The 114326-nt window shown below is 68.4% G+C and carries 101 protein-coding genes (1 of these 101 running past the window's edge); 13 read left to right on the plus strand and 88 right to left on the minus strand.

The window, feature by feature from the left end:
- The 69 genes from EPA99_RS14125 to EPA99_RS14465 all read right to left on the minus strand — a co-directional run.
- On the minus strand, positions 1-1097 hold a 1097-nt coding region (locus EPA99_RS14125), incomplete at its 3' end, for a PAS domain-containing protein (protein ID WP_338325391.1).
- 14 nt (positions 1098-1111) lie between these two features.
- Entirely contained in the window at positions 1112-1873 is a 762-nt protein-coding gene (locus EPA99_RS14130) for a transporter (protein ID WP_129471888.1), read from the minus strand.
- 287 nt (positions 1874-2160) lie between these two features.
- Positions 2161-4395, minus strand: coding sequence for a methyl-accepting chemotaxis protein (locus tag EPA99_RS14135; protein WP_129471889.1), 2235 nt, complete (start codon positions 4393-4395; stop codon positions 2161-2163).
- A 263-nt stretch (positions 4396-4658) separates the two neighbouring features.
- Positions 4659-7037: a methyl-accepting chemotaxis protein gene (locus tag EPA99_RS14140; RefSeq protein ID WP_129471890.1), complete on the minus strand. Its 2379-nt coding sequence runs from the start codon at positions 7035-7037 to the stop codon at positions 4659-4661.
- A gap of 84 nt (positions 7038-7121) precedes the next feature.
- Positions 7122-7499 carry a hypothetical protein gene (locus EPA99_RS14145; protein ID WP_164978663.1) on the minus strand — a complete coding sequence of 126 codons (378 nt, stop codon included), beginning with the start codon at positions 7497-7499 and terminating at the stop codon, positions 7122-7124.
- A 213-nt stretch (positions 7500-7712) separates the two neighbouring features.
- Complete coding sequence (locus EPA99_RS14150) at positions 7713-9962, minus strand: methyl-accepting chemotaxis protein (RefSeq protein ID WP_129471891.1); 2250 nt, start codon at positions 9960-9962, stop codon at positions 7713-7715.
- 738 nt (positions 9963-10700) lie between these two features.
- A complete protein-coding gene (locus EPA99_RS14155; protein WP_129471892.1) occupies positions 10701-12950 on the minus strand; it encodes a methyl-accepting chemotaxis protein in 2250 nt (749 codons plus the stop codon).
- 175 nt (positions 12951-13125) lie between these two features.
- Complete coding sequence (locus EPA99_RS14160) at positions 13126-15111, minus strand: chemotaxis protein CheA (protein ID WP_129471893.1); 1986 nt, start codon at positions 15109-15111, stop codon at positions 13126-13128.
- A 64-nt stretch (positions 15112-15175) separates the two neighbouring features.
- Entirely contained in the window at positions 15176-15541 is a 366-nt protein-coding gene (locus EPA99_RS14165; RefSeq protein WP_129471894.1) for a response regulator, read from the minus strand.
- A complete protein-coding gene (locus tag EPA99_RS14170; protein ID WP_129471895.1) occupies positions 15538-15849 on the minus strand; it encodes an STAS domain-containing protein in 312 nt (103 codons plus the stop codon). The genes EPA99_RS14165 and EPA99_RS14170 overlap by 4 nt, the downstream gene beginning before the upstream one ends.
- Before the next feature lie 567 nt (positions 15850-16416).
- On the minus strand, positions 16417-17742 hold the full coding sequence (locus EPA99_RS14175; protein ID WP_129471896.1) for a chemotaxis protein CheW: 1326 nt from the start codon (positions 17740-17742) through the stop codon (positions 16417-16419).
- Complete coding sequence (locus tag EPA99_RS14180; protein ID WP_129471897.1) at positions 17739-18563, minus strand: ParA family protein; 825 nt, start codon at positions 18561-18563, stop codon at positions 17739-17741. The genes EPA99_RS14175 and EPA99_RS14180 overlap by 4 nt, the downstream gene beginning before the upstream one ends.
- Positions 18563-19477 (minus strand): flagellar motor protein MotD, encoded by a 915-nt coding sequence (gene motD, locus EPA99_RS14185; protein ID WP_129471898.1) that lies wholly within the window; start codon positions 19475-19477, stop codon positions 18563-18565. The genes EPA99_RS14180 and motD overlap by 1 nt, the downstream gene beginning before the upstream one ends.
- A 16-nt stretch (positions 19478-19493) precedes the next feature.
- Positions 19494-20234 (minus strand): flagellar motor protein, encoded by a 741-nt coding sequence (locus EPA99_RS14190; protein WP_129471899.1) that lies wholly within the window; start codon positions 20232-20234, stop codon positions 19494-19496.
- Between the two features lie 489 nt (positions 20235-20723).
- The gene (locus EPA99_RS14195) at positions 20724-22496 is read right to left on the minus strand and encodes a chemotaxis protein CheA (RefSeq protein WP_129471900.1); all 1773 of its coding nucleotides are present in this window, start codon (positions 22494-22496) and stop codon (positions 20724-20726) included.
- Positions 22497-22502: 6 nt separating this feature from the next.
- On the minus strand, positions 22503-23123 hold the full coding sequence (locus tag EPA99_RS14200; protein ID WP_129471901.1) for a protein phosphatase CheZ: 621 nt from the start codon (positions 23121-23123) through the stop codon (positions 22503-22505).
- Complete coding sequence (gene cheY, locus EPA99_RS14205) at positions 23120-23512, minus strand: chemotaxis response regulator CheY (RefSeq protein ID WP_164978664.1); 393 nt, start codon at positions 23510-23512, stop codon at positions 23120-23122. The genes EPA99_RS14200 and cheY overlap by 4 nt, the downstream gene beginning before the upstream one ends.
- A gap of 66 nt (positions 23513-23578) precedes the next feature.
- The gene (locus tag EPA99_RS14210) at positions 23579-24328 is read right to left on the minus strand and encodes an RNA polymerase sigma factor FliA (RefSeq protein ID WP_129471902.1); all 750 of its coding nucleotides are present in this window, start codon (positions 24326-24328) and stop codon (positions 23579-23581) included.
- Positions 24325-25191, minus strand: coding sequence for a P-loop NTPase (locus tag EPA99_RS14215; RefSeq protein WP_164978665.1), 867 nt, complete (start codon positions 25189-25191; stop codon positions 24325-24327). The genes EPA99_RS14210 and EPA99_RS14215 overlap by 4 nt, the downstream gene beginning before the upstream one ends.
- The gene (flhF, locus tag EPA99_RS14220; RefSeq protein ID WP_129471904.1) at positions 25178-26791 is read right to left on the minus strand and encodes a flagellar biosynthesis GTPase FlhF; all 1614 of its coding nucleotides are present in this window, start codon (positions 26789-26791) and stop codon (positions 25178-25180) included. Before flhF ends, EPA99_RS14215 begins: the two co-directional genes overlap by 14 nt.
- Positions 26792-27064: 273 nt before the next feature.
- Positions 27065-29128 (minus strand): flagellar biosynthesis protein FlhA, encoded by a 2064-nt coding sequence (flhA, locus tag EPA99_RS14225; RefSeq protein WP_129472052.1) that lies wholly within the window; start codon positions 29126-29128, stop codon positions 27065-27067.
- A 32-nt stretch (positions 29129-29160) separates the two neighbouring features.
- Positions 29161-30315, minus strand: coding sequence for a flagellar biosynthesis protein FlhB (flhB, locus tag EPA99_RS14230; protein ID WP_129471905.1), 1155 nt, complete (start codon positions 30313-30315; stop codon positions 29161-29163).
- Between the two features lie 54 nt (positions 30316-30369).
- Positions 30370-32616 (minus strand): EAL domain-containing protein, encoded by a 2247-nt coding sequence (locus tag EPA99_RS14235; RefSeq protein ID WP_164978666.1) that lies wholly within the window; start codon positions 32614-32616, stop codon positions 30370-30372.
- Positions 32617-32703: 87 nt separating this feature from the next.
- Positions 32704-33498: a flagellar biosynthetic protein FliR gene (gene fliR, locus EPA99_RS14240; protein WP_129471907.1), complete on the minus strand. Its 795-nt coding sequence runs from the start codon at positions 33496-33498 to the stop codon at positions 32704-32706.
- Between the two features lie 31 nt (positions 33499-33529).
- A complete protein-coding gene (locus EPA99_RS14245; RefSeq protein ID WP_129471908.1) occupies positions 33530-33799 on the minus strand; it encodes a flagellar biosynthetic protein FliQ in 270 nt (89 codons plus the stop codon).
- Between the two features lie 151 nt (positions 33800-33950).
- Complete coding sequence (gene fliP, locus EPA99_RS14250; RefSeq protein WP_129471909.1) at positions 33951-34778, minus strand: flagellar type III secretion system pore protein FliP; 828 nt, start codon at positions 34776-34778, stop codon at positions 33951-33953.
- Complete coding sequence (fliO, locus tag EPA99_RS14255) at positions 34775-35170, minus strand: flagellar biosynthetic protein FliO (protein WP_129471910.1); 396 nt, start codon at positions 35168-35170, stop codon at positions 34775-34777. Before fliO ends, fliP begins: the two co-directional genes overlap by 4 nt.
- A complete protein-coding gene (gene fliN, locus EPA99_RS14260; RefSeq protein WP_129471911.1) occupies positions 35170-35505 on the minus strand; it encodes a flagellar motor switch protein FliN in 336 nt (111 codons plus the stop codon). The genes fliO and fliN overlap by 1 nt, the downstream gene beginning before the upstream one ends.
- A complete protein-coding gene (gene fliM / locus EPA99_RS14265; RefSeq protein WP_129471912.1) occupies positions 35502-36506 on the minus strand; it encodes a flagellar motor switch protein FliM in 1005 nt (334 codons plus the stop codon). Before fliM ends, fliN begins: the two co-directional genes overlap by 4 nt.
- Positions 36507-36519: 13 nt before the next feature.
- Complete coding sequence (locus EPA99_RS14270) at positions 36520-37038, minus strand: flagellar basal body-associated FliL family protein (protein ID WP_129471913.1); 519 nt, start codon at positions 37036-37038, stop codon at positions 36520-36522.
- A gap of 479 nt (positions 37039-37517) precedes the next feature.
- Positions 37518-38834 (minus strand): flagellar hook-length control protein FliK, encoded by a 1317-nt coding sequence (locus tag EPA99_RS14275; protein WP_129471914.1) that lies wholly within the window; start codon positions 38832-38834, stop codon positions 37518-37520.
- Positions 38831-39280, minus strand: coding sequence for a flagellar export protein FliJ (fliJ, locus tag EPA99_RS14280; protein WP_129471915.1), 450 nt, complete (start codon positions 39278-39280; stop codon positions 38831-38833). Before fliJ ends, EPA99_RS14275 begins: the two co-directional genes overlap by 4 nt.
- A complete protein-coding gene (locus EPA99_RS14285) occupies positions 39277-40674 on the minus strand; it encodes a FliI/YscN family ATPase (protein WP_129471916.1) in 1398 nt (465 codons plus the stop codon). The genes fliJ and EPA99_RS14285 overlap by 4 nt, the downstream gene beginning before the upstream one ends.
- Positions 40671-41282, minus strand: coding sequence for a FliH/SctL family protein (locus EPA99_RS14290; protein WP_129471917.1), 612 nt, complete (start codon positions 41280-41282; stop codon positions 40671-40673). Before EPA99_RS14290 ends, EPA99_RS14285 begins: the two co-directional genes overlap by 4 nt.
- On the minus strand, positions 41279-42268 hold the full coding sequence (fliG, locus tag EPA99_RS14295; protein WP_241688410.1) for a flagellar motor switch protein FliG: 990 nt from the start codon (positions 42266-42268) through the stop codon (positions 41279-41281). Before fliG ends, EPA99_RS14290 begins: the two co-directional genes overlap by 4 nt.
- A 10-nt stretch (positions 42269-42278) precedes the next feature.
- On the minus strand, positions 42279-43976 hold the full coding sequence (gene fliF / locus EPA99_RS14300; protein WP_129471919.1) for a flagellar basal-body MS-ring/collar protein FliF: 1698 nt from the start codon (positions 43974-43976) through the stop codon (positions 42279-42281).
- 17 nt (positions 43977-43993) lie between these two features.
- The gene (gene fliE / locus EPA99_RS14305; RefSeq protein ID WP_129471920.1) at positions 43994-44383 is read right to left on the minus strand and encodes a flagellar hook-basal body complex protein FliE; all 390 of its coding nucleotides are present in this window, start codon (positions 44381-44383) and stop codon (positions 43994-43996) included.
- 273 nt (positions 44384-44656) lie between these two features.
- The gene (locus EPA99_RS14310; RefSeq protein WP_129472053.1) at positions 44657-48124 is read right to left on the minus strand and encodes a glycosyltransferase; all 3468 of its coding nucleotides are present in this window, start codon (positions 48122-48124) and stop codon (positions 44657-44659) included.
- Between the two features lie 23 nt (positions 48125-48147).
- Positions 48148-49518 (minus strand): polysaccharide pyruvyl transferase family protein, encoded by a 1371-nt coding sequence (locus EPA99_RS14315; RefSeq protein ID WP_129471921.1) that lies wholly within the window; start codon positions 49516-49518, stop codon positions 48148-48150.
- Positions 49519-49554: 36 nt separating this feature from the next.
- Complete coding sequence (locus tag EPA99_RS14320) at positions 49555-51066, minus strand: FkbM family methyltransferase (RefSeq protein ID WP_129471922.1); 1512 nt, start codon at positions 51064-51066, stop codon at positions 49555-49557.
- 3 nt (positions 51067-51069) lie between these two features.
- Entirely contained in the window at positions 51070-51693 is a 624-nt protein-coding gene (locus EPA99_RS14325; RefSeq protein ID WP_129471923.1) for an LbetaH domain-containing protein, read from the minus strand.
- Entirely contained in the window at positions 51683-52828 is a 1146-nt protein-coding gene (locus EPA99_RS14330; protein WP_129471924.1) for an aromatic ring-hydroxylating oxygenase subunit alpha, read from the minus strand. The genes EPA99_RS14325 and EPA99_RS14330 overlap by 11 nt, the downstream gene beginning before the upstream one ends.
- A gap of 7 nt (positions 52829-52835) precedes the next feature.
- Positions 52836-53489 carry an acetyltransferase gene (locus tag EPA99_RS14335; RefSeq protein WP_129471925.1) on the minus strand — a complete coding sequence of 218 codons (654 nt, stop codon included), beginning with the start codon at positions 53487-53489 and terminating at the stop codon, positions 52836-52838.
- A complete protein-coding gene (locus tag EPA99_RS14340; RefSeq protein WP_129471926.1) occupies positions 53486-54220 on the minus strand; it encodes an SDR family NAD(P)-dependent oxidoreductase in 735 nt (244 codons plus the stop codon). Before EPA99_RS14340 ends, EPA99_RS14335 begins: the two co-directional genes overlap by 4 nt.
- On the minus strand, positions 54217-54981 hold the full coding sequence (locus tag EPA99_RS14345) for an SDR family NAD(P)-dependent oxidoreductase (RefSeq protein ID WP_129471927.1): 765 nt from the start codon (positions 54979-54981) through the stop codon (positions 54217-54219). The genes EPA99_RS14340 and EPA99_RS14345 overlap by 4 nt, the downstream gene beginning before the upstream one ends.
- Positions 54978-56015, minus strand: coding sequence for a ketoacyl-ACP synthase III (locus EPA99_RS14350; RefSeq protein WP_129471928.1), 1038 nt, complete (start codon positions 56013-56015; stop codon positions 54978-54980). Before EPA99_RS14350 ends, EPA99_RS14345 begins: the two co-directional genes overlap by 4 nt.
- A gap of 5 nt (positions 56016-56020) precedes the next feature.
- Positions 56021-56242 carry an acyl carrier protein gene (locus EPA99_RS14355; protein WP_129471929.1) on the minus strand — a complete coding sequence of 74 codons (222 nt, stop codon included), beginning with the start codon at positions 56240-56242 and terminating at the stop codon, positions 56021-56023.
- A gap of 37 nt (positions 56243-56279) precedes the next feature.
- A complete protein-coding gene (locus tag EPA99_RS14360; RefSeq protein WP_129471930.1) occupies positions 56280-57386 on the minus strand; it encodes a DegT/DnrJ/EryC1/StrS family aminotransferase in 1107 nt (368 codons plus the stop codon).
- Between the two features lie 165 nt (positions 57387-57551).
- Entirely contained in the window at positions 57552-59033 is a 1482-nt protein-coding gene (locus tag EPA99_RS14365; protein ID WP_129471931.1) for a sigma-54 dependent transcriptional regulator, read from the minus strand.
- Positions 59030-59440 (minus strand): response regulator, encoded by a 411-nt coding sequence (locus EPA99_RS14370; RefSeq protein ID WP_129471932.1) that lies wholly within the window; start codon positions 59438-59440, stop codon positions 59030-59032. The genes EPA99_RS14365 and EPA99_RS14370 overlap by 4 nt, the downstream gene beginning before the upstream one ends.
- A 12-nt stretch (positions 59441-59452) precedes the next feature.
- Positions 59453-60892: an RNA polymerase factor sigma-54 gene (gene rpoN, locus EPA99_RS14375; protein WP_129471933.1), complete on the minus strand. Its 1440-nt coding sequence runs from the start codon at positions 60890-60892 to the stop codon at positions 59453-59455.
- Positions 60893-61113: 221 nt separating this feature from the next.
- The gene (locus EPA99_RS14380; RefSeq protein ID WP_129471934.1) at positions 61114-61746 is read right to left on the minus strand and encodes a response regulator; all 633 of its coding nucleotides are present in this window, start codon (positions 61744-61746) and stop codon (positions 61114-61116) included.
- A 257-nt stretch (positions 61747-62003) separates the two neighbouring features.
- Positions 62004-62573, minus strand: a complete 570-nt coding sequence (locus EPA99_RS14385; protein ID WP_129471935.1) for a PilZ domain-containing protein — start codon at positions 62571-62573, stop codon at positions 62004-62006.
- On the minus strand, positions 62570-62866 hold the full coding sequence (locus tag EPA99_RS14390; protein ID WP_129471936.1) for a hypothetical protein: 297 nt from the start codon (positions 62864-62866) through the stop codon (positions 62570-62572). The genes EPA99_RS14385 and EPA99_RS14390 overlap by 4 nt, the downstream gene beginning before the upstream one ends.
- Positions 62863-63276, minus strand: a complete 414-nt coding sequence (gene fliS / locus EPA99_RS14395; RefSeq protein WP_129471937.1) for a flagellar export chaperone FliS — start codon at positions 63274-63276, stop codon at positions 62863-62865. Before fliS ends, EPA99_RS14390 begins: the two co-directional genes overlap by 4 nt.
- 93 nt (positions 63277-63369) lie before the next feature.
- Positions 63370-64701, minus strand: coding sequence for a flagellar filament capping protein FliD (gene fliD, locus EPA99_RS14400; protein ID WP_129471938.1), 1332 nt, complete (start codon positions 64699-64701; stop codon positions 63370-63372).
- 257 nt (positions 64702-64958) lie between these two features.
- On the minus strand, positions 64959-66140 hold the full coding sequence (locus tag EPA99_RS14405) for a flagellin (protein WP_129471939.1): 1182 nt from the start codon (positions 66138-66140) through the stop codon (positions 64959-64961).
- A 277-nt stretch (positions 66141-66417) separates the two neighbouring features.
- On the minus strand, positions 66418-67617 hold the full coding sequence (flgL, locus tag EPA99_RS14410) for a flagellar hook-associated protein FlgL (RefSeq protein ID WP_129471940.1): 1200 nt from the start codon (positions 67615-67617) through the stop codon (positions 66418-66420).
- Complete coding sequence (gene flgK, locus EPA99_RS14415; protein WP_129471941.1) at positions 67614-69491, minus strand: flagellar hook-associated protein FlgK; 1878 nt, start codon at positions 69489-69491, stop codon at positions 67614-67616. The genes flgL and flgK overlap by 4 nt, the downstream gene beginning before the upstream one ends.
- 12 nt (positions 69492-69503) lie before the next feature.
- Positions 69504-70703, minus strand: coding sequence for a flagellar assembly peptidoglycan hydrolase FlgJ (gene flgJ, locus EPA99_RS14420; protein ID WP_129471942.1), 1200 nt, complete (start codon positions 70701-70703; stop codon positions 69504-69506).
- Positions 70704-70705: 2 nt separating this feature from the next.
- Positions 70706-71821 (minus strand): flagellar basal body P-ring protein FlgI, encoded by a 1116-nt coding sequence (locus EPA99_RS14425; protein WP_129471943.1) that lies wholly within the window; start codon positions 71819-71821, stop codon positions 70706-70708.
- 9 nt (positions 71822-71830) lie between these two features.
- On the minus strand, positions 71831-72508 hold the full coding sequence (gene flgH / locus EPA99_RS14430; protein ID WP_129471944.1) for a flagellar basal body L-ring protein FlgH: 678 nt from the start codon (positions 72506-72508) through the stop codon (positions 71831-71833).
- Between the two features lie 23 nt (positions 72509-72531).
- Positions 72532-73317: a flagellar basal-body rod protein FlgG gene (gene flgG / locus EPA99_RS14435; protein WP_129471945.1), complete on the minus strand. Its 786-nt coding sequence runs from the start codon at positions 73315-73317 to the stop codon at positions 72532-72534.
- Between the two features lie 80 nt (positions 73318-73397).
- On the minus strand, positions 73398-74147 hold the full coding sequence (gene flgF / locus EPA99_RS14440; RefSeq protein WP_129471946.1) for a flagellar basal-body rod protein FlgF: 750 nt from the start codon (positions 74145-74147) through the stop codon (positions 73398-73400).
- 320 nt (positions 74148-74467) lie between these two features.
- A complete protein-coding gene (gene flgE / locus EPA99_RS14445; protein WP_129471947.1) occupies positions 74468-75691 on the minus strand; it encodes a flagellar hook protein FlgE in 1224 nt (407 codons plus the stop codon).
- A gap of 31 nt (positions 75692-75722) precedes the next feature.
- Positions 75723-76388, minus strand: coding sequence for a flagellar hook capping FlgD N-terminal domain-containing protein (locus EPA99_RS14450; protein ID WP_129471948.1), 666 nt, complete (start codon positions 76386-76388; stop codon positions 75723-75725).
- A 41-nt stretch (positions 76389-76429) separates the two neighbouring features.
- On the minus strand, positions 76430-76837 hold the full coding sequence (gene flgC / locus EPA99_RS14455) for a flagellar basal body rod protein FlgC (protein ID WP_129471949.1): 408 nt from the start codon (positions 76835-76837) through the stop codon (positions 76430-76432).
- Positions 76838-76840: 3 nt separating this feature from the next.
- Positions 76841-77239, minus strand: a complete 399-nt coding sequence (gene flgB, locus EPA99_RS14460; protein ID WP_129471950.1) for a flagellar basal body rod protein FlgB — start codon at positions 77237-77239, stop codon at positions 76841-76843.
- Positions 77240-77598: 359 nt separating this feature from the next.
- A complete protein-coding gene (locus tag EPA99_RS14465) occupies positions 77599-78537 on the minus strand; it encodes a chemotaxis protein (protein ID WP_129471951.1) in 939 nt (312 codons plus the stop codon).
- Between the two features lie 229 nt (positions 78538-78766).
- On the opposite strand from EPA99_RS14465, the gene flgA reads away from it, so the two are divergent.
- From flgA to EPA99_RS14485, 4 genes are all read left to right on the plus strand, one after another.
- Complete coding sequence (flgA, locus tag EPA99_RS14470) at positions 78767-79414, plus strand: flagellar basal body P-ring formation chaperone FlgA (RefSeq protein ID WP_129471952.1); 648 nt, start codon at positions 78767-78769, stop codon at positions 79412-79414.
- Positions 79415-79537: 123 nt separating this feature from the next.
- Positions 79538-79843, plus strand: a complete 306-nt coding sequence (flgM, locus tag EPA99_RS14475) for a flagellar biosynthesis anti-sigma factor FlgM (RefSeq protein ID WP_129471953.1) — start codon at positions 79538-79540, stop codon at positions 79841-79843.
- Positions 79840-80181 carry a flagellar protein FlgN gene (locus tag EPA99_RS14480; protein WP_425479213.1) on the plus strand — a complete coding sequence of 114 codons (342 nt, stop codon included), beginning with the start codon at positions 79840-79842 and terminating at the stop codon, positions 80179-80181. Before flgM ends, EPA99_RS14480 begins: the two co-directional genes overlap by 4 nt.
- A 59-nt stretch (positions 80182-80240) precedes the next feature.
- Positions 80241-81470, plus strand: a complete 1230-nt coding sequence (locus EPA99_RS14485) for an ATP-binding protein (protein ID WP_129471955.1) — start codon at positions 80241-80243, stop codon at positions 81468-81470.
- Positions 81471-81543: 73 nt separating this feature from the next.
- Here EPA99_RS14485 and EPA99_RS14490 read toward each other — a convergent pair whose 3' ends face one another.
- The 4 genes from EPA99_RS14490 to EPA99_RS14500 all read right to left on the minus strand — a co-directional run bounded on the left by EPA99_RS14490 (position 81544) and on the right by EPA99_RS14500 (position 86268).
- A complete protein-coding gene (locus EPA99_RS14490; RefSeq protein ID WP_129471956.1) occupies positions 81544-81918 on the minus strand; it encodes a hypothetical protein in 375 nt (124 codons plus the stop codon).
- A 160-nt stretch (positions 81919-82078) separates the two neighbouring features.
- Positions 82079-82366 carry a hypothetical protein gene (locus tag EPA99_RS18745; RefSeq protein ID WP_164978662.1) on the minus strand — a complete coding sequence of 96 codons (288 nt, stop codon included), beginning with the start codon at positions 82364-82366 and terminating at the stop codon, positions 82079-82081.
- A gap of 159 nt (positions 82367-82525) precedes the next feature.
- Positions 82526-84244, minus strand: a complete 1719-nt coding sequence (locus EPA99_RS14495) for an EAL domain-containing protein (protein WP_129471957.1) — start codon at positions 84242-84244, stop codon at positions 82526-82528.
- Positions 84244-86268, minus strand: coding sequence for a sensor histidine kinase (locus EPA99_RS14500; RefSeq protein WP_241688402.1), 2025 nt, complete (start codon positions 86266-86268; stop codon positions 84244-84246). The genes EPA99_RS14495 and EPA99_RS14500 overlap by 1 nt, the downstream gene beginning before the upstream one ends.
- Positions 86269-86479: 211 nt before the next feature.
- Between EPA99_RS14500 and EPA99_RS14505 the strand changes: the two genes are divergently transcribed.
- Complete coding sequence (locus EPA99_RS14505) at positions 86480-89221, plus strand: sensor domain-containing protein (protein WP_129471959.1); 2742 nt, start codon at positions 86480-86482, stop codon at positions 89219-89221.
- Between the two features lie 393 nt (positions 89222-89614).
- The gene (locus EPA99_RS14510) at positions 89615-90076 is read left to right on the plus strand and encodes a hypothetical protein (protein ID WP_129471960.1); all 462 of its coding nucleotides are present in this window, start codon (positions 89615-89617) and stop codon (positions 90074-90076) included.
- Between the two features lie 119 nt (positions 90077-90195).
- On the opposite strand, the gene EPA99_RS14515 is transcribed toward EPA99_RS14510, so the two are convergent.
- From EPA99_RS14515 to EPA99_RS14525, 3 genes are all read right to left on the minus strand, one after another.
- Positions 90196-90471, minus strand: coding sequence for a hypothetical protein (locus tag EPA99_RS14515; protein WP_129471961.1), 276 nt, complete (start codon positions 90469-90471; stop codon positions 90196-90198).
- A gap of 95 nt (positions 90472-90566) precedes the next feature.
- The gene (locus EPA99_RS14520; protein WP_129471962.1) at positions 90567-91763 is read right to left on the minus strand and encodes a methyl-accepting chemotaxis protein; all 1197 of its coding nucleotides are present in this window, start codon (positions 91761-91763) and stop codon (positions 90567-90569) included.
- Positions 91764-92380: 617 nt separating this feature from the next.
- Complete coding sequence (locus EPA99_RS14525) at positions 92381-95935, minus strand: Calx-beta domain-containing protein (protein ID WP_129471963.1); 3555 nt, start codon at positions 95933-95935, stop codon at positions 92381-92383.
- 142 nt (positions 95936-96077) lie between these two features.
- Here EPA99_RS14525 and EPA99_RS14530 point away from each other — a divergent pair, with 142 nt between their 5' ends.
- Together EPA99_RS14530 and EPA99_RS14535 are read left to right on the plus strand one after the other, a co-directional pair.
- Positions 96078-96962: a tryptophan 2,3-dioxygenase gene (locus EPA99_RS14530; RefSeq protein WP_129471964.1), complete on the plus strand. Its 885-nt coding sequence runs from the start codon at positions 96078-96080 to the stop codon at positions 96960-96962.
- A gap of 169 nt (positions 96963-97131) precedes the next feature.
- On the plus strand, positions 97132-98655 hold the full coding sequence (locus EPA99_RS14535; RefSeq protein ID WP_129471965.1) for a peptide MFS transporter: 1524 nt from the start codon (positions 97132-97134) through the stop codon (positions 98653-98655).
- Positions 98656-98760: 105 nt separating this feature from the next.
- Here the strand turns inward: EPA99_RS14535 and EPA99_RS14540 are convergent, their stop codons facing one another.
- Entirely contained in the window at positions 98761-99309 is a 549-nt protein-coding gene (locus EPA99_RS14540; protein WP_129471966.1) for a MarR family winged helix-turn-helix transcriptional regulator, read from the minus strand.
- Positions 99310-99457: 148 nt separating this feature from the next.
- Here EPA99_RS14540 and hppD point away from each other — a divergent pair, with 148 nt between their 5' ends.
- The 3 genes from hppD to hmgA all read left to right on the plus strand — a co-directional run bounded on the left by hppD (position 99458) and on the right by hmgA (position 102295).
- Positions 99458-100528, plus strand: a complete 1071-nt coding sequence (gene hppD, locus EPA99_RS14545) for a 4-hydroxyphenylpyruvate dioxygenase (protein ID WP_129472054.1) — start codon at positions 99458-99460, stop codon at positions 100526-100528.
- Between the two features lie 88 nt (positions 100529-100616).
- The gene (locus tag EPA99_RS14550; protein ID WP_129471967.1) at positions 100617-100982 is read left to right on the plus strand and encodes a hypothetical protein; all 366 of its coding nucleotides are present in this window, start codon (positions 100617-100619) and stop codon (positions 100980-100982) included.
- Positions 100983-100996: 14 nt separating this feature from the next.
- Entirely contained in the window at positions 100997-102295 is a 1299-nt protein-coding gene (gene hmgA, locus EPA99_RS14555) for a homogentisate 1,2-dioxygenase (RefSeq protein WP_129471968.1), read from the plus strand.
- 1 nt (position 102296) lies between these two features.
- On the opposite strand, the gene EPA99_RS14560 is transcribed toward hmgA, so the two are convergent.
- Positions 102297-102821: a hypothetical protein gene (locus EPA99_RS14560; RefSeq protein WP_129471969.1), complete on the minus strand. Its 525-nt coding sequence runs from the start codon at positions 102819-102821 to the stop codon at positions 102297-102299.
- Positions 102822-102977: 156 nt separating this feature from the next.
- Between EPA99_RS14560 and EPA99_RS14565 the strand changes: the two genes are divergently transcribed.
- Together EPA99_RS14565 and EPA99_RS14570 are read left to right on the plus strand one after the other, a co-directional pair.
- Positions 102978-103619, plus strand: a complete 642-nt coding sequence (locus EPA99_RS14565; RefSeq protein ID WP_129471970.1) for a lectin — start codon at positions 102978-102980, stop codon at positions 103617-103619.
- A 92-nt stretch (positions 103620-103711) separates the two neighbouring features.
- Complete coding sequence (locus EPA99_RS14570) at positions 103712-104659, plus strand: sodium:calcium antiporter (protein ID WP_129471971.1); 948 nt, start codon at positions 103712-103714, stop codon at positions 104657-104659.
- Positions 104660-104796: 137 nt separating this feature from the next.
- On the opposite strand, the gene EPA99_RS14575 is transcribed toward EPA99_RS14570, so the two are convergent.
- The 10 genes from EPA99_RS14575 to EPA99_RS14620 all read right to left on the minus strand — a co-directional run.
- Positions 104797-105234: a Na+/H+ antiporter subunit G gene (locus tag EPA99_RS14575; RefSeq protein WP_129471972.1), complete on the minus strand. Its 438-nt coding sequence runs from the start codon at positions 105232-105234 to the stop codon at positions 104797-104799.
- A complete protein-coding gene (locus EPA99_RS14580; RefSeq protein WP_129471973.1) occupies positions 105231-105515 on the minus strand; it encodes a K+/H+ antiporter subunit F in 285 nt (94 codons plus the stop codon). The genes EPA99_RS14575 and EPA99_RS14580 overlap by 4 nt, the downstream gene beginning before the upstream one ends.
- Entirely contained in the window at positions 105512-106012 is a 501-nt protein-coding gene (locus EPA99_RS14585; RefSeq protein WP_129472055.1) for a Na+/H+ antiporter subunit E, read from the minus strand. Before EPA99_RS14585 ends, EPA99_RS14580 begins: the two co-directional genes overlap by 4 nt.
- On the minus strand, positions 106012-107571 hold the full coding sequence (locus tag EPA99_RS14590; protein WP_129471974.1) for a monovalent cation/H+ antiporter subunit D: 1560 nt from the start codon (positions 107569-107571) through the stop codon (positions 106012-106014). The genes EPA99_RS14585 and EPA99_RS14590 overlap by 1 nt, the downstream gene beginning before the upstream one ends.
- Positions 107568-107948 (minus strand): Na+/H+ antiporter subunit C, encoded by a 381-nt coding sequence (locus EPA99_RS14595; protein ID WP_129471975.1) that lies wholly within the window; start codon positions 107946-107948, stop codon positions 107568-107570. The genes EPA99_RS14590 and EPA99_RS14595 overlap by 4 nt, the downstream gene beginning before the upstream one ends.
- A complete protein-coding gene (locus EPA99_RS14600; RefSeq protein ID WP_129471976.1) occupies positions 107948-110776 on the minus strand; it encodes a monovalent cation/H+ antiporter subunit A in 2829 nt (942 codons plus the stop codon). Before EPA99_RS14600 ends, EPA99_RS14595 begins: the two co-directional genes overlap by 1 nt.
- 88 nt (positions 110777-110864) lie before the next feature.
- Positions 110865-111353, minus strand: coding sequence for an Mpo1 family 2-hydroxy fatty acid dioxygenase (locus tag EPA99_RS14605; protein WP_129471977.1), 489 nt, complete (start codon positions 111351-111353; stop codon positions 110865-110867).
- A gap of 152 nt (positions 111354-111505) precedes the next feature.
- Positions 111506-113254, minus strand: a complete 1749-nt coding sequence (locus EPA99_RS14610; protein WP_129471978.1) for a peptidoglycan-binding protein — start codon at positions 113252-113254, stop codon at positions 111506-111508.
- Positions 113255-113358: 104 nt separating this feature from the next.
- Positions 113359-113868, minus strand: a complete 510-nt coding sequence (locus tag EPA99_RS14615; RefSeq protein ID WP_129471979.1) for a hypothetical protein — start codon at positions 113866-113868, stop codon at positions 113359-113361.
- 241 nt (positions 113869-114109) lie between these two features.
- Positions 114110-114326 carry the 3' end of a DUF4348 domain-containing protein gene (locus EPA99_RS14620; RefSeq protein WP_241688403.1) on the minus strand. The gene runs 305 nt beyond the window's last position, so only the last 217 of its 522 coding nucleotides appear in the window; its start codon lies beyond the right edge, outside the window; its stop codon occupies positions 114110-114112.

The raw sequence follows: 114326 nt of genomic DNA on the forward strand, positions 1-114326 counted from the left end.
GGGCTGATGATCAGGCGCATGATGCGCCCGCCCACGGTGATCTGCGCGCGGTGGGTGGTGCGCAGCTCGGCCAGCATCCTGGCCTGGTGCTCGGGTCGCTTGTGGAAGATGTCGATGCTCTTGCCCAGCAGGTCCTGCGCGCTGAACTGCGGCAGGTCGCGGCGCAGCTCGGCCTCGACCCTGCTCAGCATCTGCTGCAGCGGGCGATTGACGAAGACGATGTTGCGCTCGGCATCGGCGATCATCACGTTGGTGGTGACATCGTCCAGCGCCGTGCGCACGCGCAGGTTGTCGTTGGCGATGCCGCGCTCGCGCTCCAGGCGCTGGCGCAGCTCCAGCTGCATCCGCGCCAGGGCGGCCATCAGGCTGCGCCCGTGCCTGGCCGCCACCGGGATGGGCTGGTCCAGACGGCCCTCGGCGATGTGCCGGGCCGCGTCCATCGCCACCTGCGGTTCGCCACCGAGCAGCTGTGCGATCGAGCGCAGGATCCAGGCGGCGGCGCCGGCCAGGCACAGGACCGCCAACAGCACCGCGCCGGCCTGCTGCCAGGTGGCACGTCGGCTCTGCGCCTGGGCTGCGGTGCGACTCTGCGCGCTCAAGGCCAGAATGCGGTCGCTGATGGCCCCCATCTCGGTTTCCAGCCGACCGAACTGTGCGGTGAAGTCGGCATAGGCCGCGCTGCTGTCGGACTGGGTCGCCGCCAGCGCCACCACTGCGTCGGCAGCGGCGATGTAGCGCTGCAGCTCGGGCGCCACCGCATCGAGCCGCGTACGCAGATCCTGGTCCAGCGGCAGCTTGCGATTTTCGTCCAGCGCGGCGCGGAACTGGCCCGCGTGTTCGGCCAGCGAGGCCTGCGCGGCCTCGACGCCGTCGGTGTCCTGGCGCGCGGCCGCCAGCAGCGCGGTGGTCACGTCGCCGCGCAGGGCGTCGTGCATCATGTCGGCCTGCATGTGGTTGCGCAGCGCGTCGGAGGAGACGACCTGCCTGGAGACCGCATCGAGCAGCGCCTGCTGCGCGCCGTAGCCGACCCCGCCCAGCGCGAGCAGGGCGAGCACCGCGACCAGCAGCAGGATGGCAAGCATATGCATGAGCTTCATTAGCGATGCTCCTCTCAGAAACGGATGGACAGACCGGCGCCCAGCGCGTGGTCCGGCGAACGGTCGTTGAGGCCGCGGCTGTACACCACGTCCAGCTGCACGTCCTGGCTGAGCAGCCAGGCCGCGCCGATGTCGAGCAGGGCGACGGTGCCGCCATCGTCGGCATGGGCGATCTGCGGCAGTGCCAGTTCCACGAATGAGCGGCTGCGATCGCTCCAGGCCTTGCCGACCACCACGCCGAAGATGCCGGCGCTGTAGCGGCGACCGTCATCGCCCTGGTCGTAGATCACGCCCGGCATCATCCCGAGGGACACACTGTCGCTGAGCTCCCACTCGGCCACCAGGCGCAGTGACGGACGCGCGCCGTCGCCACGCACCTCGCGCGCGCCGCTGGGCAGGTCCACGTGCAGCAGCCAGGCCAGCGACGCACCACCGAGCTCGCTGGCCACGTGGTACTTCAGGCCAAGGGACATGTCCGACACGCCGGAAATGCCGCCGCCGCGCGGGGCGTCGATGCTCTGCCAGCCGTCGGTCTCCAGGCGCAGTTCCCAGGCCTGGCCGAGGCCATAGCGGAACAAGGTCGGCGTGGTATAGGCGTCGGCATCGCCATCGCGCTCCCAGGCCACGCTGGTTTCCACCTGCAGGCGGCGCTCGCCAACGGTGAGGCTGGACTCGACGAAGTCCGGACGATCGGTGGCGATGGGCTCGTCCTGCGCATGGGCCAGGTCGGCGAAGGCAAGCAGCATCAGGCAACTGGCGAGGACGTCGGTCTTCATGGCAGCTTCCGGTGAGGATTCATTGGACGCGGGCCGCGGGGTAGCTTGGAGCCGCGGCACGGCCCTTCCAGTAGCCGTATCGGCTGGTTGGGGGTGGTTCTTGACTGAGGTGCGGGCGGCCAGCAGGGCGGGCATCCAGCCCCGCGCACGGCTGCCGGGGCGTGCCTGGGAAAGGCGTCGATCACGGCGCAGCGGGGCACGCCCAGGCCTGTGGCGCTCAAGTGGCAGATGCGCCAACGCCCGCACGGGGCGGGCGTTGGCGATGGCGCGCGCAGGCAGGCCGAGGCTCAGAACTCGGTCCACTCCGCTTCGTTTGCGCTGGCGCCAACGCTGTCCGCTGCGGCACGCCGGGGGGCTGCAGGCCTGCGCGCAGGCGCGGGCGCGGCCGTACGCGCTGGTGGGGCGGCTACGGGCTTGGCGGCGGTCGGCTGCCGCACGGGCGCGCCCGCCACGGCCTTGTCGAGCTTGAACGCAGCGATGGCGCTGGCCAGATGGCTGGCCTGCTCCTCCATCGCCCGCGCTGCGGCCGAGGCTTCTTCCACCAGGGCGGCGTTCTGCTGGGTGGTCTCGTCCATCTGCACCACGGTCTGGTTGACCTGCTCGATGCCTGCGGCCTGTTCCTGCGAGGCCGCGGAGATCTCGCCCATGATGTCGGTGACCCGCTGCACCGAGCTCACCAGCTCTTCCATGGTCTTGCCGGCCTGGCCGGCCAAGGCCGAGCCGTCGGATACCTTGGACACCGAGTCCTCGATCAGCCCCTTGATCTCCTTGGCGGCGTTGGCGCTGCGCTGGGCCAGCGAACGCACTTCCGAAGCCACCACTGCAAAGCCGCGGCCCTGTTCGCCGGCGCGCGCGGCTTCCACGGCGGCATTGAGCGCCAGGATGTTGGTCTGGAAGGCGATGCCGTCGATGACGCTGATGATGTCGGCGATCTTGCGCGAGGACGCTTCGATCTGGCTCATCGTGGCGACCACCTGGCCGACCACGCTGCCGCCGCTGGCGGCGACCTGGGCCGCGCCCACGGCCAACTGGTTGGCCTGGCGGGCGTTGTCGGCGTTCTGCTTGACCGTGGAGGTCAGCTCCTCCATCGAAGCGGCGGTCTCTTCCAGGCTGGCGGCCTGCTGCTCGGTGCGACGCGACAGGTCGTCATTGCCCGAGACGATCTCCGAAGAGGCGACATTGATCGCGCCGGAAGCGTGCTGGATGCGGCCGACGATGTCGGTCAGCTGGGCCACGGTGGCATTGGCGTCATCGCGCATGGCGGCGAACACGCCGTGGAAGTCGCCTTGCATGCGATGTGTCAGATCGCCGTCGGCGATGGCGCGCAGCAGCGCCGAGACCGCCTCCAGGCTGTGGTCGGCGGTGGCCATCAGGCGGTTGAGGTCGGACACCATCACGCGGAAGTCGTGCTGGAAGGCGGCCTCGTCGCCACGCGCGGTGAAGTCGCCGTCGGCGGCCGAGGCGGCCAGGCGCTTGATCTCGGTGTTGATCGCCAGCAGGTTGCGCTTGACCGTATCCATGGTCTCGGTCAGCACGGCCTTCTCGCCCGGCAGGCGGTCCATGTCCTCGGACAAGTCGCCCACCGCGTAGCGGGCCATGACCTGGACCAGGCGCAGCTTCACCGCGATGTGGCTGGCGACCAGCCCATTGGTGCCCTGGACCATGGTGCCGAACTCGCCCGGGAAGGCGTCGGCGGGAATGCGATAGCTGATGGCGCCGGCTTCGTGCTGGTGCGCCATCTCGTTCTGCGCCTCGATCACGGTACGCACGCGCCCCTGCATCTGGTCGATGCCCGCCAGCAGGCGGCCGATCTCGTCCTTGCCGTCGGTGTTGAGCCGGGTCGACAGGTCGCCGACCGAGACCCGGTTGACCGCGCCCAGTGCGCCGTTGAGCCTGCGCGAGATGGAGTTGGCGGTGTAGCTGCCGGCGCCGATCAGCACCGCCAGCATCACCAGGCCGCTGATGACCATGACGATGGTGAACTCGCGGGTGGCGGCGGCGATGTGATCCAGGTACTCGCCGGTTCCCACGACCCAGCCCCACTCGCTGTTGAGCCCGGCGTAGGACAGCTTGCGCACCGGATCGGTCTGGCCCGGCTTGGGCCAGGGATACTCGACGAAGCCGCCGCCGGCCTTGGCCGCGGCCGTCAGCTCCCGGAACAGGTACTGGCCATCGGTCGTCTTGATGTCCGCCAGGGGCTGGCCGTTGAGCTTGGGCGTGTACGGGTTCATGACCATGCGCGGCTCGGTGTCGTTGACCCACACATAGCCCGAACCGTTCGGGCCGTGCAGGGCCGCCAGCGCCACCAGCGCGCGCGACTTGGCCTCCTCCACGCTCAGCTCGCCCTTGGCGGCCCGGCTCTGGTACTGATCCACCAACGACAAGGCGATCTGGGCCCGCTGCTGCAGCGTGGCCTTCTCCGCCTTGAGCTGCTCCTGGTAGTTCTCGCGCGCGGCGAATGCGCACAACAAGACGATGCCCAGCGCCATCAGGGCGATCAGCGCCGCGAACTTGCGACGCATGGAGAGATTCTGCAAACGAACGGCCAGTTGACTCATCTTGCCCTTCCTCAAAAAGACGTGCCGTGTTGGATGCGTCCTGCGCCTGCGCAGTGGGCTCCGCCCGTGCGTGGTCTCCCGGGAACGTCCTGGGCGCCTGTCCAGGCAATAACGGCGCGCACGTTCCAGAGTTGAGCGATAGCTCGCATTACTTATGTGACAGCCCGGCAAACGAAAAAGCCCGGCACGGGGCCGGGCTTCCTGGTCATCCAGAGTGGGTGGGGCCGTCAGAACTCGGCCCACTCCGCCTCGTTCGGCGTGGTGACCGCTGCCGCCTGGCGCGCGCGCGGCGCGGCCGGGCGGGCACCGGGCTTGCTGGCCACGCGTGCCTTGGGCGTGGCCGCCGGCTTGACCGGAGCGGGCGCCGAGGCTGCCGCGGCGGCTTCCACCTTGAACACGGCGATGACCTGGGACAGCTGGCCGGCCTGTTCCTGCATGGCGCGCGCCGCGGCCGAGGCTTCTTCCACCAGGGCGGCGTTCTGCTGGGTGGTCTCGTCCATCTGCACCACGGTCTGGTTGACCTGGTCGATGCCCGAAGCCTGCTCCTGCGAGGCCGCCGAGATCTCGCCCATGATGTCGGTCACCCGCTGCACCGAGCCGACGATCTCCTCCATCGTCCGACCGGCCTGGTTGGCCAGGGCCGAGCCGGTGTTGACCTTGGACACCGAGTCCTCGATCAGCCCCTTGATCTCCTTGGCGGCGTTGGCCGAGCGCTGGGCCAGCGAGCGCACTTCCGAGGCCACCACCGCAAAGCCGCGGCCCTGCTCGCCAGCGCGCGCGGCTTCCACCGCGGCGTTGAGCGCCAGGATGTTGGTCTGGAAGGCGATGCCGTCGATGACGCTGATGATGTCGGCGATCTTCCTGGAGGCCTGTTCGATCGCGCCCATCGTGGTGACGACCTGCTCGACCACCACGCCGCCCTGGGAGGCCACGCCGGCCGCGCCGATGGCCAGCTGGTTGGCCTGGCGGGCGTGCTCGGCGTTCTGCTTGACCGTGGAGGTCAGCTCTTCCATCGAGGCGGCGGTCTCTTCCAGGTTGGCCGCCTGCTGCTCGGTACGGCGCGAGAGGTCGTCGTTGCCCGCGGCGATCTCGGCCGAGGCCGTGTTGATTGCGCCGGAAGCCTGCTGTATGCGCGAGACGATGTCGGTCAGCTGGGCCACCGTGGCGTTGGCATCGTCGCGCATGGCGGCGAACACGCCGTGGAAGTCTCCTTCCATGCGCTGGGTCAGGTCGCCGTCGGACAGGGCGGTCAGCACCTTGGACACTTCGCCCACGCTGGCGGCGTTGGCCTGCAGCAGGTCGTTGAGCTGCTCGGCCAGCTGCAGGTAGAAGCCCTGCTTGCCCTCGGTGCTCACGCGCTGGGACAGGTCGCCATGGGCGGCGCCGCGGACGATCTTGGCCACTTCCTCTTCCACCGCCGCCTCGACGGTGCGGTCGCGCCACTCGTACACGGTGCCCACGATCTGGCTGCCGTCGGCGTTGCGGATGGCCGAGACGTTCTGGGCGAAGACCGCGCCGCCGTAGTTCATCTCGCGAACGGCGGTGCCATCGCGCTCGATCTGGGCGGTGAAGGCGGTATCGAGCTTGCCGTCGTGCTCCAGCACGCCCGCGGACTGGCCCACCAGCGGTGCCTGCGCATCGATGTGCGGGATGCTGGCCACGATCTGCTCGGCGTAGGCGTCCAGCATGGAGCGCAGGGCGGGATTGGTGTAGACGATGGTGTGCTCGGCATCGGTGATGAACATGCCGGTGGTCGAGGCTTCTAGCGCCGTGCGCACGCGCAGGTTCTCGTTGGCGATGGCCGCATCGCGCTCGATGCGCTCCTTCAGGTCGCCCTGCATGCGCTTGAGCGCACGCATCAAATCGCCGACCTCGTCCTGGCCCTTGACCTCGATCTGGCCGTTGAGGTCGCCGCCGGCCACGTCGTTGGCGACCTTGACCGCGCCGCGCATGTTGGACACCAGGCGACGGGCGAACACGAAGGCCAGGATCAGGCCGCCGGTGATACCCAGGACCAGCGTGGCCAAGGTCAGGGTAAAGGAGGCGTTGTAGGCGGTGGCCGCTTCGTCCTTGGCCGCCTGGGCGACCTTGTCGTCCTCCGCAATCAGTGCCGCCAGCGAATCGGAGGCCTTGTAGTGCAGGTCGCGGGTCTCGCCCACGAACGTGTCGATGGCGTCGTCCGGCAGTTCCAGCTCGACCATCTCCTCCACGCTCTTGTAGGAGGCCAGGGCCTTGGCCCAGTCGGCGGAGAAGGCCTTGAACAGCTTGTGCTGCTGTTCGGTCTCCAGCACCTTGTCGTGGTTGGCGATGTTCTCGGCGATCGCCGCTTCCAGCTTGGCCACGCGCTGCTTGGCGTTCTGCTTGACCGTGTCGCTGGCGCGGATGAGCTGCTGATAGCTGGAGTTGCGCATCTCGCCCATCATGGCGCGCAGCTCGCCGGCCTGGCGCACGCTGGCCATGCTGTTGCCGGCCAGCTGGTCGGCCGAGGCACGCAGCTTGTGCAGTCCGGAGAACGCCACGATGCCCTGGACGAGCATCAGGGCGAGGACGATGCCGAAGGTCAGCATAAGCTTCGGCATCAGTTTCTGGTTATGAATCCATTGCATGCGTGATGACTCCGTCCTTGGCACAGGCAATGTGCGCCGCGGAACAGTGGATCGCGGCGCACGGCCGCACGAGGGCGGCGTGGATTACTTGATGGTGGCCAGCTTGAGGTTGCTCGGCGAGCTCAGCACGATTTCGGCGCGGGCGTTGTCGCGGGCGATCTTGCCGATCACGCACACGGCCTTGCCTTCCAGGCTCTCCGGGGCGACCGGGAACTTGCCGCGGTCGGCGCCGTCGATGCGGGCCGAGAAGGTGTGGCGCGGGAACTTGCCGCCCATGTACAGGAAGGTCGGCTGGCCTTCGCTGCCTTCGGCGTAGCGGGCCTTCTCCACGGTGCCGCAGACCATGCCGTCCTTACCGACGAAGCGGGTGGCGTTCTCGGCCGGGATCATGTCCTCGGCCAGCAGCGGGGCGGTGGTCAGGGTGAGCAGGGCGGCCGCGACGGTGGTGAGCAGGGTCTTCATGGTTTGGATTCCTTGGCAGAGAGGACTGGAACGCACACCACAGAGCGCAGTGCGGGTCAGACCCAATCGGAATCGGCTGCAAGGCTCCTGAACTTGAGTTCATTTATGCGAAGCGAGTCGCGCTTTGGCGAATTCATTAGGGCAGGGACGGAAAGGACCCGCCACCGCGCGCACGAGACGGGCGTTGGCGGGTGCTCCCGGGAGCGGCAAGGCTCAGAACTCGCCCCACTCGGCCTCGCCCGCCCCGGCCGTGGCCACCGCCGCGCTGCGCGGCGAGGTTGCCTTGTGGGCCGGCGCCTTGCGCGTGGCGGTGGCCGTGGCGACAGGCTTGCCGGTGCGCGGCTGCTGCGTCGGCACGACCGCCGAGGATTGCTCCAGCTTGAAGGCGGCAATGGCCTGGCCCAGGTGCTCGGCCTGCTCCTCCATCGCCCGCGCCGCGGCCGAGGCTTCTTCCACCAGGGCGGCGTTCTGCTGGGTGGTCTCGTCCATCTGCACCACGGTCTGGTTGACCTGCTCGATGCCTGCGGCCTGTTCCTGCGAGGCCGCGGAGATCTCGCCCATGATGTCGGTGACCCGCTGCACCGAGCTCACCAGCTCTTCCATGGTCTTGCCGGCCTGGCCGGCCAAGGCCGAGCCGTCGGATACCTTGGACACCGAGTCCTCGATCAGGCCCTTGATTTCCTTGGCGGCGTTGGCCGAGCGCTGGGCCAGGGTGCGCACCTCGCTGGCGACCACCGCAAAGCCACGGCCTTGTTCGCCGGCGCGTGCGGCCTCCACCGCGGCATTGAGCGCCAGGATGTTGGTCTGGAAGGCGATGCCGTCGATGACGCTGATGATGTCGGCGATCTTGCGCGAGGAAGCCTCGATCTCGCCCATGGTCTCCACGACCTGGCCGACGACCGCGCCGCCACTGGCGGCCACTTGAGCCGCGCCGACAGCCAGCTGGTTGGCCTGGCGCGCGTGTTCGGCATTCTGCCTGACCGTGGAGGTCAGCTCTTCCATCGAGGCGGCGGTCTCCTCCAGGTTGGCGGCCTGCTGCTCGGTGCGACGCGACAGGTCGTCGTTGCCCGAGACGATCTCTGAAGCCGCCAGGTTGATCGCGCCGGAGGCGTGCTGGATGCGCCCGACGATGTCGGTCAGCTGCGCCACGGTGGCATTGGCATCGTCGCGCATGGCGGCGAACACGCCGTGGAAGTCGCCTTCCATGCGCTGGGTCAGGTCGCCCGCGGCAATCGCACGCAGCAGCGAGGAGACGGCGCCCAGGCTGCTATCGGCGGTGGCCATCAGGCGGTTGAGGTCCGAGACCATCACCCGGAAGTCGTGCTGGAAGGCGGCCTCGTCGCCGCGTGCGGTGAAGTCGCCGTCGGCGGCCGAGGCGGCCAGGCGCTTGATCTCGGTGTTGATCGCCAGCAGGCTGGCCTTGGCCGCGTCCATCGATTCATGCAGGGTGGCGCGGCTGCCGGGCAGGCGGCGCGCATCACGACGCAGGTCGCCGCTGGCGTACTCCTGCAGCACGCCGATGGCATCGCCGATGGCGTCCAGATGCTCGAACATCATCGTGTTCACGCCCTGCGCCAGCTCGCCGTAGACGCCGGGAAAGTCCTCGGGCATGCGGTGGCTCATGTCCTTGTCCGCGTGCAGTTCGATCATCCGCGACGTTTCGCTGGAGAAGCGCCGCAGTTGGCGCTGCATCAGGCCCATGGCCACCAGCAGGCGACCCGGCTCGTCGCGCGCATCGGTGGACACGTCGCTATCCAGGCGGCCATCGGCGATGGCCTCGGCAGCGCGGGTGGCGCGGTCCAGCGGCCCGGTCAGGCTGCGGGTGATGGTCCAGGCCAGCAGGGCGCTGACCACCAGCACGGCGATTCCGCCCCCGACCAGCATGCGGCTGCCGTTGGCCATGGCCTGATTGGCCGTGGCATAAGCCTCCTGCATTTGCGCCTCGGAAATCTCGGCGTTCTCGCGAATCTTGGCCTGCCAGCGGGCGGTGGCCGGCCGTGCCTTCTCGTTCAACAGGATCTGGGCGTCGTCATTGCGGTTGTCGGCCGCCAGCGCGATCACTTCGTTGTTGAGCTTGGCGGCGCTCACGCGCAGGGAATCGATGTCTGCGCGAAGCTTGCGGATCCGCTCGTCCGTGACAGGGAACTCCTCAAGCTGGTCCCGCATCTTGTCGTAGTGCTCGCGGCGCCGCTTGATCTCGGCGAGGGCCTCGCGGTTGAGCTCGTCGCTGGCGACCATGGCCAGGGTGCCGACGGCGACCAGGATGTTGGTGTTGTCGTCCAGCATGCTGTTGGCGATGCGCAGCTTCTCAGCGCTGACCTGGACGATGCGGTCCAGCTCGCCGCGTGCCTGCGAGATGGAAATCAGGCCGGCGGCGATCAGCAGACCGGCAAGCACGATCAAAAGGCCAAACGCCCCGCCGAGACGGCGGCCGACGTTGTAGCGTTGCAAGAATGAAGTCATTTGAAATCCCCTTTGTCGAATGGAGGAGCCCCTCACGTGCTCCGGCATGTGGGAGAAACGACCCCTGACGTCCACCGCGTGGGATGCCACGCAGTGCGCAGCGAACCCGCCATGCAGGAAGGCGTGTTCGAGCTGACTCGACAGCAGATTGTTTCCCCTTTACGGCAACAGCCACTTCCGACGTTCGACGGGTGACCGTCGAAGCCCCCTTCCCAAACCACCGGCCACCACCTCCCCAGGTGTATCGGCCGCGCAAGACGCTGAATACGCGGTCTGTGCATTTGTAATAACGACAACGCTTTTAGATTCTTTAGGTCCGACGTGCCGGGAAGAAGCAGCTGCGGTCACCGCAGGGCCTGCCCGGCGAACGCGCGCCGCTCAGCAGGGCCGTGACGCATGCCTGGGACTGTCGTTGCGGCAAGGAGCAGGACCACTGGAGGATGGGCCACGCTTGATAGCCGCCGCTTTGCACATGCGTGAGGTGCGGTAGACGTCCCGGCGTAGTGGCGCCCGAGCGCGTGCGTGCGATCCGGCCGCGCGGCGTCGGAGGCGGGGAGGGCGGTGAGGCCCGGTCACATCGCCCAGGCCGGGCTGCGCCATGGGCGCAAGCGAAGCCCTGCGGACATGGCCAGCGTGGCGCTGTTCCAGGCGCGGCCCGCCGCTTGGGCCTGGTGCCCTGACGCGCCAACGCCCGCGCGAGGCGGGCGTTGGCGGTGGAACGTGGATGCGGGGCCGGGCTTAGAACTCGGCCCACTCCGCTTCGTGTGCCGTCGCGCTGGCGGTGGCCGTCGCGGCCCGACGCGGCGCGGCGGGCTTGCGTGCGGGCACGGGCTTGCGCACGGGCACGGCGGCAGGCCGGGCCGCGGACGGCGTCGGCACGGGCGCGGCCGCCACCGCCTGGTCGAGCCTGAACGCGGCGATGGCGCTGGCCAGGTGGCTGGCCTGCTCCTCCATCGCCCGCGCCGCGGCCGAGGCTTCTTCCACCAGCGCGGCGTTCTGCTGGGTGGTCTCGTCCATCTGCACCACGGTCTGATTGACCTGCTCGATGCCCGAAGCCTGTTCCTGCGAGGCCGCGGAGATCTCGCCCATGATGTCGGTGACCCGCTGTACCGAGGTGACCAGCTCTTCCATGGTCTTGCCGGCCTGGCCGGCCAAGGCCGAGCCGTCGGATACCTTGGACACCGAGTCCTCGATCAGGCCCTTGATCTCCTTGGCGGCATTGGCGCTGCGCTGGGCCAGGGTGCGCACCTCGCTGGCCACCACCGCGAAACCACGGCCCTGTTCGCCAGCGCGCGCGGCTTCCACGGCGGCATTGAGCGCCAGGATGTTGGTCTGGAAGGCGATGCCGTCGATGACGCTGATGATGTCGGCGATCTTGCGCGAGGAGGCCTCGATCTCGCCCATGGTCACCACGACCTGGCCGACCACGCTGCCGCCGCTGGCGGCGACCTGCGCGGCGCCCACGGCCAGCTGGTTGGCCTGTCGCGCGTGCTCGGCGTTCTGCTTGACCGTGGAGGTCAGCTCTTCCATCGAGGCGGCGGTCTCTTCCAGGTTGGCGGCTTGTTGCTCGGTACGGCGCGAGAGGTCGTCGTTGCCCGAGACGATCTCGGACGCGGCGACATTGATCGCGCCGGAGGCGTGCTGGATGCGGCCGACGATGTCGGTCAGCTGTGCCACCGTGGCATTGGCATCATCGCGCATGGCGGCAAACACACCATGGAAGTCGCCTTCCATGCGCTGAGTCAGGTCGCCGTCGGCGATGGCGCGCAGCAATGCCGAGACCGCCTCCAGGCTGTGGTCGGCCGTGGCCATCAGGCGGTTGAGGTCGGACACCATCACGCCAAAGTCGTGCTGGAAGGCGGCCTCGTCGCCGCGGGCGGTGAAATCGCCGTCGGCGGCCGAGGCGGCCAGGCGCTTGATCTCGGTGTTGATCGCCAGCAGGCTGGCCTTGGCCGCGTCCATCGACTCATGCAGCACGGCGCGCGAGCCCGGCAGGCGGCGCGCATCGCGGCGCAGGTCGCCCACGGCGTACTCGTTGAGGATGGCGACCGCTTCGACGATGGCGTCCAGGTGCTCGAACATCATGGTGTTCACGCCCTTGGCCATCTCGCCATACACGCCGGGGAAATCCTCCGGCATGCGGTGCGAGATGTCCTCGGCTTCGTGCTTTCTCACCATGACCTTGGTTTCGGTCGAATAGCGCTCCAGGGTCTGCACCATCTGCCGCAGGGAGACCAGCATCTGCCCGGCCTCGTCGCGGCTTTCGTAGTCGGTGCGGACCGACAGGTCGCCGTTGGACACGCCGCGGATGGCCGCCAGGGCCTGGCCGATGGGGCGGGTGACCGAACGGCTGATGGCGAAGGACAGACCCACCGCCAGCAAGGTCAGCACGAAGATGATGGCCACGGTGGTGGTGCGGGTCGCGGCCAGGCGCGCGTCGGACTCGAGGATTTCCGCGTCCATGTTGTCGCTGTTGAAATTGGCCAGCGCGATGACCTGGGCGAACAGGTCGCGCCGCAGCGGGCGCGACTCCTCATCGGAGATCTTCTGCGCACCGGCCACGTCGCCGCCTTGCACGGCCTGGCTCAGGCGCTGGTTGGCGTCCAGGTAGCCGGTCAGTACTTTCTTGACGCCAGCGAACATGCCGGCTTCCTTTTCGCCGGAGATGGTCTTCTCGTACGCGGTCAGGTCGTCCTGGATTTCGCCGCGCATCTTGTCCATGCGGGCGACGTAGTCGGCCACCGCCTCGGGATCTTCGTGGCGGGCGATCTGGGCCAGCTCGTAGGTGCGCAGTTCGCCCAGGTCCGAGCGCAGCTCGCCCAGGGCCTCGACCGCCGGCACCCAGAACGTGCTCAGGCGAGTGAGCTCATCCCTGGACTGGTTGACGCGGGCGATGGTGAAGATGCCAAGGCCGACGGTCATCGCCACGACCACGGTGAAAGCCAGGGCCAGCTTCCGGGAAATCTTGAGATGGGTGAACCAGTTCATGTGGATCCAATTCGCTAAGGCCGAAGGCGGCCGTTTGAAGCGGGAACCGGGTTACGGCGGATCCAGTACAGCGTGTGGGGTCTGGAGGTGGCCGGGGCCGGGGCGGACGGGCGGTGAAATGAAAGCCGGCGCCGCATCTGCGTGCGGCGTCACGAGGCCTGGGCGGTGAGTCCGATCAGGCCGCGATCGGCATGCGCTGGCTGCGCACCAGGCTGCCGATGTCCACGATGAGGGCGACGCGGCCATCGCCGAGGATGGTGGCACCGGAGATGCCGGCCACACGGCGGTAGTTGCGTTCGATGTTCTTGACCACGACCTGCTGCTGTCCGAGCAGTTCGTCCACTTCCAGGGCGATCTTCTGGCCATCGCCTTCCACCACCACGATCAGCGGCTCGCCGCCTTCGCGCGGGGTATAGCCGTAATGGCTGGCCAGGGAGAGGATCGGCAGGTACTCGCCGCGCACGCGCAGCACGCGCCCGTCCACGCCGACGGTGCCGATCTCGGCATCCTTGGGCTGGAGGGCTTCCAGCACATGGCTCAGCGGCAGGATCAGCACTTCCTCGCCGATGGAGATGGTCATGCCGTCCAGGATCGCCAGGGTCAGCGGCAGGCGGATCAGCACGCGCGTGCCGTTGCCCGAGGCGCTTTCCAGCTGCACTTCGCCGCCCAGGGCCTGGATGTTGCGACGGACCACGTCCATGCCCACGCCGCGGCCTGACAGGTCGGTCACCGCCTCGGCGGTGGAGAAGCCCGGGGCGAAGATCAGGTCCCAGACCTGCGCATCGCTCGGGTTGTCCGGCACCTGGATCCCGCGCTCGGCGGCCTTGGCCAGGATGCGGTTGCGGTTGAGGCCGGCGCCGTCGTCGCTGACTTCGATGACGATGTGGCCGCCCTGGTGGGACGCGGCCAGGGTGATGGTGCCGGTCTCGTCCTTGCCCGCGGCGCGACGCGCTTCCGGCGATTCCAGGCCATGGTCGATGGAGTTGCGCACCAGGTGCACCAGCGGGTCGGCGATCTTCTCGATCAGGCCCTTGTCCAGCTCGGTGCCCTCGCCGATGGTGCGCAGACGGACCTGCTTGCCCAGGCGGGTGGACAGGTCGCGCACCAGGCGCGGGAAGCGGCGGAACACGGCATCCACCGGCAGCATGCGCACGCCGATCACCGCTTCCTGCAGGTCGCGGGTGTTGCGCTCCAGCTGTTCCAGGCCGGCCAGCAGGCGCTCGGCGTGAGTCGGGTCCAGGCCGCCGGAGACCTGCTTGAGCATGGCCTGGGTGATGACCAGTTCGCCGACCAGATTGATCAGCGCATCGACCTTGTCCACGCTGACGCGGATGGACTCGGCCGCTTCGGCATGCGCGGCCGGGGTGCCGGTGCCGGGCACGGCGGCCAGCGCCGGCTTGTCGGCGGCGGCGGGCGCGGCGGCCTGGGCGGCGGGGGCGGCAGCTTCGGCCTTGACCAGGGCGCGCGGCTGGATGTCCAGTTCGCACTCGTCCTCGATCCAGGAGAACACGTCGGTCACCGCCGAACGCGGCACCTTGCCCAGCAGGCCCAGGTCCCAGGCGATGCAGGCCTGCAGCGGGTCCAGCTGCGCGAACGGCGGCAGTTTCTCCAGCTTGGCCTGCACCTCGATGGGGGCCAGGGCTTCCAGCTCGCGCAGGACGCGCAGCGGGTCGTTGCCGCTCATGAACAGCGACGGCGCCGGAGTGAAGGCGATCTGCCAGGCCTCCGGCACGTCTTCGGTTTTCTTGGCCGCGCCGGCGGCCGGCGCAGCGGCGCCGGAGAGCACGGCGTTCAAGCGCGCCTTGACCGCCTCGACCGCGGCCGGATCGGCCGGCTTGCCGGTCTCGCATTCGCCCAGCAGGGCGCGCAAGGTATCCACCGAGCCGAGCATGGCGTCGATGGCGGTGGCTTCCAGCGGACGCTTGCCGGCACGGATCTCGTCCAGCAGCGTTTCCAGCAGATGGGTCATCGCCGCCACGGCGTCGAAGCCGAAGGTGGCCGCGCCGCCCTTGATCGAATGCGCCGCGCGGAACACCGAGTTGATCAGTTCCGGGTCATGGTTGCCGCCTTCCATCGACAGCAGGCCGCTCTCCATTGCATCGAGCCCTTCGCGGCTCTCTTCGAAGAAGGTGGCGTGGAAGCGTTGCAGGTCCATGCTCATGGCGTTGCGTATCCGAAGCGGGTGGTGGGCGGCTCAGGTCGGGCGAAGGGCCTGGGTGCGGCGGTCAGGAAATGACTTTCTGCACCGTGGCGATCAGCTGGTCCGGATTGAAGGGCTTGACCAGCCAGCCGGTGGCGCCGGCGGCCTTGCCTTCGGCCTTCTTGTCCGCGGCCGACTCGGTGGTCAGCATCAGCATCGGGGTGAACTTGTAGTCCGGCAGGCCACGCAGCGCACGGATCAGCGAGATGCCGTCCATGTTGGGCATGTTGACGTCGGTGACCACCGCGTTGAAGCGCTGGCCCTGGGCGCGGCTGAGCGCGACCTGACCGTCTTCGGCTTCTTCGACGGCGAAGCCGGCGGAGGTGAGGGCGAAGGAGACCATCTGGCGCATCGACGCCGAATCGTCCACTACCAGGATGCGTGCGCTCATGCGGCGTTCTCCGTTGCAGCTTGTTTGTCGTGGTCAGGGGAGGAAAGCCCCAGCGTCTGCGCAAGGCCCAGGGTGCGGGCGGCATTGCGCAGGGTGTCGCTGCAGGCCGAGAAATCGGTGGCGTATCCCGCCTCGCGGCGACTGCGCACAAAGGCGCACAGCACCTGCATTGATGCGGTGTGCACGCGCGCGACCTCGCCGCCATCCAGGGACAGGGCCGTGGCCTGTTCCAGATGAGGGGACAAGATCTGCTTGAGTTCGGCGCTGGCCTCGATGCCGAGGTCTTCGCCCAGTGTCAGGATGCTCATCTCACGTCCGCAAACGAGGGGTCAAACCCAATAACGGCGATGGTGGGACGATCTTTAGGGGCAAATGACGATCGTGTTGGGCACGTGACACCGCGGCGATCACACCAGCGTAGGGTGGACAACGCGCAGCTTGTCCACCAAGGCGCCGGTGCCGGACGAGCATGGGCCCAGCGCCCGGTCGTTCGTTTCGCGGCGATGGTGGATGAGAAGAGCGTCATCCACCCTACGAGGTCTCACGGCAGACGTAGGGTGGACAACGCGCAGCTTGTCCACCAAGGGCGTCGGTGCCGGTCAAGCATGAGCCACGCACCGCGGTCGCTCGTTTCGCGGCGATGGTGGATGAGAAGAGCGTCATCCACCCCACGAGGTCTCACGGCGGGCGTAGGGTGGACAACGCGCAGCTTGTCCACCAAGGCGTCGGTGCCGGTCAAGCACGGGCCAGGCGCCCCGGTCGTTCGTTTCGCGGCGATGGTGGATGAGAAGAGCGTCATCCACCCTACGTCGGGCGGACAACGCGAAGCTTGTCCACCGCGCGCCGGTGTCGTCCGTTCTGCCACGACCCGCTTGTCAGCTCGGCCGTTCCAGCAGCGCGCAGGCGTCGAGCAGGATCACCGGGCCGCTGGCGTTGCGCTGGCGGCTCACGCCCAGGAACATCGGATCGCCCGAGCGGCCGATGCGGGCGTGCTCGGGCGGTTCGATCTGGCCTTCGCGCAGGGTGATGACGTCATCCACCGCCGAGACCATCAGTCCCAGCGTGTCGCCCTGTTGTTCCAGCACGACGATGCGGGTGGCCGGCTCGTGGGTGATCGAGGTCAGCCCCAGACGGATGCCCAGGTCGATCACCGGCACCACCAGGCCACGCAGGTTCATCACGCCCAGCATGGCGCGGCCGGTGCCGCGCATGGGCAGCAGCGGCACGGGCACCATCACTTCCTGCACCTTGAGCAGCTCCACCGCGTAGTGCTGGCCGCTGCAGCGCAGGTGCAGCCAGCGGCTGCTCTGCTCGGTGGGCGCGTGCTGCTTGGGTTCGGGCGTGGTGGACAGCGAAGGATGCCAGGGCTGCGGCGCGGTGGAAGGCGCACGCGCGGCCGGGCGCGCGGGCACCGCGGCCGGGGTCGGCACCGCGCGGGCCACCGGGGCCGGTGCGACCGGTGCGGGCGCTGCGACCTCGGCGACGGCCGGCAGGGCGACGGCGCCCGGCGCGGCGGCGCCATGCAAGGTATCCAGCAGGGATTCGAATTCGTCGTCGGTGATCATGTCCGCCGGCACCGGCGCGACCACGATGCCCGGCGCCGCGGCAGGTGCCGGCGCGGGGCTGGCCTGGGCCACGGCCGGCAGCACGCCTGCGCCCGGTGCGGCGGCACCGTGCAGGGTGTCCAGCAGCGACTCGAACTCGTCGTCGGTGATCATGTCCGCAGGCAGCGGCGTGGCCACGATGCTCGGCGCAGGCGCAGGCGCAGAACTGGCCTGGGCGACGGCCGGCAACGCGCCCGCGCCCGGCGCGGCGGCGCCGTGCAGGGTGTCCAGCAGGGATTCGAATTCGTCGTCGGTGATCATGTCCGCGGGCAGCGGCGTGGCCACGATGGCGACCGCCGCGGGCGACGGTGCCGGGGCCTGCGGCGTGGTCGCCACCGGCGCCTGCGCTGCAGCCGGGGCCGGCACCGGCTCCGCTTCCACGAAGCTTTCCGGCGCGGCCACGGCGGTGGCCAGGGCCGGGGAAATCACGGCGCGCGGCTTGGGCTTCCTGGGCCGGGCCGGCTTGGCCGCGCGCGCCGGGGCGTCGGCCGCTGGTGCCGCCACGGCCACGGGCGCGGCGACGGCGCGCGGTGCCTCGACGACCGGCGAGCCGCCCAGCAGCGCATCCATGTATTCGTCGATCACCACGGCGTTCACGCGGTTTCCTCCACGTCGGCCGCGGCGTCGATGGCGGCCTCGCCCGGCGCCGGTTCCAGCACCTGGCCTTCGGCAGCCAGGATCCAGTCCAGCGCGTGGCGGTAGGCGCTCATCGCCCGGCCGGGCAGCACGCCGGGGTGCGCAGCCACCAGCTGGTCGGCATTGCTCAGGCGGGTATCGACCGGGATCGGCTGGTTCCAGACCTTGCCCTGGTACTCCTCCTGCATCTGCTGGAAGGTCTCGTTGCTGGCGCGGGTGCGGCGGTCGAACATGGTCGGCAGCACCGACACCGGCAGCGGACGCTTGCGCGAGCGCTCGACCATCTCGGCGGTGCGGCACATGCCGGCCAGGCCGTACAGCGCCAGCGGCTCGGTCTGGGTGGGCACGATCACGCGGTCGCAGGCGGCAAGCGCATTGATCATCAGCAGGCCCAGGGTGGGCGGGCAGTCCAGCAGGATGGCGTCATGGGTCTGGCCGTGGCGCTGCAGGGCCTGCGACAAAGCCAGGCCCAGGCCCGGCTGGTTGGCGCTGCGGCGCTCCAGAGTGGCCAACGCGGTCTGCGCGCAGACGTAGTCCAGGTTGGGGACTTCGCTGTGGCGGGCCACTTCGGCCAGCTCCAGCGGCGGGGTGGCGAACAGATCGGCCACGCCCTGCGGCTGCGGCTCGGACGGCACGCCGAAGGCGCGCGTGAGCGAGGCATGCGGGTCCAGGTCGATCAGCAGCACCTTCTGTCCGCGCTCGGCCAGCGTCCGGCCCAGCGACAGGGTGGTGGTGGTCTTGCCCACGCCGCCCTTCTGGTTGGCGATTGCCCAGATACGCATCAGTTGACTCCTCGCGAGACGTTGGACACCGCGCCTGCCGCCGCGGTGGCGGTCGGTGCGGGCCCGGTAATGGGGGCCGGCGCGCCATCGGGCGCGGCCAGGATGATCAGGACCACCCGCCGGTTGCGGTTGCGCCCTTCCTCAGTGTTGTTGTCGGCACGGGCGCGGAATTCTCCATAGCCCACCACCGCCAGACGATCCGGGGTGATGCCGTTGCTCATGAACAGATGCACCACGCTGGCCGCGCGGGTGGCCGACAGCTCCCAGTTGGAGGGGAACTGCACGGTGTGGATCGGCTGGTTGTCGGTATAGCCTTCCACCCGCACCGGGTTGGGTGTGTCGGCCAGCACCGTGGCCAGCTTGGACAGCACGTCCTGCGCGCCGCGATCCAGCGTGGCCGAGCCGGCCGGGAACAGGATGTCGCTGTTGATCTCCACTTCCAGCCACAGATCGCCCTGGCGTACGTTGACCAGCTGCCTGGCCACCAGCGAGGACAGCGCATCGGTCAGGCGGCCGGCGATGCCGCCGAGCTGCTGCTGCGCCTGCTGCACCATCTGCGGATCGCTGACCTGCATCGGCGAGCCCATGCGCAGGCGCGAGGCCAGCAGGGTCGGGTCGGTGACCAGGGCCGGGGCCGAGGAGCCGTTGCGGATGCCAGTCTTGATCGGCGTGGGCCGGTCGAAGTTGGAGCCCTGCACCTGCGAGTTGCCGACCTGCACCGGGTTGATGGTGCGCGGGGCGCCGCCGAAGGCCGCCGTCAAGGAATCGGCGACCACGCGGTACTTGCCCTCGTTGACCGAGGAAATGGCATACATGACCACGAAGAAGGCCAGCAGCAGCGTCATCAGGTCGGCATAGGGAATGGCCCAGGCCTCGTGGTTGACGTGATCTTCGTGCTTGCGTCTGCGCGCCATGCCGTAGGCTCCCATCTCAGTGCAGGAAGCCGGCCAGCTTGGCCTCGATGTTGCGCGGGTTCTCGCCCTGAGCGATCGCGATCAGCCCTTCGACGACCATCTCGCGCTCGCCGGTGCGCGAGGCGATGACCGCCTTGAGCTTGGCCGCCATCGGCAGGAAGAACAGGTTGGCCGAGGCGATGCCGTAGATGGTGGCGGTGAATGCCGCGGCGATGCCGTGGCCGAGCTTGGACGGATCGCCCAGGTTCTTCATCACCGCGATCAGGCCGAACACCGCGCCGATGATGCCCAGGGTCGGCGCGTAGATGCCCATGCCCTCGAAGACCTTGGCCGCGGCCAGGTCGTGGTGCTCCTGGCCTTCCAGGTCGATCTCCAGCATGCGCCGGATCGACTCGGGCTCCACGCCGTCCACCAGCATCTGCAGGCCCTTCTTCAGGAACGGGTCGTGCTGTTCGTTGACGTGCACTTCCAGGCCCAGCAGACCCTGGCGTCGGGCGGTGTTGGACCACTCCACGATCCGCGAGGCCACCACCTGGCGGTCGCTCGGCGGCGGCTTGACCACCCAGATCAGGATATTGAGCGCGCGCTTGAACACCGACGGCGGGGTATGCACGAAGATCGCGGCGATGGTGCCGACGATGACGATGACGAAGGCGGCCGAGGACCACAGCGATCCGATGCCCGCGCCCTTGAGAATGCTGCCGCCGACCAGAGCGGCCAGCGCGAGCAGGATTCCGAGGAGGCTGAGGATGTCCATGGGGTCGGTATCGGCCGGGTCACGGCGGACTTGAACGGGGCGGGCCCTGGGGGTGATGCAAGGCTTGGGCCAGAAGGCGAGGAACGAGTGGAGAGGAACGAGGAACGAGTGGGGCGGAGCGAATGGATTGGCTCGCCCGCGATCTCAGGGGTCGCTTTGCGCAGGACGAACGAGGAACGAGGAACGAGGAAACGAGAAACGAGAAACGAGAAACGAGAAACGAGTGGCGCGGACCGCGGCGCTCCCACTCGTTCCTCGTTCCTCTTCACTCGTTCCTGGCCAGACTGTCACGCCAAAACGGAGAGCGACAAAGGAACCAGGAGCCAGTGACGCGACCGAGGGGCGCTCTCACTCGTCCTCGTTCCTCTCCACTCGTTTCTGGCCAGACGGTCACGCCAAAAGGGAGAGCGACGAAGGAACAAGGAGCCAGTGACGCGACCGAGGAGCGCTCTCACTTGTTCCTCGTTCCTCTCCACTCGTTCCTCGCCTTCAGGCCATGCTCTCCCGCAGCCCGTCCACATCCAGGATCATCGCCAGGCGACCGTCGCCGATCAGGGTGGCGCCGGCGTAGCCGGGCAGGCCGCGCAGGGCGCGCGGCAGGGGCTTGATCACCACTTCCTCGCGGCCGCGCACCTGGTCCACGATCAGGCCGAAGCGCGAGTCGCCCATCTGCAGCAGCACGATGGTGAACAGCGTCTCCGGCGGCACCTGCAGGCCCAGCCAGCCGCGCAGGTCCAGCAACGGCAGGGTGTGCGAGCGGCGGTCCAGCACCGGGCGGCCGTCGAACCACTTCAGGGTCTTTTCCGGCGCGTGCATCACTTCCTGCACGCGCGCCAGCGGCAAGGCGTAGACCGCCTCGCCGGCCTGCACCAGCAGGGTCGGCAGGATCGCCAGGGTCAGCGGCACGCGGATCAAAAAGCGGCTGCCGCGTCCGAGTTCGGACTGGATCTGGATCTGGCCGCCCAGCTCACGAATGCGCGATTGCACCACGTCCATGCCCACGCCACGGCCGGAGATGTCGGTGACCTCGGCCTTGGTGGAAAAGCCGGGCAGGAAGATCAGGTTGAGGCATTCGTCCGCGCTCAGGCGGGCGGCGGCCTCGGCATCGATCAGGCCCTTCTCGCGCGCCTTGGCGCGCAGGCGCTCGGGGTCGATGCCGGCGCCGTCGTCCTGCACTTCGATGGCCACATAATCGCCTTCCTGGCGCGCGGCCAGGCGCAGCCGGCCCGAGCGCGGCTTGCCGGAAGCCTCGCGCAGGCCCGGTGCCTCGATGCCGTGGTCGATGCCGTTGCGCACCAGGTGCACCAGCGGATCGGCCAGGGCCTCGACCAGGTTGCGGTCCAGCTCGGTCTCGGCGCCCACCAGCTCCAGTTCGACTTCCTTCTGCAGCGAGCGCGCCACATCGCGCGCCACCTTGGGAAAGCGCGAGAACACCTTGCCCACCGGCTGCATGCGCGTGCGCATGACCGCCGACTGCAGGCGCGCGGTGGCCACGTCCAGCACGCCCACGGCGCGCTCCAGTTCCTCGTCGCGGATGCGGGTGCGCAGGGTCTTCAGGCGGTTACGCGCCAGCACCAGCTCGCCGATCAGGTTGACGATGTCGTCCAGCCGGCGCGTGTCCACGCGCACGGTGGTTTCCACCTCGGCGGCCTTGGCAGCCGGGACCGGGGACCGGGGACCGGGGACCGGGGCAGAAGCGGGAGCCGCTGCCTTTGCCGTTGCTTTCCCGGGTCCCGGCTGCAAGGGCTTGCTGCCGGGCGCAGCGGCGCCGTGCAGGCTGTCCAGCAGGTTCTCGAACTCGTCGTCGCTGATGTCGCCACTGGCCGCAGCCGCCGGCGCTGCCGTTGCCTTCCCGGGTCCCCGGTCCCCGGTCCCCGGTCCCGGCGATTCCAGCGCGAACTGGGCAATCAGCTCCGGCGGCGCATGCGGCGGTTCGGTGCCGTTGGACAGCGCGTCGAGCATGCCCTGCAGCCAGTCCAGCGAGCGCTGGGCCGCGTCGAAGTGGGCCGAGGTCAGTTGGCCCTGACCGGCACGCACGGTGCCCAGGGTCTCCTCGGCGGCATGGCACAGGTTGACCATCGCGGTCACGCCCAAAAAGCCGGCGCCGCCCTTGAGGGTGTGGAAGCCGCGGAACACCGCGTTCAGCTGGTCGCGGTCCTCCGGCGACTGTTCCAGCGCCACCAGCTGCTCGCCCAGGCGGTCCAGGATTTCCTGGGCCTCGACGATGAAGTCCGCTGCAATATCGGAAGAGACCGCGCTCATGTCGGTTTACAGACCCAGGTCGGAAAGCAGGGCGTCGGCGTCGTTCTGCGAGACGCCATGCCGGTCGATACCCGCCAGCGCGGGGCCGGCCAGGTGGTTGTCGGGGGTGACGCCGCGCTGCTGCGGCGGCAGGCCGAGTGCGGCAAAGCCCTCGTGCACGCGGCGCACGATGCCGGCCACGCGGCGCACGGTCTGGCCGGTGATGTCCTGATAGCTCTGCGCCAGCGCCATCTCCTGCAGGTTCAGGCGCAGGGTGGCCAGCAGCTCCAGCTGGTGCGGCGCGTCCAGCCCGGTGCGCAGCTGTTCGCTGATCGCGCGCGACTGCTCGATCAGGTCCAGGGTGCGGTGGGTGGCCTGCTCGGTGGTGGTGACCACATGGTCCAGGCGCGCGCAGGCATCGTCCAGTTCGTTGGCGCCGGGGTGGTCGGCCGGCGGCAGCTCGCCCAGGGCCTGGGCCAGTTCGCGCGCCAGGCGGCTCAGGCCCTTGACCAGCGGCTGGGTGCGCGCGGCCGCCAGGGCGTCCACGTGCGAACGCCAGGTCGTTTCATCGCCCGCTTCCAACGCGACCAGGGCCTGTTGCAGCCGGTCGATCAGCGCGGCGCGCTCGGGAGCGGACAGGGCGCTCATGCGGTGGCCGCCAGCCGTTCGAAGATCTTGCCCAGCTTCTCTTCCAGGGTCTGCGCGGTGAACGGCTTGATGATGTAGCCGTTCACGCCGTTCTGCGCGGCCTCGATGATCTGCTCGCGCTTGGCTTCGGCCGTGACCATCAGCACCGGCAGGGTCTTGAGCTTGTCGTCGGCGCGGATGGCACGCAGCAGGTCGATGCCGGTCATGCCCGGCATGTTCCAGTCGGTCACCACGAAGTCGAACGGCTGCGTGTTCAGCGCCGCCAGCGCGGTGTGGCCATCGTCGGCTTCGGCCGTGTTGGTGAAGCCCAGGTCGTTGAGCAGGTTCTTGACGATGCGGCGCATCGTCGAGAAATCGTCGACGATCAGGATGCGCATGTTCTTGTTCACTTCGGGCTCCAGCAGGTCTTCATCGGGTTCTTGGAACGGATCGCGAAAGGCGGCGGCCGCGGCGGCTTACTCGTCTTCCAGTCCGGCATCGTGGGTGTCGAACATGTTGAGCTTGCCGCGCAGGCGGACCACGGCCTGGCCGTGGATCTGGCAGACGCGCGACTCGCTCACGCCCAGCACCGCGCCGATCTCCTTCAGGTTCAATTCCTGTTCGTAGTACAGCGACAGCACCATCTGCTCGCGCTCGGGCAGCTCACCGATGGCCCCGCCCAGGGCGCGACCGAACTGGCCGCGCTCCAGCATCTGCTGCGGGTTCAGGCCGGCATCGGGCGCCACATCGACATCGCCGTGGTCCTCGATGCGCGACTCCAGGCTCAGCACCTGGCCGCGCGAGGCGTCTTCCATCAGGCGCATGTAGTCGGGCAGCGGCATCTCCAGGCGCGCGGCGACGTCCTGCGAGGACGCGGCACGGCCGGTTTCCTGTTCGATCGCGCGGGTCGCGGCCGCGGCGTCACGGGCGCGGCGGTGCACCGAGCGCGGCACCCAGTCGCCACGACGGATCTCGTCGATCATCGAGCCGCGGATGCGGATCGAGGCGTAGGTCTCGAACGAGGCGCCCTGCTCGGCGTCGTAGCTGCGCGAGGCTTCCAGCAGGCCGATCATGCCGGCCTGGATCAGGTCGTCGACCTCCACGCTGGCCGGCAGCTTGGCCGCCAGGTGGTGGGCGATGCGGCGCACCAGGTCGGCGTGCTTGGTGACGTAGTCGGTGGCGACGGTGCGCTGCACCGCGCGGTATTCGGCAGTGGCCATGTTCATGCCATCGCCCTCTGCTGGATCATGCGGTCGACGAAGAATTCCACGGTGCCGCGCGGTTCCACCGGGGCCTGCCAGCGCGAGGCGCGGCGGGCGATGTCGGTGATGGCGCGCGCCGAGGGACTGGCGGGGTAGGCACGAACGACGGCCTGCTGGCGCTGCACGGCCATGCGCAGCCATTCGCACTGCGGCACCGCGCCCAGGTAGTTCAGCGAGACATCGCCCAGGAAGCGCTCGCACACGCGCGAGATCTTGTCGTAGAGGCGGCGGCCTTCGTTGGCATCGCGCACCATGTTGGCCACGATCTGGATGCGGTCCACGCCGCGCTCGCGCGAGAGGACCTTGATCAGGGCGTAGGCATCGGTGATGGAGGCCGGCTCGTCGCAGACCACCACGATGGTGTCCTGCGAGGCCTGGCAGAAGGTCAGCACGCTGTCGGTGATGCCGGCGGCGGTGTCCACCACCAGGGTGTCCAGGTCGCGCTGCAGGTCGTTGAACACATTGACCAGGCCCACGTGCTCGGCCTGCTGCAGCTCGGCCATGTGGCGGCGGCCGGAGGCGGCCGGCACGATCAGCAGGCCGCCGGGGCCCTCGATCAGCAGCTCTTCCAGCTCGCAGCGGCCGGCCACCAGGTCGGCCAGGGTGTACTTGGGCGCCAGGCCCAGCAGTACGTCCACGTTGGCCAGCCCCAGGTCGGCGTCCAGCAGCAGGGTGCGCTTGCCCAGGTCGGCCAGGGCCACGGACAGGTTGACCGACAGGTTGGTCTTGCCCACGCCCCCCTTGCCGCCGGTGACGGCGATGGAGCGGACGGAATTCATTGGCGGCGGGGGAACGCTGGTCACTGTCGTGTACTCATGCAACGGCATGGTCGTGCTCCGGGATATTGGGCTTATCGGCAGCGCGGCGCAGATCTTCAAGGCGCAGCGCCAAACTGGCGGCATTTGCCCGATGCAGGTCTTGCGGGACCTGTTGTCCATCGGTGACCCAGGTCAGCGGCAAACCGTGGTCGACCACCACCGACAGGGCGCTGCCCAGTCGGCCGGTTTCGTCCAGCTTGGTCAGCACCACCCCCTGCGGCGCTGCGGTCTGGAAACGGCGTACCACTTCGTCCAGGTCGGAGAAGTGCGAGTTCGCAGGAAGGACAAGCAAGGTCCGTACCTGTTTTGCGGCGCGCAGCCAGTTCAGCTGGCTGGCCAGGGCGCGGTCGCGCTGGCCCAGGCCGGCGGTATCCACCAGCACCAGCTTGTAGTCGGACAGGCGCTGCAGCAGGGTGATCAGCGAGGCGTGGCTGTCGGCCTCGTGCACGGCCACGCCGAGCTGGCGGCCGTAGCTGTGCAGCTGCTCGCGGCCGCCGATGCGGGCCACGTCGGTGGTCACCAGGGCGACGTTGCGGGCGCCGTGCTCGGCCGCGTAGCGGGCGGCCAGCTTGGCGATGGTGGTGGTCTTGCCGGCGCCGGTGGGGCCGACCAGGGCGATCACGCCGCCTTCTTCCAGCGGGTCGATCGGGCACACCGGCAGGCGCCGCGAGATCAGGCCCAGCATCATGCCGCGGCCACGGGCCGGGTCGGTGTCGGCCGGGATCTGCAGCACCACGTCGCGGGTGATGCCGGCATCGAATCCGTAGTCTTCCATCAGCTCCATGGCCGTGCCGCGCACCGGCGAGCCGCGCAGGCGCTCATCGGTCAGGCGCGACATCTCGCGTTCGATCATCGAGCGCATCTGCGCCAGCTCATCGCGCATCTGCATCAGCTGGGCGTCGGACTGCGGGACCTCCGGCGTCGGCACCAGGCTCAGGTGGGGAGCGGCTGGCGCCGGCACGGCGGCGGCCTGCGGCAGCGGCGCCTGCGAACCGTCGTGGGGCATCGCCGCCTGCGCCGGCACGGCCGGGGCAGGGGTGGGCTCGGCGGCGGCCATCAGCGCGGCCGGGGTGAAGCTGGCCGCGTCATCGGGCAGCTGGGCGAAGGAGGGGGTGGCCGCGGCCGCGGCCGGCGCGCGCAGGCCGGACATGGCATCGCGCAGGGCATCGCCGGCGTGGCGCGGGCTGACCGCGGCCAGCAGCGCCTTGGCGAAATCGCCGCTGGTGGAGGCCTGCGGGCGCGCCTTGGCGGCGGCAGCGGCGACCAGGGCATCGGCATCGAAGCCGGCCGGCGCCTGCGGGCGCGGCGACTCGGCGCGGGCCTGGGCCAGGGCCTGCTGGCGGGCGGCGTGGGCGGCCTCGCGCTCGGCCATCAGACGCTGCTCCTGGGCCACCTTCTCGGCGGTGGCGGCGGCGAACTCGGCTTCCCGACGCGCGGCCGCTTCCAGCTGCTGCTGGACCATGCCCTCGTCGTAGTTGCTGGCCGCCACGATCTCCACGCCCTCGTCGGTACGGCGGTTGGAGAGGATCACCGCATCGGCGCCGTGTTCTTCACGGACCATGCGCAGCGCGGTGCGCATGTCGGGAGCGGTAAAGCGTTTGATCTTCATGCAGGGCTCCTGCGGCCGGTGCCGCGGGGAAAGTTCGGTCTGGGAAGTCGGGTCGGGGCGGTCGCCTGTCGGCTTTCCGTCCCGCTTCCGTACCTATGCATGTGGCGTGCCGATTTGGGCGCCGGATTTTTGGACAGTGAGAAACGAGGAACGAGAAACGAGGAACGAGTGATGAAAAAGCCAGAAACGAGTGCGGAGGAACGAGAAACGAGTGGAGGAGCAACGGCGGCCGCTCTCACTCGTTCCTCGTTTCTCGTTTCTCGTTCCTCGCTCTTAGCTAATCGTGCCAATGAGCTTCAGCCGCTTGTCCTCCGGCACCTCCGTATAGGACAGCACCGACAGCGAGGGCACGCTGTGGCGGATCAGGCGGGCCAGGGCGGCGCGCACGTTGCCCGGGACCAGCACCACGGCCGGCTCGGCCTTGGCTTCCTGGCGGCCGGCGCAGTCGGCCAGGGATTGCTGCAGGCGCTCGGCCAGGCCCGGCTCCAGTGCGGCGGCGCCGCCCTGGGCCGAGTCGTTGAGCACCCGCTCCAGCTGCGGTGCCAGCGTGTAGACCGGAAGTTCCGCGGCGTTGCCCGCGATTTCCTGGACGATGAACCGGCCCAGGGCATTGCGGACCACCGCGGTCAGGTTGCCCGGGTCCTGGCTGTGCGGGGCGTGCTCGACCATGGCCTCGACGATGCGGCGCAGCTGGCGCACCGGGATGCGCTCGATCAGCAGGTTCTGCAGCACCCGCACCACCACCGACAGCGGCAGCGACTTGGGGGTCAGGTCTTCCACCAGCTTGGGCGCGCTCTTGGCCAGGGTGGCCAGCAGCTGCTGCACTTCCTCGTGGCCCAGCAGCTCCGGGGCGTGGCTGCGCACCAGGTGGGAGAGATGGGTGGCGATCACGGTGGACGGGTCGACCACGGTGTAGCCCATGGACTCGGCCTGGGCGCGCTGGTGCGGCAGGATCCACACCGCATCCAGGCCGAAGGCCGGGTCCTTGCCGGGCACGCCGTCCAGCTGGCCCAGCGCGCCGCCCGGGTCCAGGGCCAGTTCGCGGTCCGGGTAGACCTCGGCGGTGGCCACCGGCACGCCGTGCACCAGCAGGCGGTAGGCCGTGGCCGACAGCTCCAGGTTGTCGCGGATATGCACCGGGGGGATCAGGAAGCCGATGTCCTGGGTCAGCTTGCGGCGTACGCCCTTGATGCGCGCCATCAGCTCGCCGCCCTGGGCCTTGTCCACCAGCGGGATCAGGCGGTAGCCCACTTCCAGGCCCAGCGGATCGACCGGGCGCAGCTCGTCCCAGCCGAGCTCGGCATTGGGATTGGCCGCCGGGGTCGGCGCGGAGGCCGGGTCGGGCGCGGAGGCCGCCGCGTCCTTGCTCGCCTGCTCCTTCTTGTACAGGCGCCAGGCCATGTAGCCCAGGCCCGCGCCCAGCGTCAGAAAAGCGACATTGGGCATGCCCGGCACTAGGCCGACCGTGCCCAGGATGCCGGCGGCGATGGCCACCGAGCGGTACTGGCCGAACACCTGGCCGCCCATGGCCTTGCCCATGTCCTGCTTGCGCGAGGCGCGGGTTACCAGCAGGGCCACGGCCGAGGACACCAGCAGCGCGGGCAGCTGCGCCACCAGGCCGTCGCCGATGGACAGCAGGGTGTAGGTCGCGGCTGCGTCGGCCACCGGCATGCCGTGCTGCAGCACGCCCACGGCCAGGCCGCCGATCAGGTTGATGAACAGGATCAGGATGCCGGCGATGGCATCGCCGCGAATGAACTTGTTGGCACCGTCCATCGCGCCGTAGAAGTCGGCTTCCTCGCGCACTTCCTCGCGGCGGGCCTTGGCTTCCTCGCGGGTCAGCAGGCCGGCGTTGAGATCGGCGTCGATGGCCATCTGCTTGCCGGGCATCGCGTCCAGGATGAAGCGCGCGGTCACCTCCGAGATGCGCCCGGCGCCCTTGGTGATGACCACGAAGTTGATGATGGTCAGGATCGCGAACACCACGATGCCCACCGCGTAGTTGCCGCCGATCACGAACTCGCCGAAGGCGGCGATGACCTTGCCGGCCGCGTCGTGGCCGCCCTGGCCGTGCATCAGGATCACGCGGGTGGAGGCCACGTTCAGCGCCAGGCGCAGCATGGTGGTCATCAGCAGCACGATCGGGAAGATCGAGAACTCCAGCGGCCGCTGCACGTAGACCACGGCCAGCAGCACCATCAGCGAGATGGCGATGTTGAAGGAGAACAGCGCATCCAGCACGAACGGCGGCAGCGGCACCACCACCATGCCCAGCATGCCCATGACCACCAGCGGGGCGCCCAGGCCACTGCGCATCAGGTCGACGAACCGGCCCATGGTGCCGCCGTTGCCGCCCGGGGCCACGGCGCTCACAGGCCGGCCCCGTCAGTCGCGCCGTTGGGGCGGCCGTCGGCGAATTCCTGCACCTCCACTGCCGGCTGGGCGGGGTAACGGCCGCCCGCGGTGCGCCAGTTGCGCAGCTGGTAGACGTAGGACAGCACCTGGGCCACGGCGGCGTAGAGTCTCACGGGAATTTCCTTGCCTAGATCGCTTTCCCTATACAAGGCGCGTGCCAGCGGCGGGGCCGAGAGGATGGCGACCTTGTGCTGCTCGGCCACCTCGCGGATGCGGAAGGCGGTCTCGTCCACGCCCTTGGCCACCACGATGGGCGCGCCGGCCTTGCCGTTCTCGTACTTGAGTGCGACGGCGTAGTGGGTGGGGTTGACCACCACCACGTCGGCAGTGGGCACGGCCTCCATCATCCGGCGCTGGGACATCTGGTGCTGCATCTGGCGGATCTTGCCCTTCACCTCCGGGCTGCCCTCGCTTTCCTTCATCTCGCGCTTGAGCTCCTCGCGGCTCATCATCAGCTTCCGCTTCCAGTTCCACTTCTGGTACGGCGCATCGATGGCCGCCAGCAGCGCCAGCGCGCCGCAGGTGGCGAACAGCATCTTCAGGGCCAGGCCCACGCCCTGGCTCATGGCCATCTCCAGCGGCATGCCCACCAGCGAGCGCAGCAGCTTGGTGCCCGACCACAGGGTCAGGCCGGCGGCGGTGCCGACGAACAGCAGGCGCAGCACCGACTTGACCAGCTCGGCCACGCTCTCGCTGCCCCACATGCGCTTGAGCCCGGCGGCCGGGTTCATGCGGTCGAACTTGGGCGTCAGCGACTTGGTGTTGAACTGCACGCTGCCCATGGCCATCGGCGCGACCACGGCCGTCGCCAGGGCCACCAGCACGATCGGCCACATCGTCAGCAGCAGCTGCAGGATCTGATGGCCGAAGTAGGGCAGCAGCTCCTGCGGGGTCTCCAGCAGGCTGCGGGGCGGGGACAGCGCCTGCTTGAACCAGTCGCGCGCGCTGCGGCCGATGCCGCCGCCGGCGGACATCACCGCGATCACCCCGCCGGTGAACACCGCCGCGGTGGACAGCTCGCGCGATCGCGGCACGTTGCCCTGTTCACGGGCCTCGCGCAGGCGCTTTTCACTAGGCTGTTCTGTACGTTCCTGGTCGTCTTCGGACATCGGACATCACGCACGGCGGGGGATGCCGCCATCGTGCAAGCGCCGTGCCAGCGATCAGGGCGCCGGGCTGCCGTCCATCTGCGGCAGCGGTGCCGGGCGGGCGATGTGGTAGCCCTGGGCCCAGTCCACGCCCAGGCTGTGCAGCAGGCGCAGGATTTCGGCGTCCTCCACGTACTCGGCCACGGTCTGGGCCTGGTAGGCATTGGCGATGGTCACCATGGCGCGGACCAGCTCGCGGTCGCGCACGTTGCTGACGATGTTGCGCACGAAGGCACCGTCGATCTTGACCAGGTCGATCGGAAGCTGCTGCAGGCGGTCGAAACTCTGCATGCCGGTGCCGAAATCGTCCAGCGCGATCAGGCAGCCGCGCTGGTGCAGCGACTGCAGCAGGGGCATGGCGCGGACGATGCCACCCTCGATCGCCCGTTCGGTGATCTCAAAGCACAGCCGCCCCGGCGCCCCGGGGAACAGGTCCAGCTTGTGCAGCAGCCAGTTGCGGAAGTGCTCGGACACCAGGCTGCGGCCGGTCAGGTTGATCGCCAAGCGCTGGTAGCCGCCGTTGTCCGGATGGGCCTGCATCCAGCCCAGCACGCTCTCGATCACCGCCCGGTCCAGCTCGACCACGCCGCGACTGGCTTCCAGCTCTTCCATGTAGTCGGCCGGCATCAGCAGCCCGTCCGGGCCACGCAGGCGGCATAGCACCTCGGCCATCTCGGCCTGGTCCTGGCCGATGCGGCGGATCGGCTGCACGTGCAGTTCCACCGCGTTCTGGCGCAGCAGCGACAGCGCCAGCGAGTGGGTCTGGAAGGCCAGGCGACCGGCATCGCCGCTTTCCAGGGTGTCGGCGAACACCGGCGAGGTCTCGGCGCGCTGGCGGGCCATGCGCTTGGCGCGAAAGGCCGCATGCAGCGCCGCGTCCAGCGCCGCATCGCCCCGGCCGGCTAGGGTGGCCACGCCCAGGTGCGGTTCCATGCGCAGGCGGGTGTCGGCATAGCGGAACTCGAAGCGCTCCAGCCCCTGCAGCACCTCGTTCCAGGACACCGGCTGTCTGGCGCGCGGCACCAGGATGAAGCGCCCTGGCCCCATGATGTAGGCATCCAGCGAGGCCTGCAGCTGCGCATGCAGGGCGGTGGTCAGCGCCTCCTGTGCCGGCAGCCCGAAGGAGGCCATCAGCGTGTCCACATGCTCGATGCTGAGCAGCCCCAGTTCTTCCGGCACCGTTTCGCGCCGGGCCAGGTCGCGGCGCAGCGCGCTGATGTTGGGCACCCCGGTCAGGCCATCGACCAGCGCCGCATCGGCGGCCCGGCGCAGCGCCAGCCGGCCATTGCTGCCGATCAGCAGCACCAGCACGCAGACCTGCTGGATGGCGGCCAGCTCGGTGCCCAGCAGCGCCGTGCGCTGCGCGGCGAACGCGGGATGGGCCAGGTTGGACTGCCCGATGCACACCAGCAGGACCGTGGACACCAGCGCCAGCAGCGGCACGCAGCAGCGCCAGGACAGGCGCAAGGACAGCCACACCATCAGCGTAACCACCAAGTAGCGATGGTCCAGGATGCGGGTGGCCAGGTCCTGGTGCTCCTGCGGGATATGCAGCAGCCACAGGAACAGCAGGGTGAACAGGCCGATGATTGCCCGTTCCACGTTGGGGATCCGCGCGGTGGTGGCCGCAGGCGAGCGCCAGCCGGTGACCAGCAGCACGATGGGCAGCGTCAGCAGCACCACGCCGTAGTAGCGCGACTGGAACAGGTAGGACGCGCGGTCCAGGACCTCCTGCGTGTCCGCGCCGGAGGCGCTCAGGCTCAGCGCGAAGGCCAGCGCCCAACCGGCCGGGTACAGCAGCAGCGCCACCAGCACGAAGGCCGGCAGGTCGCGCTGCCGGAAGTGGCGGTGAGAGCCCGCGCGCGGCCACCCCATCAGCCGAGCGCACAGCACCGTCCCTGCGTACATCACCATGTAGACCGGAAGCATGGTGGTCCCATGCCCCAGCATGGCCTGCATGCTGCCCGCGCTTTCCCACCCGGCACGCAGCACCCAGCCGAGGTAGCACAGCGGAAACAGCGTGCGCAGGTAGACCGGCGTGGGCGCCAGCATCGCCACGGCCAGGATCAGGCCCCATTGCAGGTGCGCCAGCGAGGTGACGGCATGGTGGGCCCGGCCGGGGCTGGCGCCCAGGACATCCACGAAGGGCAAGCCCAGGCAGGCCAGCGCCAGCGGCCATAGCCAGCGCCAACGCACCGCCGCGCCATCACGGGCGGGCAGGGCGTCGGGCGTGCTGAACGGATGGCCGCTGGCGCGTGACATGGATTCCTTGGGCGCCGGGGCCGAGCCGGCAGCAGGGGGCGCCATGTGTATCGGCGCAAGGGTCGCTGGACTTGACCGGATTTCGGATTACGGACTGCTCAGGCGCTCGATGGCCTCAAAGCTCGCCTCGAACTGGCGCAGGACCGGCGCGCTCAGATCGCCCATCAGCACCGCCAGCAGCGCCAGCCCCATCAGCAGCGCCACCGGCAGGCCCAGCTGCACCGGGTTCAGCTGCGGGGCCGCCTTGGCCAGGATGCCGAAGGCCAGGTTGGTGGCCAGCATCGCGATCATGAGCGGCAGCGCCAGCGACAGGCCGCCGCGCAGCACCGCCGGCAGGAAATCCGGGGCCACGGCCAGCATGGCGTTGACATCGGGCAGGGCCACGCCGATCGGCAGGGCCTGGTAGCTGCGCACCAGCAGCGAAATCATCGCCAGGTGGCCATCGCTGGCGAAGAACATCAGGCCGAAGGCCAGGTAGAACCACTGCCCGACCACGCCCGAGCTGACCCCGCGCAGCGGGTCGGCCATCTGCGCGAAGGACAGGCCCATGCCCTGGGAGACCCACTCGCCGGCCAGGGCGCCGGCCTCGAACACCAGCCGCAGCAGGAAGCCCATGGCCACCCCCAGCGCGATCTCGCGCAGGATCGACAGCACCGCCACCGCATCGAAGCCGCCCCAGGCCGGCAGCGGCGGCAGGATCGGCGCCAGCGCCACGGCCAGGGTGCCGGCCAGCAGCACGCGCACCCGCGCCGGCACCGCGCGGGTGCCGATCAAGGGCATGGCCATCAGCATCGCCCCGGTGCGCAGCATGATCCACAGCACCGCGCCGATCATGGCGAAGGCGCGGTTGCCGTCGATCACCATCGCGGTGGCGGCATCCATCAGCGCGACCCTGCGGCGGCGAAGGCGGCGCTCATCCGATCAGATGCGGGATCCGATGGAACAGGTCGATGGTGAACTCGGTCAGGTAACCCAGCAGGAAGCTGCCCAGCGCGAACAGCGCCGCGGTCAGCGTGACCGCCTTGGCGATGAAGCCGATGGTCGGCTCATTGAGCTGGGTGGCCGCCTGCACCACGCCGACCACCACGCCGACCACCAGCACGCTCAGCAACAGCGGGCCGGCGATCCACATCGCAGCGATCAGACCGCCGCGCAGTTCGGTGAGGGCGAGTTCGGGAGTCATGGGTCTAGGAACGAGTGGAGAGGAACGAGGAACGAGTGATTGAAGGCGAGGAACGAGCGATTGGGGGAGGAACGAGTGGAGAGGAACGAGGAACGAGAGAGAGCAGACGCTTGCGCTTTGTCACTCGTTCCTCGTTCCTCGTTTCTCGTTCCTAGATGCTGTTAAAGCTCGCCGCCAGCGTGCCCACCGTCAGCACCCAGCCATCGACCAGCACGAACAGCAGGATCTTGAACGGGGCCGAGATCAGCATCGGCGAGAGCATCATCATGCCCATGGACATCAGCACGCTGGCCACGACCAGGTCGATGATCACGAACGGGATGTAGATCAGAAAGCCGATCTCGAAGGCGGTCTTCAGCTCGCTGGTCACGAAGGAGGCGGCCAGGGTCGGGAAGGGGATCTCCGCCGGCGAGTTGTAGGCGCCGTGGCCGGACAGGCCGGCGAAGGTCATCAGGTCGGTGTCGCGGATCTGCGCCAGCATGAAGGCGCGCAGCGGCGACATGCCCAGGTCCCAGGCGGTGCGGAAATCGATCTGGCCATTGAGATAGGGGCCAAAGCCGCTGTCCCAGGCCTTCTGCCACACCGGCATCATGATCATCGCGGTCAGGAACAGCGCCAGGCCGATCATCACCTGGTTGGAGGGCGACTGCCCCGTGCCCAGCGCCTGGCGCAGCAGCGCCAGCACGATGGTGATGCGGGTGAAGGCGGTCATCACCAGCAGCAGCGAGGGCAGCAGGGTGATGCCGGTCATCAGCAGCAGGGTCTGCAGCGGCACGCTGACCGGGTCGTTGCCGATGCGTCCCACCGACACGTTGGGCAGTGCCGGCAGGGCCGAGCCCTGGGTCGCCGGCTCGGCGATCGGCGCCGGGTTCTGCGCCGCGGGCGCGGCCTGCGCCAGCGCCGTCAACGGCAGCACCAACACGGCCAGCAGGGCCAGCAGCAGCGGCCAGGGCAGCAGCCGGGTGCGGGGAGCGCTCATTTCCTGGAATCCTTGCGCATGCGCTGCGCCAGCAGCTGGGCGAAATCGGGGAGCTTCTTCAGGTCGGCCAGCTGCGGCGAGGGCGGCACTTGCAAGGGCTCGGGCAGGGTCTGCAGCAGGGTCACCGAGCCGGCGCTCACCCCGAGCAGCAGCTGCTGCTGGCCGACCTGGACCACCACCGCGCGCTCGCGCGTACCCAGCGGCAGGGTGGCGATCAGCTTGAGCTGTTCGTTCTGGCGGAAGGCGCTGCCCGGCATGCGCTTGAGCAACCAGGCCAGGCCCAGGATCAGCCCCAGCACCAGCAGCAGCGCCATCACCCCGCCTAGCAGACCGCTGGCGGAGGAGGCGGCCGGCGCGCTGCGGGCGACGGCGCCGGCCGTCGCAAGCAGCATCAGCGCAGTCTCCGCACGCGTTCGGCCGGGCTGACCACGTCGGTCAGGCGTACGCCGAAGCGGTCGTTGATGACCACCACCTCGCCATGGGCGACCAGGGTGCCGTTGACGAACACGTCCAGCGGCTCGCCAGCGCCGCGCTCCAGCTCGATCACCGAGCCCTGGTTGAGCTGCAGCAGGTTGCGGATGGGCATGCGGGTGCGGCCGACTTCCAGGGTCAGCGCCACCGGCACGTCCAGGATCATGTCCAGGTTGAGGTCGTTGCCGGCCTGCGGGCCATCGGCGTGCAGGTCGTCGAAGGTCGCCGCGTCGGCGTTGGGGAAACTGGTGTTCATGCGGTGGGATCCTTGGGCTGCGCTTTGGCGACGATGGTGCCGGGCGGATGGGTGGCGGTGATCTTGACGGCGTTGTAGCCGTTGGAAATGCCGAACTCGCCGGTGAACAGTGGGATGTCCTCCACGCAGATCGGCACGTCCTTGGGCAGTTCGATGGGCAGCACGTCGCCCACCTTCAGATGGGTCAGCTGGCGCAGGTTGATGGTCTTGCGCGCCAGGACGGTGGACACGGTGACCTCGGACAGCTGCAGCTGCTCGCGCAGGGTGCTGTTCCAGCTTTCGTCGCGGTCCACGCGGTCGCTCTGGATGCCGGCATCGAGTAGCTCGCGGATCGGCTCCAGCATCGAATAGGGCAGGGTCACGTGGACCTCGCCGCCACCGCCGTCGAGCTCGACGTGGAAGCGGCACACCACCACATACTCGCGCGGGGTGACGATGTTGGCGAAGTGCGGGTTGACCTCGGAATTGATGTACTCGAAATCCACCTCCAGCACCGGCGCCCAGGCTTCCTTCAGGTCGTTGAAGGTCTGCTTGAGCATCAGCTGGATGACGCGCATCTCGGTCGGGGTGAACTCGCGGCCTTCGATCTTGGCCGGGTAGCGCCCGTCGCCGCCGAAGAAGTTGTCCACCACCGTGTAGACCAGCTTGGGCTCGAACACGATCAGCCCGGTGCCGCGCAGCGGCTTGAGCTTGATCAGGTTGAGGTTGGTCGGCACGTACAGCGAGTGCATGTAGTCGCCGAACTTGAGCAGGTCGATGCCGCGCACGGACAGGTCCGCCGAGCGGCGCAGCAGGTTGAACAGGCCGATGCGCCACAGGCGCACGAAGCGCTCGTTGACCATCTCCAGGGTCGGCATGCGCCCACGGATAATCCGGTCCTGGCTGGCGAAATCGTAGGACTGGGCCACGCTCGGATCGACCGGGGCGGCGGTTTCCACCGCGCCGGAATCGACGCCGTGCAAGAGCGCGTCGATTTCGTCCTGTGAGAGCAGGTCGCTCATCGGATCGGCCTTCTTACTGGGTCACGAAGCTGGTGAAGAGCAGGCCTTCGGCGCACTTCTCGCCGGTCTCGGCGGTCATGAGCTTCTGCACCTCGGCCAGGGCCGCGGCCTGCAGCTTCTTGCGGCCGGGCACGTCGACGATGTCGGTGCCGCTCTGCTGGGCGAACAGCATCAGCAGGTCGGCGCGGATGGCCGGCGCATTGGCCTTGAGGTGTTCCAGCTGTACCGCGTCGCGGGTCATCAGCTGGACTTCGACCTGCAGGTACTGCGGGCCGCCATTGGCGCCGGACAGGTTGACCACGAAGGCCGGCTCCAGCGGCAGGTACAGCGCCGGCGCCGGCACGGCCGGCTTCTTCGGCTCGGCGGCGGCGTGCTCGGCCTCGGTGGCCTTCTTGGAGCTGAGATACCAGCCCGCGCCGGCGCCACCGGCGGCCAGGACCGCCACGATGGCGATGATCAGCGGCAGCTTGCCGCCTTTCTTCTCGCCCTTGTCGGCGGCGGCGGCCTTGGCTGGGGCTTTCTTGTCGGACACTGGGGGATCTCCGTAAGGGGTGCTCGTGGAGATAAGCAAGTCGCGTGCCGGAATGGCGTCGGGATTCTGGCGGCCTGGGGCGAGGAGTGAGTGTAGAGGAACGAGGAACGAGAAAGAGGAACGAGTTTGGAGGAACGAGGACTTAGAAAGAGGAACGAGTGTGGAGGAACGAGGAACGAGTGAGCGCGCAACGCGCGCTCTTCCGCCGGCGGGTCAATGCCTGCCGCAGCGGGCCCCCGCCCGTTCTCTCGTTCCTCGTTCTCTGGACTCGTTCCTCGCCCTCAAGCGTAAGCGTCCAGCAACCCACGCCCCTACAGAGCGCCCACCGAGACGATCATCGCGCCATCCTCGGACAGGTCCACGGCGTGGAAGAACGAGGAACGAGTGAGCGCGCAACGCGCGCCAGCGGGTCGATGCCCAGCCACAGCGGGCACCCGCCGTCTTCCCGTTCCTCGTTTCCCTAAACTCGTTCCTCGCTATCAGGCGTAAGCATCCAACAACCCACGCCCCCGCAGGCTCCGCACCGACACGGTCGTCATCGCGCCGTCCTCGGGCAGGTCCACGCTGCCGCCCGGTGCGGCCATGCGTGCGGTGCCATCGCTGTCCTGGCGCGGCTGCTGGCGGTGGCCGACGTCGGCGTGGGCCAGCTGGAAGCCGTGCTGGCCCAGCAGCTCACGCAGGCGCGGCAGGCTCTGCTCCAGGGCCTGGCGGACCTCGCCCTGGGCGGCGCTGAAGTCGGCCGAGACGCGGTCCCCGTCCAGCTTCAGGCGGATGTCCACCGTGCCCATGTCGTCCGGCGACACGCGCAGGTGGGCGTGGCCGACCTTCTGGTCGGCCATCCACTTCAGGTGGGTGCCAATCTCATCGGCGAACGCCTCGCCCTGCAGGTTCGGCACCACGCTGGGCGGGGCGACCACGGCCACGTCGCGGGCCGCGGCCAGGGGCGCCGGCTGGGTGAGCGAGATCGCCGCGCGCACCTCGCCGATGCGGGTGTCCGCACCGGCGTCGGCGACCTCGGCGGCGGCCTTGGCATCGGGCGAGAGCGCGGCCACCATCGCGGCCATGTCCGCCGGCAAGGCTTCGGGCTTGGCGGCCACGGGCAGGGCGTTCAGGGCGAACGCGCCGGCCGGCGTCGCGCCCGCGGCGGCATTGGCCGGCTGGCCAGCAGGGGACTGGGTCGCTGCGGCATCGGTCGGCAGCGCCAGGGCGGCCTGCGGATCGCCGGCCACCGTGGCGGGGTCGCCGCTGGCGGCCTGCGGGGCGCTGGCCTGCGCCATCAGCGCGGCCAGGGTCGTCGGCAGGGCCGAAGGCGTGCCCTGGCTGGCAGTGAGTGCATCGCCCTGCGGCAGAGCGCCTTCGGTCGGAACGCCTGGCGCGGTCGTCGGGGGCAGGGCCGGCATCAGCAGGGCGGCCAGGCCCGGCGGCGGCCAGGCGCCGTCCTGGGCGGGGCTGTCCTGCTCGTCCTTGCGCTCGCGATCGGCAGGCTTGTCGGCACTGGCGGTCTGGCTGGCCTGCTCGGCCTCGGCCGCGGCGCGATTGCCCTCGGTGGCCTTGGGTGCGCGCGCCTCGGGCTGCTGATCGGGCTGGCGCCCCTTGCGCTCGCCGACCCGCTCGCGCGGCGGCTGCTGGGCGGACTTCTGCGTCTGCGCGGTCCGCTGCTGCTGGCTGGAGGCGTTGTCCATCCACTTGGAGAACATGCGGTCCCCCGAGCCTGCGTCCGGCGCGGCGTTGTTGGCTTCGCTGGTGCTGCCCAGGGCGGCGTTGAAGCCGGTGGCGAGCGAGTTCAGGATGTTCATGCGTTTTCCCCTTCTTCCGCGGCGCGCTTGCGGGCGATGCGCGCGCCAAGATCGTCCATCTCACGCTGGCCGCGGCGGTCCTCCACTACGCGCTCCTGCGCGCGGTAGCTGGCGGCCAGCTGTTCCAGCACCTGCTTGTCGCGGCTGGCCAGCAGCAGGCGGCCGCGCTCCAGCTCAAGGTTGGCGCGGCTGGCGTCGACATTGCGCGCCTGCTGCGTCACCGCCGTTTCCAGCCGTTCCAGGAACGCACGGCGATTGGCCAGCTGCGCGGTGCTGACCGCGGCCATCTGCGTCTGCGCGTACTCGTCGGCGTACCGGCGCAGCTCATCCAGCCGCGACTCGTGCATGGACAGCGTCTTCTGCCGCTCGGCCAGCTCGCGGGCCACGTTGTCCTCGTGCTCCTGCGCGCGGCGCAGCAGGGGATCGATCCGGCGCGACTGCATCATTCAACGGTGTCCTTGGCGGTGGGGTGCAGCAACTCGTCCAGGGCGGACTTGCTGTGGTGCAGGTCGGCGGCCTGGGCGATGTCCTGGCCGAGGAAGGAGACGATCTCCGGCCAGCGCGCCATCGCCTCGTCGACCATCGGGTTGCCGCCGCGCTGGTAGGCGCCGATGGCGATCAGGTCGCGGTGGCTGTTGTAGGCCGACACCAGCTGCTTGAGGCGGCGGATGCGGTCGCGCCAGGGCGCATCGGCGATGTCCTGCACCACGCGGCTGACCGAGGATTCGATGTCGATGGCCGGGTACAGGCCGCTGTCGGCCACCCGGCGCGAGAGCAGGATGTGGCCGTCCAGGATCGCGCGGGCCGCATCGGCGATGGGGTCCTGCGGGTCGTCGCCTTCGGTCAGCACGGTGTAGAAGGCGGTGATCGAGCCACGCCCGGCCGCGCCGTTGCCGGCGCGTTCCACCAGCGCCGGCAGCTTGGCGAACACGCTGGGCGGATAGCCGCGGGTGGTCGGCGGCTCGCCCACGGACAGGCCGATCTCGCGCTGGGCCTGGGCGAAGCGGGTCAGCGAATCCATCAGCAGCAGCACGTTCAGGCCCTGGTCGCGGAACCACTCGGCGATGGCGGTGGCGCGGTAGGCGCCATGCAGGCGCGCCAGCGGCGGGCGGTCGGCCGGGGCCGCCACCACCACCGCGCGGCGCAGGCCTTCCTCGCCCAGGGTGCTCTCGACGAAATCGCGCACTTCGCGGCCGCGTTCGCCGATCAGCCCCACGACGATGACGTCGGCCGAGGTGAAGCGGGTCATCATGCCCAGCAGGGTGGACTTGCCCACGCCGGAGCCGGCGAACAGGCCCACGCGCTGGCCGCGGCCGATCGGCAGCATGGCGTTGATCGCGCGCACGCCCACGTCCAGCGACTGGGTGATGGGCTCGCGCGCCAGCGGGTTGATCGACACGCCGGCCATGCTGACGCTGCCTTCGCCGCGGATCGGGCCCTTGCCGTCCAGCGGCACGCCATCGCTGTCGATGACCCGGCCCAGCAGGCCTTCGCCGACCTGCACGCCGCCGCGGCGGCGCACCGGCACCACGCGCGCGTTGGGCAGCAGGCCGTGCAGTTCGGCGCTGGGCATCAGGTAGGTGCGCTCGCCAGCGAAGCCGACGATTTCCGCATCGATCCAGCCTCCGTCCACTTCCACCTTGCAGGTGGCGCCCATCGGCGCCTCGCAGCCTGTGGCTTCCAGGGTCAGGCCGACGGCGCGGCGCAGGATGCCTTCGTGGATGACGCCGCGGCCGGTGGCCGGGTCCGGCGCCAGCTTGGACAGGCGCGAGGCCAGGCGCAGGTTGCGCGCATCCAGCCAGTCGCCGGCCACCGCGGCACGGCCAAGGTTGGCGCTCATGCGGCACCCCCGGTCTTGCTGATCACCGCTTCCAGGGCGCCACGCAGGCGCGCCTCCAGGGTGCCGTCGATGCGCACGGTCTCGGCGTGCACGCGCAGGTCGCCACGGGCCAGGGCCAGGTCCGGGACCAGGCGGGTGCCCGGCTGGGCCTGCATGACCGGGGCCAGCGCGGCGATGTCGTCCGGGTGCAGGCGCACCTCGACCTCGCGCGTGGTCACCCCGACCGCCTGCACCGCCTCGTCCACCAGCTCGGCCAGCAGCGCCGGCTCGGCCTGGTAGGCGCGGCCGACCAGGCTGCCGGCGATGCGCACGGACAGCTCGCCCAGGGCGGCCAGCACTTCGCTTTCCAGGCGCGCCAGCGGACGGCTGAAGTTGTCCAGGATGCCTTCGATCTGCGCGGTCAGGCGCCGGATCTCGGCCTGGCCCTGGGCCTGGCCCTGGGCGTGCCCGGCCTCGAAACCTTCGCGGCGCGCCTCGTCCTGGATCGCCTGGATCTCCTCCAGGGTCGGCGGGCGCAGCATCGGGATGTCCGGCTCGACATGCACCTCGACCGGGGCTTCCACCACCGGTGCCAGGGACGGGGCGCTCCAGCGCAGGACTTCGTTCATACCAGCGCCTCGGCGCCGCCGCTGGCGAGCACGATGGTGCCCTCATCGGACATGCGGCGCACGATGGTGAGGATTTCCTTCTGCGCCCCTTCCACGTCGGACAGGCGCACCGGACCGCGGGCCTCCATGTCCTCCAGCAGGATCTCGGCCGCGCGCTGGGACATGTTGCGGGTGATCTTCTCCTTGACCTTGGCATCGGCACCGCGCAGGGCGATGCCCAGGCGCTCGCCGGTGACCTCGCGCAGCACCAGCTGGATGTCCTTGTCGGCCAGCTCGATGATGTCGTCGAACACGAACATCAGGTCGGCGATGCGGTTGCCCAGCTCCTGGTCCACCTGCGAGACCGCGCCCAGGATGACCTGGTCCTGGCCGGAGTCCATGAAGTTGAGGATGTTGGCCGCCACCTTGACGCCGCCGATGTTGGAGGACTTGACGTTCTGGTTGCCGGCGAACTGGCGCTCCATGATCTCGTTGAGCTCGTTCAGCGCGTTGGGCGGAATGCCGTCCAGGGTGGCGATGCGCAGCAGCACGTCGGCGCGCACGCGCTCGGGCAGCTGCTTGAGCGTGGCCGCGGCCTGATCCGCGTCCAGGTGCGCCATGACGATGGCGATGATCTGCGGGTGCTCGTTGCGCACCAGGTCGGCGATGGCGCGCGGGTCCATCCACTTCAGGGTGTCCAGGCCGGTGGTGTTGCGGCCCAGCAGGATGCGGTCGATCAGGCTGTTGGCCTTCTCCGCGCCCAGGGCCTGCACCAGCATGTTGCGGATGTACTCGTCCGCGCCCACGCCCAGCGAGGTCTGGCCGTCCAGCGCGCTGGTGAATTCGTCCATCACCCGGGTGACCTGGTCGCGCGAGACGTTGGTCAGGGTGGCCATGGCCAGGCCGAGCTTCTGCACTTCCTTGGCGCCCATGTGCTTGAGCACCTCGGCGGCATCGGCCTCGCCCAGGGAGAGGAGCAGGACGGCGGCGCGCTGGACGCCGCTCAGGGAGTTGGGATCAGCTTTCATCGTCCAGCCATCCTTTCACGACCTGTGCCACTTGCCGGGAATCGCTGCGCACCGCGTCGCGGGCCAGGCGCAGCTTGTCCTCGTAGGCACTGGAGGGCAGGGCGATGGCCTGCGGCGAGGACAGGCGAGCGGTATCTTCGCCCAGCGCCGGCATGTCGTCGTCGACCAGGGTCACATCCGCAAGCTCGGGCGTCTGCGCGTCCTGTTTCTTGACCGACGAGCCAAAAATCTGACGCATGGCCGGGCGGGCGACGCCGAACAGCACTGCCAGCACCACGATGGCGCCCAGCACCAGGCGCAGGGCATCGCGCACGCGCGGGTCTTCCCACCAAGCCGGCTTCTCAGCCGGCGGCATGTCCTCGCGCACGAACTGGGCGTTCATCACCGACACCATGTCCCCGCGCTTGTCGTCGTAGCCGACGGCCTGCTTGATCAGGTCTTCCACGCGCTGCAGTTCGGTGGCGTTGAGCGGCTGCAGGGTGGTCTTGCCATCCTTGCCCGGGCGCGGCACGTGGTCCACCAGCACCGCCACGGACACGCGGCGGATGCGGCCCGGCGGCTGGCTGGTGTGCTGCAGGGTGCGGTCCAGCTCGTAGTTGCGGTTGGCGCTGTTGGAGGTCTCGCCGGCAGCCGGGGCGCCGTTGCGGTTGGCATCGGCCGGGTTCTGGCCGTTGGAGGCGGCGATGGCGCCCGGGGTTGGCGGGGTGTTGGCGGTGGCGCCCGGCGGCACCGGACCCTGGCCGGCCGCGGCGGTGGTGTTGGACGAGGAGGTGACCTGCTCGCTGCGCAGCTTGGGCGGCTCGCCGTTGAACAGCTCGCGGGCCTCCTCGCTGGTGGAGAAGTCCATGTCCACGTTGACCTTGGCGTTGACGCGGTTGGCGCCGGTCAGCGGCTGCAGCAGCTGCTGGATGCGGTCGCTGAACTCGGTTTCCTGGCGGCGCACCTGCTCGAACTGGGTCGCGCTCAGCTCGGCCTGCGGGTCCTTGTCCGACTCGCTCAGCAGGTGGCCGTTCTGGTCGACCACGGTCACCCGCTCCGGGGACAGGTCGGGGATGCTGGAGGCGACCATGTGCACGATCGCGTTGACCTGGTCGCGCTCCAGGCCGCCACCGGAGCGCAGCTCCAGCATGACCGAGGCGCTGGCCGCCTCGCGCTGGCGGGTGAAGGCGCTGGGCTTGGGGATGGCCAGGTGCACGCGAGCGTCGCGGACCTGGCGCATGGTGGTGATGGTGCGCACCAGCTCGGTCTCCAGGGCGTGCTGGTAGCGGGCGGTCTCCATGAACTGGCTGACGCCGAAGCCCGGGTCGCGCTCCATCAGCTCGAAGCCCAGGCGGCCGCTGTCGGCAGCGCCGGCGCCGGCCAGCTTCAGGCGGGCGTCGTGGACATTGGCGCCCGGCACGGAAATGGCGCCGGTGGCCGCGTCCACCTCGAAGGGGATGCCGGCGGTGCGCAGCAGCTCGGTGGCCTCGGCCGTGGCCTTGTCGTCGGCACCGGTGTACAGCTGCACCATGTCCGGCTTCTGCGACCAGAAGAACACCATCAGGCCAATGGCCACCGCACCGGCCAGCAGCAGCATCATGCCCAGGCGGCGGCCCAGCTGCAGCTGGTTCATGCGATCGATCGCCTCGGCCGTCTTGCCGACGGCTTTCTCGCGGATCATGGCGGTATCGGACAGGGAAATTGCCATCTTCGGTCAGCCTTCCATCACAGCGGCATGTTGAGGACTTCCTGGTACGCCTGTACCAGTCGGTTACGGACTTCGACGGTGGCGCGGAACGCCACCTGGGCCTGCTGGGAGGCCACCATCACCTTGGCCAGATCCGCGTTGGGATCGCCCAGTTCGAATGCTTTCTGCAGCTGGCCCGAGCGTTCCTGGGCGCTGCTCACCCCGTTGATGGCGCGCGAGAGGGTCTCGCTGAAGCTGGGCGCGCCGGTCGGGGCGACCTGGCCCAGCTGACCGAACTGACCGAACTGTCCGACGCCGCCGACCGCGTCGCTGCGCGGGCTGTCCGCGCGCACGGCCGCCGCGCTCTGGCCCAGCTGCGACTGGTAGGAGCGGATCTGCGACAACACGGAGGAGATGGAATCGGTCATGGCCTGTGGCTTCGCCCGAGGGACTGCCAGAGCTCATGCAAGTGGTGTGCCGGAATGGCCGGCGGGTTGCCGGCAGCGCCTTGCGCACCAGGCGCTGCAAGCGCTGGGCCGGGCCCAGCCAGGCCCCTGTGGGAGCGGCTCCGGGTGGCCTAGGGCCATCAGCCGCGAAGGGGCGTTACCGGCAAAGCCACTTCGCGACTGATGGCCCTAGCCACCCGCAGCCGCGCAGCGCCGGGGCAGGTCGACACCGCCGCGCCAGCGGCGCCGGATCCCTCAGTCCGGCAGCCAGGCCGCCCGCCACTGAGCCAATGCCGCGCCTTCCAGCAGCCAGCGCTCGTGCACCGTCGTGCGCAGTGCCGCGCCGGCGGCATGCATGGCCTGCCGATCCGCCAGATGGTCCCTGATGGCCCCGATCCAGTCGCGGAACCTGTTCTTGACCAGGGTGACGGGCAGGCCGGTGCCCTGGTAGCACCGCACGTCGCTGGCGATCACCGGGTAGCCGCAGGCGCCGTACTCGAGCAGGCGCAGATTGCTCTTGCAGTCGTTGAACAGGTTCTGTTCGACCGGCGCGATGGCCAGGTCCAGGTCCAGCGAGGCCAGCTTGGCCGGATAGTCATCGATCGGCACCCCTGGATGGAGCTCGCGGATATGTCCGCGCATGGAAGCCGGGCACATGCCCAGGAACACCCAGTCCACCTCGCCCGCCAGTTCCTTGACGACGTCGGCGACCAGTTCCAGGTCGCCGGTATGGCTGGCGGCGCCGGCCCAGCCGATGCGCGGGCGCCGCGGGCCAGCGGCCGGCAGGGCGCGCGCGGCCAGGTCCTTCCACCAATGCGTCGGCAGCCGGTTCTCGATGACGCGGATGTCGCGGTGCAGGCCAGCGAAGGCCTCGGCCAGGGCGGGCGTGGAGACGACGAACCGGTCCACGTAGCCCAGGCCCCGCCGGATGGTGCGCAGGATGTCCTTGGGCATCTGCTCGCGGTGGATGCTCTTCAGCGGCAGATTGGGCAGGTAGTCGTCCAGCTCATAGACCTTGAACGCCCGCGAGAAGGCCTGCATGCGGCGCATGCTTTCCAGTCGCTGCTCGCCCACCTGTCGCTGCAGCACGATCACGTCCGGGTCGAAGCGCTCCACCTCGCAGGCGGATAGATGCGGCGCGAAGGTGGTCCCGTCCAGCAGCAGCGCCTGGCGCATGGCCGCCAGCGGCTGGATCACCCGGTAGTGGCCGCAACCGGACTGGTCGGCCGGTTGCGCCAGGACCACCGGCAACGGCCGCCAGCACTTGAGTGGCTGCCAGGCCAGGGCGGGCTCGGCCAGCTTGAAGGCGCCCTGTGCGTGCAGGGAAAACCCCACGTGGTAGGCCGGGTCGCCCGCCAACAGGGGCAGCCAGCGGCGGTACATCGCGTCTTCTTCTTCCGCCGTGGCCGCGGCCTTGCCAGGCGCGTCCACCAGGACCCGCGCCCGCGGGGTCAACACGTTCAGATATCCGGCCTGGCGCAGCTTCAGGCACAGGTCGACATCCATCCAGCGGGCGATCGCGGGATCTTCGTCGAACCCGCCTGCCTCCAGGAACAAGGCCCGACGGATGAGCAGGCATTCGTGACTCAGCGCCGAGTAGTCCTGATCCGCGGCCAGGCGCTGCAGATATCCCTCGTCGTTCAGGCCGCTGCCTTCGAATGCGCGTCCTGCCGGTCCGCCGAGTCCGAGCAGCATCCCGGCCTGGCGGACACGGCCGTCGCCGCCGAGCAGCTTCGCACCCACCGTGGCGACTTCAGGGCGCTGGCCATGATTGAGCAACTGCTGCATCCAGGCCTTGTCGACGATCCCGGCGCCTGCGGACAGCCAGAGCAGGAATTCACCCCGTGCCTGTTGCGCCCCCTGGTTGCGGGCCGCCGCCTCGGCGATATCGCGCGGCAGCCGGAGCACACGGATCTGTTGGGACTGCATCTGCTCGATGCCGTCCAGCCAGTGCCCCAGCCCCGGCTCGCCGCTGCCACGATCCAGCAGCAGGACCTCGTAGTTGACGAAGCTGGTGTTGGCCAGCAGCGTCTCCAGGCAGCGCTGCACCGCCGCCAGGCGTCCATCGACCAGGATCAGCACGCTGACCGAGGTCGTCCAGGCGTGCCCGTAGGAGATTTCGTGCACTCCCGCAGCCACCCCGTCGACGACCTGCGCCTGGTCGTAGCCGCGGGTGAGCAGGTGTCGGCGCAGGGCCTTGTGCACATCCGCCGACGGCAGCAGGCGCGCATCGGCCGCCACGATCGGCTCGCCGACATGGTGGATGCCGGCCATTCCCTCTTGTTCGACCAGTCGCAGTTGCTGGTCCAGCTCGAAGGCGCCGCCGGCTTCCCGGGAAAAGCCGCCGCGCGCGAGCAGGTCCGCGCGACGGAACAACCAATGCCGGGAGTACAGCGAGGATGCGGACAGCAGCAGGTCCAGGTTGAAGTCCGGGCGCAGCGACAGGACGACGGCGCCGCGCTCGAAGCGGGTGACTTCATCGGCGAACACCGCCTTGCAGCTGGCCGGCAGCCCGATGAGCTGCAGGGCCAGCACCAGCAGCCCGGCGCTGGTGAATTCGCTGCCGCCGTCCACCAGCATGACCCAGTCGGCGCCCGCGTCCTGGATGCAGCGGTTGATCGCGTCGATGCGCGCGGCGGGCGGGGCATCGGCCGCCGGCACCAGCGGGATCAGCTCCAGGTGCAGCGGCAGCTGCAGTGCCTTCAGCTGGGCCAACGTGTTCTCGACCAGGGCGCCGTCGCTATCGCGTGCAATGCAGACGATGGCGATGCGTGGCCCCCCGGCGTGCGCCAGCAGGTGCTGGCGCATCAGTTCCGCTTGCGCCGCGTCCGGTCGCCTGGCCGCCAGCCACAGGTCCGGCGGCACGCCGCCGAGGCCGGCCGCACTGGCCAGGGCCGCAATGAGATTCAGCGGGCGGAAGACGCGGGCCTCGCGCTCGGCCATCGGTGCGACATCGACCAGCTGATTGTCGCCCTCGTGCCGAACCCAGCCGAGGTCGCCGATGGCCTGTCGGAAATCCGCATGGCCCTGGTCGCCGATGCCGGGCTGGTCGCGGCCGGCCTGGCTGAATTGATCGTTGGACACTCGGAACCGGGTCAAGGGCGCGGCGAGCATCGCAAGATTTCCGCGTCGCAGCAGCTTGGCGTAAAGCGCCAGGTCGCCGACCCAGTGGATGACGCGGCCGTTGAGCATCATCAGTTCGTCGGCGATCGGCAGCAGGTCCTCACGCCGGCACAGCACGCAGCTCGGCTCGCCGATGAAGTTGATGGTGTGCTCGGCCAGGAACGACACCAGCTGTGGCCCATCGATCAACATATCCCCGGCGAACGGCAGCGCGGTGGCCAGGATGTCCGGCAGCGGGTGGCCGTCCTCATCGATCCGCACGCGCCGGGAGGAGGCCATCGCCGCGGTGGGCTCGTCCTCCATCGCCGCCACCAGTCTCAGAACGCAATCCGGTTCCAGGACATCGTCGTCGTGAAGGAACTTGATGTACTTGCCCTGTGCCAGGCCGATGGCCTTGGCCGTGCTGCGGTGCTCGCCCAGCCGATCGGGATTGCGGTGATAGCGGATCGGCATCACGCTGCCGGTGCGCCTGCTTTCGATGATGGCCTGGATCCGTCCATCATCGCTGTCGTCGCAGATCAGGAGCTCAAGCGATGGATACGTTTGCGCCAGCACGCTGTCCAGCGCCTCACCGAAGTAGCGCGCCTTGTAGACCGGCATGACGATGGTCACCAGGGCCGCGCTCATTTGACGCCCCCGGTGAGTCGGTCGAAGTACTGCAGATACTCCCTGCGTGTCAGCCCCGGGTAGCGCCGTCGCAGCGACTGGAATTGATCGACCAGGCGCTGTGCCGCGCGCCCGCCATGCTCACGTCGAACCACCACCTCGCGGTCCAGATGTTCCACCAGCTCGGTGTAGGCCTCATGCAGCTCGGCCGCAACAGAGCGGTCCGTGATTTTTTCCAGCTGAGGAAACTCGAAACAGGGTGCATCATCCGGCGCGGTGGCCGGAGTGAGTCCGGCCATGTCCAGGAAGTCGACGAATGTCTCGTAGAGCGCCGAATAGGCATTGTTCATCTCGGACAGGTCCAGCTCCTCGTAAACCCTGCCGATGTCGCTTCGGCTGTGAAGGGACGGGTCGTACGGGATGCGCAGGTACTCGCAGGTTTCCCTGGCTCTGGCATCGGGGTTGGTCACCAGCGCCGGGACGCCGCAGTTGATCGAGAAGATGCCGGAGTGGAGGCGGGTCCCGATCGTCAGGCAGTGGTCGCTGCTTTTGAAGAATGCTTCCCAGCGGTTGTAGTCGGAGAAGAACTCCAGGCGTCCGGCCATGGCCCTGGCCAGGAGCTGGAAGGAGGTCGGGATCTCATCGAGATTGAACGGCTGCGCAGTCACGTTCGAGGTTGGCGGCAACGCCTTGCCGAGGTAGAGCAGATCGATGAAATACAGCTCGTCCTGGAGCAGGTGCGAGGTGCGTGGCAATCCCGCATTGAAGAACGTGGCGGTGGTGATGACCTTGTCCGGGTCCCAGCACTTCTTATGGACCGACCGGGAGGGGCCGTTCTCGAAATAGCTTGGACAGCCGATCACCTTGACGTTCTTGATACCCAGGCGGTTGAGGATTTCAGCGGAGAACTCGCCGCGCACGCCGACGAACCTGGACTTTTCCGAGATCAGGGACAGATAGCGCTTCTGTGCGGGGCTCAGGCGTTCGGCCAGACCGAGGTCGTAGCCGTTGAACGCGTTCGCGCAGAGGCTCATCGGGACGATCGGGATCTCGATTTTCTCCAGGAACCCGGACACCCGATCGGTGGGAAGCGCACGGAAGTCCTCGCGGATGTCGTCCTTCATCATGAAGACGAAGTGCGAGTACGTCGCGTTGATTTCCTCGGCTAGCGCATCGGTGAGCTCATGTTCGAGCGCGTTGGCGATGTGTCCGACCTTTAGCGGCCGTCCGAACATCGCTTTCAGGAAGGCGTAGGAAATGTAGCCGTTTCCGATGTTCTGTCCCCGGATGCCGCCCTGGGAGGGGCCCATGCTTTTCAGGAACTCCTGCACTCCCGGGGACTCGGGAAGGGCCGAATTGAAAAGGAACATCCTGCTTGCGTCGGTCATCGCTCGATCATTCTCCTGATTCATCGCTCGCCTTGCTCATCGCGCCCAAGGCGGCGGCTCGGTTCCGGCGACAGGTGACGCGTACAGGACCAGGTCGTAGTAATAGGCAGGAGAATGCTGCCGCAGCCGGAAGTGGTAGCCCTCCACCACCTTGTCCAGTTGCGCCATCACATCCAGCAGATCGTGCGCATAGTGGTAAACGCAGATGGCCATGCGCGGGCGCTGGGCGTGGATGAGCCTAGATGCGCCCTCCAGCGCCTTGGCCTCGAACCCCTCGATGTCCAGCTTGAGCAGCGTCAGCTTGTCCAGCTCGTCGTCCAGGCGCGTGGTGGGCACCGAGATGCCGCCATCGGGCGATACATGACTGGAGACCGTGCCGGTTTCCTTGAAGCGCAGTGTCGCATGCTCGTTGGAGAGGGCCTTGTTGATGGCCTTGAAGTTGCGCAGCGGCAGCGCAGCTGCGCCGGCGATGTCCTGCAGCTTCTGGAAATTGATGCCATCGGGCTCGAAGGCGGTGATGCTTTCGTAGTGGTGACCGGAGGCGTCCAGGAACTTGCGAACGATGGGTCCCTGGAAGGCGCCGCCATCGCAAAAGTGCTCGCGCTGGCCGAGCTGGAAGGTGCTGCTGTCGGCGAAGGCGGAGAAATACTCGTTGGCAGGCGTGGCCCAGGCCGACAGCAGGTGGCTGGGGTCGTAGGTCAGGCGGAACAACAGGTTGCTGTAGAGCGTGAACACGCTGTAGTCGTCTTCCAGCCGATCAGCGAGTCGCAGGAACTCGTCCAGGCGCAGGAGCGTGCGTTGACGATACGTGCGTGCCGGCTCATAGACCGAAGCCAGTCCGCAATGGGCGGTCGCCAGAGCCGCGTCGATTCTATGGACGCCCGCCTGTTCGCAGAGTTTGCGCGAGATGCCCGCCTCGGCCGGGCTGTACGAGAAATCCACCGCCAGTGCCCCCGGGTAGCGGCTGGCCTGTTCGATGAACTGACGCGTGCTCCAGCGCGGTGCTCCATGGATGGCGCTGCCGCTGTACCCATCGTCGATAGCGGCGACCACATTCCCGGCATGGTTGACCAGGCTTGGTCCATGCATGGGCCCCACGCCTGAGCGGGGATGGAGCAGGAACACGGGATGTTGCTCGAGCCCCGGGACCAGCGGATCCTCGGCAGGCGCAATGCTCAGTTGCTCCACGCCCGCGGCGGCGCACAGGCCGTCGGCAAAGGCCCGGCCGCGTGGACTACAGGAAAAATCGATCCCGACCGCATCGGGGTAATGCGCGGCCCTGGCCATGAACTCCTGGCTGCTCCAGCGCGGGGCGCCGTGGATGCTTTCCAGATGGGTATTCTGGTCGTCGACCGCCGCCACGACCCGGCGCAGGCTGGCGGCGACACCGGGGCCATGGGCCATGCCGATGTAGGACTGGGGAGCGATCAGAAACGCAGGGCGATCGACGACCGCGGCCACGCGTGCCAATGCATCGTCCGCCGCGGGGCGGTCCTGCTCGGCGATGCGCAGGACGCGTTGCCTGAGCTGTTCGATTCTCGATCGCATGAATCACTGTCCGTAGGTATGAATGGGTTGGTCGTAACGGGTGTCGTAGTACGTTCTGGCGGGCACGTCTGCGGCGTAGACGCGTGGCCACCCCAGCTCGCAGCTACGGCCCACCTTGACGCCGTCACGCACGATGGCGCCCGTGCGCACAATGCCGTTGCCGCCGATTTCAACCGCCGTGCCGACCTGCACGCCGTTTTCGAGCCAGCACGAAGACTTGATGCGGCAGTTCGGACCCAGGTGCGCGCCGGCGTGGACGACGGTGTTGTAGTCGATCCTGCAAGCGTGGCCCACGATGGCATTGGCCCCGACGAACGCGTTCAGGCCGATGACCGTGTCTGCCCCGATGGCGGCGCTGGGATGGATGAAGGGCTCCAGCTTGAATCCGCGCTCGACTGCCGCCTGCATGAGCTCCATGCGCTTGAGATTGCCGAAGCGTTCGTCGAAGGCGGCGAACATGGCGCCTTCGGCGGGGTCCAGCCCCGCCAGCACGCTCAAATCGAATGCGTGGTCCGGACCCTGTGGCACTTCGATCCTGACCACCTTCTCGTCCGGCCGCGCCTGTTTCCAGGAGTGGAAGGCCAGATCCAGGTAAGGGCTTCCGCCAATGACCCACCTAGACTTCATGCTCGGTCTCCATCAACGCGACGTACCAGCGTTCGACCAGGCGGTTCATGGATTCGTAGGCGCCCTGGGTGGGCAGCGGCGCGTCCGCGTGCAGGCCGGCCTGCACCATTTCCATGACCGCCACGTCCTCACCTACCACCGTCTTGCTGCCGTGCATCTGCGCCAGCAGGACCTGACTGGAAAATCCATAGGCCTGCTTCTTGCGCGCGCTGACCCAGTAGATCTCCAGGTCGGTCCTATCCGGCGCGACCGGAACGTGGTGCTCCAGGGTGAAGGAGTAGCCGCCGTTGGCGCTGGCGATATGCAGATTGGGGAAGGCCAGCCAGTTGTAGTAAGCATCCTGCGTACCCCAGCGCTCGACCTTGTCCTGCCAGCCGAAGCGCTTGGGATCCGGAATCGGGGCCTCGGCACCGCCGAAGCTGAAGCGACGCATCTCGCTCCGAAAAGCGTGAGGCGATGCGTCCGGCAGCGCGTCCATCGACTCGTCCGCCTGCGCCTGGTCGACCTGCGGAATGAAGTCCACGCTCTTGGCCAGGGTCTTGGGATGGACGAAGCGCGGGTGGTTGGCGTCGCGCAGGTTCTCGTAGGCGAGCTTCCAGTTGTATCGGCCGTGCCAAGTGGTCGTCATGACTTCGGTGTCGTAGGCCTGTGAACTGCTCTCCAGCAGCGTCATGAACGCTGCGGGAAACTGCTCTTCGATCGGCAACGGATCCGGATCGAGGTTGATGAACAGCACGTTGCCGATGGCGCGCAAGGAAAATTCGCGCAGCACCAGGTTTCCGCGTTCGCAACCCTGCAGGCGATACAGCGCGTCGCAATCGGGAATGTTCTTGACCCGCCCATCTTCGTCGTAGCTCCAGGCGTGGTAGCCGCATACCAAGGGACGACGGCCGACGGGAGCTGTCTGGATCAACGCGCTGCGGTGTAGGCAGACATTCTCAAAGGCACGAATGCGGCCATGGAAATTCTGGATGACCACGGGAACGCCGGCGATCCTGCGCGTGATGAAGCTGTTGTGCTCGGGCAACAGGACCTTGAGCCCGGCGAACAGCCAGAGCTTGCGGAACAGCTTGCGCTGCTCGCGGTCGAAGATGTCCTGGGACAGGTAGTACTTCGGGTGCATCCGGGAGCGCATGGACGGATCAGCCTTCCTGCAGGTTCTTGTGGAACACGACCCTGGCCGGATTGCCGAACACGGTGGCACCAGCAGGAACGTCCTTCAGGACCACGGCGCCGGCACCAACGATGGCGTGCTCACCCACGCGCACGCCCGGCAGAAGCGTGGCACGCGGGTGCACGACCGCGAAATCGCCGATCTGCACCGCGCCACCCATGAATACTTGAGCTCCCACATGCGCGAAATTGCCGATGCGGACATCGTGCCCGATCACTGTCCAGGTGAGCAGGTTGGCGAAGTCGCCGATCGACACGTCCGGGCCAACGTGGACGCGATTGCCGAGAAAGCAGCCCCGACCCAGGCGCACGCGGCGACTGAGGTGGGCCTCGGTGCAGATCGGTATGAACTTGGCGCCTTTGGCTAGCAAAGGTTGCACGTGCTTGTAGCGTTGCTGCGGATCGCCCTGGGCGCAGACGAAGGCCTCATTGCCCTGCGGCACATAGGTCATGGGATTGCCCACGATGGGCACACCGGCGTCGAACCCGTCCAGGATGTGGGTGCGACTGTCCAGGAATCCGGCGACTTCCCATTCCTTGCCGTGCGCGACATCACCGCGCATCTGTTCAAGCACCTCGCGCCCCCAGCCGCCGGCGCCGACGATAAGTACCGGATAGGTCACAGGACCGCCCCGCCATCCATGACCAGGCTGGTGCCGGTCATCCAGCGGCTGGCATCGGACAGCAGATAGACTGCCGCGTTGGCCACGTCATCGGGCGTGCCCAATCCCAGCGGATGCCGCTTCCTTTGCGCTTCCAGATGGGCTGCATCCCAGATCGGGGTAGCCACGGCCGAAGGGGAAATCCCGTTGACCCGGATCTTGCGCTTCGCCTGTTCCATGGACAGGCAGCGGATGATGCCGAGCAGGGCGGCCTTCATCGCCGAGTAGGGCCCCACGCCAGGCGTACCGATGTGCGCGGCAGTGGACAGCATGAAGACGATGGAACCCTGTGAGGCGATGGCGTTGGCCTGCAGCAGCCGCTGGGTCAGCATGACCGGCGCCAGGAAATTGACCGAGTACACGTCGGCCATGAGCTTCTCGGTCAACTGTCGGATCGGGCTCAACCGTTGCCGGCCGGCGCAATGTACCAGGCCGTCCACGCTGGTGACCGACTTTGCCAGCTGCTCGCGGCCCTCGGCCTGGGTCAGGTCTGCCTGCACCTGCAGGTGTCCCTGGCCCTGAAGCAGGTCGTAGGTCTCCTGCAGGCGCTGCGCATCGCGTCCGGTCACCACCAGACGCGCGCCGCGTCGGGCGCATGCGATGGCGATCTGCCTGCCGATCCCGGACGAGGCACCGGTCACCAGGATGGTCTTGCCGGCCAGGGAGAAGGCCTGCTGCGCCGGATTGCTCATGCGTAGATGTCCATGGGTGCGGAGAACCCCCCATCGAGGATGGCGTAGTTGCGGGTGACCCAGCGGCTGGCATCGGACAGGTAGAACACCGCTGCATAGGCCACGTCTTCCGGCTCGCCCATGCCCAGCGGCGTCAGTTCGAACAGGTGATCCATGTTGCCGCCGCTGCCTTGCAGGCCATCCAGTAGCGGGGTGCGGACATAGCCCGGCGCCAGGCAGTTGGCGCGGATGCCTTGCTTGGCCACCTCCATGCCCAGTGAGCGCACCATGCCCAGCAGTGCGCTCTTGCTGGCGGCGTAGGCGCCGCTGGCCAGGGGCCCGATGTGCGAGGCGATGGAGGCGACGAACAGCAGCGAGCCGCCCTGCGCGACCTGCTTTTTCGCCAGCAGGGCCCTGGTCAGCAGCATCGGGGCGTAGGTGTTCGCCGCGAAGGTTTCGTCCAGGTGCGCGCGGCCGATCATGCGGAAAGGCGCCAGCTTGGACATGCCGGCCGCATGCGCCAGGCCGTCGATGACGCCGCAGGCACCGACCAGGCGATCGATGCCTTCCTGCGTGGCCAGGTCCGCCGCGAGCTGCGCGTGGCCCTGGCCCTCCAATTCCTCGTAGGTCGCCTGCAGGCGCGTCGCATCGCGTCCGGTCATGATGATTCGCGCGCCCATCTGCGAGCAGCTGATGGCGATCTGCCGACCGATGCCCGAGGAGGCCCCGGTGACCAGAATGCGCTTGCCTTCCAGCGAAAAGGGATCCCGTTCGGCGTTCATGCTTCGAGCAGTGCGGGGAAGACGGCGTTTTCGATGTCCACAATGGCCGTGCCCCAGGACAGGCCGATGCCGAAACCGGACAGCAGCAAGCGGTGCCCGCCCTGCGCCAGGGTCTCGTGCAGGCGCGCGGTCATGGTGACCGGCAACGACGCGCCGCTGGTGTTACCGAAGTCGTGCAGGGTGGTGGGCACCTTCTCCGCAGGAAGTCCCAGCTTCTTGCGGATGGTTTCGTTGATCATCTTGTTCGCCTGGTGGAACACGAAGAAATCGACGCTTTCTTTGGCAATGCCCGAATATTCCAGCAGTCTTTCCACGGCGGGCGGCACGCGCTGGGTCGAGAAGCTCAGGACCGCGGGACCGTCAAGGATCAGTTCCCCGGGCCAGTGCAGGACGCCGTTCTCGTCGCGGGTCGGGGTGATGTGCTGCTGGCCGTAGGGTTCGCGATGTCCGCCCACGGGCAACATGATGGCCCGATAGCCGCTGCCGTCGCTGTTCAGATCGAAATGCATGGGCGGGGCATGCTCGTCGAACTCCAGCGCCGTGGCCGTGCCCGCATCCGAGAACAACGGATCCAGCAGCGTGGCGGAACGATCGCCAACCAGCACCAGGGCCTTCTTGATGGTGCCCGCAGCGATCATGCTGCCGACCAGATGCAGGCCGAAGGGATAGCTGGAGCAGCCCAGGTTCACGTCGAAGGCGATCGCGGTCTGCGGAAGCTTGAGCCGCTCCTGCATGATGATCGCCGTGGCCGGGATGGGGTAGTCAGGAGACTGCGTGAGCACGATCAGCGCATCGATGTCCTGCTTGTCCCATTGCAGCTCCTCCAGCAGCTTCTCGGCGGCGACCAGCGCCAGGTCGGAGAACGTTTGCCAGCTCGGACAGATGCGGCGGAACTCGATGCCGATGTTGCGCACCAGGCGCTCGCGCTCCGAGCGCATCTTGGGCGGGCAGTCGATCAGGTTGGAGATGATCCGCCTGGGCACACAGCTCGTCATGCCGGCAAAGCGGACGTGGTGCAGGGTGGAGAGTCCCATCGACGTCAGTCCAGCAGCTTGTGGAGGTCGTTGATGGTGGCGCAGTGCTTCAGGTCCTCGCCGGTGATGGTCTTGCCGTACTCCACGTCGAACATGACGATGACCCCCAGCGCGGCCAGCGAGTCCCATTCGGGAAGATCCCGCAGGACGGTATCCATGGTGACTTCCACCGGAGTCTGGAAATCGGTGGCGGACAGGAAGTTCTCGATGAAGGCTTCTTGGCTCATGTGGTTCTGTTCCGGAACGATAGTGTGGAGAGGGCAGTCAGGCGCGGACCGAGGCGATCAGCTGGACGATGGCGTCCATCTGGTCCTGGTCCAGCCCCGGGAAAATCGGCAGGCAGATGATCTTCTGCGCGATCTCGCAGGCGACCGGCAGGTTGCTCGGCGCCGCGGACGGCAGGCCTCGGTACATCGGCAGGTCGCTGATCAGCGGATAGAAGTAACGGCGCGCGTGGACATCGTGCTCGCGCAGGCGCTGGTACAGCGCATCGCGCGTCAGCGGGTAATCGGCGTCGACCAGGATCGGAAAATAGGCGTTGTTGGACACGCGCTGCGGTCCCGGCGGCACGCAGCGCACACCGGCGACGCCGGCCAGCCGCTGGCGATAATCTTGGGCGATGCGCGCGCGCTCGGCCAGCGCCTGCTCGATATGGTTGAGCTGCAGCAAGCCGAAGGCCGCGTTGACCTCGCTCATCTTGGCGTTGATGCCGGGGGCGATCACCGTGGTTTCGTCGACGATGCCGAAGTTCTTCAGATAGCCGATCCGCTGATAGGTGGCTTCGTCGGGACAGATGATGGCGCCGCCTTCGAACGTGTTGAACACCTTGGTGGCGTGGAAACTCAGCACGCTCAGATCGCCGTGGCGCAGGATCGAACCGCCCTGGTCCTGGACGCCGAAGGCGTGGGCGGCATCGTAGATCACGCGCAGGTTGTAGATGTCGGCGATGCGCTGGATCTCGGCGGTGTTGCAGGCATTGCCGTAACAGTGCACCGGCATGATGGCCGTGGTCTGCGGGGTAATGGCCGCCTCGATCCGGGAGGGGTCGATGTTCAGCGTCGCCGGGTCGATGTCCACGAACACCGGCCGAATACCGTTCCAGAGCAGGGAGTGCGCCGTCGCCACGAACGAGTACGGCGTGGTGATGACCTCGCCGGTGATGCGCAGGCATTGCAGCGCATTGAGCAGGCCCAACGTGCCGTTGGACACCAGGGCCAGATGTTCCACGCCCAGGTGCTGGCGCAAGCCGGCTTCCAGGCGCTGATGCATCAGGCCACCGTTGGTGACCATGCCGCTGGCCCAGACCTCCTGGAGATACGGGGTGAACTCCTCCAGCGGAGGGAGCAGCGGTCGCGTCACCGGCGTCGGCATCGGGTCCCCAGAAGTCGTCAGGCATGGCGCGTGCGGTGGCACGTCCACGGATTGTGAGGCAAGTCGCGTGCCAGGGGGGTGCCTATGACCCTGGCGACCTGCGGCGCTGGCTGTGCTGCCGGCCTTGGTGCTGCAAGAGCGCCACCGCGCGGGCCGTCTCTGGAATCAAGCGGCGATATCGCCCGAGTCGCGGTCGATGCCGTACTTGCGCAGCTTCTCCACCAGGGTGGTGCGGCGCAGGCCGAGCAGCGAGGCGGCGTGGGCGACCACCCCGCCACTGCGTTCCAGGGCTTCCTTGATCAGCGTCAGCTCGATCTGGGCCATGTGGTCGCGCAGGTCCAGGCCGTCCTCGGGCAGCTCGGTGGCGGCCACCGCCTCGGCACTGGCTGGCGGTGTCTCGCGCGGGGCCTCGGGCTCCGGTCGGGCGGAGGCGGCCACCTCCGCAGCGGCCGAGCGCGCCGGTTCGGCCGGGGCGGGCTCGATCACGATGTTGCCGCGATAGCGGGCCGGCAGATCAGCCGCACGCACCAGCCCGCCCGGATGCAGCACGGCCAGGCGCTCGACCAGGTTGGTCAGCTCACGGACGTTGCCCGGCCAGGCATAGGTGGACAGCGCCTGCAGGGCGTCTTCGGCGAAGCGGACCTCGCCGCGGCCGGTCCGGCCCAGCTGGGTGGCAATCGTGCGCACCAGCTCGGGCAGGTCCTCGCGGCGCTCGCGCAGGGCGGGCATCTCGATCGGGAACACATTGAGCCGGTAGAACAGGTCCTCGCGGAAGTGGCCCTCGCCGATCCGCGCCTCCAGGTTGCGGTGGGTCGCGGCGATCACCCGCACGTTGCAGCGGATGGTCTGGTTGCCGCCCACGCGCTCGAAGCTGCGTTCCTGCAGCACGCGCAGCAGCTTGACCTGCATCGGCAGGGACATGTCGCCGATCTCGTCCAGCAGCAGGGTGCCGCCCTCGGCCATCTCAAAGCGCCCCTTGCGCGCCGACAGTGCGCCGGTGAAGCTGCCCTTTTCGTGGCCGAACAGCTCGCTCTCCAGCAGCTCGGGCGGGATCGCGCCGCAGTTGATGGCCACGAACGGGCCGTCGCGGCGGGTGGACTGGTTGTGGATGGCGCGCGAGACCACTTCCTTGCCGGTGCCCGACTCGCCCAGCACCAGCACCGTGGTATCGAACGGGGCGACCTGGTCGATCAACCGCCGCAGCTCCTGCACCGCCGCGCTGCTGCCGGTGGGGCCGGTGTCCTGGCCCACGACGGTGGCCTTGTGCTCGGCATCCAGGCGCTTGAGGCTGGCCCGGCGCAGGAAGGCCTCCATCTGGCTGTGCTTGATCGGCGATTCCAGGGCCGAGATGTTGGCCACGTGCAGCCCGTACTGCTGGGCAAAGCCGGTGGCGTCGCCCTCGAGCAGGGCGATCGGCGGCGGCAGCGAGGCCCCGCCCAGCCATTCGAAGAACTGCTGGGTGGCGGCCGCATCCTCGACACGACCGATCACCACCGCCAGCCAGTCGCCAGGGCGATGCCGGGTGGTGGAGACCTCGTCGGCCGCCGCCGCCCACGACGGGCTGGCGTCCATGAACTCGAGCAGCCCGTTGACGCGCTCGGCGCGCACGGTATCGCTGTCGATCACCAGGATGCGCGATTCACTCATGAGGCCTCTCCTTGCGTGGCGCCCTCCGTCCGCAGACCCCCATGCTGCAGGCCTTCGAGGATCGGCAGGACTTCCTGGATATAGGACAACTTGCTGACGAAATTGTCCGCGCCGGCGCGCAGGGCGTGCTCGCGGTGCTCGGCGTCGTCGAAATGGCTGGCGATGACGATGTACGGCGGCTCGTCCTGGGCCTTGATCAGGCGGGTGGCCTGCAGGCCGCCCATTTCGGGCATGGCCAGGTCCATCAGGACCACTTCCGGGCGCAGCTCTTCGGAGCGGGCGATGGCCTCCAGGCCGTTGCCCGCGGTCCCGACCACGTGGATCCAGTCCAGCTTGCGGAAATGACGGAGGACGGCGTTGATGAAGCCGTCGTGGTCATCCACCAGCAAAACGGAGAGCTTGCTCATTACCTTGTGTCCTTAACCTGCACGGGCGAGTTGGGCGGCGTGGTCGCGACGACGGACCGGGGCCGGGGCAATATCCAGCTGCTCACGATACTTGGCAACGGTGCGCCGCGCGATGTGTACGCCCTGTCGCGCCAGCAGCGCGGCGATGGCCTCGTCGGCCAGCGGCTTGCCCAGGGGCTCGGACTCGATCAGGCGGCGCACCATGGCCTTGACCGCCGCGCCGGACACGTTGGCCCCTTCCAGGCGCACGGCGAAGAAGCGCTTGAGCTCGAAGGTGCCGCGCGGGGTCTGCAGGTACTTGCCGTTGGTGATGCGGGAAATGGTGGATTCGTGCATGCCGATGGTGTCGGCCACTTCCTTCAGGGTCAGCGGGGCCATGGCCTCGTCGCCCCGCTCCAGGAACGCGGCCTGGCGCTCGATGATCACCCGCGCGGTGCGGATCAGGGTGTCGTAGCGCATGGACAGGCCGCGGGTGAGCCAGCGGGCCTCGGCCAGCATCTCGCGCAGCTTGGCGCTGCCGGCATCGTCGCCGGCGCTGGACAGGGCGCGCTCGTAGGCACTGTTGATGCCGATGCGCGGGGCGGTGGCCGGGTTCAGGGCCACGCGCCACTGGCCGTCGGCGAACCAGGTGATCACGTCGGGCAGCACGTAGGGCGCCGGCTCCGGCGCGTCGGCTTCGCCCGGGCGCGGCTGCAGCGACAGGATCACCCGCACCGCCTGGCGGATGTCGTCCACCTCCGCCTCCAGCTTGCGGGCGATGGCCGGGTAATCGTGCCGGGAGACCTCGTCCAGGCAGGTGTCGAGGATGCGCTGGGCCAGCAGGCGGCCGGGCACGCGGCCGGGCAGGGCGGCCAGCTGCGCGCTCAGGCACTCGTGCAGGCTGGCCGCGGCCATGCCGACCGGGTCGCCATGCAGGATCTGCTGGCGGATGCGCTCGGCACGCGTGGCCGGCACGTCCAGGTGGGCGCAGGCGCGCAGGGTCAGCGCCTCCAGCGCGTCGTCCAGGTAGCCGGCATCGTCGCAGTGCTCCAGCCAGAACGTGGCGATCTCCAGGTCCTTGCCCTGCAGCTCCAGCTCGATGCGCTGCAGTACCCGCAGCTGCGGGTCGGAGGAGGCGCCGGCGACGATGCGCGACGAGGCGTCGTCATCGCCTTCGTGCCATGGCGCGGCAGGCACGTCCCACATCGAGCCTTCCGGCAATTCGTCGAAGGCGGCCACTTCCAGCGGCGCCACTTCCGGGGCGGCGACATCGACCAGGTCGGTCTCGCCGGCATCCTGGTCGTGCTCGGCCAAGGCTTCTTCGGCCAGCTCCAGCATGGGGTTGAGTTCCAACGCCGCGCGCAGCTCCTGTTCCAGCTGCAGCGAATCCAGCTGCAGCAGGCGGATGGACTGGAGCAGCTGCGGGGTCAGGCGGAGCTGCTGGCCGAGCTGGAGCGAGTTGGAAGCCTTCATCTGGTATCCCTCTTGCATGTGGGCCGGTGTGCGCATCCTGCGCGTGACGCGACGGTTCCAACATCGGGACGTACCGAAGCGCTGTGGTGGAATTCCGGACCATATGTAAGGAATTTCCCGACACGGCAACGGATTTCCGTCACGAAGCCGACGAAGGGCGCCCGCGCCTGCGACCGACATCCCACTTCTGCCGGCCGTGCGCCGGCCGCCGCAGCGGCTGGTTAGCCCAGCTCCTGCGCGTGGCGCACCGCGAGCAGGATCAGTTCGCTGGCACGCCGGCAGCCCAGGGCTTCCATCATGCGCGCCCGGTGCGTCTCCACCGTCTTCACGCTGATGCCCAGGTCGGCGGCGATTTCCTTGTTGCTGAGTCCCCGGCCGATCTGGCGCAGGATCTCGCGCTGGCGCGGCGGCAGGCCGGCGATGCCGGTCGGCTTGTCGCGCCCGATCAGCGGATGGATCATCCGCGAGGACAGCTTGGGGCTCAGGAACACCTGGCCGGCGGCCGCGGTGCGCAGGGCCAGTTCCAGTTCCATCGGCGCGGCATCCTTGAGCACGAAGCCGGCCGCGCCGCGGTCCAGGGCATCGCGCACGTGCTGAGTGTCATCGTGCATGGACATCATCACCACCCGCGTGTCCGGGGCGATTTGCAGGATGCCGGTCAGGGCCTCCAGGCCGCTGCGGCCGGGCAGGGACAGATCCAGCAGCACCAGCTCGGGGCGATGCAGCGTGGTCAGGTCGATGGCCTGATCGGCGGTGCTGGCTTCGGCGACCACATCGACATCGGCAAACCCCTGCAGCAGGCGGCTCAGGCCAGCCCGCACCAGGGTGTGGTCGTCGACGATCAGGGTGCGCACGTCGCTGGGGTTTCCGCGAAACGGTGGCGGAACCTTAACGGACCGGGGGTGAATTGGGAAACGTGGGGCTCTGGAGCCGGGACCGGGGACCGGGGACCGGGGACCCGGGAAAGCCAAAGCACGAAGCGCAGCCAGAGGAGATCCAGCGCAGAGCTAGCGCAGAGCCAACTCAGTGGCAGGGCGGTGCCGGCCTCGGCTTTCGATCTTGCTCCGGCCTTTCCCGGGTCCCCGGTCCCCGGTCCCGGGTCCCGGCCTTTTCAGCGTCTACGCGATTCGGCGATCTGCCGCCGGTGCAGGCGGAACAGGTGGCGGTCCAGGGCTTCTTCCAGGCCGGCCGTCAGCGAGGGGAAGGCCAGCCACAGCGCGTGCTGCCGCGGTGCCAGTTCTGCCTCGCCCAGCACGGTGGCCGGCAACTCCAGGCGGTCGGGCAACCAGTCCGAGACCTGCAGGGCGGCCATGCCGGCCGTGCCTGGTGCAATGCCGGAAGCGGCAGGCAACTCCAGGCGCAGGCCACGCGCGGACCAGCGCAGCGCGCGGGGCGGCGGCATCCGCATCGACTGACGGGCCAGGCGGCCCAGCAGCGCCAGGATCAGGTCGAGCTTGGCGTCCACCCGCTGCATGGCGGCGGAGGATTCCTTCTTGTCGTCCAACGCGTCCTCGCCGCGCAGGTCCTCGACCTGGGCCAGGGACAGCAGCAGCGACTCGGCCTGCGCCGCGGCGGCGGGCTCGGTGCCGGGCTCGAAGGCGACGGGCAGGACCAGATCGCAGCTGAGCGTCTGGTCGAACAGCTGGGTGTCGAAGGTGGCGGCGTCGGCCGCCTGGCTCACGCCGTGGTCCCGTAGGCGCGCGCGGCGGCGGTGGACTGGCGCAGCTGGCGCAGGCGCGCGGCGGCCTCGTCGCGGCACTGACGCATGCGCTCAAGGATGGTGTTCTGCTGGGTCAGCAGGCCGCGCAGGGGATCCAGCGCGGTGCCGCCCTTGTCCTGCGAGTCCATGAAGGTGCGCAGGTCGCGGTCGTAGTCGGACATCAGCTGCAGGGCGTCCTCATGGCGCCCTTCCTCCACTGCGCCGCTGAGGGCATCGAGTTCGCTGTACAGCATCTGCAGTGAAGGGCCGATCATTGCACCGCTCCGGCGTTGCGCTGGTCCTGCGGGATGGCGTTCCACGCCGAATCGATCTCGCCCAGCAGCTGCAGGGCCTCGCCCAGCTTGCCGGCGTCGTTGTGCAGGTTGGCCTCGGTCAGCAGCCGCACCAGGTAGTCGTAGAGTGCCGAGAGGTTGGCGGCGATCTCGCCGCCGGCCTCATGGTCCAGCGAACCGTTGAGGTGCCCAATGATCGAGCAGGCCTCGCCGATCGCCTTGCCCTTGAGCGCCATGTTGTTGTTGGCCAGGCTGGCCTCGGCACGGCGAATGCGCTCGCTGGCGCCGGCGAGCAACAGGGCGATCAGCTTGTGCGGATCGGCATCGAGCACGCTGCTGTTGACACTGGTGCGGCGGTACTCATCGGCGTAGCTGCGGCTGTTTGCGAACATGGGAAGTCTCCGGGATGTGCCGCCGGAGCCCTCGGGCCGCGACACGGTCAAGCGATGGATTGTGCTGTTGTATCGGCCTGCGACCCGGCCCCTTTAGGACGAACTGGTCGAGAACTGTTGGGTCAGGTACGAACTTGTGGTCTGCATCTGCGTTGCGAGCTGCTCCATCGCGGTGAACTGCGCGGTGTAGCGCGCCTTGACCTTCTCCATGCGCGCATCCAGGTCCGACAGCTGGTCGTTCAGGCTGTCGAGCTGGGAGTTGAGGGACTTGGTGCGCGAGGTCAGGCTGCCGTTGCCGCTGTCGAGCACGCCCTTGAGCATGCTGGTCAGGCCGGTGCCGATCGTGCCGCTCTTGCCGAAGAGCCCGGCCATCTTTTCCGGGGTGCTGCTCATGGCGGTGTCGAGCTTGCCGCTGTCCAGGCTGAGCGTGCCGTCCTTGGCGATGGTGACGCCAAGGGCCTTGAGATCGTTGACCTGGCCGCTCACCAGGCCGCGCATCTGCGACTGCATGGAGCGCACCATGGAATCGCCAGTCAGGGACGAGGCGGTCTGAGTGGCCGAGTTGTAGGCGCTAGAGGAGGCCAGGGTATTGACGGCCGCGTTGTAGGCGCTGACGAACGATTGCAGGTTGGTCTTGAGGGTGGCGTTGTCGCGCGCGACGGAAACGGCGAAGGTTTCGCCGGGCTTGGCCTTGGTCAGGCTCAGATTGATGCCGGGGATGGCGTCGCTCAGCTCGTTGCTGGTGCTGCTGACTTCCAGCCCGTCGATCTTGACCTTGGCGTTGGCTGCGGCCGTGGTCTGTGACAGCTGGGTATTGCTGTTGGCCGGGTCGTAGGCGAATCGCGCCAGGTCGCCGCCTGAGGTGGTGACGGTCAGTGCGCCGGCCTGTCCGGCCGTGGTGGCGTTGAAGACCAGGTGCTGGCCATCGGCGGCGTTGATCACGCTGGCGCTTACGCCAGCGCCGCCGCTCTTGGCATTGATGGCCTTGGCCACGTCCGCCAGGCTGGCGCCTTCGGCGATCTCGATATCGTAGGTCTTGTCGCCCGCCTTGACCTGCATGGTGCCCGCGCCCAGGGTGGTGCCTGCGGCCACGGCGGTGGACGTCAATTTATGGGCGCTCGCCAGATTGACGACTTCGACGCTGTAGCTGCCGGTGACTGCATCGGTGCTGGCCGTGGCGGTAAAGCCGGCATCGGCGGCCACGCTGGTCTTCTGCGCCGGCTTGTCGGCGGCGGAGGTCAAGGTGGTCAATGCCGTCTGCAGGTTGGTCATCACGCTCTTGACCGTTCCCAGCGCCGACAGCTTGGTGCTGATCTGCTCGCCACTGCGGGTGATGCGGTTCTGTGCGGGCGCGCGCTCGGCGGCGACCAACTGGGCCACCACCGAGTTGATGTCCATGCCTGTGCCGATGTTGCCTAACGCCATGGGAAACTCCTTGACCGGTGCGCGTGCGCCTGCGGGGCGCTTGTCGTTCTATCGGCCAGGCCGGGCCTGGCTTGACGGGTGTGAGGGACGCGGCAGGTGCTGTCCACCGCGTGCCTTGTTGGTGCATGCCATGACATGCAAGTTCCGGGCCGCACGTCGCGGGCGGTCCCATTCGTCGTGCGGGCGGATCGGTCAGCAAAAAAGCCCCTCCTTGCGGAGGGGCTTTCGATCACGCCTTGGACTGGCGGTGCTTCAACTTACTGCAACAGGCTCATCACGCTCTGGGGCAGGGACTTGGCCTGGGCCAGCATGGCCGTACCCGCCTGCTGGAGGATCTGCGTCCGGGTCAGCTCGGCCGTCTCCTTGGCGTAGTCGGTATCGCGGATGCGGCTACGCGAGGCCGACAGGTTCTCCGAGGTGGCGCTCAGGTTGGCGATGGTGGAGGTGAAGCGGTTCTGCACCGCACCCATGTCCGCACGCGAGGAGTTCACCGAGGTCAACGAGTTGTCGATGATGCTCAGCGCCTTCTGCGCACCCTGGAAGGTGGAGATGTCCAGGTCCTTCAGGTAGCTGGTGGTACCGGCCGTGGCGGTGGCGCTGGCGGCGATGCCGGCATTGCTGAAGGTGATGCCGGTGGCGCCGGTGCCGCTGCCCGCGGTGAAGGCGAAATCCTTGCCGCCCTTGACCGATTCCAGCTTCAGCGCGCCGGAGGCATCGAGCGAGGCATACACGCCGGTCTCGGCCAGCTGGTCGTTGATCGCCGTGGCGATCTTCTTGGACACGTCGCTACCGGTGTCGCCGATGGCCACGGAGACCGAGGCGATGGTGGCGCCGTTGACGACCATGCCGGAGAAGCTGCCCGAGGCGGTGGCGGTGCCGGCTGCCAGCGCGGCCGAGCCGGTCTGGGTGGCGGCGAAGCTGGCCTTGCCCAGGGACGCGGCGCTGGCATTGACGATGGTGTTGATGCCGATGGTCTGGCCCGAATCGGCGCCGATCTGGAACAGCGCTCCGGAGAAGGAGCCGTCCAGCAGCTTGGTGCCGTTGAAGTTGGTCTGCTTGGAGACGCGGTCGATTTCCGAAGCCAGCTGCTTGACTTCCGAGTTCAGCGCGCTGCGGTCGCTGGCCGAGTTGGTGGCGTTGGCCGACTGCACCGCCAGTTCACGGACGCGCTGCAGGTTGTTGCCGATTTCGACCATCGCGCCTTCAGCGGTCTGCGCCAGCGAGATGCCGTCGTTGGCGTTGCGCGAGGCGACGTCCAGGCCGCGGATCTGGGTGGTGAAGCGCTCGGAGATCGCCAGACCGGCGGCATCGTCCTTGGCGCTGTTGATGCGCAGGCCCGAGGACAGGCGCTGGATCGTCGTCGCCAGGCTGGTGCTGGTGGTGTTGAGATTGCGCTGAGCATTCAGCGACATCGTGTTGGTATTGATGACTTGGGCCATGACGGTGCTCCTTAGTTGAGGTTCCCGGCGGATTAGGGTGATGCCGGTGTTCCGCAGGGAGGTCTTTCAGGTGACCGATGCCGCTGCTGATATGAATAACGGCCTGTGGCAGAAAACCTTTAGCCGTTCCTGAGGTTTTTTTGCAAAAACATCTTGTTAATACGTAAAACCTGTGCTACCGGGTGTTGCTTCTGCGACAGGCATATCCAATAACGGCATGCGCATTCGCAGCTTTAATGCGTGGCCTTGCGCTGTTTCCAATCAGCGTGGCGACCACTCAAATCTTGCTGAACAAGGACATGCTCTGCATCTTGCTGAAGACCGACTGCGCGGCCTGCAGCGCCGTGCTCTGCAGCTGGTATTCGGTGATCGCTTCGGCGTAGTCCAGGTCGCGCAGCGAGGACAGCGTGGTCTTCAACGTCACCGTGTTGGCCTCGCGCATGCTGGCCGCCTTGTCCAGGTTCGCCAGTTGCGCGCCGCCCTCGGCGCGCGCGTCGATCAGATGATCCGAAGCGGTGGAGACATCGCGCAGGGCGGACTGCAATGCGTTGTGACGCTCGGCCTTGTCGGTGGCGGTGACCGTCGGGGTCTGCAGCGTCGAGACCAGGTTGCTGATGGTGGAGAAGATGTCGCGGGTGCCTGCCGGACCGATGCTGAAGCTGTCGCCGGTGGCGGGCGCGCCGATGATCTTCATCTCCAGCCCCTGTACCGCGATGGTCTCGCCATCGGCGTAGCTGCCGGTGGACACCGCCGCATTGCTGGCGTCGCGGACCTCGTAGGTATTGGCCGAGGTGAAGACCACGCTGTAGCTTCCGCCATTCCAGCCGCCGGCATTGCTGCGGTTGTAGTCGGCGATCACGCCCGTCCCAGCATTGCCTGCAGCCGCGCCTGCATCCACGCCGCTGGTGCCGGTGCGGATGCGGATGAACACTTCGCTGCCCGGCTTTGAATCGGTCACGAACATGTCCGGCGCGATTTCCACCTGTTTCTGGGTCTGGTCGCCGTTGTAGATGGTCGTGCCACTGGACCTGGAGAAAGGCGCGTTGGCATCGCTGGCGCCTCCGAACAGGTAGCGCCCCGCGCCGTCCTGCGCGTTGGCCAGGCCGAGCAGGCTCTCCTGGATGGTTTTCAGTTCCAGGGCGATGGCATTGCGGTCGGTATCGGACAGCGTGTCGGTGTTGGCCTGCAAGGTCAGTTCCTTGACGCGCGCCAGCTGGTCGCCGACCTGGGTCAGCACCGATTCCTGCAGGTTGAGGCGGTTCTGCACGGTGTTGCCGTTGAGGTCGAACTGCTCCAGCTTGGCCACGGCGCGGTCCAGGGTGACGGCGTTGCCGGCCGAGACCGGATTGTCCGCGGCGGTGACGATCTTCTTGCCGGTGGCCAGCTGCTGTTGCAGGTGCTGCAGGTCCTTCTGCCGCGTGAGCATGGTGCTCAGCGACTGGGTGAACATCTGCCCGGTGGAAATGCGCGAGGTCATGAGCGCACCGCCGACAGGATCGACTGGAACATGCTGTCCGCGGTGGAGATGATGCGTGCGGCGGCCTGGTAGGCCTGTTGCAGCTGGAGCATGTTGGCGGCTTCCTCGTCCAGGTTGACACCGGAAATCGAATCGCGGGCGGCCTGCGCCTGATCGTTGAGCGCGCTCTGCGCCTCGGCCGAGTACTCGGCCTGGCGTGCGGCCGAGCCGACGCTGGTGGTCAGGCCACTGAGGGCGCCGTTGAGCGTGATCGAGCCGCCGTTGAAGGCCTTGGCGTCGTCCAGGTTGGCCAGCAGCGCGGCGTTGCCGTTGTTGCTGGAGCGGGCCGGAGTGGCGGTGATGTTGAAGCTGTCGCCGGCCACCGGCGCGCCATCGAGCACCATCGACCAGCCGTTGGCGCTGATGCTGCCGCCCGGGACATAGGTGTAGGGGCCGGCGCCATCGACGGTGTACTGGGTGCCATCGATGAACTCGATGGATGCGGCCGTGCGCAGGTTGGGGTTGGCCGCATCGGTGATGGTGATCTTGCCCGGCTTGCCCGAGCCCAGGTTGCCCAGGTCCGCGCTGGCGCCGACCGGCGAGGCGGCGGCCAGGCGCGAAGGGTCGCTGATGGCCACCGACAGCGTGCCGGCCACGCCCGCGGTGGGCTGCAGCAGGAACTTGTCCCCGGCATTGGCGCCGGCGCCCACGGTCACGTCCACGCCGCCGACCCGGTAGGGATCGGCCGCGCTGCCGGTGCCGGTCATGGGGATGCTCGCGCCGGTGCTGGCGTTGCTGGCCGACCAGTTCGTGCCGTCGAAGCTCAGCACCACGTTCTGCCCGCTCAGCGTGGACAGGTCGGCGATCGAGGCGGTCAGCGTGGCCGTGCCGGTGTTGGCGCTGTTGCCGGTCACGCGCGGTGCGGACATGGCGAACAGGTCTGTGCCCATCTGCCCATACAGGTCCACGCCCGCGGCATGGGCCTGGTTGAAGCTCTGCGCCAGGCCGGTCGCAATGCGCCCCAGTTCGGCCAGCGCCGGGTCGAGCACGGTGCTGCGGAACTCGATGACGCCGCCCATCTGCCCGCCCATGGCGTTCTTGTCCAGGCGCACGGTGCCGCTGCCGGTCTTCAGGGCCAGCTGCAGGCGCTCGGGCTGGTAGGCATCGGCGACGGTGACGATCGTGGAGGGCGAGGCCCCGACCACCAGCGCCTGGCCACCGGCGGTGAACACGTTCATCGCGCCGCCGTCCTGGCTGATCGCGGTGCCGCCGGTGTAGCCGACCAGCTCGGTGATGAGCCGGTCGCGCGTGTCCAGCAGGTCCGAGGAAGAGGTGGCCGGGTTGGTGCCGATCTGGGCGTTGAGCTTGGCGATCTGCGACGCCAGGCGGTTGATCTGGTCCGCGCCGGCCACCAGCTTGTTGTTGAGCTCCAGATCCAGGCCATCCAACTGGCCATCCAGCTGCTTGAAGCGCGAGGCCAGCGAGCCGGCCTGGCCCAGCACGTCGGCGCGTGCCGCAGTCGAGGAGGCGTTGGACGACAGGCCGCTGACCGAATCGAAGAAGTTGGACCAGGTGCCGTTGAGGCCGGTGGCCGAGTCGGACAACAGCGTATCCACGCGGCTGGACAGGGTGGACAGCTCCTTCAGTCGCGACAGCTCGCCGCTGCTGTCCAGCAGGCGAGTGATGGCCATCTGATCGGCCACGCGCCGGATGTCGGCGATCTGCGTGCCGTTGCCGACGTAGCCAAAGCCCTTGTAGGTGGAGTTGGCGGTGGCGAACTCGGTGGTCTGCCGGCTATAGCCCGCCGTGTTCACGTTCGCCACGTTGTGACCCACCGTGGTCAACGCACGCTGGAAGGCGATCAGTGCACTGGTGCCGGTGGACATGACGGACATGGGCTTACCTCATCAACGCAGCAGACGGCTGGCGGTCGACTGGACCGATGCAAATGCCGTGCCTGCGGCCGCACCGGCGCCGTCCACCGCGCGCGCGGCGACCTGGCTGATCGCGCCCAGGGCATCGCCCAGGGTCTTGCCGTTGGCGATCGCGCTGATCTTGCTGGCGTAGTTGGGATCGGTGGCGTAGCCGGCGCGCTGCAGGGCCGAGGCGAACTTGCGCACGTCGCCGCCGGACTGCAGGGCCTGCTGGTAGCGCGGGTTGTTCTTGATCATCCGCACGTAGTCGGCAAAGCTCTCGGCCGGCGAGTCGTAGGCGCGGAAGGCGGCCTGCTCGGTGGTCTTGACCCCGTTGTAGTACTCGGTGGTGGCCACCGTGGCGCTCTTGCCCGACCAGCCGGTGGCCTTGATGCCGAACAGGTTGTTGGCGTTGCCGGCGCTGGAGCCGATCATGCGCCGGCCCCAGCCGGTCTCCAGCGCGGCCTGCGCCACCAGCGCCTTGGCATCCACGCCAAGCTCGCGCGCGGCGGCCTGGGCGTGGTCCCAGATCTTGGCCACGAAATGCTCGGGCGAGCGCGGTGCGAAGCTCGAAGCGGTCTGCGCGGCATTGCCGATCTGCGCGGCGTCGTCCACCGAGGGCGCCGAGGCCGACCAGTCGATGCCCTCGGCCGGGTCCAGCTGCGGCTGCAGCTGGCTGCCCAGCGCATCGGCCTGCTTGTGCTCGGCCGCACCGGCGTCCATGCGCCCGGCGATCAGGTCGAAGGCGCGCTCGGCCGCCTGCAGCGGCAGGCCGCCCACGGCCGCGGCGGCACCGCCGATCGCGCCGGACACGGCCTGCGACACGGCACCGCCAATCGCACCCAGCGACAGTCCGGCCTTCTTCTCGCTACCAGCGCCGTCGAGCCGGGTGACATCGCCGCCCTTGGACGCGTCGCTGGCCCCGCCCTGCATCTGGGTCAGCTGGCGGGCGATGATCGGAGCCAGGCCCAGGCCCTTGCCCTGGGTCATGGCCGTGGCCAGCTTCTGGTCGTGCATGTCCCGGAAGGTCTGGTTCTCACCCGGGAACAGGCTGTCGCCGAAGCTGGCATCGCGCATGCTCTTGATCAGCATCTGCGCGAACTGACCTTCCAGCTGCTTGGCGGCCTTGTCGATCTGCGCCGGCGTGCTTTGCGCACTGCTGGACAGGGACAGGGCGGGCGAGTGCAGGATCATGGTCAGATGACCTCGAGTTCCGCCTGCAGCGCACCGGCTTGCTTGAGCGCTTCCAGGATGGCGATCACGTCGCCGGGGGCGGCGCCGACCTCGTTCACCGCGCGCACGATCTCATCCAGCGTGGTGCCACCCTGGAACTTGAACATGCGGCTGGCTTCCTGCTGGGCGGCCACGGTGGACTGCTGGGTCAGCGCGGTCTGGCCGCCGGACAGGGCGCCGGGCTGGCTGACGTTGGTGTTCTCGGTGATGGACACGGTCAGCGAGCCATGGGTGACCGCCGCGGGCTGCACACGCACCAGCGAACCGATCACCACCGTGCCGGTGCGCGAGTTGACCACGATCTTGGCCGCGGCCGCACCCGGGGTCAGCTCCAGGTTCTCGACCTGGGCCAGGAAGTTGATGCGCTCGCCCGGGGTGGTCGGCGAGCGCACGGCCACGGTGACCGCGTCCATTGCCTGGGCCGCGCCCGCGCCGAAGGCGGCATTGAGCGCGCTGACCATGCGCGAGGCGGTGGTGAAGTCGCCCTGGTTGAGGTTCAGCGTGATCTGCCCGCTGTTGTCGAACACGTCCGGCAGCGCGCGCTCGACGGTGGCGCCGTTGGGAATGCGGCCCACGCTGGGGATGTTGACCGACACACGCGAACCGTCCTTGCCCTGCGCGCCGAAGCCGCCAACGATCAGGTCGCCCTGGGCGATGGCATAGACCTGGCCGTCGGCGCCCTTCAGCGGCGCCATCAGCAGCGAGCCGCCGCGCAGGGAGATCGCGTTGCCGATGGAGGACACGGTGATGTCGATGGCCTGGCCGGGCTTTGCGAACGCCGGAAGATTGGCGTGGATGGCCACCGCCGCGACGTTCTTCAGCTGCGGGTTGACGTTGGCCGGCACGGTCACGCCCAGCTCGTTGAGCATGTTGCGCAGGCTCTGCACGGTGAAGGGCGCCTGGCTGGTGCGGTCGCCGCTGTTGTCCAGGCCCACCACCAGGCCGTAGCCCACCAGCGCGTTGTTGCGCACGCCGCCGACGGTGGCCAGGTCCTTGATGCGCTCGGCGTGGGCGCCGGAGATCGCGCCCAGCGACAGCGCCAGCAAGGTGAGGGAACGGAGCAGGAAAGAGGGTTTCATGGTCGCCACTCAGTACGGATACAGACGGGTATTGAAGAACCGTGCCAGCCAGCCCATCGAGTTGGACTGGGCGATGGCGCCGCGGCCGCCGTAGGCGATCTGGGCGTTGCCCACGCGGCTGGAAGGCACGGTGTTGTCCGGGTTGATGTCGACCGGGCGCACGATGCCCTGGATCTGCACCAGCTCATCGCCCTGGTTCAGGCGCATGTTCTTCTGGCCCGAAACGACCAGGTTGCCGTTGGCCAGGCGCTGGGTCACGGTGACGGTGATGCTGCCGGCCAGGCGGTTGCTCTGGGCGGTGTTGCCCGAGCCGGTGAAGCTGCGCTCGCCGCTCATGTCCGCGCCCAGGATGTCCTTGCCGCCCAGGGTGACCGGCGCGCCGAACACGCTGGGCGCGGCGATGGCGGTCTTGTTGGACTTGGCGGTCTTGGTGTTGGCGCTGCTGGTGGCGCTGGTGGACTCGACCAGGTTGATGGTCAGCAGGTCGCCGACATCGCGCGCCTTCTTGTCGCCGTACAGCTGCATGCCCGGGCCGGCGGCGTAGATCGCCCCCGCGGTGGCCTGGGCCGGCATGGCCATCGGCTGCACCACGCTGATCGGCTGGTAGGGGCGCACGTCGCCGGCGGCGACGCAGCCACCCAGCACGGGCAGGGTCAGGAGCGTTGCGATGAAAGCGAGACGGTTCATGGCGTGGGTTCCGGCGCGATGGCTTAGATGTTGTTGTTGAGGTAGCCGAGCATGTTGTCGGTGGTGGAGATGGCCTTGGCGTTCATCTCGTAGGCGCGCTGGGTTTCGATCATGCTCACCAGCTCCTCCACCACGTTGACGTTGCTGCCTTCCAGCGCGCCCTGCACCACGGTGCCCAGGCCGTTGAGGCCGGGCGTGCCGTTCTGCGCCGGGCCCGAGGCGCTGGTCTCCACGAACAGGTTCTCGCCCTTGGCCTGCAGGCCGGCCGGATTGACGAAGTCGGTCAGGGTGAGCGAGCCCACTTCCAGCGCTTCGGCCTGGCCGGCGATGGTCACCGACACGGTGCCGTCGGTGCCGATGGTCATCGTCTGCGCGCCTTCTGGCAGCTGGATGCCCGGCTGCAGCGGATAGCCGCTGCTGGTGACCAGCTCGCCCTGGGCGTTGATCTCGAAGCTGCCGTCGCGGGTGAAGGCCGAGGTGCCGTCGGGCATCTGCACCTCGAAGAAGCCGCGGCCGTTGACCATCACGTCCAGGGCGCGGTCGGTCTGCTGCTGCTGGCCCTGGGTGAAGTTCTTGGAGGTGGCCACGATGCGCACGCCGGTGCCCAGCTGCAGGCCGGTGGGCAGCTGCGTCTGCGCCGAGGTGGACCCACCGGGGGTGCGCACCTGCTGGTACAGCAGGTCCTCGAAGTTGGCACGATCGCGCTTGAAGCCGGTCGTGTTGACGTTGGCCAGGTTGTTGGAGACCACGGTCATGCGCGTCTGCTGCGCATCCAGTCCGGTCTTGGCGACCCACAAAGCCTGATGCATGGGATGACTCCGAAGTGTGCGGTGCGCCGGCGGCGGCGCTTGGTTTGACTAAGGCAAACGGTGTGCCAGCGGCGCTGCGATCAGCCGCCCAGGCGCATCAGGGTGTTGGACGACTGGGTGTTCTCATCGCCGCTCTTGATCAACTTGACCTGCATCTCGAAGGAGCGCTGCAGGGCGATCATCTGCACCAGCGAGCCGGCGGCATCGACGTTGCTGGACTCCAGCATCCCCGAGGACATGGCGTTGCCGGTGGCCTGAGTGAAGGCCTGCTTGGGGTCGGTGTTGCGCATCAGCCCATCGGCGCCGCGCTGCAGGCGCTCGGCCGGGGCGTCGACGATCTTCAGCCGGCCGATCATGGCCAGCGTCTGCGGGCCCTCGCCCAGCGGCACGATCGACACGGTGCCGTCGTTGCCGATTTCCATGGACTGGTGCGGCGGGATCACCATCGGGTCGCCGTTCTCGCCGTAGACCGCATGGCCGGTCATGGTGACCAGCTGGCCGTTGGGGGTCAGCGCCAGATTTCCGCCACGGGTGTAGGCCTCCTCGCCATTGGGCGACTGCACGGCCAGCCAGCGGTTCTCCTGCATGGAGATGTCCAGCGGGTTGCCGGTAACCTGCTGCGCGCCGGCGCTGCGGTCGAAGCCCTGGTCCACGTGCAGCGCATCGATGCGCGAGCCGTAGCCATCGCCGGGCACGCGGAAGGCCTCGGTGTTGCTCAGCGCGGCCTTGAAGCCGGCGGTGTTGGCATTGGCGATGTTGTTGGCCACGTTGGTCTGCGCCTGCAGCGTGGCGCGGGCACCGGTCATGGCAACGTAGAGCGCTCTGTCCATCTGGAATCTCCAGGCCCCCTGTGGGCCGCCGATACGGACGGGCAGGGCGCCCGTGCCGATGCCAAAGGCTGTGCAAGCGGCGTGCCGAATGGGTGGAGAGCGTGAAAGGGCCAGCAGCACCTGCCCGTGGGAGCGGCTTCAGCCGCGAAGAGGCCTTCCCGGGAAAGCCTCTTCGCGGCTGAGCCCCTCCCACAAAATCCGCCCCACAGATGCCGGGGTTTTCGCACGAGACCGGCGAGGCGCAAAAAAACCCCGCCTTGCGGCGGGGTGCGATGGACCCGATGCGGTCCTAAGCGTTGCGTGCTGGCGGGCGCGCCGGATCAGCGGATGTTGATGATGGTCTGGGTGACCTGGTCCTGGGTGGAGATCACCTGCGAGTTGGCCTGGAAGTTGCGCTGGGCCACGATCATGTTGACCAGCTGCTCGGTCAGGTCGACGGTGGAGGATTCCAGCGCGCCGGACTGCACCGCGCCGAAGTCCGAGGTCGAGGGCGCGCCGGTGCGGGCCAGGCCCGAGGCCGAGCTTTCCGCCCAGGCATTGTCGCCCAGCGAGCTCAGGCCCTGCGGGTTGACGAAGTTGGTGATCGCGATCTGCCCCAGCGGCTTGTCGGCGTTGTTGGAGTAGCGCGCATAGACCACGCCGGTGGCGTCGATGCTGATCGAGTTCAGCTTGCCGCTGGCGTAGCCGTCCTGGGTCGAGCCGCGCAGGGCGAAGGCTTCGCCGTACTGGGTCGAGCCGAACGTGTTCAGGGTCAGCGACAGGGTGCCGGCGCCGGTGCTGGGGGTGAAGGTGCCCAGCGGGATCTTGCCGTCGGTCGGGGTGACCAGCGCGCCGCTGCTGGAGAACTGCAGGGTGCTGGGGGTGCCGGTGGCCACGCCATCGACATAGCTGTGGACGGTCCACTCGTTGGGGTTGGCGGTCTTGACGAAGTACGAGGTCTGCACGTGGGCCACGCCCAGCGAGTCGTAGACCGTGGTGCCGCCGGTGGAGGCGTTGTAGCTGTTGGAATCGCTGGGGTCGAAGGTGCCCACCGCCGGCGGATTGGCGTTGCCGGGCAGGGTGAAGGTCAGGTTGACGCTGCTGGTCGGCTTGGGCGGGCTGTCGGTGGTCAGCAGCTGCAGGTCGGTCAGGGTGCCGACCGCGAAGCCGTCGCCATTGCTCGCCGGCGGGAACACCTGCAGGCGGTCGCCCTGCGGATTGACCACATAGCCGTTGGCGTCGGTCTGGAAATTGCCGGCACGCGAATAGATGCGCGCCCCGTTGTTGGACAGGCTGAAGAAGCCCGAGCCGGAAATGGCCATGTCCAGGCTGCGCCCGGTCGGGTCGATGTTGCCCTGCGAGAACTGCTGGGCCACGTTGCTCACGCGTACGCCCGAGCCCACCGCGTTGCGCACCAGGCCGTAGCCGCTGAGGGTGAACTGGTCGGCGAACTCGGCGCGCGAGCCCTTGAAGCCGGTGGTGTTGGCGTTGGCGATGTTGTGGGCGGTGACGTTGAGGTCGGTATTGGCCGCTCTCAGGCCGGACAGCGAAGTATTGAAACCCATGGTGGACTCCTGTGGATTGGCGGGCGTGGCGTTAGCTGACGCGGAGCACGTTGGTCAGCGGCGTGGTGCCGAGCCCGGTCAGATCGAGATAGATGCCGTCCGATCCGATGATGGCGCTCTCGACCGGCGCCTGGACGTAGGTGGACAGGGAAAGCTGGTTGCCCTGGGCATCGGTCTGCCCGGCGCTGATGCTGTACTTGCCGGCGGGCATGCGCTTGCCGCTGGCGTCGGTGCCGTCCCAGGCGAAATCCAGCTGGCCGGCCTTGTCGGCGGTCACGGTGATCTTCTTGACCGGCTGCCCGTTGGCGTCGCTGATGGTCACGTCGACCACCCCCGCGGCCTTGGCCGCGACCAGGCCGCTGGCGCTGCCCTCGGCGCCCAGCGGCAGCGTCGCCGACGGCACCAGCACCTCGTGCCCGATCAGGCCGGCCCCGCGCAGCACCTGGTCGGTGCTCATCGAGTCGGACAGCGAGGTGACCGTCTTGTTGAGATCGCCAATGCCCTGCACCGTGGACAGCTGCGCCATCTGCGACACCATCTCGGTGTTGTCCATGGGCTTGAGCGGGTCCTGGTGCTGCAGCTGCTCGGTCATCAGCTTCAGGAAGTCGGCCTGCTGCAGCGCCTTGTTCTTGGTGGTGCTGGTGTTGCCCGCGGCGCTCAGGCCCAGGTTGGAGTAGGTATCGGTGATGCTGGTCATGGAAAGGGTCTCGGGACGTGAGGCGACAGGAGGCGGGCGGCTCAGCGGCCCATGGTCAGCGTGGACAGGGCCAGTTCCTTGGCCGTGTTCATGATTTCCACGCCGGCCTGGTAGTTCCGGGAGGCGGAAATCATGTTCACCATCTGCGACACCGGATCCACGTCCGGGGCGTAGACGTAGCCTTCCGGGTCGGCCAGCGGGTGGCCGGGGTCGTAGCGCTTGAGCGGGGCGGCCTGGCTTTCCTGGATCTCCTTGACCTCCACGCCGGCCAGGACCTTGTCCGGGCTGGGGCGGGTGGTCTGGAAGATCGGCTCGATCGGCTTGTAGGCGGCCTCGGGCGTGCCTGCGACCGCGTCGGCGTTGGCCAGGTTGGAGGCGATGGTGCTCAGGCGGACCGACTGGGCCTGCAGGGCCGAGCCGGCCACGTCGAAGATGGGCAGATTGCTCATGGCTTATTGCCCCGTGATCGCGGTCATGAGGGTGCGCACCTTGCCTTCCATGAAGCTCAGCGTGGCGCGGTACTCCAGCGCGGCACGGCCGTAGGCGGCGCGCTCGCCATCCGGATCGACCGTATTGCCGTCCAGGCTGGGCTGGCTGGAGGGCCGGGCCAGCTGGAAGGATTCCAGGCTGTTGGGGCCACCGATCTGGCCGCCCAGCGCGTCGCCTGCACCGGCCGGTCGCTCGGCCTGCCGCAGCGCCGAGTTCAGGGCCGCATTGAAATCCAGGTCCTGCGCCTGGTACCCGGGGGTATCGACGTTGGCCAGATTGCTGGCGATGAGCTTCATCCGCTGCTCGCGCAGCGGAAGGGCCTGGGCGTGGAAGCCCATGTAAGACGAGAGAGGATCGGACATCGGCCGACTCCAGCGGGAGGTTCGCAGGAGTACAGGCAAGCGGCGTGCCAGCGGCGGCGGGGCGGGGCGCGGCGGAAAGTCGGCGGGGCGCGCGAGGAGTGAGTGGTGGGGCGAGAAGTGAGGAGTGAGCGCAGGCAGGGGCGACGCTGGCGCGTTTGCTTATGCGTTGCCTTTCACTTGTCCCGTGGCGCCGCGGGCGGGCGGCGGAAAGCCGGCGCCCGGGGAGGAGCGAGTGGTGAAGCGAGGAGTGAGGAGTGAGTAAAAGCTAGGAGCGAGTACAGGCTAGGAGCGGGCAAATTCGGCCTCAGCCCTTGCCCTTACTCACTCCTCACTCCTCGCCCCATCACTCACTTCTCGCCTCAAGCCGCCATCAGCCCCGCCACCTCATGCAACCGGGCCGAGACGATCTCAGCCAGGTCCGCCGGGTTGTACTTGGGCACGAAGGCGTTGGCGCCGACGTGTTCGACCATGGCGTTGTTGAACACGCCCGACAGGGAGGTGTGCAGCAGCACGTACAGGCCGGCCAGGCCGGGGTGGCGGCGGATTTCGGTGGTCAGGGTGTAGCCGTCCATGGCCGGCATCTCGATGTCGGAAATGACCATGGCATAGCGCTGACACGGATCCTCGCCCGCGGCATGGATCTGCAAGAGGTGGTCCAGCGCCTGGCGGCCGTCGGACAGCAGGGTGGCGCCCACGCCCAGCTGGTCCAGCACGCTGCGGATCTGCTGGCGGGCCACGCGGGAGTCGTCCACCACCAGCACCTGCAGCTGCGGGGCGTCCTCCGGCAGGGCCAGGGACGGGTCCAGCACGGCTTCAAGGCGCGACTGGGCGATGTCAGCCAGCACGCTTTCCACGTCGATGACCTGGATCAGCTCGCCCTGGAAGCGGGTTACCGCGGTCAGGTAACTGCTCTGGACCCCCAGGTCCGGCGGCGGGTGAATGTCCTCCACGCCGATATTGACGATGCGTTCCACCGCGCTGACCAGGAACCCCTGCACCGAGCGGTTGAATTCGGTCACCACCAGGTAGCGCGCGTTGCCGTCGTGCTCGGGGTGGCTGATGGCCGTGCCCAGGTCCAGCACCGGCACCGAGCGCCCGCGCACGTCGGCCACGCCGGCGAACTGGCCAGGCAGCCCGGGCAGCCGGAACAGCTCCGGCCGCCGCAGCACCTCCTGGACCTTGAAGACGTTGACGCCAAACAACTGGCGCCCGCCGAGACGGAACAGCAGCAGGGCCAGGCGGTTGTGTCCCGCCAGCCGGGTGCGTTGGTCGATGCGATTGAGCAGGTCGTGCGACATGGGAAGGGTATCGGCGTGGGCGGGTCGGGCTTTAGGCCGGGCCTGAGTGATCTTTGAGTGAGGAGTGAGTAATGAAGCGAGGAGTGAGGAGTGAGCGAAAGCAAGGCGCCGCTAACAGGTTCGGTCATGCATTCGTCCTACTCACTCCTCACTCCTCGCCCCACCACTCACTCCTCATCCAGGCACACCCCTTGCAGCACCCCCGGCAGTCCTCCAGTGGAACGCCAAAATGGTCCGCCTCCTGATGCTCATGTTGCTGGCGCTGTCGCCGATAACCTCCGTACTGGCTGGGGAATACCACCCGGTGGACAGCATCAAGACCGCGGCGCTGGGGGCGCTGGGGCCTGGCGTGATGGGGGAAGTCGCGCTGGACCCGGCCCTGCGCATGCCGCGCTGCGAGCAGCCGTTGCAGGCCGCGCAGAGTTCGGCCGGCACCGTGGAGGTGGGCTGCCCGTCGGGCTGGCGCCTGTACGTGCCGGTCAAGGTGCGGCGCATGCAGCAGGTGCTGGTGCTGACGCGCGGCGTGGCGGCGGGTGAAACCCTCGGTCCCGACGCGTTCACCACCGAAACCCGCGACGCCGGCCGCATCAGCGGCGTGGCCATCGCCGACCCGGCTCAGGCCGTGGGCCAGGTGGTGCGGCGCATGCTGCCGGCCGGCACCGTGCTGGGGGCCGGGGACCTGGTCTCCCAGCGCCTGGTACGGCGCGGCGATACGGTCTCGCTGATCTCCGTGGCCGGCGGGCTGGAAGTGCGCATGGCCGGGCGCGCCCTGGCCGATGGCGGCCAGCGCGACCGGGTCAGCGTGGAGAACCTGAGCTCCCGCAAGATCGTGCAAGGCACGGTGGATGCGCAGGGCAACGTGGTGGTCTCGCGCTAAGTCATTGATGTTGAAGCTGTCAAAAAAGTGGCGGACAGCATGTGACTTTTTTTGTCATCCCGCCCTAAAGTCGTACGGGCCAGCGCCGATACCCTTGGTACAGACCACCAAGGACCTCGTGTCATGACCCAGAAGATCGAAGGCGCGACGCCGTCGGCCATCCGCAACACCAGCGCTGTCAGCAGCGCCCGTGTCGCTTCCGGCGCCGAGCGTGCCAAGCCGGTCGAAGCCACCGAGAGCGACAGTCTGCGTTTGACCGGTGAAGCCACCGGCCTGCAGACCCTGCAGCGCGAACTGGCCTCGGCCCCCGCCATCAACCAGGCCCGCGTGGCCGAAGTGAAGGCTGCCATCGACGCCGGCACCTATCGGGTGAACCCGGACGCGATCGCCAGCCGCATGTTGGAACTGGACAAACAACTAGGTGGATGATGAACGCCGTCGCCAATCCTGATCTCGACCGTCTTGCCCAGGCCCTGGCCGATGAACGCCAGGCGCTGCTGGACAACGACATCAATGCGTTGATGCGCTCCACCCAGGAGAAGATCGCCGCGTTGAAGATGCTGGAATCGGGCATCACCGAGGACCGGGAAGGGCGACTGGCCGAGCTGGTGGAGATCAACCGCGCCAACGGCGCGCTGCTCGCCCGCCGCCGCCGCGAGGTCAACTGGGCCCTGCGCCACCTGGGCCGCACCGAGAGCACCTCGGCCTACGATGCGCGCGGTCAGACCAGCCAGTCCCACTTCACCCGCGAGTGGGCGGTGGCCTGAAGCGCCTGGGCACGCGCGGCGCCGCCGGACCGTAGAATTGGGCTGACCTCGCACAGGACATGCCCCCGGTGGATTCCGCCTCGTTCCCGCTTTCGCTGCCTTCCGTGAACACCATCCGTTCGCTGGCCTCCCGCCTGCGCGACGGCGTGCTGCTGTATCGCGCCGATGGCACCCAGGTGTTCGTCAACCCGGCCGCGACCAGCCTGTGCGCCGAGTGCTATCCGGCCGATCTGGATCACGGTCTGTCCATGGACAAGCTGCTGCCGCGCGATGCGCTCAAGCTGGCGCGCGAGACCGGCCACTGGAGCGGCTACCTGTCCTTCCAGGAATCCAGGCTGCTGGCCGCCCAGGCCTACTACACCGCCGAGGACGGCGGGTGCTACCTGATCATCCTGCAGGACCTGCGGCTGATCCGCGCCTACGACCAGGACCTGGTCCGTCGCCACGCCGAACTCAACGTGCGCCTGACCGCCGCGCAGGAGAACCTGCTGCAATCTGAAAAGCTGGCTTCCATCGGCCAGCTGGCCGCCGGCGTGGCGCACGAGATCAACAACCCGATCGGCTATGTCCATTCCAACCTGAGCAGCCTGCAGGAATACCTGCGCAGCCTGTTCGCGCTGATCGATGGTTACGAGCGCGCGCTGCGCTCGCCCGACCCGAAGGCCGAGCTGCCCGAGATCGACCAGATGCGCCAGCGCCTGGATATCGACTTCATCAGCCAGGATCTGCCGCAGCTGCTGTCCGAGTCGCGCGAGGGCATCGAACGGGTGACCCAGATCGTGCGCGACCTGAAGGACTTCTCGCGCTCGGACCGCGACGAGTCGTGGAAGATGGTGGACCTGCACGCCAACCTGGACTCCACGCTCAACATCATCTGGAACGAGCTCAAGTACAAGGTCACGCTGGAGAAGCACTACGGCACCCTGCCGCTGGTGGAATGCCTGCCCTCCGAGCTCAACCAGGTGTTCATGAACATCCTGCTCAACGCCGGCCATGCCGTGGGCGAGCGCGGGACCATCCTCCTGTCCAGCGGCGTGGAGGGCGATCAGGCCTGGATCGAGTTCGCCGACAACGGCAGCGGCATCCCGCCGGAGACCTTGCAGCGCATCTTCGATCCGTTCTTCACCACCAAGCCGGTGGGCAAGGGCACCGGGCTTGGGTTGTCGATCTCCTACGGCATCGTGGCCAAGCACCAGGGGCGCATCGAGGTGGACAGCAAGGTGGGCGAGGGCACGCGCTTCCGCATCGTGCTGCCGATCCGCCAGCCCAAGCACGCCACGCCGCATTGAGGTCGCCGCGCGCAAGCCGTCTTCGCCACACCCCGAACCAGCGAGCGCACCTTACTGCCCCGTGGGAGCGGCTCTAGCCGTGAAGGGGCTTTCCCGGGAAGTCCCTTCGCGGCTGAAGCTGCTCCCACAGAATGCTGCCTTCGCCTTCGCCTTCGCCTTCGCCTTCGCCTTCGCCTTCGCCTTCGCCTCGTCTTCGCGTTTGCGTTTGCGTTTGCCGTTGCCGTTGCCGTTGCTTTTGATCTTGCTCCTTGCCTTTGACCTTCGAGCCGTAAAGCACGCCGAGCACCGGAGCAGAATTGGGGCGAAGAGGCGCGCCTGTTTGAGCGAAGCGAGTTGAGCGCCGTCCCCAATTCTGCGAGGAGCGCAGGGGACCGGGCCGCAGGCCCGGCGTGTGTCCGGCGAAGACGGTTTTGCTTACTTTTGCCAAGACAAAAGTAAGTCGCGCCATCAGGCGCGAAAGCCTTTGATCTTGCTCTGGCTTTCGGCTCTTGCTCCGAACCCTTTGAAAGGCGAAAGCGAAGCCACGGCAAAGTCAGGAGCAAGAGCTTGACCGGCTGCGCCGTTAGAAGCCGCGCTTGCAGCGCGAGTGACTTTTGTCGCGGCAAAAGTCACCAAAACCGCTTCCGCCGGACACTCGCCGCCGCTACGCGGCGGTCCCCTGCGCTCCTCGGAAAAAACGGGACGGCGCTCAACTCGCTTCGCTCAAACAGGCGCGCCTCTTCGCCCGTTTTTTCCTCCGGTGCTCGGCGAGCTTTACGGCTCCAAAGGTCAAAGGCAAAGAGCAAGATCAACGGCAACGGCAACGGCAACGGCAACGGCAACGGCAACGGCAACGGCAACAGCAACAGCAACAGCAACAGCAACAGCAACAGCAACAGCAACAGCAACAGCAACACCGGGGTTCTGTGGGAGCGGCTCTAGGTGGCATCGGGCCATCAGCCGCGAAGGGGCTTCACAGGGAAGGCCTCTTCGCGGCTGAAGCCGCTCCCACAGGGGGGGGGATCGGCATTCTTGCTCGGCGCAGCCCAGCTCAGCCCAGCCCAGCTCGGGTAGGGCTACGGCGTGGCGCGGCCGTACTGCTCGTCCCAGGTGCGGAAGGCCTGGCGGATGTGTTCCTGCAGCTCCTGGTCGTTCCACGGCTTGGTCAGGAAGCGATAGATCGCGCCGCGGTTGATCGCATCGGTCACCGTGGCCAGATCGGTGTAGCCCGACAGCACCAGGCGCACCGTGTTGGGGTAGAGCATCTTCACCCGGCCCAGGAACTCGGTGCCGCTCATGTCGCTCATGCGCTGGTCGGACAGGATGACCTGCACATCGTTGGTGGCCAGCAGGTCGAAGGCATCGCGCACGTTGCCGGCGATCAGGATGCGATAGCCGTCGCGCCGGAACAGCCGCACCAGCGCCCGCAGCACGTTTTCCTCATCGTCCAGCAGCAGCAGCGTGCGGTCCGGCTTGCTGGCCGCGAACAGTTCCGGGCGCAGGTAGCGCCGGCGCAAGGCCAGGCTGGCCGCGTCGGCCGGCATCGGCTCGCCGAACAGATAGCCCTGGAAGATGTCGCAATCGCCCCGGCGCAGGTAGCCTAGCTGCACGTCGCTCTCCACGCCGTTGGCGATCACCCGCATGTTGAGCTGGTGGCCCATGGCGATGATGGCGCGCACGATAGCCGCCTCGCGCTCGCTGGCCGGGGCGGTCTTGATGAAGCTGCGATCGATCTTGAGCGTATCGACCGGGTAGCGCACCAGCGCATTGAGGCTGGAGTCGCCCATGCCGAAGTTGTCCAGCCCCAGCAGCACGCCCTCCCGGCGCAGCGCGCTCAGGGCGTCGAAGATCGAGGAGACATTGTTGGTCAGCGCGCTCTCGTTGATCTCCAGCAGCAGGCTCTGCGGCGGCACGCCGATGGACTGGATCAGCGCCAGCACCTCGTCGACGAACTCCGGCCGCAGCAGCTGCAGGGTGGAGACGTTGACCGCCATGAAGAAGTCGTCGAAACCCTGGTCGCGCCAGGCCCGGCACTGGCGCAGCGCGGTTTCCAGTACCCAGGTGCCGATCTGCACCACCACGCCCAGGCGCTCGGCAGTGGGCATGAAACGCTCGGGCACCATCAGCCCCAGGCCCGGCGAGTGCCAGCGCAGCAGCGCTTCCATGCCGATGATGCGCCCGTCGCGGGCGTTGACCTCCGGCTGGTAGCGCAGGCGCAGCTCGCCGTTGGGCAGGGCGTCGATGATCTGGCGCGAGATGGCGCTCTCGCTGTGCGCGCGGTCGCTGGACTGGCCGCTGTAGAACTGGATGCGGTCCGGGCTGTTGGTCAGCAGCCGGGTGGAAAGCTCGGCGAAGTCCAGCAGGGTGGTGGCATCGGGCGTGTGTTCCGGGCACAGGCTCACCCCGGCCTTGGCGTTGAGGAACAGCGTGTACGGCAGCACCGTCAGCGGCAGTTCGACCTCATCGCACAGCGCCTCGGCGATCTGCTCGGGCGGCACGGTCATGTCCGAGCGCTCGATGGCCAGGATGAACTGCTCCACGCTGTGCCGCCACACCCGGCCCCTGCCCTCGACGAAGCGGGTCAGGCGCTGGGCCAGCTGCAGCAGCGCCTGGCCGCTGACGTCCAGGCCCATGGTCTCGCCCACCGACTCGAAGTGGTCCAGCTCCAGGTGCAGCAGCATCAGCGGCATCTGCCCGCTGCGTGCGCGCTCCACCATGGCCCGCAGGTCCTCGCTTTCCGCACCGAGGCGGCCGACGTCGGTGGACAGGGTGGGGTCAGGCACTAATCGCCACATCAGGCAAGCTCCGCGGTCTGCGCGGTGTAGGGAAGATGCAGCAGGATACGCGTCCCGCCGCCGGGGCTGGATTCGATGGCCAGGCGGCCACCGGCGGTCTGCGCCCGCTCGCGCATCATCACCAGCCCCAGCCCGCGCGCGGCCTGGGGCTCGAAGCCGCGACCATCGTCGTGCACGCTCAGCTCCAGTTCCTCGGCCGGCGCGTCATGGCGCAGGCGCAGGTGCACGCGCTGGGCGGCGGCGTGGCGCAGTACGTTGGTCAGCGCCTCCTGGGCGATGCGGAAGCAGGCCTGCTCGATCTCCGGGGCCGGCCGCCGCGGCAGCGCGTCGATGTCCAGCTCCAGGCCGATCGCGCTGTTGCGCAGACGCATGCCGGCGTGCCCGCGCAGGGCCGCTTCCAGGCCCAGCGCATCCAGCTGCGGCGGACGCAGCAGGGTGGAAAGGTTGCGCAGCTTGTCCAGCGTGGCATCGGCGATGCCGATGATCTCGGCCAGGTCGGCCAGGCGCTGGGCCGCATCGCTGTCTTCCTCCAGCGCGGCATGGGCGGACATCTTGATCGCGGTGATGGACTGGCCGATGTCGTCGTGCAGGTCGCGCGAGATCGCACGGCGCTCTTCTTCCTGCAGCGTGAACAAGCGGCGCGCCACCGCCTGCAGTTCCTGGTTGCTGGTGGCCAGCGCATCGCGGATGCGCTCGGGCTCGCTGACATCGCGCATCACTACCAGCATGGCGTCCTGGCCGCCGTAGCGCGCCGGGCTGACCGCCAGGGCGGCGCTGAAGCGGCTGCCGTCGCGCCGCTGCATGCGCGGGGCCGCCTGCATGCCGGGCTCCTGGTCGGGCTGGGCCAGCAGCCGGCGCACGTGCGCCAGGTCCTCGGCGGCCACCATGTCCGTCAGCGCGGTGCCCATCAGCGCCTCGCTGTCGTAACCAAACTGGGCGGCGCAGGCGGGGTTGCAGAAGAACACGCGCTCGCCGGAGAGGATCATCACCGCATCGGGCAGGATGCGCATCAGCTCGCGGAACTGCTGCTCGCGCTCGCGCAGCAGGCGGCGGGCCTGTTCCTCCTCGGTCACGTCCTGCGCCGTGCCGCGCAGGCGCAGGTGCAAGTCCGCATCGCGACCGACCTGGGCGCGCAGGCGCACCAGGCGCTCGCCGCCATCGCCGCCATCGCCGGCGCGCAGCGGGACCAGCAGGTCGATCTCGCGCAGGTCGCCGGCCGCAGCCTCGGACAAGACCCGGTCCAATCGGGCCTGGCTGTCGGCGTCGGCCGTGACCAGCACGTCGCGGTAATGGGCGCGCGCGTCCAGGCGCGGGCCCCCCAACAGCTGTTGGAATTGCTGACTGAAGTTGCAGCGGCCGTTGCTCAGGTCGATTTCCCAGCCGCACAGGCGCGCGATCCGGTGCGCTTCCTGCAGCCGCCCCAGCGCGTTCTCGCGCGCGCGCTGGGCTTCCAGCTCCGCCGTGCGGTCCATGGCGATGACCAGGCGGGCGCTGCGCTCGCCGTAGCGCACCAGCGAGGCGTGCATCTCCACGTCGCGGATCGCCCCGGAGCTGGTGCGCAAGCGCCCCAGCGACACCATGACCTTGCCCGGCTCCTGGCGGATGGCGGCCACATGCTCATGCAGGCCGGCCATGTCCTCGGGCACGGCCAGCAGATCCAGGGTCTTGCCCTGCAGTTCTCCGCGCGACCAGCCCAGCAAGCGGGTCGCGGCCGCGTTGGTGTCGATGATCCGCAGGCTGTCCAGGTCGTACAACAGCAGCGGGCTCGGGTTGGATTCGAACATCTGCCGGTACTGGGCCTCCGAGGCCTGCAGCTGCGCCTGCGAGCCCAGCAGGCGCTGGGCCAGCGGTCGCAGCAGCACGTACAGCAGCACCGCCGTGGCCGCCACGTAGGCCGCGCCCTTGAAGGTCTGCACCTGGGTGATCAGTGCCGGGTCGTGCAGCAGCGCCTGCACCGCGCGGTCGCTGAAGACGATCCAGGTCACGCCCGCCAGCAGGTAGAGCACCGGGATCTTCCACAGCATCGACCGCACCTGCCGAGCCCGATGGGCCGCGTCGAGGTGGGCCGAGGGCAGATCCTTGACCGCAGGGGGGTGTTCCATGTGCAGGCGGCACTTGGGATGTGATGGCGTTCAGGATAACAGCCGGCACGGTAGTTACCGACTCAACTTCCGCCGCCCCGCGCCGTTAGTGCTTGGGTATTGACCCGCATTTGTCGCGGGGAGGGAGCGGACGTTGGACCGAGGGATCATCGCGAGCCTGCTGCAGCATCCGCTGCCCAGCGCGGTGCTGGTATTGGATCCGGACGGCGAACCGCTGGCCGGCAATGCCGTGGCGCATGCCCTGGGGCTGATGGAAGCCGTGCGCGCCTACGCCACGGTGCTGGCCGACCAGCGCGTGCTGCTCACGCGCCCCGATGCCGACGAGGTCGCTTGCACCCTGCCGGGCCCGGCCGGGCGCCTGGATGGCGTATTGCGCACGGTGGTCGGGCGCGATGGCGAACTGCTGGCCTACACCCTGACCGTGCCCGAGCCGGACGGCGCCAGCCGCTGGCAGGTGGCCCTGGACAGCGCCGGTCACGGGCTGTGGGACTGGGACCTGCCGAGCAATGCGTTGTATCGCTCGGAAAACTGGCGCGCCATGCTCGGCTATCCGGCCGACGAGCCCATTGGCCGCGGCCTGGACAATATTCTTTCCCTGGTGCATCCAGACGACATCGAGCACGTGCGCGAAAGCGTGCGCGCCCACCTGTCCGGGGACAGTGAGGTCTATCGCTGCGAGCACCGCGTGCGCGGCCACGACGGCGGCTGGCACTGGGTGCGCGACAGCGGCCGGGTGGTGGCGCGCACGCCCGACGGACGCCCCTTGCGCATGGTCGGCACGCATACCGACATCAGCGAGCAGAAGCAGCTGGAGCGGCACCTGACCGAGCAGCGCACCCTGTTGCGCGAGACCCAGCGCATCGCCGGCATGGCCAGCTGGGTGTGGGACCCGGAGAGCGACGCCAGCTGGTGGTCCGAGGAGCTGCACGACATGGCCGGCGTGCCCGGCGAGCAGGCGCCCCCTGGCAAGCGCTGGGCGCAGGCGCTGACCGCGGCCTCGCGCGGCGTGCTGCGGCGGGCGTGGCGCCGGATGAAGCGCACCGGCGAGAACACCCATTTCGACCTGGAGGCGGTCAGGGCCGATGGCTCGCCCCTGCACCTGCGGGTCTGGGCCAAGGCCGAGCCCGACGACATCGGCGGCATCGGCCGCGTCCTGGGCAAGGTGCAGGACGTGACCGAGGAGCGTCGCACCGGCGCATTGATCCGCTGGCGCACCGAACTGCTCAACCGGGTCTCTGCGCTGGGCGGCATCGGTGGTTGCGAGATCGACGTGGTCAGCCGCCGCGTGCAGTGGACCGAGGAATGCCAGCGCCTGCACGGCCTGGACGATGGCGCCACCAGCCTGGACCAGGCGCTGGCCCTGTACACGCACGATTCGCGCGACGCCTTCGAGGCGGCGCTGGCGCGCCTGACCGAGGGCGGCCCGGCCGAGCGCCTGGGCATGTGCTTCTACCAGCCCAGCGGCAAGCGCATCTGGGTGGACGTCCAGGTGGACCTGGACCTGCGCGAGGGCATGCCGCCGCGTTTCGTGGCGCTGTTCCGCGACATCACCCGCGAGCGCGAGACCCACGAGCGCATCGAGCTGCTGTCGCACTACGACCTGCTGACCGGGCTGCCCAACCGCTTCCTGATGCGGGCCCAGGTCGAGGAAGCCATCACCACCGCGCTCGATGCCGATGCATCGCTGGCGCTGCTGGTGATCGACCTCAACGGCTTCAAGGGCATCAACGATTCCTTCGGCCATGCCGCCGGCGACATCCTGCTCAAGGCCGCGGCCGGGCGGGTGCATCGCTGCCTGCAGTCCAGCCATCTGCTGGGCCGCCTGGGCGGGGACGAGTTCCTCGTGGTGCTGCCGCACCCAGCCTCGCAGGAGCTGGCCGCCAGCGTGGCCGGGCAGCTCATCTCCGCCTTGGTCGAGCCGCTGCAGCTGGGCAACGACCTGCTCAAGATCGGCGCCAGCATCGGCATCTCCCTGCTCAGCCCGGAGCTGAAGGACTTCGACGCGCTGCTGCGCGCCGGCTACGCGGCGGTCTACGCCGCCCGCGAGAAAGGTGGCAACACCTATCAGTTCCATACCCAGGAAGTGGTGCGCACCACCCGCCGCCGGCTGGAGCTGGAACAGGCGCTGCGCGGTGCGGTGGAGCGGGAGGAATTCAGCCTGGTCTACCAGCCGGTCGTGGCCAGCAAGGGCGACCACCCGCCGGGCATCGAGGCCCTGCTGCGCTGGCATCGTCCCGGCATCGGCTACTGCAGTCCGGTGGATTTCATCCCGGTGGCCGAAAGCTGCGGGGAGATCGTGCGCATCGGCGACTGGGTGCTGACCGAGGCCTGCCGCCAGGCCGTGGCCTGGGAGAAGGCCGGCCTGTCCTTCAGCCGCATCTCGGTCAACATCTCCGCCGTGCAGCTGCGCGACCCGGGCTTTGCCGAACGCGTGGTCGCGCTGTGCAAGCGCGCCGGTTGGACACCCCAGCGCCTGGAGCTGGAGCTGACCGAGTCGGTGCTGATCCTGGAAAGCGATGCCCTGCGCAACTGCTTCCAGACCCTGGAAGCGCACGGCGTGCTGCTGGCCATCGACGACTTCGGCACCGGTTTCTCCAATCTGCGCTACCTCAACCGCTTCCCCGTGCAGCGCCTGAAGATCGATCGCAGCTTCGTCAGCGACATGCTCACCGACCGCAACACCAGCGAGGTGACCCAAGCCATCATCCACCTGGGCCACGCCTTGGGCATGCGCGTGGTGGCCGAAGGCGCCGAACAGCCCGAGCACTGCGCCTGGCTGCACGAGCAGGGCTGCGACGAGGTCCAGGGCTACTACTACACCCGCCCGCTGCCGCCGCGCGAAATGGCGCAGTGGCTGCGGAGCGGACGGGTCTAGGACCTGCGTCGGCGCGCTCGTCGTTGGGTCGACCCCGCATCACGATGTGGGCTGGATGTCAGCCGGCTTTGACGGCGACTGCTGTTGGCTGGAAGCATCAGCGCCGTTGTCGATCAGTCAGCCGTCTGTGCTCACTGTGCGTCGCATTTTCTGCCTTGGCGCGTCTGCCGTCTTTGGCGCTGTCCGATCTTCCTGTACCGTCTACAGGTCTCATCGCCGTCCGATGTGATCCAGGCTGAAGCTTGTCGATGCGAGCTTCGTAACAAGTCAATCCGTGAGCTAGGTCGAACAATGCGAACGCAGATGCGCAGTGGCTGGTGGAGCATGGGCGTAGCCGCACTCCTGGCCGCGCCTTTCCCCGCAGTTGGCGCTGCGCAAGGGCATGAGGCGTTCATGGAGGCCGTTCGTGGAACCACGACATCGCCCGCCTATGTAAAAGTGCTGCTCACCGACAAGCGCACTGCGCACACATTCGAGAGCTGCGTGCCTGCCAATCTGTTTTCCGGTGCAGTGCATAGGGAGTATGGTTTCGCTTACGACGCAGCTGGGATCGCCGCAGCCGAGCGCTTCATCACTGCCAATCCACGACACGCCTATTCTTTCGAAAGCCCGGCTGCGCTTGCGAACATGCCGTGGCACCCATTCACCGCGGAGCTGGCAGCGGCGTCGGCGCTGGTGGTCAGAACGCCCTCAAATGCGTTGCGCGAATCGGTCGCGCAAGGCGCATTGCTGCAGTTCTACGTGGATCACCCGCGCCAGCGCCAGCGGATGGCAGCATTAGCGTGTGCGCTGATCGATCAAGGCCTCAAACCTGCTGTAGCCGACATGACGGGGCGCCTCATCTTGAGGCCTTGATGCAGCAGGCCAGCGGCCTGGTTCTTCACATCAGGATGGCGCGCGGCGCCATTGATGGCCGCAGATTTCGGGTCGCGGGACGGGACGTGAGACGAACGGCCCGGTCAAAGGCCTGGGCATCACTCCGCCAGGCTCAACCCATCCACCGCCAGGTCCCAGTCGATATAGGAGGCGACCGGGTCGATCGCCGCTGCGGGTTTGCGGGGCGGCTTGGCCGCGCGCAGCTGGGCCAGTTCGTCCAGGGCCAGGGTTTCCAGGCCGCGCAGGGCCACCGGGTGGGCCAGGGCCTCGTCGCTGAAGGAGGCGGCCTCGGCGCGCGTGGCGTAGACGCGCGGCTCGGCCCGACCGATGTCATGTCGGAGCGCGTCGTCCGGATCTGCGGCGAAATCGTTCATGACGTTGGGCCGGATGGGGGCGGGCGAAACGACAAGGCGCCGTTGCGGTGTGAACCGTACGGCGCCTGGGGGCCGGTCTGCAAGACCGGCATGGATCAGAACAACTCGACGGTGCCGGCGCCCATGGTTTCCTGCGCCACCGGCTTGTGCGGCGGACGCTCCCATTCGCTGCGCATGTCGCGCACGCGCTGGCACAGGTGCTGCAGGGTGCGCAGCACTTCCACGTCCTGCGCGCCGGAGCGACCCATCAGTTCCTGCAGCGAGCTGGCCTCGCGGTTGATCGCGGTCAGGCGGTCCAGATGGGTATGCACGCCGCCCAGCGCCTGGGTGGTGATGTCCTCGAACTGCAGGGCACGCACCGCCTCGGCCACGCTGCCGTCGATGGCGCGGGCGCATTCGGAGATTTCGCGGATGCCTTCGCCCAGGGAGGCGTTGATGGCGGCCACGTTGTCCAGCATGGTCGCCGCCTCGTGACGGGCCTCGCGGGAGCGGTCCAGGTCGCGGGAGGCCATGTTCGACACGGTCTCGCGGACCTTGGCGATGGCGTCCTTGGAGCTGTGGGCCAGCTTGCGGATCTGCTCGTTGAAGGTGGTGGAGCGCTCGGACAGGTTGCGCACCTCGTCGGCCACCACCGCGAAGCCGCGGCCGGCCTCGCCAGCGCGGGCCGCTTCGATGGCCGCGTTCAGCGCCAGCAGGTTGGTCTGGTCGGCGATGGACTTGACGTCTTCCAGCAGCGAGAAGATGCCGTCCAGGTGCTCGGCCATCTGGTCGATCTGGCCGACCGTGGCGGTGGACTGGCCGGAGACCTGCTCCAGCGCCTCCACCAGCTGCTCCATGCGATGGCTGGCATGCTGGGCGAAGCGGGCGAAGTCCACGCCGTTGCCGCCATGGTCGCCGGTGCGGTCGACGATACGGGCCACGGCCTGGCTCTGCTGGCGCGAGCGCTGGTTCATCGCCGAGAAGCTGCTGCCCAGGCCGGACACGGCCTGGCGGATCAGTTCGCGGGCGCGCTCGATTTCCGAGCGGGAGCCCTCGATTTCGTTGCCGAGGAACTTGCGCAGCTCGGTGAGCAGCTGGTCCTGCTCGCGCAGGATGCGGGCCTGCTCGGCACTGGGCTGGCTGGCGGCCCCGGAGCGCAAGGCGGCCCAGGCCCCGAACCCGAGCCAGCTCAAGGTCATCGTGGTCAAGATGGCGTAACGGACAGGCGCGGGCCAACCAAAGCCTTCGGCGATGGGGAGCAGGAGGGTCAGGACCAACGGGGCGGTCATATGGATCAGGACGCGGGAGTTCATGGAGGCTCTCGACAGGTTCACGGTTGCTTTATCGGCGCTGGGGGGCCCGGCTTTAGCCCGGGGTTGCGATCCGTTTTTGCGCGTGCCCGGCGAGTGCGCACTGAAAATAGGGCTTCTGTTCCGCTTCGAGGGCCGCCACGGCTGCCGGGATCGCCTTGGAGGCAGTCCCCGCGCTCGGGTTCCTTCCTCTGTGAGGGAAAGCGACGGTGGATGAAGAAGCGTCATCCACCCTACGGCGTAGGGTGGACAACGCGAAGCTTGTCCACCACGGCGGCCGAGGTTTGCAGGCGGCTATGCGCACGTCGACCGTTCCGTGGCGATGGTGGATGGAAGAGCGTCATCCACCCTACGAGCCTGTGAGGGAAAGCGAGTCGATGAAAAAGCGTCATCCACCCTACGGCGTAGGGTGGACAACGCGAAGCTTGTCCACCAAGACGACCGAGGTGGCACAGGCTGGCGCGCCGCGACCCGCGCGCTGACCGTGTCACGGCGACGGTGGATGGAAGAGCGTCATCCACCCTACGCGCCTGGCATCCCGCCATCCCCGTCGTGGACACCGACACGAAAAACCCCCGCCGGCAGCGCCGACGGGGGCCCAGGTCACGCGTGGCCGCGGCTCAGCGGACCACGGTCTGGAAGCTGGCTGTGTTGTTGCCCAGGTCGGCCTCGGACGAGCCGGTCTGGGTGCTGGCCTTGACCTCGATCACGCCCGAGGCCGGGGTCGGACGCGCCGGCACCCGCAGGCGGAACACCGCCTGGCGGCCGGCCTCCAGCGGCAGCAGGGCCGTGCAGCGGTAGCTGGTGGCGCGCAGCGAGCCACGCGGCAGGCATACCCAGCCCAGCGGCGGCACCACCGCCGTGAGCAGGGTCATGGTGTTGCCGCTGAGCTCCACCGTCGGCCGCGCCGCACGCACGTTGCCGATGTTGCGCAGGGTGGCGGTGTAGTCGGCCGAGAACGTACGCCGGCTGATGCTGGCATCGCCGGACAGGGCAATGGCCAGGTCGGCCACGTTGGCCGCCTGCACGGCGATGCTGGCGGCCGCCGCGTCGTTGGTGGCGTCGGGGTCGAAGCTCTGCGTGCTGGAGGCCACCGACAGCGTGGCCTGTCCCCCCGCCTGTGCGGCCAGCGAGGTGGCGCGCACGGCGAAGGATGCGCTGTCCTGCACCGCCAGCGAGGTCGCGGTACAGGCCACCGAGGTGTTGCCGTTGGCGACCTGGGCCGTATCGCAGCTCCAGCCGGCCGGCGCGGTGACCACCATGTCCGGCAGCGCCGCGTTCAGCGCGAACCCCACGCCCGGGAACTCGGCCGCCTCCGGTCCCAGGTTGGTCAGCTGCGCGGTGTACTGCAGCGGGGCGCCGGCGCGCACCGACTGCACGCTCGCCGCCGCGCTCACCGCCAGGTCGGCGCGGTGGCGGAACTCGAAGTACGCCACCACCGGGTCGTGGTCGGACAGGCGCGAGGGGCTGGTCGCATCGTTGCGCGCCACTTCCGGGAAGTCGGCGTTGACGCGCGCGTGGTCCAGGCCAAACGAGGTGGCCGCCAGCAGCAGCGCCTCGTTGCCGAGCACGTGGTCCAGGGTCTGCGCGTTGCCGCCGAAGACGAAGGAGTACTGCTGGCCCGGCTCCTCCAGCGTGCCCAGGTTGACCAGGTCCGGATCGACCAGGTCGATGCCATCGCCGGCTACCACGGTCTGCGCATCCGGGGTAGGCGTGCCGGTGACCACGTTCATCGCATCGACGTAGCCATCGTTGAACTGGAACGCGTTGAAGTCGCCCAGCACGGCGATGCGACGCTCCGGGTCGGCCTGCTGCATCTGCTGGATCAGCCCGGCCAGGTACTCGGCCTGCTTCTGGCGCTTGGCGCGCACCCGCTCGCCGGCCGCATCGTCGGTCTCGGCCCCGTTGAGCGAGCGCTGGTGCACGGCGATCACGGTGATGGGGAAGCTGCGGCCATCGGCATAGTGCACCGTGGCGTCCAGCGCCAGCGGCGGGCGGTCGTTGAGCAGGCTGCTCTGGCCGTCGGGCTGGACCCAGGTGGTGTCCTTGCCGTGCTGGGTCACCGCGCCCACTTCCACGCGGGCCACCGCGCCGGTCACCGCCGCAGTCTTGACCAGGAAGCCCACGTCGATCCCGCCGACGTCGTTGCCTTCCTCCAGATAGGCCACGTACTGCGGGTCGCTGGCCCCGGCCGCCACTGCATCGGCATTGATGCGCGCGGCCAGGGTCTGCAGCACCGACAGGTTCTCCACCTCCACCGTGGCCAGGATGTCGGGCAGGTGCAGGTAGTCGCGCACGGTCAGCGAGGCCTTGGCCAGGCGCCGCTCGAACGCGGCGGCGGTCAGCACCGGCTCGCCGATGGCCGGGTCGTTGGTGGTGTCGAAGAAGCGCTCCAAGTTGTAGCCGGCCACGGTGAACTCATCGCTGGTCGGCAGGCGCGCGGCCTGTGGCAGCTGGCCCGGGGTGACCTGGATGGCCACCGCCGGATCGCGGTGCAGGGTGTAGCGGCGGAAGCCGTAGTCCAGCGGACCGGTATAGCCGGTGATCACCGCGCCCACCGACAGGTCCAGCGTGTAGGCGGCGCCACCCAGGCTGTCGCTGTCCAGGGTGAACAGCTCCGGATTGGCGTCCCACTGCGGGATCGGCGGCATGCTGCTGCCGCTCGGGGCCGGGGTCGGCGCCTCGATGCCGGGCTCGCGGAACGGACGGGCCACGCCGGTGACCACCGCCTGCAGGATGCCGTTGCTGGTGCCGGTGGCGCTGGTCTCGTTGGTGTTGCCGCCGGTGGGCGCGACCACGGTCAGACTGGCCGCGGTGACGCGCATGCCTTCCAGGCGCTCGAGCTGCTCCAGCCCGCCGCTGGCCGAGGGGAAGTCCGGCGTCAGCGCGATCGGTGCCGGCAGGGCGTTTCCGGTAGACAGCAGCGACACCGTCGGCGCACCGCCGATCTCGGTCAGCGGCAGCTGGTAGGGATCGGTGCTGGGCACGTACTCCAGCACGGTGCCGCTCACGCGCACCTCGTTGCCCACCGCCACGGCGGCCGGCGGGGCGCTGCCGGTATAGACGTAGATGCCCTCGGAGGTGGCCGGATCTGCGTCGGCATCGGCATCGCGCGCCTGCAGGAAGAAGCCGGCGCTCTTGACCCCGGTGACGATGCCGGTCGTATAGACCAGCGCCCCCTCCATCGGCGAGCGGCTGCCGTTGCCCTGGATGGCGTGGATCGCGGTCAGGCTGACGTCGTCGTTGACGATGGTGGCCTGCACCTGCTGCCGGCCCAGCACCGCCCCGGCGGCATTGGACAGCCGCAGGAAGAAGGTCTCATCGGCCTCGGTCACGGCATCGTCGATGACCTGCACCGACACGGTGGCACTGGTCTGGCCCTGCGCGATGCGCAGCGTACCCGACGCGGCGGTGTAGTCGCTGCCGGCGGTGGCCGTGCCATCGGCGGTGGTCCAGTCGACCTGGACGCCACCAGCCGCGGCCGGCTGGTTCAGGGTGAAGGTGAAGACGAACGCGCCGCTGGCCTCGTCCTGGCTGATGTCGGCCGCGGTCAGCACCGCCTGGCCGGCCGCGCCGCAGATGTTGGCTGCGCTGGCGCTGTTGCGTGGGGCCGGGGTGCCGGTGGCGAAGTCGGCGGCGTTGTTGTTGGTGTCGGTGCAGCCGGCATCGGCGCGCAGGGCGGCGGTGGCGTTGCTCAGGTTGGGCGTGGGCGCCGAACCTTCGGCGCAGCTGGCGGTGCTGCCGAAACCGACGAAATCCACATTGCCGGTGGGGCAGGCGCCACTGAGCGCGGCGCCGTTGGCCACCAGCGCGACCTTGCCGGCGGTGCCGGACATGGCGATGGCGCCGGTGGCGTCCGGATCGGGCAGGGCGGGCGCGGCCGCATTGCTGCCATCGGCCTGCTTGACCAGGTAGTAGCCGCCGGCGGGGATGCTGCCGCTCAGTTCGGTGCGCTGCCAGCTGGTGCCGGTGGCGCTGGCGTACTGCACGGTCCAGCCGGCCAGGCTGACCTCTTGGGCCGAGGTGTTGTGCAGCTCGATGAAATCGCTGCGCAGCGGCGCGCCGCTGTTGCCGCCGCCGCCGTAGACCTGGCTGATGACGACCTGTGCCGGCGCGGCCTGGATGGCGCACACCGCCACTGCAAGCGCCAGCAGGCGCTTCGTTCCGTGCTTCATATGACGCTCCTTCGGGGGAATGGCCGCCCCTTGCGTCCCCTGGCGGCCTGGCTGGATTGTGGCGCGATCCTGGGTTTTGTCCATGACAGGCCGGTGACGCCGGGTACCATGGCCGCCCCTTCCGGGCATTCCAAGCAGGTCGATGAGCATCCAGGACAACCAGCGGCCGCTGGAAGCGGGCATCCATACCGACCTGGCCGGTCGCACCACCTACGGCGGCTACCTGCGGCTGGACCTGTTGCTGCAGGCGCAGCAGCCCCTGTCCGCGCCGGCGCATCACGACGAGATGCTGTTCATCGTCCAGCACCAGGTGTCCGAGCTGTGGATGAAGCTGATGAGCCACGAGCTGGCCGCGGCAATCGGCCACCTGGGGCGCAACGAGGTCTGGCAGACGCGCAAGGTGCTGGCCCGGGCCAAGCAGGTGCTGCGCCAGCTGACCGAGCAGTGGTCGGTGCTGGAGACCCTGACCCCTTCCGAGTACATGGGGTTTCGCGACATCCTGGGCCCGTCCTCGGGCTTCCAGTCGCTGCAGTACCGGCAGATCGAGTTCGTGCTGGGCAACAAGAACGCCTCGATGCTCAAGGTGTTCTCGCACGACCCGGCCGGGCAGGACACCCTGCGCGCGACCCTGGCCGCTCCCAGCCTGTACGAGGTGTTCCTGGCCTATCTCTCGCGCTTTGGCCATGCCATCCCGCCGCATCACCTGGCGCGCGACTGGTCCCAGCCACACGTGTCCGACCCGGCGCTGGTGCCGGTGTTCGGCCGCATCTACGAGGACACGTCCCGCTTCTGGCGCGAGTACGAGCTGTGCGAGGACCTGGTGGATTTCGAGAGCCAGTTCCAGCTGTGGCGCTTCCGCCACATGCGCACGGTGATGCGGGTGATCGGCTTCAAGCGCGGCACTGGCGGCTCTTCGGGCGTGGGTTTCCTCAAGCAGGCGCTGGAGCTGACCTTCTTCCCGGAGCTGTTCGAGGTGCGCACCACCATCGGTCTGGGTTCGCCGACCACGCCGCCGGCAGGTGCGTGAATCGCAGTGCAGCATTTGCCTGAATAGGCGTGCCGGGTCCCGGCACTTCAAGCACTTGATTTTACGAAGATTTGACGCCGCGCGCCGCCGTCGGTGATCCTCCCCGGTCCGCCGCCGGGGGCGTTCATGTCCCCTGCCACGTCATTCGCTTTCACAGGGGAAACTCTGCATGTCGCTTGAGGCCAAGTCGCCGACCCTCGAACCCGTACCGCCCGTCACGCCCGGCGATCCGCCCGTGTTCGGCAACCTGATGGGCCATCCGCGCCCCTTGTGGATGCTGTTCATGACCGAATTCTGGGAGCGCTTCGCCTTTTACGGCATCCGCTGGGCGCTGGTGCTCTACATCGTGGCGCAGTTCCATGGCGGCGATGCGTCAGGCCAGGCCGATGCCAGCCGCACCTACGGCGCCTACCTGGCGCTGGTGTACGCGGCGGCGATCTTCGGCGGCTATGTCGCCGACCGGGTGATCGGCTACCAGCGCTCGATCCTGGTCGGCGCCATCGTCATGGCGACCGGTCTGTTCCTGATCTCCGTCCCCAATCCGCAGGTGTTCCAGCTGGGCCTGGCGACGATCATCGTCGGCAATGGCCTGTTCAAGCCGAACATTTCCACCATGGTCGGCAAGCTCTACGGCCTGAAGGACGAGCGCCGCGATTCGGGCTTCACCATCTTCTACATGGGCATCAACATCGGCGCGATGATCGCCCCGGTACTGACCCAGTTCCTGGCCGAGCGGGTCTTCGGCACCGAGGCCATGCCCTCCTACAAGATGGTGTTCATCGCCTCGGGCGTCGGCATGCTGATCAGCCTGGTGTGGTTCTATATCGGTCGCGCGGGATTGCAGGGGATCGGCGCACCGCCGGCTGGCGGCGAGGGCATGGGCCGGGTCGGTCTGGTCCTGGTCGGCTGCGTGGTGTCGGTGCCGGTGATGTACTTCCTGCTGGCCATGGGCGCCAACGCGCTGGCCTGGGTGCTGGGCGTGATGTTCGTCATCCTGTCGATCCTGCTGCTGGCCGAAGGCATCCGCGAAGGACAGGTGCAGCGCGACCGGGTGATCGCCATGCTGATCATCTTCGCCTTCAACGTGCTGTTCTGGTGCTTCTTCGAACAGGCAGGCAGTTCGTTCACCTTCCTGGCAGACAACATCGTCAATCGCCAGTTTGGCGACTGGACCTTCCCGACCGCCTGGTTTCAGTCGGTCAACTCGGTGGCCATCATCACCCTGGCTCCCGTGGTCGCCTGGCTGTGGGTGAAGCTGGGCAAGGCCAATCCCTCGATCCCGCGCAAGTTCGGCCTGGGGCTGCTGTTCAACGGTTTCGCCTTTGCGCTGCTGTGGTTCGCCCTGTCCAGCCTGGTCAGCGACAGCGGCAAGATCCCGTTCTGGACCTTGTTCATGGTCTACGTCATCCAGTCGGTGGGCGAGCTGTGCCTGTCGCCGATCGGCCTGTCGATGGTCACCAAGCTGGCGCCGGTGCGTCTGGTCGGTTTCGGCATGGGCGGCTGGTTCCTGTCCACCGGCATCGGCAACAACCTGTCCGGCATCTTCGCCGGCCTGGTCAGCGGCGAAGGCGGCATGACCCCCGAGTCGGCCCAGCATGCCTATACCATGGGCTTCTGGATCCTGGCCGGCTTCGGCGTGCTGCTGTTCTTGATCGCGCCGCTGGTCAACAAGCTGATGCACGGGGTGAAGTGATCCATCGCGGCGCCCGGGCATCGTCCGGGCGCTGTCCATTGCCGGCAAACGAAAACGCGGCCTCATGGGCCGCGTTTTTATTTTGGACGTGCCACGCGCCTGGCCTCAGAACCGGGGTGGCGCTGCCGCCGGGCGCGGGCTCTCGGCGTGGCACATGTCGGCGATCTTCTGGGTCATGGTGTTCATGCCCGGCCCAGCCAGCTTGGTCAGCAGCTGGTCCAGCTGCTCGCGTTCGGCCTGGTCCAGGGGCGAGAGCAGCTCCTGCTCGCAGGACAGCACCATCGGCGCGATCTCGTCGTGCACCGCCAGGCCGGCCGGCGACAGCGCCAGCACCGATCGGCGGCGGTCGTCGCTGTGGATCCGGCGCTGCAGCAGCCCGCGCTCCAGCAGGCGCGCCACCGCGCGGCTGACGGCGACCTTGTCCATGCCGGTGTGCTCGCAGACCTCGCTGGCCGACAGGCTGGGGAAGCGCCCCAGCACCGCCATGGTGCGCCACTCGGTCACCGCCAGCCCGTGGCGACGGTGGTACTCGCCGGAAATGCTGTGGATCACCCGGTAGGCCAGGATGCTGAGCCGGTAGGGCAGCAGGTGCTCAAGATCCAGCGTGACCTGGGCGGAAGAGGCGGAATTATCGGGCTGGTTGGCTGAGTTCATGTCGCAATGCGGCTTGATGTCGGTTTCAATGGAAACTATAACGCGGCCTCAGAAGTCCCGTTTCCATGCCGCCCCCAATGCGTCCATGATGCGACAAAGTGGCGGCTCAGAGGAGAGTTTCGTGATGAGCGCACATCCGCCGGCCGGTATGGAGGTCACCACCTTCGACAACCCGATGGGCATCGACGGCTTCGAGTTCGTCGAATTCGCCGCCCCCGCCGGGCAGGGCGCGCAGCTGCACGACTACTTCCGCAAGCTCGGCTTCACCCAGGTCGCCCGGCACCGCACGCGCCCGATCAGCACCTATCGCCAGGGCGACTGCACCTTCCTGATCAACGAGGATCCGGACTCCTTCGCCGCCGACTTTGCCGCCCAGCACGGGCCCAGCGCCTGCGGCTTCGCCATCCGCGTCAACAAGCTGGCCGAGTGGGCGCGCGTGCAGGCCTTGAAGAACGGCGCCGAGGTGATCGGCGAGCGTGAGGTGACCAAGGCCGTGGCCGCGCCGGTGATCAAGGGCATCGGCGGCTGCATGCTTTACATCGTGGACCGCTATGACGAGCAGGGCACCATCCACGACCCGGACTACGAGTTCCTGCCGGGCGTGGAGCGCATGCCGGCCGGCTTCGGCCTGACCTTCATCGACCACCTGACCCACAACCTCTACCCGGGCAACATGGCCAAGTGGGCCGACTATTACGAGCGGCTGTTCAACTTCCGCGAGATCAAATACTTCGACATCAAGGGCGCCAAGACCGGCCTGGTGTCCAAGGCCATGACCGCGCCGGACGGCATGGTGCGCATCCCGCTCAACGAGTCCAACGACCCCAAGTCGCAGATCAACGAATACCTGGATGCCTACAAGGGTGAGGGCATCCAGCACATCGCCTGCTTCACCGACGACATCTACACCACGGTGGAGAAGATGCGCGCGGCCGGCGTGGATTTCCTGGATACGCCGGACACCTACTTCGACGTCATCGACCAGCGCGTGCCCAACCACGGCGAGGACGTGGCGCGCCTGCAGAAGAACAAGATCCTCATCGATGCCGACCGCGAGACCCACCAGCGCAAGCTGCTGCAGATCTTCACCCAGAACGCGATCGGCCCGATCTTCTTCGAGATCATCCAGCGCAAGGGCAACGAGGGCTTTGGCGAAGGCAACTTCCAGGCATTGTTCGAAAGCATCGAACGCGACCAGATGCGGCGTGGGGTGCTGTAACGCCGCCGCAGGCATCCTGCTCGGACTTTCCTTGCTGGGTTCGAGCGCACAGGCCCGGCCCGGGTCGGACACGTCGTCGGCCTCGGTCGTGGCCGATCTTGACGGGGATGGACGGCCGGACCACGTGTCCTTGGACGTCGTTGGCGATCGCGTGGTGCTCAAGATGAGCATTGCAGGGCGCAAGCAGGCGCAGGCCGAGTCGTTCGCAAAGCGAGACTTCGGTTGCTCCCCCGTCACCTGGAAAGAAACTTGTCCGGGCGAGCGTGGGGTCATGCGCGCGGTGGCGGTGGACTCAGCTTTTCGTAAGGACTTCGCGTTGATGTTCGACCTCGAAGCGGCGCATCTTTCCTCTCGCAAGGGCGCGCATGTCGTGGTCATTCCGCTGGCCGGGACCGATCCGTTCTGGGTGTACTGGGACCCCACCATCAATGGCGTGGCCTGGACGCGCCTGTAGCCAAGAGTCATCACATGGGTATCGACCGTAGTTACCAGACCGGCTTCGGCAACAGCTTCGCCACCGAGGCCATCCCCGGCACCCTGCCGGTGGGCCGCAACTCCCCGCAGCGCGTGGCCCATGGCCTCTACGCCGAGCAGTTGTCCTGCACGGCCTTCACCGCCCCGCGCGGGCACAACCGGCGCAGCTGGCTGTATCGCATCCGCCCGGCGGCCGTGCATGGCGCGTTCGCGCGCTGGGCCCAGCCGCAGTTCCACAACCGCTTCGACGAACAACCGGTTTCGCCCGAGCAGTTGCGCTGGTCGCCGCTGCCGATGCCGCAGGCGCCGGTGGATTTCATCGAAGGCCTCTACACCATGGCCGGCAACGGCAGCCCGGCCGCGCTGGGCGGCGTGGGCGTGCACATGTACGCCGCCAACCGCGACATGGCCGGGCGCTACTTCTACAACGCCGATGCCGAACTGCTGATCGTGCCGCAGGCCGGGCGCCTGCACCTGGCCACCGAACTGGGCGCCCTGAGCGTCGAGCCGCAGCAGATCGCGGTGATCCCGCGCGGCGTGCGCTTTGCCGTGGCGCTGCCCGATGGCCAGGCGCGCGGCTATGTCTGCGAAAACTTCGGCGCGCTGCTGCAGCTGCCGGAGCTGGGGCCGATCGGCGCCAATGGCCTGGCCAATGCGCGCGACTTCGAAACTCCGCACGCGGCCTATGAGGATGTCGAGGGCGAGTTCGAGCTGATCGCCAAGTTCCAGGGCCACCTGTGGCGCGCGCCGATCGACCACTCGCCGCTGGACGTGGTGGCCTGGCACGGCAACGCCGCGCCGTACCGCTACGACCTGCGCCGCTTCAACACCATCGGCTCGATCAGCTTCGACCACCCCGATCCGTCGATCTTCACCGTGCTCAGCTCGGCCAGCGACACGCCGGGCGTGGCCAACCTGGATTTCGTGATCTTCCCGCCGCGCTGGCTGGTGGCGCAGGACACCTTCCGCCCGCCGTGGTTCCACCGCAACGTGGCCAGCGAGTTCATGGGGCTGGTGCATGGCGCCTATGACGCCAAGGCCGAGGGATTCGCCCCGGGCGGGGCTTCGCTGCACAACTGCATGAGCGGGCACGGCCCGGATGCGGCCACCTTCGAGCGCGCCTCGCAGGCCGACCTGTCCAGGCCCGATGTCATCACCGACACCATGGCCTTCATGTTCGAAACCCGCGCGGTGCTGTGCCCCAGTGCGCAAGCCCTGGCCGCCGCGCACCGGCAGCGCGACTATCCACAATGCTGGGCCGGCCTGGGCAAGCGCTTTTCTCCGCCGGCCTGAGTCAGGCCGGCGTGGTCAGCTCCAGGCGCGCCAGCCAGTATTGCGGCAGGACTTCCAGGGTGCGCTCGCGCACGCGCGCGGCATAGCCGGCGCTGGTCATCGTCGGCAGGGCCTCCAGGCCGGTCTGCAGCGCTGCGACAATGGCCTCATCGTCCTGGGCCAGCTGCAGGCCCTGGCGCAGCGCCGCGCCCGCCGCGTTGCGTTGCAGCTCCAGCATGCCCAGCAGGTACATCCGCGCTGCGGCGAGGGAGCGACGGCTGTCCGGCGCAGCCTTCGACGCCGAGGCCAGCACCGAGGCCTCCCCGACGACCGGACGCTCGGCGACAGCGCCCGGCCTGGCTTCCAGATAGCCGGAGGCGTGGAGTTGGGCGATCAGCTGCGCGCCATCGCCGCCCAGCAGCCGCGCCAGCTCAGCCGTATCGCGCCGACCGTCGGCCAGGATCAACGCACGCCGCTGCCGCAGGTCCAGCGCGGCGCGGTGGGTCTGCAGGGCGGCGTGGGCGAGGGTGGTCTTGCGCAGAAGCACGGGCGTGGTGAGTGGTGGCGCGTGGCGAGCATCGCCCTGGCCGATGAAATCGCCATGACATCGGCAAGACCTGGCCTGGCATGCATGCAAAGTGTGATTCGCGCACGATTCACTGGACCCGGCTAGGCTGTGTCCACCTTGTTTTCGGAGCGCGCCATGAAATCCCTCCTGCCTGCGGTGATCGCCCTGTCCCTGGCGCTGTCGGCGTGCCAGCGCGAGTCGTCGCAGCAGGCGCCTGCCACCGCGCCCGACGCTGGGCAGGCCACGCCCACGCCCGCGCAAACGCCCGCGCAAACGCCCGCGCCTGGCCAACCCGCGCCGATCGCCGAGCAGCCGCCGGCCGATGGCATGCAGCTGGCCCACTACGACGGCTACGGCGATCTCAAGCTCGGCAGCAGCGGCGAGCAGGCGCGCGCGGCCTGGGGCGGTGAGCTCAACAGCAGCACGCCCAGCGAGCCCGGCGGTTGCACGCTGCTGACGCCCAAGTGGGCCACCGACAAGGCCGACGTGGCCTTCATGGTCGAAGGCGACAAGTTCGTGCGCTACGACGTCACCACCGACAAGCAGGCCGCGCCGGGCGGCGGCAAGGTCGGCATGGACCAGGCCGCGCTCAAGGCCCTATACCCGGCGCTGAGCGAGAGCCCGCACAAGTACGTGGAAGGCGCCAAGTACCTGTCGGTGGAGGCACCGGCACCGGCCGGGACCAAGCTGGTGTTCGAGACCGACGCCGAAGGCAAGGTGGTGACCTGGCGCGTGGGTCTGCCGCCGCAGGTGGACTACGTGGAGAGCTGCTCCTGACCTCCGCCCGGCCGCGCAGGCGGTCCGCGCGTGCAAAACCCACGGTCGCGGTGTAGCGTCCCGGCATCACCGGGGCTGGGAAAGGCGTGGACATGATCGCTGCGTTGGGTTGGGGGGCGCTGGGCCTGCTGTTGCTTGCCCTGGGCGGCGAGACCGCGGTCAAGGGCGTGTCCGGGCTGGCCCAGCGCTGGGGGCTGTCGGCCTTCCGTGCCGGGCTGCTGCTGATGGCGGTGGCGACCTCTCTACCGGAACTTGCCGTCAACCTGCGCGCGCTGTCGCAGGGCGTGCCAGAACTGGCGCTGGGCAATGCGGTGGGCAGCAGCATCGTCAACCTCGGCCTGACCCTGGGCCTGGCTGCGCTGTGCGCGCCGCTGCTGGTGCAGGCGCGGCTGCTCGCCCCGCTCTTGCTGGCGCTGATCGGCGTGAGCGCGTTGCTGGCCGTGCTGGGGCTGGATGGCCGCATCGGCGCCATCGACGGCGCCCTGCTGCTGGTCGCCTTCTTCGCCACCATGCTGTGGATGTGGCGCCGCGCGTCGACGGAAACCGAACAGGTGCGCGAGCGCATCGCCCAGGCCGCCATCAGCCGCACGGTGCTGTGGCTCAACGTGGTGCGCCTGGTGCTGGCGATCTTCCTGCTGGGCTACGGCGCGCGCTACGTGCTGCAGGCGGCCCAACTGCTGGGCCAGGCTTGGGCCCTGACCCCGCTGATGACCGGCCTGCTGCCGGTGGCCATCGCCACCGCGTTGCCGGAGGCCGCCGCGGCCATCGTCGCCGCCCGCCGCGGCCAGGCCGACATGGTGCTGGGCCACGTGCTCGGCTCCAGCGTGTTCAACCTCACCGTGATCGTCGGCGGCATGGCCCTGGTGGCACCACTGGCCCTGCCAGCCTCCTTCGTGCGCCTGGAACTGCCCGCGGCCATCGCCCTGGCCGTGGTGCTCTATCCAATGCTGCGCGGCGACCTGCGCATCAGCCGCGGCGAAGGCGCGGTGCTGCTGCTGGCGTTCTGCGGCTGGCTGGCGCTGGAGCTGGCCTCGAGCTAGGAACGAGTGGAGAGGAACGAGGAACGAGTGAGAGCAGCGCACGCTCCCGCTTTTGCTCACTTCTCTCAGAAAGGAACGAGTGGAGAGGAACGAGGAACGAGTGACGGCATGGCAAGCACCCCGCTTTCGCTCACTCCTCACTCCTCGCCCCACCACTCACTCCTCGCCCCACCACTCACTCCTCGCTCCACTCGTTCCTCGTTCCTATTCACTCGTTCCTCGCCCCTAGGCCTGGCCACGGTCGCCGAAATCTCCGTATCCTCCGGCGGCACCGGGCGCGCGTCGCGCATCAGCGCCAGGGCGGCCTTGCTCATCAGGTGTGCGCTGATCGGGGCGGTGATGAACAGGAAGGCGGTGATCAGCAGCTCGCGCGGCTGCGGGTCCTGGCCCAGGAACAGGTGGTAGCCCACCGAGGCCAACAGCACGCAGCCCACGCCCAGGGTGCTGGCCTTGGTCGGCGCGTGCACACGGCGGAAGAACTCGGACAACTTGACCATGCCTACCGCGCCCAGCAGCACGAAGGTGGTGCCCACGATCAGCAGCAGCGACAGCGCGATCTGGATGAGGTCGATCATTCCACGATGTCCCGGCGCAGCACGTACTTGCACAGCACCACGGTGCTGCTGAAACCGAGCATGGCGATCACCAGCGCGGCCTCGAAGTAGATCGGCGAGTCCAGGTGCATGCCCAGCAGCATCAGCTCGGCCACCGCCGTGACCGAAAGCGTATCCAGCGCCAGGATGCGGTCGGGCACCGTCGGCCCGCGCAGCAGGCGCCACAGGCACAGCAGCATGGCAATCCCGACGGCGACCATGCAGCAGACGATGGTGGTTTCGATGAACATGTGTCCGGTCATGGAAAGATCTCCATCAGGGGCTTTTCGTAACGCGACTTGATCTCGGCGATGGCCGCCTCGGCGCTGCTCATGTCCAGCATGTGCACCAGCAGGTAGCGGCGGTCGTCGGTCAGGGCCGCCGACACCGTGCCGGGGGTCAGGGTGATCATGCTGGTCAATGCGGCGATGCCGTGGATGTTCTGGATGTCCAGCGGCACCCAGACGAAGCCGGGGTGGATGTTCTTCTCCGGGCCCAGCACCTGCACGGCCACGATGACGTTGGACTTGAGGATGTCCCAGGCGACGATGGCCAGCATACGCGGCACCGGCCGCAGCGAGCCGATGCGCGCGTACTCGCGGTCCAGGCGCGCGGCAAAGCGCGGCACGATCCAGCCCAGCAGCAGTCCCAGCAGCAGCTGGCCGACACTGAAGCTGTCGGTCATCAGCATCCAGAACGCCACCACGCTCACGCTCAGCGGCCAGGACGGAGTGAGGCGGCGGAGCAGGCTGGCGGCCATCATGGCGTCCTCATCGCGGGCGCCGTCTCGCGCAGCTGCTGGGTGTAGTCGCCGGGCTGCAGCAGCTGCCGCGCGGCGGCATCGGTGTATTGCATCAGCGGGGCGGCAAAGAGCGTCATGCCCACGCCGAGGCCGAGCAGCAGCAACGTGGCCCAGGTCTCGTTCGGGCGGGCGCGGGCCACCGGCAGGTGCCCGCCCGGGCCGTGGTCCTCCTCGACATGGGCCACCTGCGCCGGCAGGCGCCAGAACAGGCGCACGCCGGCGCGGCTGATGCCGATGATCACCAGCAGGCTGCTGAGCAAGACCACGCTCCAGACCAGGGGCGTGTCCGCCACCGGCACGTCCGACAGCAGTGCAGCCTTGGCCAGGAACCCGGACAACGGCGGCAGGCCGGCCGCGGAGATCGCCGCCACCAGGAACATCGCACCCGGCAGGGCGCGGTCGGGCAGGGCGGCGACGATGGATTTGTCGTCCTCGGCATGGCCGCGTCGCCGCCGGATCAGGTCTGCGGCCATGAACAAGGCGGCCGCCACGAAGGTGCTGTGCGCCAGGTAGTACAGGCCCGCGCCGATGGTCCCCACGCGCCCCAGCGCGAAGGCGATGAACAAGGTGGCGGCCGACCAGATCACCACGTAGCCGATCATGATGCGCAGCCGCGCCGCGCCCAGCACGCCCAGCGCGCCCAGCAGCAGCGTACCGGCCCCGGCCCACAGCAGCGCCTGCTGGCCGAAGCCGGCCAGCGCCCCGGCCTGCGCGCCCAGCAGCAGGGTGCTCACCCGCAGCACCGCGTACAGGCCGACCTTGGTCATCACCGCAAACAGCGCGGCCACCGCCGCCGGCGCCCGCGAATAGGTTTCCGGCAGCCACAGGTACAACGGCAGCAGCGCCGCCTTGGCGCAGAACACCAGCAACAGCAGCGCGAAGGCCGCCTTGACCATCCCGGCCTGGGCCGGCGCCACCTGGCCCACGCGCACGGACAGCTCGGCCATGTTGAGCGACCCCAGCAGGCCGTAGATCAGCCCCAGGGCGATCAGGAACAGCGCCGAAGCGGCCACGTTGAAGGCCACGTAGTGAAAGCCGCTGCGCATGCGCAGGCCGCGGCCACCGCTGATCAGCAGGCCGTAGCTGGCGCTGAGCATGACCTCGAAGAACACGAACAGGTTGAAGATGTCGCCGGTCAGGAAGGCGCCATTGAGCCCCATCAGCTGCAGCTGGAAGAAGGCATGGAAGTGCGGCGCGCGCCGGTCCCAGCCGCTGCAGGCGTGCAGCAGGCAGGCGCCGCCCAGCAGCAGGGTGACGCCGAGCATCCAGCCCGAGAGCCGGTCGGCCATCAACGCAATGCCCAACCGCGCCGGCCAGTCGCCCAGCAGGTAAACGCCGATCGTGCCGGTGTCGGCCTGCCCGATGATCCGGCCCACCGCCACGGCCAGCAGCGCCATGAACGCCCACGCCGTGGCCCGCCGCGCCGCCCAGCTGAAGCGGCGATGCTCGAGGAACAGCGACACCGCCCCGCCCAGCAGCGGGATCACGATCGGCCACAGCAGCAGGTGGCTGGTCATCGCCCGTCCTTGCGCTGTTCGCCGTCGTCCGGCTCGGGCGCGGCGGCGTAGGCATCGACATGGTCGCTGCGGTTGTCGGCGCGGCTGCGCATGGCCAGCACGATGCTGACCGCGGTCATGGCGAAGGCGATCACGATGGCCGTGAGCACCAGCGCCTGCGGCAGCGGGTCGATGTAGTGCGCCAGCGTGGCCGCCTTGCCCTCGCGGAGCACCGGCGGCTGGCCCGGGCGCAGGCGCCCGCCGGCGAAGATCAGCAGGTTGGTGCCATAGGACAGGAAGGTCAGGCCCAGGATCACGTCGAAGGTGCGTGCGCGCAGCATCAGCCACACCCCGCACGCGGTCAGCACGCCGATGGCGCTCGCCAGTGCGAGTTCCATCAGGCGCGTCCCCCTGTTTGCGGGGAGCGCGCATCCGGATCCAGCGCGTGGCGCTGCGCGTCCTTGCGGCGCGAGCCCTTGATGGTGCCCAGCATGGACAGCATCAGCATCGCCCCGCCGAACACCACCAGGTACACGCCCGTATCAAAGCCCATCGCGCTGGCCAGCGGCACCTGACCGATCAGTGGCAGGTGCAGGTCCAGGTGCCCGCTGGTCAGGAACGGCACGCCGAACAGCAGCGAGGCCAGCCCGCTCGCCACCGCCACCACCAGGCCCACGCCGATGCAGCGCACGTAGTCGAACCCGAAGCGCGACTCGACCGAGGCCACGCCCTGGATGACGTACTGCATCAGCAGCGGCACCGCCAGCACCAGGCCGGCGATGAAGCCGCCGCCGGGGGCGTTGTGGCCGCGCAGGAACAGGAAGATCGACACCGTCAGGGTCAGCGGGAACAGGATCTGCGCCAGATCCGCCGGCACCGGCAACTGCACGTGCCCGCCCTCGATGCGCTTTTCCGGCGCCATGCGCGCGCGCCGCAGGCAGGCATGCACCACCAGCGCGGCGATGGCGAACACGGTGATCTCGCCGAAGGTGTCAAAGCCGCGGAAGTCCACCAGGATCACGTTGACCACGTTGCGGCCGTAGCCCTCGGGCTGGGCGCGCGCCAGGATCTCCCCGGCCACGGTGTCGGCCGGCTGGGTCATCACCGCGTAGGCCAGGATCGCCAGGCCAAGCCCGGCGGCCACGGCGATCGCGCCATCGCGCCACTGGCGCAGCCGGCCGGGCTCGACCGTGCTGCGGTCGGGCAGGTAGTTCATCGCCAGCATCAGCAACACCAGCGTCACCATCTCCACCAGCAGCTGGGTCAGGGCCAGGTCCGGCGCCGAAAGCAGCACGAAGGTCAGGCTGAGCATGGTGCCGGCCGCTCCCAGCACGATCACCGCCAGCAGCCGCTGCCGATACAACCGCAGGGCCCCCAGCGCCGCGCCCATCATCACCAGCCAGACCATCCACCCCAGCAGCGGCAGCGGCTGGTTGCCCGTTAGCGACAGCGGCAGGCCCTCGCTCCAGGCCGGGATGCCGGCCACCACCACCGCGGCCAGCACCAGCATCAGCAGGCTGCGCTGCAGGCTGTTGTTGGCCAGTGCTTCGCTGACGCGATTGCCAAAGACGAACAGCAGCTCCAGGTTGCGCCAGAACGCATCGCGGCCGGTCGGCCGGCTGTTGATGGCGTGCAGGTCCAGCACGCGGTCCAGCACGCGGTACAGGGCCACGCCGAACACCACGCCCAGCGCGCTCATCGCCAGCGGCAGGTTGAAGCCGTGCCAGATCGCCAGGCTGTAGGCGGGCATGGCATCGCCCAGGATGGCGCGGGCGCCAGTATCGAGCACCGGCGCCACGGTCAGCGCCGGGGCCAGGCCCACGGCCACGCACAGCAGCACCAGGATTTCCACCGGGATCTTCATCCAGCGCGGCGGCTCGTGCGGGGTGGTGTCCAGATCGCGCGGCCCCGTGCCCAGGAAGGTCTCGTAGACGAATCGCAGGCTGTAGGCCACGCCCAGGATGCCGGCCAGCAGCGCGGCCAGGCCGGTGACGATGCGCATTGGTTCCGAGTCGGGCGCGTCCAGCGCCACGGCGAAGAACATCTCCTTGGACAGGAAGCCATTGAGCAACGGGATACCGGCCATGGACAGCGAGGCGATGATCGCCAGCGCGCTGGTGAAGGGCATCAGCCTGCGCAGCCCGCCAAGCTTGCGGATGTCGCGCGTGCCAGCCTCGTGGTCGACGATGCCGGCGGCCATGAACAACGACGCCTTGAAGATGGCGTGGTTGAGGATGTGGAACACCCCGGCCACCACCGCCATCGGCGTGGACAGGCCGAACAGCATGGTGATCAGGCCCAGGTGCGAGATCGTCGAGTACGCCAGCACGCCCTTGAGGTCGTGCTGGAAGATCGCATGCCAGGCCCCCAGCAGCAGCGTGATCGCCCCGATGCCGCTGACCGTGTAGAAGAACAGCTCCGAACCGGCCAGTGCCGGATGCAGGCGCGCCAGCAGGAACACCCCGGCCTTGACCATCGTCGCCGAGTGCAGATACGCCGAGACCGGCGTGGGCGCGGCCATCGCATGCGGCAGCCAGAAATGCAGCGGGAACTGCGCGCTTTTGGTGAACACCCCGCCCAGCACCAGCATCAGCGCCCACGGATACCAGGGGTGGGCGCGCAGCAACGCGCCGGAGGCCAGCACCACCTCCAGCTCGTAGCTGCCGACGATGCGCCCGATCAGCAGCACACCGCCCAGCAGCGCTAGGCCGCCGCCGCCGGTGATGACCAGCGCCATGCGCGCGCCCTCGCGGGCTTCCTTCTGCTGCGACCAGAAACCGATCAGCAGGAACGAGCTGATGCTGGTCAGCTCCCAGAACATGCTCAGCAGCAGCAGGTTGCCGGCCACCACCAGCCCCAGCATCGAGCCCATGAACAGCAGCAGGAAGGACAGGAAGCGCACCGCGCTGTCCTGCCGGCTCAGGTAATAGCGCGCGTACATCACCACCAGCGCGCCAATGGCCAGCACCAGCATGGCGAACAGCCAGGCGAAGCCATCCAGGCGCAGGGTCAGGTTCAGGCCCAGCTGCGGCAGCCAGGGATAGGACACCTGCAGCACCTCACCGCGCAGGATGGCTGGCGTGGCCCAGGCCAGGATCAACAGGCCGGCCAGCGGCGCGCTGGCGGCGATCCAGGCGATGCGTGTCCTCGGCCCGTCGCGCAGCATCGCCACGATCGCCGACAGCGCGAACGGCAATGCCACCAGGCATTCAAGGACAGGGATCATGCGCGGGGTGCAACAAACGAAACACGGGTTTCGAGTCTAGCAGCCACGTTCAGCTTGACCTGACGCGGTGTTCACCGGCGCATGACGATCAGTAGCGCCAACCCATCGTGCGGTAGAACTTGCCCATCACCCAGGCCGGGCCGATCAGCAGATAGATCAGGTCGGTGAAGAAGCTGGGCTTGCGGCCTTCCAGCTTGTGGCCGACGAACTGGGCGATCCAGGCCACCACGAACACGCCGATGGCCAGCTTCAGCAGGCCATCCAGCCCGATGCGGGCTTCCAGCAGCCGGCACAGGCAGCCGAAGGTGAAGAACGCCACCACCATGCCGTAGCCCAGGGGGCGCGAGAGCCGGTTGTAGAAGGTCCACGCCGCGAACATGCCCAGCGCGGCCCAGAAGCCGCTGCGGAACCAGCTGGCGGTCACCGGGATGCACCACAGCAGCGCCACCACCGACCACAGGATGGCCGGCACCGCGAACAGATGGATCAGCTGGTTGACCTCGTTGCGATGGTCATCCGAGTAATGCGCGAACCATCGGTCGATGGGGCGCGCGGAAGTGCTGGCGTCTGGCGGCATGTTCCCTCCCAGGACAAGCCGGCAGGATAGCGCACCGGCAGGGCGCCGCGGCCGGGCCGCTGGGCACGGCGATGACCATCCTGAGGTGGAAGCCCAGGCGCCAGCGGCGCATGAGCGCTCGCCCCTGGGATCCAGGGGCGAGCGGTGGGGCTTCAGCGGGCGCGGGCGCCCATCTGCTGTTGCGGATCCTGCTGCTGGGCCGCGCGCTCGGCCGTTAGCAGATCGATGCTGCTCTGCTGGGCGGTCGGCACCTGCTGGGACAGGTCCACCGAGGCCCGGAAGCCAGGCGTGTTGCCGATGACGAAAGCGGTGTTGTCCTTGACCACCACGCCCTGCAGCTTGTCCGGACTGTCGATGCCCGCCTTGATCGCCTGGGCGGTGACCGCGGCGGCCGCGTCGTTGGAATACGGCGTGGGCAACTGGCCGCGGATGGCGCCGTAGAGCGGATTGTTCGGATGCCGGCTGTCGTCCAGCAGGATCGGCTGCGCCTGCGGGGTGCGGCTGGCCGCGGCCCGTTCCTGCGACTGCTGCTCCAGGCTGCCGTGGGTGGCACGGCCGACGATCCCGTCCTGCTTCAGGCCGTGGGCCTGCTGGTAGGCCAGCACCGCCTCGCGGGTGTTGTCGCCGAACTTGCCGTCCTCGGCCAGCCTGCGTCCGTCGGCATCGCGCACGCCCAGCTGGTTGAGCTGCTGCTGCAGGCTGCGCACGCCTTCGCCGCGATCGCCATGACGCAGCACCTCGCCGTGACCGTGCCCGCGGTGATCGTCCTGCCCATGGGACTGCGCGCCGACCTCCACGCTGCGGCCCTGGTCCCACCAGGTCTGCGGGCTGATCAGCTTGCCGCTGGGATCGCGCAGCTGGTAATGCACGTGCTGGGCGTACTGGTCCCCGCCGCGCGGGCCGCGGCCGCCCATGGTGCCGATGGGGTCGCCGGCCTGGATGGTCTGGCCCTCGCGCACCGAGCGCGAATCCAGATGCAGGATCTCGTGCGAGTTGCCCTGGGCGTCCTGGATCTTCACCGTGCCGTACTGGCCACCGGAGAAGGTCACCGTGCCGGAGATCGGCGCATGCACCGTGGGGTGCTGCAGGTTGCGCCCGCTCTGGCCGCCTTCGTAGTTGAAGTCGGTGCCGCCGTGCGCGCCGTTGCTGCGGCGCTCGCCGTACTGGCCGGTGATGTGCGGGTCCACACCATTCTGGCCCGGCAGCATGCGTTCCATGGTCTGCTGAAAGTTGGACTGGACCGTGGCGGCTTCCTGCTGGCGGGCTGCGGCCGGGACCGGCTGGCCCAGGCGGCCTTCGGACAGGGTGCGCATCAGCTCCGGGGTAAGGTCGCGCTCCCACTGATCGAAGCGCCGCTCGCGGTCGGCAAGCCCGTTGGGCGGGTCACGGCCGTTGATCGCCGCCCCGGCCTGCCGCGCATCGTCTCGCGCCGCTTCGGGCACGTTGTTCTGCCAGTACCAGGTGGCGATGCGCGCGGCGTTCTCGGGCCGAGCGGCCAGTTCCGGATGCCGGACCAGATCCAGATCCAGGGCCTGGCCAGCTTCGCGGTACTGGTCCTTGCCGGTGAGCTGGATATAGCCACGGCCGCGATAGCGGTAGCCATCGCCGGGCTCGTCGTTACCCATGCGGCCGCCGTACATCAGCTCGGCCAGGCGCTGCGGTTGCCCGCGCAGGGCCTCCAGCCTTGCCGCCTCCAGCGCCTCCGGGCCCTCGCGCAGCGCCGACCTGACCAGCGAGCTGATCTGGGACGCGCCGCGGGTGTAGTTGAAACTTTCCTCCAGGCGGTTCAACCCGCCCGATTCATGGCCGACCTGGGCCATGAAGTTGGCCAGTTCGGTCTGCGAGGTGATGCCGGCCGCGTAGGCCGACTGCAGCAAGCCATTTTCTCGATCTGTTGCCATGGTGTAGCTCCTCATTTCTCAGCAACGTTGAAGGACGGACGCCTCCTTGTCCGCACAAGCCATCACTTCCCTTTAATTCGGTGGTCTTTCGATCCTCATGGCGATTACAGCGTGCCGGTCTGCGGCAGGCTGGCCGGGTCGAAGTCGGAGAACTTGATCGTGCCGAACTCCTTGCTGGTCAATTCGGTCTTCTTGTTCTGCTCGGTCTCGGTGTCGGTCACCTCACGCACCACGCGGTCCAGCAGCCAGCTCTGCTGCGCCGGGTCGTAGCGGAAGCTGTAGTCCTCGGCCCAGCGCTCGCGCGAGCCGCCGGAGACCGAGATCAGGAACGTGCCCTTGTCGATGCGGGCGTAGCCATACGGGTCTCCGGCAACGCCGCCGCAGCGGGCGCAGGGGACGATCTTGCTGTTGCGGGCCGCCTCTTTCAGGCCACCGTTCTGGTCCTGCACCAGGACCGAGACCACGCGCGGCTCGCCCTGGCCGAGCTTTTCGCCGGCCTTGGAGGGGGGCGAGGAGATCAGCAGCACGTCCGAATGGCCAGCGCCGGTCAGGTCGCCACGCAGCGTTTCCAGCGCTTTCATGCCGGCCGGCACGAACGAATCCACGTCAACCATTGCAGCGGTCTCTTGCGATGTGGGAGGGGTCGGTGCCGTCGGCGCCTGGGGCGCCGCAGGCGGTGCGGCCGGTCCGGCCGAGGCAGGCGCGGGGGTGGGACTCTGGTCTGGGGCGGCGTTTCCGCAAGCCGCGAGCGTGAACGCGGCGAGGGCGATTCCAAATTGGAGGCGGTGGGACAAGCACTTCTCCTTTTTCGTCTTGCAGATGCGGCGACAGGGGCGCAGGCGCCTGAGCCTGGATTCAGAGCGCCTGGTCGTCGACCTTGGTCAGGGTCCAGCAGGGCCGTGCAGCGAAGGTGTAGACCTGCTGGTCGTCCGTGTCCGGCGTGCGCACCAGCACCTCGCGCTGCTCGCCCTGGCCGGAAATCACGACCTCGCGCTTGTCGGCGCGCGCTGCGTCCAGGTCCGGCATCACCGGCCACTGGACCTGCGACAGCGCCACCTGGCGGCTGACCGGT

It is taken from the genome of Pseudoxanthomonas composti (assembly GCF_004122095.1).
In the GTDB taxonomy this organism is placed as follows: domain Bacteria; phylum Pseudomonadota; class Gammaproteobacteria; order Xanthomonadales; family Xanthomonadaceae; genus Pseudoxanthomonas_A; species Pseudoxanthomonas_A composti.

Excerpts from the sequence above, each read along its gene's own strand:
- EPA99_RS14130 (WP_129471888.1), bottom strand. The coding sequence starts at position 1,873 with ATGAAGACCGACGTCCTCGCCAGTTGCCTGATGCTGCTTGCCTTCGCC.
- EPA99_RS14135 (WP_129471889.1), bottom strand. The coding sequence starts at position 4,395 with ATGCGTCGCAAGTTCGCGGCGCTGATCGCCCTGATGGCGCTGGGCATC.
- EPA99_RS14140 (WP_129471890.1), bottom strand. The coding sequence starts at position 7,037 with ATGCAATGGATTCATAACCAGAAACTGATGCCGAAGCTTATGCTGACC.
- EPA99_RS14145 (WP_164978663.1), bottom strand. The coding sequence starts at position 7,499 with ATGAAGACCCTGCTCACCACCGTCGCGGCCGCCCTGCTCACCCTGACC.
- EPA99_RS14150 (WP_129471891.1), bottom strand. The coding sequence starts at position 9,962 with ATGACTTCATTCTTGCAACGCTACAACGTCGGCCGCCGTCTCGGCGGG.
- EPA99_RS14155 (WP_129471892.1), bottom strand. The coding sequence starts at position 12,950 with ATGAACTGGTTCACCCATCTCAAGATTTCCCGGAAGCTGGCCCTGGCT.
- EPA99_RS14160 (WP_129471893.1), bottom strand. The coding sequence starts at position 15,111 with ATGAGCATGGACCTGCAACGCTTCCACGCCACCTTCTTCGAAGAGAGC.
- EPA99_RS14165 (WP_129471894.1), bottom strand. The coding sequence starts at position 15,541 with ATGAGCGCACGCATCCTGGTAGTGGACGATTCGGCGTCGATGCGCCAG.
- EPA99_RS14170 (WP_129471895.1), bottom strand. The coding sequence starts at position 15,849 with ATGAGCATCCTGACACTGGGCGAAGACCTCGGCATCGAGGCCAGCGCC.
- EPA99_RS14180 (WP_129471897.1), bottom strand. The coding sequence starts at position 18,563 with ATGCGTATCTGGGCAATCGCCAACCAGAAGGGCGGCGTGGGCAAGACC.
- motD (WP_129471898.1), bottom strand. The coding sequence starts at position 19,477 with ATGGCGCGCAGACGCAAGCACGAAGATCACGTCAACCACGAGGCCTGG.
- EPA99_RS14190 (WP_129471899.1), bottom strand. The coding sequence starts at position 20,234 with ATGGACATCCTCAGCCTCCTCGGAATCCTGCTCGCGCTGGCCGCTCTG.
- EPA99_RS14195 (WP_129471900.1), bottom strand. The coding sequence starts at position 22,496 with ATGAGCGCGGTCTCTTCCGATATTGCAGCGGACTTCATCGTCGAGGCC.
- EPA99_RS14200 (WP_129471901.1), bottom strand. The coding sequence starts at position 23,123 with ATGAGCGCCCTGTCCGCTCCCGAGCGCGCCGCGCTGATCGACCGGCTG.
- EPA99_RS14210 (WP_129471902.1), bottom strand. The coding sequence starts at position 24,328 with ATGAACATGGCCACTGCCGAATACCGCGCGGTGCAGCGCACCGTCGCC.
- EPA99_RS14215 (WP_164978665.1), bottom strand. The coding sequence starts at position 25,191 with ATGCCGTTGCATGAGTACACGACAGTGACCAGCGTTCCCCCGCCGCCA.
- flhF (WP_129471904.1), bottom strand. The coding sequence starts at position 26,791 with ATGAAGATCAAACGCTTTACCGCTCCCGACATGCGCACCGCGCTGCGC.
- flhA (WP_129472052.1), bottom strand. The coding sequence starts at position 29,128 with ATGGGCCGGTTCGTCGACCTGATGCGCAGTGGCCTGGGCGCCCCGCTG.
- flhB (WP_129471905.1), bottom strand. The coding sequence starts at position 30,315 with ATGTCCGAAGACGACCAGGAACGTACAGAACAGCCTAGTGAAAAGCGC.
- EPA99_RS14235 (WP_164978666.1), bottom strand. The coding sequence starts at position 32,616 with ATGTCACGCGCCAGCGGCCATCCGTTCAGCACGCCCGACGCCCTGCCC.
- fliR (WP_129471907.1), bottom strand. The coding sequence starts at position 33,498 with ATGGATGCCGCCACCGCGATGGTGATCGACGGCAACCGCGCCTTCGCC.
- EPA99_RS14245 (WP_129471908.1), bottom strand. The coding sequence starts at position 33,799 with ATGACTCCCGAACTCGCCCTCACCGAACTGCGCGGCGGTCTGATCGCT.
- fliP (WP_129471909.1), bottom strand. The coding sequence starts at position 34,778 with ATGAGCGCTCCCCGCACCCGGCTGCTGCCCTGGCCGCTGCTGCTGGCC.
- fliO (WP_129471910.1), bottom strand. The coding sequence starts at position 35,170 with ATGCTGCTTGCGACGGCCGGCGCCGTCGCCCGCAGCGCGCCGGCCGCC.
- fliN (WP_129471911.1), bottom strand. The coding sequence starts at position 35,505 with ATGAACACCAGTTTCCCCAACGCCGACGCGGCGACCTTCGACGACCTG.
- fliM (WP_129471912.1), bottom strand. The coding sequence starts at position 36,506 with ATGAGCGACCTGCTCTCACAGGACGAAATCGACGCGCTCTTGCACGGC.
- EPA99_RS14275 (WP_129471914.1), bottom strand. The coding sequence starts at position 38,834 with ATGAACATCCTGAACTCGCTCGCCACCGGCTTCAACGCCGCCCTGGGC.
- fliJ (WP_129471915.1), bottom strand. The coding sequence starts at position 39,280 with ATGATGCAGTCGCGCCGGATCGATCCCCTGCTGCGCCGCGCGCAGGAG.
- EPA99_RS14285 (WP_129471916.1), bottom strand. The coding sequence starts at position 40,674 with ATGAGCGCCAACCTTGGCCGTGCCGCGGTGGCCGGCGACTGGCTGGAT.
- EPA99_RS14290 (WP_129471917.1), bottom strand. The coding sequence starts at position 41,282 with ATGAACGAAGTCCTGCGCTGGAGCGCCCCGTCCCTGGCACCGGTGGTG.
- fliF (WP_129471919.1), bottom strand. The coding sequence starts at position 43,976 with ATGGCAATTTCCCTGTCCGATACCGCCATGATCCGCGAGAAAGCCGTC.
- fliE (WP_129471920.1), bottom strand. The coding sequence starts at position 44,383 with ATGACCGATTCCATCTCCTCCGTGTTGTCGCAGATCCGCTCCTACCAG.
- EPA99_RS14310 (WP_129472053.1), bottom strand. The coding sequence starts at position 48,124 with ATGCCGGTCTACAAGGCGCGCTACTTCGGTGAGGCGCTGGACAGCGTG.
- EPA99_RS14315 (WP_129471921.1), bottom strand. The coding sequence starts at position 49,518 with ATGACCGACGCAAGCAGGATGTTCCTTTTCAATTCGGCCCTTCCCGAG.
- EPA99_RS14320 (WP_129471922.1), bottom strand. The coding sequence starts at position 51,066 with ATGCGATCGAGAATCGAACAGCTCAGGCAACGCGTCCTGCGCATCGCC.
- EPA99_RS14325 (WP_129471923.1), bottom strand. The coding sequence starts at position 51,693 with ATGAAGTCTAGGTGGGTCATTGGCGGAAGCCCTTACCTGGATCTGGCC.
- EPA99_RS14330 (WP_129471924.1), bottom strand. The coding sequence starts at position 52,828 with ATGCGCTCCCGGATGCACCCGAAGTACTACCTGTCCCAGGACATCTTC.
- EPA99_RS14340 (WP_129471926.1), bottom strand. The coding sequence starts at position 54,220 with ATGAGCAATCCGGCGCAGCAGGCCTTCTCCCTGGCCGGCAAGACCATC.
- EPA99_RS14345 (WP_129471927.1), bottom strand. The coding sequence starts at position 54,981 with ATGAACGCCGAACGGGATCCCTTTTCGCTGGAAGGCAAGCGCATTCTG.
- EPA99_RS14350 (WP_129471928.1), bottom strand. The coding sequence starts at position 56,015 with ATGGGACTCTCCACCCTGCACCACGTCCGCTTTGCCGGCATGACGAGC.
- EPA99_RS14355 (WP_129471929.1), bottom strand. The coding sequence starts at position 56,242 with ATGAGCCAAGAAGCCTTCATCGAGAACTTCCTGTCCGCCACCGATTTC.
- EPA99_RS14360 (WP_129471930.1), bottom strand. The coding sequence starts at position 57,386 with ATGCCGACGCCGGTGACGCGACCGCTGCTCCCTCCGCTGGAGGAGTTC.
- EPA99_RS14365 (WP_129471931.1), bottom strand. The coding sequence starts at position 59,033 with ATGAGTGAATCGCGCATCCTGGTGATCGACAGCGATACCGTGCGCGCC.
- EPA99_RS14370 (WP_129471932.1), bottom strand. The coding sequence starts at position 59,440 with ATGAGCAAGCTCTCCGTTTTGCTGGTGGATGACCACGACGGCTTCATC.
- rpoN (WP_129471933.1), bottom strand. The coding sequence starts at position 60,892 with ATGAAGGCTTCCAACTCGCTCCAGCTCGGCCAGCAGCTCCGCCTGACC.
- EPA99_RS14390 (WP_129471936.1), bottom strand. The coding sequence starts at position 62,866 with ATGATCGGCCCTTCACTGCAGATGCTGTACAGCGAACTCGATGCCCTC.
- fliS (WP_129471937.1), bottom strand. The coding sequence starts at position 63,276 with ATGTTCGCAAACAGCCGCAGCTACGCCGATGAGTACCGCCGCACCAGT.
- fliD (WP_129471938.1), bottom strand. The coding sequence starts at position 64,701 with ATGGCGTTAGGCAACATCGGCACAGGCATGGACATCAACTCGGTGGTG.
- EPA99_RS14405 (WP_129471939.1), bottom strand. The coding sequence starts at position 66,140 with ATGGCCCAAGTCATCAATACCAACACGATGTCGCTGAATGCTCAGCGC.
- flgL (WP_129471940.1), bottom strand. The coding sequence starts at position 67,617 with ATGACCTCGCGCATTTCCACCGGGCAGATGTTCACCCAGTCGCTGAGC.
- flgK (WP_129471941.1), bottom strand. The coding sequence starts at position 69,491 with ATGTCCGTCATGTCCACCGGCACCAGTGCACTGATCGCCTTCCAGCGT.
- flgJ (WP_129471942.1), bottom strand. The coding sequence starts at position 70,703 with ATGATCCTGCACTCGCCCGCCCTGTCCCTGTCCAGCAGTGCGCAAAGC.
- EPA99_RS14425 (WP_129471943.1), bottom strand. The coding sequence starts at position 71,821 with ATGAAACCCTCTTTCCTGCTCCGTTCCCTCACCTTGCTGGCGCTGTCG.
- flgH (WP_129471944.1), bottom strand. The coding sequence starts at position 72,508 with ATGAACCGTCTCGCTTTCATCGCAACGCTCCTGACCCTGCCCGTGCTG.
- flgG (WP_129471945.1), bottom strand. The coding sequence starts at position 73,317 with ATGCATCAGGCTTTGTGGGTCGCCAAGACCGGACTGGATGCGCAGCAG.
- flgF (WP_129471946.1), bottom strand. The coding sequence starts at position 74,147 with ATGGACAGAGCGCTCTACGTTGCCATGACCGGTGCCCGCGCCACGCTG.
- flgE (WP_129471947.1), bottom strand. The coding sequence starts at position 75,691 with ATGGGTTTCAATACTTCGCTGTCCGGCCTGAGAGCGGCCAATACCGAC.
- EPA99_RS14450 (WP_129471948.1), bottom strand. The coding sequence starts at position 76,388 with ATGACCAGCATCACCGATACCTACTCCAACCTGGGCCTGAGCGCCGCG.
- flgC (WP_129471949.1), bottom strand. The coding sequence starts at position 76,837 with ATGAGCAATCTGCCCATCTTCGACGTGGCCGGCTCGGCCCTGCAGGCC.
- flgB (WP_129471950.1), bottom strand. The coding sequence starts at position 77,239 with ATGTCCGATCCTCTCTCGTCTTACATGGGCTTCCACGCCCAGGCCCTT.
- EPA99_RS14465 (WP_129471951.1), bottom strand. The coding sequence starts at position 78,537 with ATGTCGCACGACCTGCTCAATCGCATCGACCAACGCACCCGGCTGGCG.
- flgA (WP_129471952.1), top strand. The coding sequence starts at position 78,767 with ATGGTCCGCCTCCTGATGCTCATGTTGCTGGCGCTGTCGCCGATAACC.
- flgM (WP_129471953.1), top strand. The coding sequence starts at position 79,538 with ATGACCCAGAAGATCGAAGGCGCGACGCCGTCGGCCATCCGCAACACC.
- EPA99_RS14480 (WP_425479213.1), top strand. The coding sequence starts at position 79,840 with ATGATGAACGCCGTCGCCAATCCTGATCTCGACCGTCTTGCCCAGGCC.
- EPA99_RS14485 (WP_129471955.1), top strand. The coding sequence starts at position 80,241 with ATGCCCCCGGTGGATTCCGCCTCGTTCCCGCTTTCGCTGCCTTCCGTG.
- EPA99_RS14490 (WP_129471956.1), bottom strand. The coding sequence starts at position 81,918 with ATGGCGCGACTTACTTTTGTCTTGGCAAAAGTAAGCAAAACCGTCTTC.
- EPA99_RS14495 (WP_129471957.1), bottom strand. The coding sequence starts at position 84,244 with ATGTGGCGATTAGTGCCTGACCCCACCCTGTCCACCGACGTCGGCCGC.
- EPA99_RS14500 (WP_241688402.1), bottom strand. The coding sequence starts at position 86,268 with ATGCTGTGGAAGATCCCGGTGCTCTACCTGCTGGCGGGCGTGACCTGG.
- EPA99_RS14510 (WP_129471960.1), top strand. The coding sequence starts at position 89,615 with ATGGAGGCCGTTCGTGGAACCACGACATCGCCCGCCTATGTAAAAGTG.
- EPA99_RS14515 (WP_129471961.1), bottom strand. The coding sequence starts at position 90,471 with ATGAACGATTTCGCCGCAGATCCGGACGACGCGCTCCGACATGACATC.
- EPA99_RS14520 (WP_129471962.1), bottom strand. The coding sequence starts at position 91,763 with ATGAACTCCCGCGTCCTGATCCATATGACCGCCCCGTTGGTCCTGACC.
- EPA99_RS14525 (WP_129471963.1), bottom strand. The coding sequence starts at position 95,935 with ATGAAGCACGGAACGAAGCGCCTGCTGGCGCTTGCAGTGGCGGTGTGC.
- EPA99_RS14530 (WP_129471964.1), top strand. The coding sequence starts at position 96,078 with ATGAGCATCCAGGACAACCAGCGGCCGCTGGAAGCGGGCATCCATACC.
- EPA99_RS14535 (WP_129471965.1), top strand. The coding sequence starts at position 97,132 with ATGTCGCTTGAGGCCAAGTCGCCGACCCTCGAACCCGTACCGCCCGTC.
- EPA99_RS14540 (WP_129471966.1), bottom strand. The coding sequence starts at position 99,309 with ATGAACTCAGCCAACCAGCCCGATAATTCCGCCTCTTCCGCCCAGGTC.
- hppD (WP_129472054.1), top strand. The coding sequence starts at position 99,458 with ATGGAGGTCACCACCTTCGACAACCCGATGGGCATCGACGGCTTCGAG.
- hmgA (WP_129471968.1), top strand. The coding sequence starts at position 100,997 with ATGGGTATCGACCGTAGTTACCAGACCGGCTTCGGCAACAGCTTCGCC.
- EPA99_RS14565 (WP_129471970.1), top strand. The coding sequence starts at position 102,978 with ATGAAATCCCTCCTGCCTGCGGTGATCGCCCTGTCCCTGGCGCTGTCG.
- EPA99_RS14570 (WP_129471971.1), top strand. The coding sequence starts at position 103,712 with ATGATCGCTGCGTTGGGTTGGGGGGCGCTGGGCCTGCTGTTGCTTGCC.
- EPA99_RS14575 (WP_129471972.1), bottom strand. The coding sequence starts at position 105,234 with ATGATCGACCTCATCCAGATCGCGCTGTCGCTGCTGCTGATCGTGGGC.
- EPA99_RS14580 (WP_129471973.1), bottom strand. The coding sequence starts at position 105,515 with ATGACCGGACACATGTTCATCGAAACCACCATCGTCTGCTGCATGGTC.
- EPA99_RS14585 (WP_129472055.1), bottom strand. The coding sequence starts at position 106,012 with ATGGCCGCCAGCCTGCTCCGCCGCCTCACTCCGTCCTGGCCGCTGAGC.
- EPA99_RS14590 (WP_129471974.1), bottom strand. The coding sequence starts at position 107,571 with ATGACCAGCCACCTGCTGCTGTGGCCGATCGTGATCCCGCTGCTGGGC.
- EPA99_RS14595 (WP_129471975.1), bottom strand. The coding sequence starts at position 107,948 with ATGGAACTCGCACTGGCGAGCGCCATCGGCGTGCTGACCGCGTGCGGG.
- EPA99_RS14600 (WP_129471976.1), bottom strand. The coding sequence starts at position 110,776 with ATGATCCCTGTCCTTGAATGCCTGGTGGCATTGCCGTTCGCGCTGTCG.
- EPA99_RS14605 (WP_129471977.1), bottom strand. The coding sequence starts at position 111,353 with ATGCCGCCAGACGCCAGCACTTCCGCGCGCCCCATCGACCGATGGTTC.
- EPA99_RS14610 (WP_129471978.1), bottom strand. The coding sequence starts at position 113,254 with ATGGCAACAGATCGAGAAAATGGCTTGCTGCAGTCGGCCTACGCGGCC.
- EPA99_RS14615 (WP_129471979.1), bottom strand. The coding sequence starts at position 113,868 with ATGGTTGACGTGGATTCGTTCGTGCCGGCCGGCATGAAAGCGCTGGAA.